At 40.0% G+C, this 115,343-nt stretch carries 112 protein-coding genes and 2 pseudogenes (2 of these 114 cut by a window edge); 88 read left to right on the top strand and 26 right to left on the bottom strand.

The window, feature by feature from the left end:
• On the bottom strand, nucleotides 1-721 hold the 5' portion of the coding sequence (locus ACFSO7_RS23255; RefSeq protein WP_377879847.1) for a hypothetical protein. It extends 209 nt beyond the left edge of the window; only the first 721 of its 930 coding nucleotides appear in the window; the start codon lies at nucleotides 719-721; its stop codon lies beyond the left edge, outside the window.
• Nucleotides 714-863 (bottom strand): hypothetical protein, encoded by a 150-nt coding sequence (locus tag ACFSO7_RS23250; protein ID WP_377879846.1) that lies wholly within the window; start codon nucleotides 861-863, stop codon nucleotides 714-716. The genes ACFSO7_RS23255 and ACFSO7_RS23250 overlap by 8 nt, the downstream gene beginning before the upstream one ends.
• A 149-nt stretch (nucleotides 864-1,012) precedes the next feature.
• Here ACFSO7_RS23250 and ACFSO7_RS23245 point away from each other — a divergent pair, with 149 nt between their 5' ends.
• From ACFSO7_RS23245 to ACFSO7_RS23210, 8 genes and pseudogenes are all read left to right on the top strand, one after another.
• Nucleotides 1,013-2,770 (top strand): vWA domain-containing protein, encoded by a 1,758-nt coding sequence (locus ACFSO7_RS23245; protein ID WP_377879845.1) that lies wholly within the window; start codon nucleotides 1,013-1,015, stop codon nucleotides 2,768-2,770.
• Between the two features lie 16 nt (nucleotides 2,771-2,786).
• Nucleotides 2,787-6,176, top strand: a complete 3,390-nt coding sequence (locus ACFSO7_RS23240) for a tubulin-like doman-containing protein (RefSeq protein ID WP_377879844.1) — start codon at nucleotides 2,787-2,789, stop codon at nucleotides 6,174-6,176.
• A gap of 277 nt (nucleotides 6,177-6,453) precedes the next feature.
• Nucleotides 6,454-8,808, top strand: coding sequence for a transcription initiation factor TFIID (locus ACFSO7_RS23235; RefSeq protein ID WP_377879843.1), 2,355 nt, complete (start codon nucleotides 6,454-6,456; stop codon nucleotides 8,806-8,808).
• Nucleotides 8,809-8,823: 15 nt separating this feature from the next.
• Complete coding sequence (locus ACFSO7_RS23230) at nucleotides 8,824-10,086, top strand: vWA domain-containing protein (RefSeq protein ID WP_377879842.1); 1,263 nt, start codon at nucleotides 8,824-8,826, stop codon at nucleotides 10,084-10,086.
• A gap of 212 nt (nucleotides 10,087-10,298) precedes the next feature.
• Complete coding sequence (locus ACFSO7_RS23225) at nucleotides 10,299-10,937, top strand: beta-mannanase (protein ID WP_377879841.1); 639 nt, start codon at nucleotides 10,299-10,301, stop codon at nucleotides 10,935-10,937.
• An 11-nt stretch (nucleotides 10,938-10,948) separates the two neighbouring features.
• The gene (locus ACFSO7_RS23220; protein ID WP_377879840.1) at nucleotides 10,949-12,217 is read left to right on the top strand and encodes a TRAFAC clade GTPase domain-containing protein; all 1,269 of its coding nucleotides are present in this window, start codon (nucleotides 10,949-10,951) and stop codon (nucleotides 12,215-12,217) included.
• Nucleotides 12,214-12,981 (top strand): annotated as a pseudogene (locus ACFSO7_RS23215) (GAP1-N2 domain-containing protein); the annotation flags it as partial. The gene ACFSO7_RS23220 and the pseudogene ACFSO7_RS23215, both read left to right, overlap by 4 nt.
• A gap of 1,443 nt (nucleotides 12,982-14,424) precedes the next feature.
• The gene (locus tag ACFSO7_RS23210) at nucleotides 14,425-15,471 is read left to right on the top strand and encodes a PQQ-dependent sugar dehydrogenase (protein ID WP_377879992.1); all 1,047 of its coding nucleotides are present in this window, start codon (nucleotides 14,425-14,427) and stop codon (nucleotides 15,469-15,471) included.
• A 70-nt stretch (nucleotides 15,472-15,541) separates the two neighbouring features.
• On the opposite strand, the gene ACFSO7_RS23205 is transcribed toward ACFSO7_RS23210, so the two are convergent.
• The 10 genes from ACFSO7_RS23205 to ACFSO7_RS23160 all read right to left on the bottom strand — a co-directional run bounded on the left by ACFSO7_RS23205 (nucleotide 15,542) and on the right by ACFSO7_RS23160 (nucleotide 25,221).
• The gene (locus ACFSO7_RS23205) at nucleotides 15,542-16,198 is read right to left on the bottom strand and encodes a TetR/AcrR family transcriptional regulator (protein WP_377879839.1); all 657 of its coding nucleotides are present in this window, start codon (nucleotides 16,196-16,198) and stop codon (nucleotides 15,542-15,544) included.
• A gap of 15 nt (nucleotides 16,199-16,213) precedes the next feature.
• On the bottom strand, nucleotides 16,214-17,242 hold the full coding sequence (locus tag ACFSO7_RS23200; protein ID WP_377879838.1) for an ABC transporter permease: 1,029 nt from the start codon (nucleotides 17,240-17,242) through the stop codon (nucleotides 16,214-16,216).
• The gene (locus ACFSO7_RS23195) at nucleotides 17,239-17,961 is read right to left on the bottom strand and encodes an ABC transporter ATP-binding protein (RefSeq protein ID WP_377879837.1); all 723 of its coding nucleotides are present in this window, start codon (nucleotides 17,959-17,961) and stop codon (nucleotides 17,239-17,241) included. The genes ACFSO7_RS23200 and ACFSO7_RS23195 overlap by 4 nt, the downstream gene beginning before the upstream one ends.
• A 503-nt stretch (nucleotides 17,962-18,464) precedes the next feature.
• Nucleotides 18,465-19,367, bottom strand: a complete 903-nt coding sequence (locus tag ACFSO7_RS23190) for a FixH family protein (RefSeq protein ID WP_377879836.1) — start codon at nucleotides 19,365-19,367, stop codon at nucleotides 18,465-18,467.
• Complete coding sequence (locus ACFSO7_RS23185; RefSeq protein WP_377879835.1) at nucleotides 19,364-20,041, bottom strand: ABC transporter ATP-binding protein; 678 nt, start codon at nucleotides 20,039-20,041, stop codon at nucleotides 19,364-19,366. The genes ACFSO7_RS23190 and ACFSO7_RS23185 overlap by 4 nt, the downstream gene beginning before the upstream one ends.
• On the bottom strand, nucleotides 20,038-20,835 hold the full coding sequence (locus ACFSO7_RS23180) for an ABC transporter permease (RefSeq protein ID WP_377879834.1): 798 nt from the start codon (nucleotides 20,833-20,835) through the stop codon (nucleotides 20,038-20,040). The genes ACFSO7_RS23185 and ACFSO7_RS23180 overlap by 4 nt, the downstream gene beginning before the upstream one ends.
• Complete coding sequence (gene nosD / locus ACFSO7_RS23175) at nucleotides 20,799-22,139, bottom strand: nitrous oxide reductase family maturation protein NosD (protein WP_377879833.1); 1,341 nt, start codon at nucleotides 22,137-22,139, stop codon at nucleotides 20,799-20,801. Before nosD ends, ACFSO7_RS23180 begins: the two co-directional genes overlap by 37 nt.
• The gene (locus ACFSO7_RS23170) at nucleotides 22,136-22,705 is read right to left on the bottom strand and encodes a hypothetical protein (RefSeq protein ID WP_377879832.1); all 570 of its coding nucleotides are present in this window, start codon (nucleotides 22,703-22,705) and stop codon (nucleotides 22,136-22,138) included. The genes nosD and ACFSO7_RS23170 overlap by 4 nt, the downstream gene beginning before the upstream one ends.
• A 142-nt stretch (nucleotides 22,706-22,847) precedes the next feature.
• On the bottom strand, nucleotides 22,848-24,719 hold the full coding sequence (gene nosZ, locus ACFSO7_RS23165) for a Sec-dependent nitrous-oxide reductase (RefSeq protein ID WP_377879831.1): 1,872 nt from the start codon (nucleotides 24,717-24,719) through the stop codon (nucleotides 22,848-22,850).
• 46 nt (nucleotides 24,720-24,765) lie between these two features.
• On the bottom strand, nucleotides 24,766-25,221 hold the full coding sequence (locus tag ACFSO7_RS23160) for a cytochrome C (protein ID WP_377879830.1): 456 nt from the start codon (nucleotides 25,219-25,221) through the stop codon (nucleotides 24,766-24,768).
• Nucleotides 25,222-25,459: 238 nt separating this feature from the next.
• On the opposite strand from ACFSO7_RS23160, the gene ACFSO7_RS23155 reads away from it, so the two are divergent.
• Together ACFSO7_RS23155 and ACFSO7_RS23150 are read left to right on the top strand one after the other, a co-directional pair.
• Entirely contained in the window at nucleotides 25,460-26,203 is a 744-nt protein-coding gene (locus ACFSO7_RS23155) for a Crp/Fnr family transcriptional regulator (protein WP_377879829.1), read from the top strand.
• Between the two features lie 295 nt (nucleotides 26,204-26,498).
• Nucleotides 26,499-27,467 (top strand): NERD domain-containing protein, encoded by a 969-nt coding sequence (locus ACFSO7_RS23150; RefSeq protein WP_377879828.1) that lies wholly within the window; start codon nucleotides 26,499-26,501, stop codon nucleotides 27,465-27,467.
• Between the two features lie 234 nt (nucleotides 27,468-27,701).
• Here ACFSO7_RS23150 and bshB2 read toward each other — a convergent pair whose 3' ends face one another.
• The 3 genes from bshB2 to pdxK form a co-directional block, all read right to left on the bottom strand.
• Nucleotides 27,702-28,367: a bacillithiol biosynthesis deacetylase BshB2 gene (bshB2, locus tag ACFSO7_RS23145; protein WP_377879827.1), complete on the bottom strand. Its 666-nt coding sequence runs from the start codon at nucleotides 28,365-28,367 to the stop codon at nucleotides 27,702-27,704.
• 13 nt (nucleotides 28,368-28,380) lie between these two features.
• Nucleotides 28,381-28,728 carry a YojF family protein gene (locus ACFSO7_RS23140; protein WP_377879826.1) on the bottom strand — a complete coding sequence of 116 codons (348 nt, stop codon included), beginning with the start codon at nucleotides 28,726-28,728 and terminating at the stop codon, nucleotides 28,381-28,383.
• A 125-nt stretch (nucleotides 28,729-28,853) separates the two neighbouring features.
• Complete coding sequence (pdxK, locus tag ACFSO7_RS23135) at nucleotides 28,854-29,666, bottom strand: pyridoxine/pyridoxal/pyridoxamine kinase (RefSeq protein WP_377879825.1); 813 nt, start codon at nucleotides 29,664-29,666, stop codon at nucleotides 28,854-28,856.
• Between the two features lie 80 nt (nucleotides 29,667-29,746).
• Here pdxK and mobA point away from each other — a divergent pair, with 80 nt between their 5' ends.
• The 6 genes from mobA (at nucleotide 29,747) to ACFSO7_RS23105 (ending at nucleotide 32,920) form a co-directional block, all read left to right on the top strand.
• Nucleotides 29,747-30,388, top strand: a complete 642-nt coding sequence (gene mobA, locus ACFSO7_RS23130) for a molybdenum cofactor guanylyltransferase (protein WP_377879824.1) — start codon at nucleotides 29,747-29,749, stop codon at nucleotides 30,386-30,388.
• Complete coding sequence (locus ACFSO7_RS23125; protein WP_377879823.1) at nucleotides 30,385-30,852, top strand: molybdenum cofactor biosynthesis protein MoaE; 468 nt, start codon at nucleotides 30,385-30,387, stop codon at nucleotides 30,850-30,852. Before mobA ends, ACFSO7_RS23125 begins: the two co-directional genes overlap by 4 nt.
• Nucleotides 30,845-31,078 (top strand): molybdopterin converting factor subunit 1, encoded by a 234-nt coding sequence (moaD, locus tag ACFSO7_RS23120; RefSeq protein ID WP_377879822.1) that lies wholly within the window; start codon nucleotides 30,845-30,847, stop codon nucleotides 31,076-31,078. Before ACFSO7_RS23125 ends, moaD begins: the two co-directional genes overlap by 8 nt.
• 25 nt (nucleotides 31,079-31,103) lie before the next feature.
• Nucleotides 31,104-32,123 carry a thiazole biosynthesis adenylyltransferase ThiF gene (locus tag ACFSO7_RS23115; RefSeq protein ID WP_377879821.1) on the top strand — a complete coding sequence of 340 codons (1,020 nt, stop codon included), beginning with the start codon at nucleotides 31,104-31,106 and terminating at the stop codon, nucleotides 32,121-32,123.
• 134 nt (nucleotides 32,124-32,257) lie between these two features.
• A complete protein-coding gene (locus ACFSO7_RS23110; RefSeq protein ID WP_377879820.1) occupies nucleotides 32,258-32,530 on the top strand; it encodes a YwdI family protein in 273 nt (90 codons plus the stop codon).
• Between the two features lie 18 nt (nucleotides 32,531-32,548).
• Entirely contained in the window at nucleotides 32,549-32,920 is a 372-nt protein-coding gene (locus tag ACFSO7_RS23105) for a DUF423 domain-containing protein (RefSeq protein ID WP_377879819.1), read from the top strand.
• A 40-nt stretch (nucleotides 32,921-32,960) separates the two neighbouring features.
• Here ACFSO7_RS23105 and gerQ read toward each other — a convergent pair whose 3' ends face one another.
• On the bottom strand, nucleotides 32,961-33,437 hold the full coding sequence (gene gerQ / locus ACFSO7_RS23100; protein ID WP_377879818.1) for a spore coat protein GerQ: 477 nt from the start codon (nucleotides 33,435-33,437) through the stop codon (nucleotides 32,961-32,963).
• A gap of 150 nt (nucleotides 33,438-33,587) precedes the next feature.
• Entirely contained in the window at nucleotides 33,588-34,331 is a 744-nt protein-coding gene (gene hemQ, locus ACFSO7_RS23095) for a hydrogen peroxide-dependent heme synthase (protein WP_377879817.1), read from the bottom strand.
• 260 nt (nucleotides 34,332-34,591) lie between these two features.
• Between hemQ and pta the strand changes: the two genes are divergently transcribed.
• Together pta and lipL are read left to right on the top strand one after the other, a co-directional pair.
• Complete coding sequence (gene pta, locus ACFSO7_RS23090; protein WP_377879816.1) at nucleotides 34,592-35,563, top strand: phosphate acetyltransferase; 972 nt, start codon at nucleotides 34,592-34,594, stop codon at nucleotides 35,561-35,563.
• 85 nt (nucleotides 35,564-35,648) lie between these two features.
• Nucleotides 35,649-36,491: an octanoyl-[GcvH]:protein N-octanoyltransferase gene (gene lipL / locus ACFSO7_RS23085; protein WP_377879815.1), complete on the top strand. Its 843-nt coding sequence runs from the start codon at nucleotides 35,649-35,651 to the stop codon at nucleotides 36,489-36,491.
• Nucleotides 36,492-36,568: 77 nt separating this feature from the next.
• Here the strand turns inward: lipL and ACFSO7_RS23080 are convergent, their stop codons facing one another.
• Entirely contained in the window at nucleotides 36,569-37,324 is a 756-nt protein-coding gene (locus tag ACFSO7_RS23080; protein WP_377879814.1) for an RsfA family transcriptional regulator, read from the bottom strand.
• Nucleotides 37,325-37,897: 573 nt separating this feature from the next.
• On the opposite strand from ACFSO7_RS23080, the gene ACFSO7_RS23075 reads away from it, so the two are divergent.
• The 3 genes from ACFSO7_RS23075 to ACFSO7_RS23065 all read left to right on the top strand — a co-directional run bounded on the left by ACFSO7_RS23075 (nucleotide 37,898) and on the right by ACFSO7_RS23065 (nucleotide 40,229).
• Nucleotides 37,898-38,119: a YuzB family protein gene (locus ACFSO7_RS23075; RefSeq protein ID WP_377879813.1), complete on the top strand. Its 222-nt coding sequence runs from the start codon at nucleotides 37,898-37,900 to the stop codon at nucleotides 38,117-38,119.
• Nucleotides 38,120-38,390: 271 nt separating this feature from the next.
• Entirely contained in the window at nucleotides 38,391-39,689 is a 1,299-nt protein-coding gene (locus tag ACFSO7_RS23070; RefSeq protein ID WP_377879991.1) for an HD domain-containing protein, read from the top strand.
• Between the two features lie 30 nt (nucleotides 39,690-39,719).
• A complete protein-coding gene (locus ACFSO7_RS23065; protein WP_377879812.1) occupies nucleotides 39,720-40,229 on the top strand; it encodes a YwgA family protein in 510 nt (169 codons plus the stop codon).
• A gap of 574 nt (nucleotides 40,230-40,803) precedes the next feature.
• On the opposite strand, the gene ACFSO7_RS23060 is transcribed toward ACFSO7_RS23065, so the two are convergent.
• Nucleotides 40,804-40,989, bottom strand: coding sequence for a 2-hydroxymuconate tautomerase (locus ACFSO7_RS23060; protein WP_377879810.1), 186 nt, complete (start codon nucleotides 40,987-40,989; stop codon nucleotides 40,804-40,806).
• 156 nt (nucleotides 40,990-41,145) lie between these two features.
• Between ACFSO7_RS23060 and ACFSO7_RS23055 the strand changes: the two genes are divergently transcribed.
• Together ACFSO7_RS23055 and ACFSO7_RS23050 are read left to right on the top strand one after the other, a co-directional pair.
• A complete protein-coding gene (locus ACFSO7_RS23055) occupies nucleotides 41,146-41,799 on the top strand; it encodes a site-2 protease family protein (protein WP_377879809.1) in 654 nt (217 codons plus the stop codon).
• Between the two features lie 20 nt (nucleotides 41,800-41,819).
• Entirely contained in the window at nucleotides 41,820-42,329 is a 510-nt protein-coding gene (locus ACFSO7_RS23050; RefSeq protein WP_377879808.1) for a YwhD family protein, read from the top strand.
• 387 nt (nucleotides 42,330-42,716) lie between these two features.
• Here ACFSO7_RS23050 and ACFSO7_RS23045 read toward each other — a convergent pair whose 3' ends face one another.
• The gene (locus ACFSO7_RS23045; RefSeq protein WP_377879807.1) at nucleotides 42,717-44,783 is read right to left on the bottom strand and encodes a transglycosylase domain-containing protein; all 2,067 of its coding nucleotides are present in this window, start codon (nucleotides 44,781-44,783) and stop codon (nucleotides 42,717-42,719) included.
• A gap of 359 nt (nucleotides 44,784-45,142) precedes the next feature.
• Between ACFSO7_RS23045 and speE the strand changes: the two genes are divergently transcribed.
• From speE to argS, 4 genes are all read left to right on the top strand, one after another.
• On the top strand, nucleotides 45,143-45,973 hold the full coding sequence (gene speE / locus ACFSO7_RS23040; protein ID WP_377879990.1) for a spermidine synthase: 831 nt from the start codon (nucleotides 45,143-45,145) through the stop codon (nucleotides 45,971-45,973).
• 76 nt (nucleotides 45,974-46,049) lie between these two features.
• Entirely contained in the window at nucleotides 46,050-46,922 is an 873-nt protein-coding gene (gene speB, locus ACFSO7_RS23035) for an agmatinase (protein ID WP_377879806.1), read from the top strand.
• A gap of 66 nt (nucleotides 46,923-46,988) precedes the next feature.
• Entirely contained in the window at nucleotides 46,989-47,429 is a 441-nt protein-coding gene (locus ACFSO7_RS23030) for a YwiB family protein (protein ID WP_377879804.1), read from the top strand.
• Nucleotides 47,430-49,100, top strand: a complete 1,671-nt coding sequence (argS, locus tag ACFSO7_RS23025; RefSeq protein WP_377879803.1) for an arginine--tRNA ligase — start codon at nucleotides 47,430-47,432, stop codon at nucleotides 49,098-49,100.
• A gap of 37 nt (nucleotides 49,101-49,137) precedes the next feature.
• Here the strand turns inward: argS and cls are convergent, their stop codons facing one another.
• Nucleotides 49,138-50,340, bottom strand: coding sequence for a cardiolipin synthase (cls, locus tag ACFSO7_RS23020; RefSeq protein WP_377879802.1), 1,203 nt, complete (start codon nucleotides 50,338-50,340; stop codon nucleotides 49,138-49,140).
• A gap of 204 nt (nucleotides 50,341-50,544) precedes the next feature.
• Here cls and ACFSO7_RS23015 point away from each other — a divergent pair, with 204 nt between their 5' ends.
• The 10 genes from ACFSO7_RS23015 to ACFSO7_RS22970 all read left to right on the top strand — a co-directional run bounded on the left by ACFSO7_RS23015 (nucleotide 50,545) and on the right by ACFSO7_RS22970 (nucleotide 64,785).
• Complete coding sequence (locus ACFSO7_RS23015; protein WP_377879801.1) at nucleotides 50,545-52,650, top strand: (Fe-S)-binding protein; 2,106 nt, start codon at nucleotides 50,545-50,547, stop codon at nucleotides 52,648-52,650.
• 392 nt (nucleotides 52,651-53,042) lie between these two features.
• Nucleotides 53,043-54,233 (top strand): acetyl-CoA C-acetyltransferase, encoded by a 1,191-nt coding sequence (locus tag ACFSO7_RS23010; RefSeq protein ID WP_377879800.1) that lies wholly within the window; start codon nucleotides 53,043-53,045, stop codon nucleotides 54,231-54,233.
• 118 nt (nucleotides 54,234-54,351) lie between these two features.
• On the top strand, nucleotides 54,352-55,203 hold the full coding sequence (locus ACFSO7_RS23005) for a 3-hydroxybutyryl-CoA dehydrogenase (protein WP_377879798.1): 852 nt from the start codon (nucleotides 54,352-54,354) through the stop codon (nucleotides 55,201-55,203).
• Nucleotides 55,204-55,237: 34 nt separating this feature from the next.
• Nucleotides 55,238-56,368, top strand: coding sequence for an acyl-CoA dehydrogenase (locus ACFSO7_RS23000; protein WP_377879797.1), 1,131 nt, complete (start codon nucleotides 55,238-55,240; stop codon nucleotides 56,366-56,368).
• A 125-nt stretch (nucleotides 56,369-56,493) separates the two neighbouring features.
• Nucleotides 56,494-57,633, top strand: coding sequence for an acyl-CoA dehydrogenase (locus ACFSO7_RS22995; RefSeq protein ID WP_377879796.1), 1,140 nt, complete (start codon nucleotides 56,494-56,496; stop codon nucleotides 57,631-57,633).
• A gap of 393 nt (nucleotides 57,634-58,026) precedes the next feature.
• Nucleotides 58,027-58,647, top strand: coding sequence for a TetR/AcrR family transcriptional regulator (locus tag ACFSO7_RS22990; RefSeq protein WP_377879795.1), 621 nt, complete (start codon nucleotides 58,027-58,029; stop codon nucleotides 58,645-58,647).
• Between the two features lie 30 nt (nucleotides 58,648-58,677).
• A complete protein-coding gene (gene icmF, locus ACFSO7_RS22985; RefSeq protein WP_377879794.1) occupies nucleotides 58,678-61,935 on the top strand; it encodes a fused isobutyryl-CoA mutase/GTPase IcmF in 3,258 nt (1,085 codons plus the stop codon).
• A 141-nt stretch (nucleotides 61,936-62,076) separates the two neighbouring features.
• Nucleotides 62,077-62,250: a YitT family protein gene (locus tag ACFSO7_RS22980; RefSeq protein WP_377879793.1), complete on the top strand. Its 174-nt coding sequence runs from the start codon at nucleotides 62,077-62,079 to the stop codon at nucleotides 62,248-62,250.
• Between the two features lie 138 nt (nucleotides 62,251-62,388).
• Complete coding sequence (rpoE, locus tag ACFSO7_RS22975) at nucleotides 62,389-62,961, top strand: DNA-directed RNA polymerase subunit delta (protein WP_377879792.1); 573 nt, start codon at nucleotides 62,389-62,391, stop codon at nucleotides 62,959-62,961.
• A 222-nt stretch (nucleotides 62,962-63,183) separates the two neighbouring features.
• On the top strand, nucleotides 63,184-64,785 hold the full coding sequence (locus ACFSO7_RS22970; RefSeq protein WP_377879791.1) for a CTP synthase: 1,602 nt from the start codon (nucleotides 63,184-63,186) through the stop codon (nucleotides 64,783-64,785).
• Nucleotides 64,786-64,933: 148 nt separating this feature from the next.
• Here the strand turns inward: ACFSO7_RS22970 and ACFSO7_RS22965 are convergent, their stop codons facing one another.
• Nucleotides 64,934-65,455, bottom strand: coding sequence for a DUF2529 domain-containing protein (locus tag ACFSO7_RS22965; RefSeq protein WP_377879789.1), 522 nt, complete (start codon nucleotides 65,453-65,455; stop codon nucleotides 64,934-64,936).
• A 157-nt stretch (nucleotides 65,456-65,612) separates the two neighbouring features.
• Between ACFSO7_RS22965 and ACFSO7_RS22960 the strand changes: the two genes are divergently transcribed.
• The 48 genes and pseudogenes from ACFSO7_RS22960 (at nucleotide 65,613) to ACFSO7_RS22725 (ending at nucleotide 110,911) form a co-directional block, all read left to right on the top strand.
• Nucleotides 65,613-66,020 carry a response regulator gene (locus ACFSO7_RS22960; RefSeq protein ID WP_377879788.1) on the top strand — a complete coding sequence of 136 codons (408 nt, stop codon included), beginning with the start codon at nucleotides 65,613-65,615 and terminating at the stop codon, nucleotides 66,018-66,020.
• A 218-nt stretch (nucleotides 66,021-66,238) separates the two neighbouring features.
• The gene (locus ACFSO7_RS22955; RefSeq protein WP_377879786.1) at nucleotides 66,239-67,096 is read left to right on the top strand and encodes a class II fructose-bisphosphate aldolase; all 858 of its coding nucleotides are present in this window, start codon (nucleotides 66,239-66,241) and stop codon (nucleotides 67,094-67,096) included.
• 105 nt (nucleotides 67,097-67,201) lie between these two features.
• A complete protein-coding gene (gene fsa / locus ACFSO7_RS22950; protein WP_377879785.1) occupies nucleotides 67,202-67,846 on the top strand; it encodes a fructose-6-phosphate aldolase in 645 nt (214 codons plus the stop codon).
• A gap of 364 nt (nucleotides 67,847-68,210) precedes the next feature.
• Nucleotides 68,211-69,497 carry a UDP-N-acetylglucosamine 1-carboxyvinyltransferase gene (locus ACFSO7_RS22945; RefSeq protein WP_377879784.1) on the top strand — a complete coding sequence of 429 codons (1,287 nt, stop codon included), beginning with the start codon at nucleotides 68,211-68,213 and terminating at the stop codon, nucleotides 69,495-69,497.
• Nucleotides 69,498-69,570: 73 nt separating this feature from the next.
• Nucleotides 69,571-70,533 carry a class II fructose-bisphosphatase gene (gene glpX / locus ACFSO7_RS22940; protein ID WP_377879783.1) on the top strand — a complete coding sequence of 321 codons (963 nt, stop codon included), beginning with the start codon at nucleotides 69,571-69,573 and terminating at the stop codon, nucleotides 70,531-70,533.
• Nucleotides 70,534-70,944: 411 nt separating this feature from the next.
• On the top strand, nucleotides 70,945-72,225 hold the full coding sequence (gene rho / locus ACFSO7_RS22935; RefSeq protein ID WP_377879782.1) for a transcription termination factor Rho: 1,281 nt from the start codon (nucleotides 70,945-70,947) through the stop codon (nucleotides 72,223-72,225).
• A gap of 154 nt (nucleotides 72,226-72,379) precedes the next feature.
• Nucleotides 72,380-72,589 (top strand): 50S ribosomal protein L31, encoded by a 210-nt coding sequence (gene rpmE / locus ACFSO7_RS22930; RefSeq protein WP_377879781.1) that lies wholly within the window; start codon nucleotides 72,380-72,382, stop codon nucleotides 72,587-72,589.
• Nucleotides 72,590-72,992: 403 nt separating this feature from the next.
• Nucleotides 72,993-73,619 (top strand): thymidine kinase, encoded by a 627-nt coding sequence (locus tag ACFSO7_RS22925; RefSeq protein ID WP_377879780.1) that lies wholly within the window; start codon nucleotides 72,993-72,995, stop codon nucleotides 73,617-73,619.
• 125 nt (nucleotides 73,620-73,744) lie between these two features.
• Nucleotides 73,745-74,317, top strand: a complete 573-nt coding sequence (locus ACFSO7_RS22920; protein ID WP_377879779.1) for a GNAT family N-acetyltransferase — start codon at nucleotides 73,745-73,747, stop codon at nucleotides 74,315-74,317.
• A 73-nt stretch (nucleotides 74,318-74,390) separates the two neighbouring features.
• Entirely contained in the window at nucleotides 74,391-74,819 is a 429-nt protein-coding gene (locus ACFSO7_RS22915) for a hypothetical protein (protein WP_377879778.1), read from the top strand.
• 344 nt (nucleotides 74,820-75,163) lie between these two features.
• Nucleotides 75,164-76,237: a peptide chain release factor 1 gene (prfA, locus tag ACFSO7_RS22910; protein ID WP_377879777.1), complete on the top strand. Its 1,074-nt coding sequence runs from the start codon at nucleotides 75,164-75,166 to the stop codon at nucleotides 76,235-76,237.
• Nucleotides 76,230-77,087, top strand: a complete 858-nt coding sequence (gene prmC, locus ACFSO7_RS22905; protein WP_377879776.1) for a peptide chain release factor N(5)-glutamine methyltransferase — start codon at nucleotides 76,230-76,232, stop codon at nucleotides 77,085-77,087. Before prfA ends, prmC begins: the two co-directional genes overlap by 8 nt.
• A gap of 314 nt (nucleotides 77,088-77,401) precedes the next feature.
• Nucleotides 77,402-78,133 carry a stage II sporulation protein R gene (spoIIR, locus tag ACFSO7_RS22900; protein WP_377879775.1) on the top strand — a complete coding sequence of 244 codons (732 nt, stop codon included), beginning with the start codon at nucleotides 77,402-77,404 and terminating at the stop codon, nucleotides 78,131-78,133.
• 261 nt (nucleotides 78,134-78,394) lie between these two features.
• Nucleotides 78,395-78,841, top strand: a complete 447-nt coding sequence (locus ACFSO7_RS22895; RefSeq protein ID WP_377879774.1) for a GNAT family N-acetyltransferase — start codon at nucleotides 78,395-78,397, stop codon at nucleotides 78,839-78,841.
• Between the two features lie 177 nt (nucleotides 78,842-79,018).
• On the top strand, nucleotides 79,019-80,062 hold the full coding sequence (locus ACFSO7_RS22890; RefSeq protein ID WP_377879773.1) for an L-threonylcarbamoyladenylate synthase: 1,044 nt from the start codon (nucleotides 79,019-79,021) through the stop codon (nucleotides 80,060-80,062).
• Between the two features lie 365 nt (nucleotides 80,063-80,427).
• Nucleotides 80,428-80,976: a manganese efflux pump MntP gene (locus tag ACFSO7_RS22885; RefSeq protein WP_377879772.1), complete on the top strand. Its 549-nt coding sequence runs from the start codon at nucleotides 80,428-80,430 to the stop codon at nucleotides 80,974-80,976.
• A 188-nt stretch (nucleotides 80,977-81,164) separates the two neighbouring features.
• Nucleotides 81,165-81,614 (top strand): low molecular weight protein arginine phosphatase, encoded by a 450-nt coding sequence (locus ACFSO7_RS22880; protein ID WP_377879771.1) that lies wholly within the window; start codon nucleotides 81,165-81,167, stop codon nucleotides 81,612-81,614.
• 28 nt (nucleotides 81,615-81,642) lie between these two features.
• A pseudogene (locus ACFSO7_RS22875) lies at nucleotides 81,643-82,026 on the top strand (HAMP domain-containing protein); the annotation flags it as partial.
• The gene (locus tag ACFSO7_RS22870) at nucleotides 82,018-82,965 is read left to right on the top strand and encodes a methyl-accepting chemotaxis protein (RefSeq protein WP_377879989.1); all 948 of its coding nucleotides are present in this window, start codon (nucleotides 82,018-82,020) and stop codon (nucleotides 82,963-82,965) included. The pseudogene ACFSO7_RS22875 and the gene ACFSO7_RS22870, both read left to right, overlap by 9 nt.
• Nucleotides 82,966-83,097: 132 nt before the next feature.
• Nucleotides 83,098-83,544, top strand: coding sequence for a ribose 5-phosphate isomerase B (rpiB, locus tag ACFSO7_RS22865; RefSeq protein WP_377879770.1), 447 nt, complete (start codon nucleotides 83,098-83,100; stop codon nucleotides 83,542-83,544).
• Nucleotides 83,545-83,561: 17 nt separating this feature from the next.
• A complete protein-coding gene (locus tag ACFSO7_RS22860) occupies nucleotides 83,562-84,137 on the top strand; it encodes a TIGR01440 family protein (protein ID WP_377879769.1) in 576 nt (191 codons plus the stop codon).
• Between the two features lie 153 nt (nucleotides 84,138-84,290).
• Nucleotides 84,291-85,532 (top strand): serine hydroxymethyltransferase, encoded by a 1,242-nt coding sequence (locus tag ACFSO7_RS22855; RefSeq protein ID WP_377879768.1) that lies wholly within the window; start codon nucleotides 84,291-84,293, stop codon nucleotides 85,530-85,532.
• Between the two features lie 167 nt (nucleotides 85,533-85,699).
• The gene (locus tag ACFSO7_RS22850) at nucleotides 85,700-86,755 is read left to right on the top strand and encodes a DUF5050 domain-containing protein (RefSeq protein ID WP_377879766.1); all 1,056 of its coding nucleotides are present in this window, start codon (nucleotides 85,700-85,702) and stop codon (nucleotides 86,753-86,755) included.
• 212 nt (nucleotides 86,756-86,967) lie between these two features.
• Nucleotides 86,968-87,597 carry a uracil phosphoribosyltransferase gene (gene upp, locus ACFSO7_RS22845; protein WP_377879765.1) on the top strand — a complete coding sequence of 210 codons (630 nt, stop codon included), beginning with the start codon at nucleotides 86,968-86,970 and terminating at the stop codon, nucleotides 87,595-87,597.
• Between the two features lie 403 nt (nucleotides 87,598-88,000).
• Complete coding sequence (wecB, locus tag ACFSO7_RS22840; RefSeq protein ID WP_377879763.1) at nucleotides 88,001-89,143, top strand: non-hydrolyzing UDP-N-acetylglucosamine 2-epimerase; 1,143 nt, start codon at nucleotides 88,001-88,003, stop codon at nucleotides 89,141-89,143.
• Between the two features lie 308 nt (nucleotides 89,144-89,451).
• The gene (locus tag ACFSO7_RS22835; protein ID WP_377879762.1) at nucleotides 89,452-91,689 is read left to right on the top strand and encodes a S8 family serine peptidase; all 2,238 of its coding nucleotides are present in this window, start codon (nucleotides 89,452-89,454) and stop codon (nucleotides 91,687-91,689) included.
• Between the two features lie 324 nt (nucleotides 91,690-92,013).
• Nucleotides 92,014-92,202, top strand: a complete 189-nt coding sequence (locus ACFSO7_RS22830) for an AtpZ/AtpI family protein (RefSeq protein ID WP_377879988.1) — start codon at nucleotides 92,014-92,016, stop codon at nucleotides 92,200-92,202.
• Nucleotides 92,203-92,208: 6 nt separating this feature from the next.
• Nucleotides 92,209-92,583, top strand: a complete 375-nt coding sequence (locus ACFSO7_RS22825) for an ATP synthase subunit I (protein ID WP_377879761.1) — start codon at nucleotides 92,209-92,211, stop codon at nucleotides 92,581-92,583.
• Between the two features lie 22 nt (nucleotides 92,584-92,605).
• The gene (gene atpB, locus ACFSO7_RS22820; protein ID WP_377879760.1) at nucleotides 92,606-93,316 is read left to right on the top strand and encodes a F0F1 ATP synthase subunit A; all 711 of its coding nucleotides are present in this window, start codon (nucleotides 92,606-92,608) and stop codon (nucleotides 93,314-93,316) included.
• Between the two features lie 64 nt (nucleotides 93,317-93,380).
• Nucleotides 93,381-93,593 (top strand): F0F1 ATP synthase subunit C, encoded by a 213-nt coding sequence (gene atpE, locus ACFSO7_RS22815; protein ID WP_377879759.1) that lies wholly within the window; start codon nucleotides 93,381-93,383, stop codon nucleotides 93,591-93,593.
• Between the two features lie 176 nt (nucleotides 93,594-93,769).
• Nucleotides 93,770-94,297, top strand: coding sequence for a F0F1 ATP synthase subunit B (gene atpF / locus ACFSO7_RS22810; RefSeq protein ID WP_377879987.1), 528 nt, complete (start codon nucleotides 93,770-93,772; stop codon nucleotides 94,295-94,297).
• Entirely contained in the window at nucleotides 94,294-94,830 is a 537-nt protein-coding gene (locus tag ACFSO7_RS22805) for a F0F1 ATP synthase subunit delta (RefSeq protein ID WP_377879758.1), read from the top strand. The genes atpF and ACFSO7_RS22805 overlap by 4 nt, the downstream gene beginning before the upstream one ends.
• A 24-nt stretch (nucleotides 94,831-94,854) precedes the next feature.
• A complete protein-coding gene (gene atpA / locus ACFSO7_RS22800) occupies nucleotides 94,855-96,363 on the top strand; it encodes a F0F1 ATP synthase subunit alpha (RefSeq protein ID WP_377879757.1) in 1,509 nt (502 codons plus the stop codon).
• A gap of 165 nt (nucleotides 96,364-96,528) precedes the next feature.
• A complete protein-coding gene (atpG, locus tag ACFSO7_RS22795; RefSeq protein ID WP_377879756.1) occupies nucleotides 96,529-97,386 on the top strand; it encodes an ATP synthase F1 subunit gamma in 858 nt (285 codons plus the stop codon).
• Between the two features lie 95 nt (nucleotides 97,387-97,481).
• Entirely contained in the window at nucleotides 97,482-98,903 is a 1,422-nt protein-coding gene (gene atpD, locus ACFSO7_RS22790) for a F0F1 ATP synthase subunit beta (RefSeq protein WP_377879755.1), read from the top strand.
• Nucleotides 98,904-98,924: 21 nt separating this feature from the next.
• Nucleotides 98,925-99,332, top strand: coding sequence for a F0F1 ATP synthase subunit epsilon (locus ACFSO7_RS22785; protein ID WP_377879754.1), 408 nt, complete (start codon nucleotides 98,925-98,927; stop codon nucleotides 99,330-99,332).
• Between the two features lie 497 nt (nucleotides 99,333-99,829).
• Nucleotides 99,830-100,204 (top strand): NADH-quinone oxidoreductase subunit A, encoded by a 375-nt coding sequence (locus tag ACFSO7_RS22780; RefSeq protein WP_377879753.1) that lies wholly within the window; start codon nucleotides 99,830-99,832, stop codon nucleotides 100,202-100,204.
• Nucleotides 100,195-100,707, top strand: coding sequence for a NuoB/complex I 20 kDa subunit family protein (locus tag ACFSO7_RS22775; protein ID WP_377879752.1), 513 nt, complete (start codon nucleotides 100,195-100,197; stop codon nucleotides 100,705-100,707). The genes ACFSO7_RS22780 and ACFSO7_RS22775 overlap by 10 nt, the downstream gene beginning before the upstream one ends.
• 3 nt (nucleotides 100,708-100,710) lie before the next feature.
• Nucleotides 100,711-101,907 carry an NADH-quinone oxidoreductase subunit C gene (locus ACFSO7_RS22770; protein ID WP_377879751.1) on the top strand — a complete coding sequence of 399 codons (1,197 nt, stop codon included), beginning with the start codon at nucleotides 100,711-100,713 and terminating at the stop codon, nucleotides 101,905-101,907.
• Between the two features lie 4 nt (nucleotides 101,908-101,911).
• Nucleotides 101,912-103,012, top strand: coding sequence for an NADH-quinone oxidoreductase subunit D (locus ACFSO7_RS22765; protein ID WP_377879750.1), 1,101 nt, complete (start codon nucleotides 101,912-101,914; stop codon nucleotides 103,010-103,012).
• Nucleotides 103,012-104,019, top strand: a complete 1,008-nt coding sequence (gene nuoH, locus ACFSO7_RS22760; RefSeq protein WP_377879749.1) for an NADH-quinone oxidoreductase subunit NuoH — start codon at nucleotides 103,012-103,014, stop codon at nucleotides 104,017-104,019. The genes ACFSO7_RS22765 and nuoH overlap by 1 nt, the downstream gene beginning before the upstream one ends.
• Nucleotides 104,020-104,095: 76 nt before the next feature.
• Nucleotides 104,096-104,515, top strand: a complete 420-nt coding sequence (gene nuoI / locus ACFSO7_RS22755; RefSeq protein ID WP_377879748.1) for an NADH-quinone oxidoreductase subunit NuoI — start codon at nucleotides 104,096-104,098, stop codon at nucleotides 104,513-104,515.
• Nucleotides 104,512-105,033: an NADH-quinone oxidoreductase subunit J gene (locus ACFSO7_RS22750; protein WP_377879747.1), complete on the top strand. Its 522-nt coding sequence runs from the start codon at nucleotides 104,512-104,514 to the stop codon at nucleotides 105,031-105,033. The genes nuoI and ACFSO7_RS22750 overlap by 4 nt, the downstream gene beginning before the upstream one ends.
• On the top strand, nucleotides 105,030-105,344 hold the full coding sequence (gene nuoK / locus ACFSO7_RS22745; RefSeq protein ID WP_377879745.1) for an NADH-quinone oxidoreductase subunit NuoK: 315 nt from the start codon (nucleotides 105,030-105,032) through the stop codon (nucleotides 105,342-105,344). Before ACFSO7_RS22750 ends, nuoK begins: the two co-directional genes overlap by 4 nt.
• Nucleotides 105,345-105,441: 97 nt before the next feature.
• Nucleotides 105,442-107,301: an NADH-quinone oxidoreductase subunit L gene (nuoL, locus tag ACFSO7_RS22740; RefSeq protein WP_377879744.1), complete on the top strand. Its 1,860-nt coding sequence runs from the start codon at nucleotides 105,442-105,444 to the stop codon at nucleotides 107,299-107,301.
• The gene (locus ACFSO7_RS22735) at nucleotides 107,298-108,818 is read left to right on the top strand and encodes an NADH-quinone oxidoreductase subunit M (protein WP_377879743.1); all 1,521 of its coding nucleotides are present in this window, start codon (nucleotides 107,298-107,300) and stop codon (nucleotides 108,816-108,818) included. The genes nuoL and ACFSO7_RS22735 overlap by 4 nt, the downstream gene beginning before the upstream one ends.
• Before the next feature lie 6 nt (nucleotides 108,819-108,824).
• Nucleotides 108,825-110,342, top strand: a complete 1,518-nt coding sequence (gene nuoN, locus ACFSO7_RS22730; RefSeq protein ID WP_377879742.1) for an NADH-quinone oxidoreductase subunit NuoN — start codon at nucleotides 108,825-108,827, stop codon at nucleotides 110,340-110,342.
• Between the two features lie 335 nt (nucleotides 110,343-110,677).
• A complete protein-coding gene (locus tag ACFSO7_RS22725) occupies nucleotides 110,678-110,911 on the top strand; it encodes a DUF1146 family protein (protein ID WP_377879740.1) in 234 nt (77 codons plus the stop codon).
• Nucleotides 110,912-111,002: 91 nt separating this feature from the next.
• Here ACFSO7_RS22725 and ACFSO7_RS22720 read toward each other — a convergent pair whose 3' ends face one another.
• From ACFSO7_RS22720 to ACFSO7_RS22705, 4 genes are all read right to left on the bottom strand, one after another.
• The gene (locus ACFSO7_RS22720) at nucleotides 111,003-111,140 is read right to left on the bottom strand and encodes a magnesium chelatase subunit ChlI family protein (RefSeq protein ID WP_377879739.1); all 138 of its coding nucleotides are present in this window, start codon (nucleotides 111,138-111,140) and stop codon (nucleotides 111,003-111,005) included.
• Between the two features lie 68 nt (nucleotides 111,141-111,208).
• Nucleotides 111,209-111,373, bottom strand: coding sequence for an ATP-binding protein (locus ACFSO7_RS22715; protein ID WP_377879986.1), 165 nt, complete (start codon nucleotides 111,371-111,373; stop codon nucleotides 111,209-111,211).
• Nucleotides 111,374-111,425: 52 nt separating this feature from the next.
• Entirely contained in the window at nucleotides 111,426-111,557 is a 132-nt protein-coding gene (locus ACFSO7_RS22710) for an ATP-binding protein (protein ID WP_377879985.1), read from the bottom strand.
• Nucleotides 111,558-111,618: 61 nt separating this feature from the next.
• Complete coding sequence (locus tag ACFSO7_RS22705) at nucleotides 111,619-112,212, bottom strand: transposase (RefSeq protein WP_377879737.1); 594 nt, start codon at nucleotides 112,210-112,212, stop codon at nucleotides 111,619-111,621.
• A gap of 315 nt (nucleotides 112,213-112,527) precedes the next feature.
• Here ACFSO7_RS22705 and ACFSO7_RS22700 point away from each other — a divergent pair, with 315 nt between their 5' ends.
• The 3 genes from ACFSO7_RS22700 to spoIID all read left to right on the top strand — a co-directional run.
• Nucleotides 112,528-113,292 carry a YwmB family TATA-box binding protein gene (locus ACFSO7_RS22700; RefSeq protein ID WP_377879736.1) on the top strand — a complete coding sequence of 255 codons (765 nt, stop codon included), beginning with the start codon at nucleotides 112,528-112,530 and terminating at the stop codon, nucleotides 113,290-113,292.
• A 32-nt stretch (nucleotides 113,293-113,324) separates the two neighbouring features.
• The gene (gene murA / locus ACFSO7_RS22695) at nucleotides 113,325-114,635 is read left to right on the top strand and encodes a UDP-N-acetylglucosamine 1-carboxyvinyltransferase (protein WP_377879735.1); all 1,311 of its coding nucleotides are present in this window, start codon (nucleotides 113,325-113,327) and stop codon (nucleotides 114,633-114,635) included.
• Nucleotides 114,636-114,878: 243 nt separating this feature from the next.
• Nucleotides 114,879-115,343, top strand: partial view of a stage II sporulation protein D gene (gene spoIID / locus ACFSO7_RS22690; RefSeq protein WP_377879734.1) — the start only. Its footprint extends 570 nt past the window's final position; 465 of the gene's 1,035 nt are visible here — the first part of the coding sequence; it begins with the start codon at nucleotides 114,879-114,881; the stop codon falls past the right edge of the window.

Below are 115,343 nucleotides of genomic sequence, written 5' to 3'. Positions count from 1 at the left end.
CAGCCATGGAGATTAATGCTTCATTTCCAAAATCCGCAGAAATCTGATTTCGATGAAGGACAAAGTAGGAGATGACCTTCTTTGTGACGAGCGAACGATTCACCTTCATGACGTCTAATGTATATTTGACAAAATCTTTATCATAGCTAGTAGGGACAAGGGTATCTAGCTCAAGCTCCATATCCTTTCTCAGAACCAAGTCATTTAACACCATAATTCTTCGTATTTTCATTTCATTATTGATGATAAAATCACCAATTTCTCGTAATTTTTCATAAGCATGAACAGCTCGGGCTTCCTTTATATCCTTCTTTGCTAGCTCACTATCCTCATAGATGCCTTGTTTCATTTTTAAAATATCCAAATGAATCAGCTTTTTAAGCTGGAAGTAGTACTCGCTTTTAATGAAAATTGTATTCATCACAACATAGCCAATACAAAATAGAATACCGGCAAATAAGGAGAAATATAAGGTTTTCAACGTTGGAGCAAAGATAATCCCAAGGCAAACAAAGATCAATAGGGAGATGGCGTCGGTCAATACTTTGTTTTTAAACATTGACTTTGCAATGGATTCAATCGGTAAAAAGCTTGACCCGCACGTAGGGCAGCAATCGTCCTTTAAAACAGAGTAGCGATTACACTTTTTACACATTTTTATCTTTTGGAACCGGTATTTAGTTCTCTTTTTCTTCGATAGCTGAACAGCTTGTTTACTCAAGGTGATCACCTTCATTTAAGATATCTAGTAAATATTCATCGATCTCTTCAAAACTAGCCATCTTTCTTTTATTATTGAATAATTTAATTGCATTCCAGATTAAGATAATAACAAGAATAGTTGTAAAAATAATCCCGTACATATTTTTTTCTCCCTTTTATGATCTCTTTAGCTAGAATTTCATTTTGTTCCCATTTTCTACTATAATAGACATATATCATTATAGGAAGAAATAGGTACCGATACCATACAATAAAAAAATGTTAATCAGACTTTGGAGGATGGCAAAAGATGTTTAAGAAAATAGTTAGTGGCTTATTTGCCTTATTTTTAATATATGGCTCCTTTACATATGCTTTGGCGGAAACTTCTAAACAAGGAAACTCAGCATCTAGAATTGAAGGGGTACTAGTGGTCGATGTAAGTAATTCGATGAAGGATAGCGACAAAAATAAAGTAAGTAATGAAGCGATGAAGATGTTTATTGATATGGCCTCTTTACAAGGCGACAAAATTGGAGTGGTTGCTTATACCGATGAGGTCATACGTGAAAAAGCGCTTGTGAAAATGCGTACCACACAAGATAAGAAGGATTTAAAGGACTTTGTTGATTCATTAGGACGTTATCCTTATACCGATATATCTGTTGGTGTAAAAGAAGCCGTCAGAATTTTGGACGCTGGTCATGAAGAAGATTACTTTCCACTCATTGTCCTACTCGCAGATGGGAATAATGATTTGAAAAAAAGAACGGCGAAGGAGTCGAACACAGATCTTAAGGAAGCTATAAGCTCTGCAAAAGCGAATGGCTACCCGATTTATACGATCGGACTAAATGCGGACGGAAAACTAAATAAAGAAATATTGAAAAATATTGCCGCTGACACGAATGGTAAATTTTTCGAAACGAGTACAGCGGATCGTCTTCCGGAAATCTTAAGCTCCATTTTCGCTGACCATTTGAAATTAAAAGTGATCCCGATCGATTCTTTAGTCGCAAATGGGAACTATCAGGATATAAAAATTGATATTCCAAATGAAAATGTGTTGGAAGCTAATATTTCGATGATTTCGAGTAAACCAGTGGATGTAAAGCTTATTGATCCTACAGGGAAGGAACAAACCATCCCATCAGATAAAATTATGTACTCAAAATCTAAATCTTACTCCATGTTAAAACTGATCAATCCCATTCAAGGGGAATGGACTTTGAAGGTAAAGGGAGTAAAAGAGGACAAAATTGATATTAATCTAGTTTTTAACTATGATCTTCAGTTAAAACTGGCAAGTCTACCGAATACAGGCTACAAATCAGGTGACACAGTCAAGATTGAAGCTTTTTTCGATGATAATGGTCATCGGGTGAACAGTAAAGAGCTATATCAATCAATTGGTTCGACTTTATTAGTGAAGGACATAGATAAAGGAAGTAGCGAGGAAATTAAACTAACTCCTGGAGACAATGGGTTTACTGGCCAATTCACACTCGGAAAGTCCCAGACCTACGAAATTCAAGCGAAGGCAGAGGATAATAGCTTTTATCGTGAAACTGAAAAGGTTCAAATAAAATTACAGACTGTCATCTCTAAAGTGAACAAAACAAAATCAGATCCTGAAAAAGCATTTCCATGGACTATTGTTGTTCTGAGTGTACTAGGTCTACTTCTACTCGCTGGGATGATCCTGTTCGTCCTATCCAAAGTGAAACAGGCGAATCGTGGCTTTAGTGGTCAAATGGTCATTGAGATCAAGGATGAGGATACAGGTGAACGCTCCAATCCACAATATAAAAAGCTCAATTCATTTAAAGGTAAGGTGAGGGTTCATCAACTGCTTTCACTTGCCCCAGAATTTAGCGAGACCAATCAGCTTATCATCAAACCAGGCCGCGGGGATGCGTTAATTCTATTGAATGAATCAAATTGTACGATTGAAAAAAGCGGTCGAGCGATGGATGCAAGCAAAGGACTTGAAGTAAAACGAAATGATCGGTTACGAATTGTTCTTAAACAAGTGAATAAATCTATATATATCGAATATATCAGCTAGGGAGGAAATTTAGATTATGAAAGCAACGGTGAAAGAGCATATTCAACAGTTAGACGTTTCCTTAGGTGGAGGAATTATTTCAGAGAAAATTCGCGTGGATACGATTGATAATCCGATGCTCGTCATCGGGCTAGGAGGAACAGGGATTGATGCACTCTTACGTCTAAAGCACCAAATCAATCGTCGCTTCAAGCTGCCACAAGATCCGTTAACGAAGAAAAAGCGAGAAAAACCTAAAAATGTCGAGTATTTAGCCTTTGAAACAAATGAGCATGATCGAAACAAACGATATAAAGGGATTGGTTTAGATCCAATAAAAGAATTCGTGCTTCTATCCAATCCTGAGATTGGTGGAATTCTACAAAATCGTAGTATTTTAGAATCCCATTATACAGACTGGTTATCTCCTGAACTATTAATAACAGACGGTATTAATGGTGCTTCCGGGGTTCGACAAGCAGGAAGATTATTATTATTTACGAAAATTAACCAGGTTGTTCAAAATATTGAGAAGAAAATTGAAAGTCTACTAGAAGGAACGAATAAACGTCTGTTTGTGTTTATATTAACTGGACTTTCCGGCGGAACAGGAAGTGGCTGCTTCCTCGATATTTCCTATATTGTTAGAGGGATTATTGAGCGTAAATACGGTTCATCTGGCGTCGACAAAATCAGTATGCTTGGCTACCTTTTTACCCCTGATGTGAATTTATCAAAAAAGGGACTTAGCTCCCATACGGTTGAGTACATACAAAAAAATGGTTATGCAGCATTAAAAGAGCTTGATTATTGGATGAATGTCGACGAGAGAAATGAACGGTTCAAAATGAAGTACGGCAATGCCTTAACGGTGAATTCGCCAATGCCTCCATTTAACTTATGTCACTTAATTTCGGCAACCAATCTTGAGGGGAAACTGCTTGATTCTGCCTATGATTATTGCATGAATGTAACAGCCGAAAATATTACCAACTTTATGGCAAGTGAAGAGAAGCAGTCTGGTGAAGAATTTGCGATTCATGATTATATAAGCAATATCCGTACAAATATTGCGCAAATGCAAAAGCTGTATGCGGCCAACTATCATTACAATATTATTGGGGCTTCGCTTGCAGAGATTCCTCTTGAAGAAATGACGACCTATATTGGTTATAAACTATTTGAGAAAATGAATAGCATGTTTGAAGCTAATCCTGCCCAAAGTGATGTCGAGCAGCTGGCGCAGAAGCTACGAATCGATCCAGATTCGGTTCATCAGCGTTTTAATGAAAGAGTTCCAGAGCCACTGTCTGGCTTTGAAAATAGCGATCGTTTTTCCTATAACAATGTCATTAAGACAGCCGTTGTCAATATTGATGAAGAGCTTGATAAGGAGTTTCTTGCTAAGGCAAAGGATCAATATCGAAAATGCAAAAAGCAGCTTCCAGGAGAAATGGTGCAAGAGTTTCGTGAACAAATGGAACGATTATTCTTACATCCGAAAAAAGGACCGATTTATACATCGAGACTTATTTATTCGAACGGTGGATTCTGCCTATTAAAGACAATACAAGTGTATATTGAAAGCTTGCAAGACCGATTAGAGCGACTGCCAAGAGAAATTCAAAGTGAGCAGGAAACCGCAGCAAGTCGTTTAGAGGATGCGAGAAGTGCCTTCATTTCAAAGGATAAAAAGAAGAATGCCTTTATCGAGGCAAAGCTTGAAGAGTATTATGTACGTGCTGAAAAAGCAAGAATTGAAGAGATGATTGAATTCTATGAGGATTTATTGAACCTATTAAATACGGAGAATTCTAAAATCTATGAAGTATATCGTGAAATATTAGAAACATTAAAAGGAATCTTCGAGAAAAATGCTGATATTCTCGTGAATGGGGAAGAAGTGAAACGCGAGAATGATGTGACGTATTATTGGCATTTAGTCAGCGTTCCAGATGTAGCAAAAGAAGTGGAAAGAATGTTTGATTCCAAAGATGGAGAATTACTTGTCCAACATTGGTCGCAAATGCTTGTCGAAAAATCCGCTAATTGGGTAAAAGAAGCGGAAATCGATGTTGTTGGGACGGTATCAGCCTTCTTAACTGATCAATTTGGCGAAATCATTACGAAGTCCATGGAAGATTTCCTAAGGCTGAAATACGGTGAAGACGAGTCGATTGATCAAATTATTGAGCGAAAAATTGCTGCTCGATTAGACCAAGATGCAGTACCTGTATTCCATCTTGAAAACAGTACGGGTAATCTTCATTTACCACAGTGGGGCTTCGTTTCTGTTCCGATTAAAGCTCCAAATATTTTAAATGGGATTAAAAATTATCAAAGACATGCTCTAAGTCATTCCCATTTTACGATTAAGGAAAGTGAGTTAAAGAACCGGATTTTCTGGTTGAACACGAAAAATGGGGTTCCACTCTATGCTTACTCGCCACTTAAAGTGTACGAAGAGGCTTATGAAAAAACCATTCTTGATCAAGAGGGTGTTGGTCGACATCTTGTTCAAACGGATCGCGAAAACTGGGCGTATTTGCCATCGCCAATTCCAGAAAAATCATGGGGCGATACGTATGAGAATGATCGAATTCGTAAATACAATGATCATGTACGATCCCTATTTGATCGGGCAAAAGAGTTTGGAATTATTGCTGAAAAGGATGCGGACAGTAATACAACGGCGAGATATCAATGTAAGTTTACGAAATCAGTCTCGTTATCTACTATTTTAGCCAATCATAACGTTGATCCGACAGATTTGAAGAAAACAAGTCTTGGGGATTTAAAACGCTGTCTTCAAGTGTTGAAGGAAATGTTTGATGGGAATATGGAATCAGATGGCGTAAGCGACATTTTCGGAAGTACGAGTGAGGAGCTGGCAAAGGACAACTTCATCCGTTCTCCTAAGCTCATTGAGCGCATCAAAGCGGAAGTGCTGAAATACAGTCAAGTAGAAGAAATGATGAAAGAGATCGAACAATACATCGACTCTCAAAAGGATAAGGAAACGCTTCTTAACCAGTTTATTGAAGCATTATATACGAAGACGATTCGCAAGAAGGGTGCTTTGTATGTGTATGATAAAGAACCAGATGAAGATCCGATGGATCCATTTGTCAATATTATGAAAACCTCTAAATTTGTTGATTACGAAGTGTATCGAGTTTTCACTAGTTTAGATCGAAAGCAAATGTCACTTCTAGTAAGAAAAGCGAATAAAAGAAGTGATGAGCTCACGAGTAAGGAAGATGCGTCTGAACTAATTGCTTCATTAGAAGAAATGGCAGCCACGTATCAAAAAGAAAAAGAAACCCTTGATTACGACCGTGATGACTTCGTGAATGGGGAAGAAATGTATGAATTTTATAAAGAAGTCATGGTTAAAGTGAACAGTATTGTTAGAGGGTTAAAGTAAATAGTTTTTGCAAAGCCACAAGGCAGGAATTGCTTTGTGGCATTAAAAAAATATGAACAATTCTGAACTAGTTCATTCTAATCCAGCGCAAGCGTCCTGCCCCGACGTATAGGATGTACTAGTGTCGACAATGCGACAGGACGTCGCGTTCTTGTCGACCTCGAGGTCAAATGTTCGCCACCCAAAAAGTCAAAGAACGACTTTCCGGGTGGCGAAGCATTTGCTTGTCGGGGCTGATCAAGGCGCTTCCGCATCTTGTTTTTGGAGGGTAGCACAAATGAAATCAATCTTGCATCATTTCGCTGAGGAGTTTTCGATTCAGCAGGAAAAGAGAACCTTCGAAGATGACCAGCAGCGAAGTATCCATAACCCTGTCATCTTTCTTTTCCTAGGTGATAAGGTTACAGATTCGTTGCCAACGATGTTAAAAATAAATGAAGAAAAATGGAACAATAGTTTAGGTGTGCAATATGTACATGTGTTCCAGGAAAAGTCTTATTCCCATCCTAATGTTCTTAGCTTTCAGTTGCCCGTGAAGACAAATGATCGAAAACAGGAGCGAAAGGGTCTGTATGAGGCCTTTTATGAAAGTGAAGAGAAATTAATTGAAATGAATCGTCTTTTTCGTAAACTTTCTTCCAATATCTCAGAGTATGGGAAGCTATATAGCTCCTTGCAAAAAGTGAATCTCTGCGTCGTGACTAGAGTGGATGACCCGACAAATGTTCTAATTCAAGAGTTTACCTTACTGTTAAAGAATATTTTACTAGAATCCTTCAAGGCGATTGAAATAGATTTATACGGTTTATTAAAGGAAAAACATCAAGAAGAAACGTTTGCCTATTCAGCCTCATTAGGGATGAGTTTTCTTAAGGAGCTTGATTTCTATCAAGGCAGTGATTACTCCTTTCAATCTGAAATACAAGTGACAGAAGATGGTTTTAGACTACCTGTTTCGCAAACGAACATGCCGTTGTTTGATCTCGTCTATTTATTAAGTGATAAAAATGAAAATGGTCTAATCACAAATACGGCTGATGAAGGAAATCTTGAAATCATAAGCTCCATGAATCTATTAAAAAATCGAAAAATGCTATCGGATTATAACGATAAAATTGATGGCTATAATAATAGCTTGTTTCAAAAGGCGATTCGCGGGTCTGATGCGAATGCATATGCTACCGCGGGCTTTGCAAAGGTGAAAAGACCGAATAAAAGCATTGCCCTTTACGCGGTGAACCACTTTTACCAAGAGTGGTTAACTTGGATGGAGTCAAAAAGTGATCAGCCACGTGAAAAGTTGTTGGAGTTATTGGGATTAACAGAGACTTCATTACAGAGTCACTTAAATGAGGTCATGCCAGGAAGAGAAAAGCTAGAAGATATGGCGGGGTTAATGAGCTCAGGAATTTCTTATCAAGGAATCAAGAAGCTGTCTGTCAAACAAGCGGAAGAAGCACTTTACGACCGTGGAATGGAGCAATTTTTCTCCGCTAACGTAAATGAACTGGCAGAGGATGCAATTCATAGACTTCCTTTAGCTTCTATTATGAAGGAATGCATAAAAGAACAAATTATCCAGCATGACAACTATGGCTTTATTTGTGCTTATGTATGGACGAAAGATTCGGATGCGAGCTCTTTTAACGCCATTCGTGAAACGCGCCGATTGATCTTGGAATGTAAGAAAAGGTTAGCTGAGACGGAGGCGATGCTTGAACAACAATACCAGCAAACGGTGGAATCAAGCGACTTCCATAAAGTCTTCTTACCTTTTTCAGATAAAAAAAATCTTCGTCATTTTCAGCAGTATTTATTCCAAACGGTATATGGAACGAAATATGAAATGGTTCGTTTGCAAATGAAGCTTGAAATTCTCAAAAAATATGAAGATACCTTAGACGAAGAGCACATGCAGCTTCGAAGTAAGTATGACCGTGTCGAGCAAATCAAAAGCTTGCTGAAACAGGCTGTTTTGGAAGGTATTCAAGAGGAAGATGATTATTTAGCTAAGAATCTATCCGATTATTATCATGAAGTGATTGTGAAGATTATCAATCGATTAAAGGACAAAAGAGGAGAAAACTTCTTTAATAGTTCTCGATACTTTGGAAATATTCTCTCGCTCCTTACATCAAATGGCGAGTTATTATTGGAAAGGCTTCTTCAAGTGTGTAGCCAAGATATTTTAACCGAAGCGGAATTTCATCGTAGCTTTGAGGATGAGTTGCTAGATCGCTCCAATGTTCAAGTTCATTATGGAAATCAAGAGGTACTCTCAAAAGAGGATTTATTCCAAGAGCTTTATCGGCGATTAGCTGAAAATTCCGTTGTCAATATTGAAATTTACAACTTTAAACAAAAGCATAGGTATGAAGAGAAGTATTTCTTTGGAGATATTAGCAGTCAATTTATGCAATTTGCGCTTGATCGTGAAACAGAATCAAATCGAAGTAAAATCGGTAGTGTTCATGAAAAGAAAAGCAGTGGAATAGAGAAACTCTCAATCATGGGAGGCTTTCAGCTAGAGGATTTAATGTATTATCGAAACGGAGAAAAGTATTATCAGCTTTACCTCGAAAATGGCTTTCTACTTCACGGTCAAGAGTTACAGAAAATTAACCAAACATAAGGGGAAATAGGTAGAATGTATATTCGAAAATTTAGTTTCCTTTTTTTTATTTTTAGTATTTTAGCTGGAATTGTGGGCTTTGTTTCAGGTGAGTATTTATATCAACAATACTATGGGATTTTACCTAATGTCGTCTTGGTCGGTCTTTACTTCGGACAGCTTGCCTTATTTGTAGGCTTGTTTTGCCTGCTGGCAGAAGTCCTGTCACCAGTGATTAATGGACGTAGCTGGCGAATGGAGTATGTTGGACTATCCTGGAAGGTGCTCGTTCCCGCGACATTTGGCCTTTTATTTTTAACAGGAATGTTATTTCAGTTCTTGTATTCTCTTAATATCACGACCATTAAACCGCCAAATGATATTGTGTTAGCCTTGGATATTTCCGGAAGTATGGAGAAATCAGATAAGGAACGGAAAAGTTTGGAGGCTGCTAAACAATTGATGATGGATATGGACCAGTCCCATCGTGCAGCAGTCATTACCTTTAACAATGACGCTTCCATTACTCAGCCTATGTTTAAAATTAGTCAGAAAAGTGAGTTGACCAATGCGGTTAACGGGATTGACCAACTGGAACCTAGTGGTGGCACCGACATTGGCAAAGCATTGGATACTGCTATGGAGCATATGAAAGAGAACAAGAAATTGGGTCGTAAGCCTACGGTCATTTTGTTTTCTGATGGGTATAGTGATTTTGATGTAGCATCGACACTCGCTTCTTATAAAAGGGAAAATATAACAGTTAATACAATTGGGATGAGTCGTTTTGATTTAGAAGGAGCTAGCCTTTTACGGAAGATTGCTAGAGAAACAGATGGCTATTTTTATGATATAAAAAATGCTGATGAATTAAAGGCCGTATTTAAAGAAATTTATATTGGAAATCAAGATCGCCTATTAATCAGTGATCGTCAAGGGATGTTTAAAGATAGCTTATATTTGGCCACGTTAAGAGTTCTTTTTATCACGATCATTGGAGCACTCATGGGGCTAGCCCTCGGGATGATCTTTGATAATCGTTATTTGGCAAAGAGTTATGCCATAGGCGGAATCGTCTCTGGATTAATAGCTGGTTTTATTCTGGAACTAGGACTAGAAAATGCCCCTTTTCTTTCCTTTATCCATCGTGGATTAGCCGATGTGGTACTCGCTGTTGTCATCGGATTTGGCTCATTAATGGTACCGGTGAAGGAAAAGTTTAGTGGCTCACAGGCAGCAGCCGAAAGACCATCACGAAAAGGCTTCACGAAGAAAGATCCGTTGAAAAAGGGATTTTAAAGAGTGCTCCTTTTTTAGAGTGAATTAATTTTAACAATCGGAGTTGATTGTAGCGGAGGGCACTTGACTCCTGCGGGAAATAGAGGGAAATGGGAGACCCCGCAGGCGGTACGCCGAGGAGGCTCCCATCCCTCCCCGTGGAAAGCAAGTGCCCGCGTGCTGCAATCAACGGACAAATTTGATAGAGCCATAGAGTAAGAGGAGAGACTCGGATGAAATGGGAACATATGCCTTCTAACGAATATGAGATAAAAGAACTTCAATCTACGTTACGGGACTCTACCATTTGCTTTAACTGGTATTGGCCAAAGGAAGTCGATTTTGTTTATATTTACAAAACATCTGCTGATGATATTCGTTCTCTTGACGAGCTTAATGAAGGTGATTTAAAGCTATATACGAAAGAAGAATATAAGGTAAAAAAAGGCTACGAGGAAAGCTTGGATGGCATTGGAAGATTTGCGATCCGAGTGTATCCATGTATGAAACAAGAAGGAAAGCTGATTCTTTTAAATCAGGAAGATGAGAAAAATCTCCTCCTTTTCTCTACAGGCCGCGCTAAGATTTATTATGATATTGCCTATAAAAAGAAACTATTTCAGTCTCGTAAAAATGTAAAAATGACAATCATGTCAGAAATTCCTGTCCCACATGACGTCCTGTGCTATGTAAAGAAAAACGGTGCCGTGCCAGTGTCGATAGATGATGGGACTTTGTATCCGTTTATTCGTGATTTTACCGCAGGACAAACGGTGCTACCAGAAATTGAATTAGAGAAAAATGAATACATTCGGATTTTCTTCAAAAATGGAAAATCTGCTGCTCATCATTATGAGCTAATCCCAAAATAGGGGGGAACATGATGTTTGGAATATTAAAGAGCTTATTTGAAAAGAAAGAGGCGCCAAAGGAAAGGCTGCCTTTTTATGATATTGTCTGTCCATATTGCTTCTCTAAGTTTCATCATGAGGATGTTGTATTTCGTGCGTCACATGATAAGGAAGATGATGAAGAATTTGCCCTACAAGAAGACATGGCACTCAACCAATACCGCGACAAATTCGGACTGGATGCAATTGATGAATTGGAGGCGGTCATTCACCCATCAACGATTCCAGATGAAAACAAGATTTATTCTGACCGTGTTTTAACGGGTGTTTCGGACAAATATAGCGAGATTACGAAGAATCGCCTATGCCCAGAATGCCATAATGAGCTTCCTGTAACGGCTGGGAAATATCCGAGTAATATTGTGTCCATCGTAGGGGCTACCTCTGTTGGTAAATCGGTGTACATGACATCATTGATTCATACATTGCAGCATACGACGGCAAATAATTTTTCCGCCGCTTGCTTGCCACTCGATCCAACGATTAGTAAACGTTTCCGAGAGAACTATGAGATCCCTCTGTTTGAAAACGGAGAAATGTTAGGCTCTACCAATCGGACAAAACGTCAGGAGCCGTTTATTTTTCAATTTGTCTTCAAAGACGTGACGAAGGCTCCGTTAACCCTTGTGTTTTTTGATGTAGCGGGAGAAGGAATGACCGATAAAGATTATTTAAAGCTTCATGCCGCACATATTAAAAATTCTGCAGGTATTTTATTTTTAGTCGATCCGATGCAAATTCGAGCCATTCGCGCGAGACTTCTTCATCAAATGGGCGATAATCCAGGGGAAATTGTGACCCAGGGTGATGAACCTCGTGAAGTAATCATTTCTTTGTTTGGTGATTTTATCGCTCATCAAGAAAATAATAAAACAAATATCCCGACCGCTGTTGTTCTCACTAAGAGTGATCTGCTACATGCGCTAAAGGATGAGAACGGGGAATATATTCGTCCAAATAGTAATGTATTCCGTAATATTATTCATAAACAATATATGAATTTAAATGAATACGAAAATATTAATGGCGAGATTCGAAGATTTTTGGAGAAGGTAGATATTCCATTTGTGAATGCGTTAGATGTTTATTTTACTGATACGTCTTATTTTGCTGTTTCGGCACTTGGTAGAAATCCAATTGATCGACAGGTAAATGGAATTATTGATCCTACCCGAGTAGATGAACCGTTTATTTGGCTTTTATATCGACTGGGCTATATTGAGGGGAGATATGAAAAGTGAGCGAAAAACGCATTCAACAGCAATTGTATACGAGGGAGCGCGGTGGAATTTTTCACGCGACAGACGGCTATGATACGATCGCTATTTCCAGTGGGTTGGATAAAAATTATGTGAAAAAGTACTTACATCCTATATGTGTGTATAATCCACCTAATTCTCTAAAAGCAAGTGATGATCAGGCTCAATATCCAAAGGCGATGACGGTCATTCAGCCAGAAACGGGTGACGTGATTATTGGGCAATCGGTGTTTGTTCCTTCTGATTTCACGGGGCAACGTAGTACCTTTTTTATGCATAACTATGTTGTTCCTTCGGAGCGAAAAGATGAATGGATAAGAAAGCCAGAGAAAATTTTTCAAATTAATAGCTTTAAAGAATCCTATGATTTAACTGCAGGCCATGAACTAGCTGAACTTAAAGATATTTCCTATGAGTCTGTCGATCGTTTGGCCGGGAACAGTCATCTTCTTCAAAAGCTAGGTATGACCGAGAATGTGTTTAAACAACTGCTCTTTGCTGTGATATCCGCTGTTTCAGGAAAGAAAAAGGTGTTTATTAGTCTAGATGTTGCCCTACATGAGCAATCGGAAGCAACTATTCATTTACTTGAGCTATTGTACCACTATCTTCCTTATGCTGTTCGTAGAAAGCTAGGCTTTACCACCTTTTCCAATGAACCTGAAAGCAAGAAGTATATGCATATCATCTTTGTGGAGCCTGGCAGTCTGCATTCAACTGATCGTTCTTTTGAAAAACAATTCATTTTTGATTTTCCAAATAAGCGGATATCAGGAGTTGACCTGGAAGGGCGCAAGCATGAATATTTAGATTTTGCATGGAAGAATCTGAGGGATGGCCAACGTCTGGATGCCTTTTTTGAATTTGCAGAAAATGCTTTACAAGGATTGGATGAACAGCAAGGTTTAGAAATAGCAAGCTATTATCAGCTTACAGCGATGTTTCATGTATGTCTTGGAGATTTCTTCTCCTTTGAGCAGAACAAAGTTGGAATGCTTCATAGCTTTTTAAAATACTTGCAAACAGGAGCGATTCAAAAGAAGGAGCTCGCTGCAAATTTTCTAAAGCTTATCCAAAAGGAAGAAAGGGCAACTGACCAAGAAACCGCTACGGAGTTTTTCAAATGCCTAATCGAGTTTAATCAAGCCTATCCGAATCATGTCATAACGAATCAATTTATCTCCAAAACGTTAGAGCTTTACCGAGAAAAGTCGGTTTCATTGTTTAGTGAACTATGGAACATCATTGAAAAGGACAAGCCTATTTATAAACAAATATTGGAATATCTTACATCGCAGAACCAAACTAGCTTGGAAGTTTATTTCACTGAAAAGTTTAATCGATTTAATGATAGTGAAAAGGCGATTCACTTTTTCAAAAATATCCTTTCCATTGCACCATTTTTAATAAGAAATCATTTCTTCCTAAAAAAAGCGATCGCAAAGCTTGTTACAAATATTTCTAGTAGCAAAAATTCTATTGAAGCTGCCTGGAATATTCAAAAATCATTACAAGGTTTCCAATTGGCAGGTTATGAGCAGGATTTCCGTCGCTTTCAAGAGGTTTTGGATGAACAAATAGCCAAGGCTGCTTTTCAACAATTAAAATTGGAACAAGTCACGCTTGAAGATATTGAAAAATTTGAGAAAATTGCTAAAGGTAAGCAAGGGCTATCATCAGCCGGGCAAAGCGATTCTCTTATGATTATGAATAAATTATATGAAGTCTTTTATTATAAAAAAATGGAAGACCATCATTACTTTGAATCGATGACTTCTGCAATGCGTATTAAGTTTCAACAGGTACTTCAAAGGATCTTAAAAAATGACGTAACAGTTGAAAATTTTAGCAAGATCATGATTGCTTTTGATAAGGGGAATCAAAACTATGATTTTGTAGAGTTATTTGACTATATTTCTGCCTCTACCGATCAAAAAATGATGGTTACCTTTATCAATTGGACATCGAAAAAATTTCGAGACCAGAGATACATTGCAGGATTAAAGGAGTATTTAATTTCGCACCCTAATTCTATTTGGAAAAGCAAGGAAGCAAAAAAAGAACTTAAAAAAATCCCTTCGCCCATTCTAAAAAGAGTTTTGAAGGATGTCGAATTAGAAACAGCAAATCCTTTCATCAAATTTTTTCGGAAAAATACGATAGGAATTACTTTAGCAGCTGGAATCCTTTTGATAGGAGGGTCTGTTAGTTACTTTATTTTTAGCCAACCGGATGACAAGCCATTGAAAGCGAAGAATGCGGCTATTGTACAAGCGGCACCAACCGTTATAGCAGAGGATCTACAGATTCCGTGGTCGATTCAGAAACTCAATGACACATTTTATTTGAGTGAGCGCCTTGGCTCGATTGTAAAAGTAGAAAATGGGCAGATAACGAGGCAGAAGGTGAATGTGGAAAAAACATTATCAGATGTTTCGGAAGCTGGTTTATTAGGCTTTATACTTGATCCAAATTTTCAAGAAAATCAGCAAGCCTATGCCTATTACACCTATGATAATAACGGAGCCCCTTTTAACCGTGTCGTAATTTTAACTTTACAAGATGAGGTTTGGAGTGAAACGAAGCTATTGTTGGATGGTATTCCAAGTGGACAAGTTCATCATGGCGGTCGTTTAAAAATTGGTCCAGACGATAAGTTGTACATCACAGCAGGGGATGCATCGGATCCTGAAAATGCCCAAAATTTACAGACGCTTGCTGGGAAGATTCTTCGCATGAATCTTGATGGCTCCATTCCAAGTGATAATCCGTTCCCGAACTCCTATATTTATAGCTACGGGCATCGTAATCCTCAAGGGCTAGCGTGGGATGAAGAAGGGACTCTTTATGAAAGTGAGCATGGTCAATCGGCTCACGATGAAATCAACCGCATTCAAGCAGGAATGAATTACGGTTGGCCCATTATTCAAGGAAATGAAAAACAACAAGGCATGGAGACACCGATTTTTCAAACAGGTGATGTGACATGGGCACCATCAGGGATTGCTTACCATGATGGAAAACTATATGTCGCTACATTAAGAGGCGAAGCACTCCGAGAGGTTGATTTAGCTACGAAGAAAAGTCGTGAACTGATTACGGGTTTAGGTAGAATCCGCGATGTGTTAATCGATGGGGAGTATGTTTATTTTATCAGTAATAATACCGATGGCCGCGGGAATCCGGCGCCGAATGATGATAAATTATTTCAGATTCGGTTGAGTGAATTGAAATAAGGCTTTGGGAGAACCCAAGCCTTTTTTTCGTGGAAATTTGATAACGGTTGATAAAAATTTCGGGCGTTAACTAATTATCTCTCTTCGCAGATAACCCATGCATAATAAATTGAATTGTGCGATCGATTTCCTCTTCATCGTTCCAATCGGCTTCAGGAAAGAATAAATAGCGCGAAAGAAGATACCCAATGATGGTGGAAGCTGTAAATCGGATGACATTAAGTGTAGGTATCTCTATAATTTCTCCCTTTCCCTGATAGTGTTTCGCAAGTGCATCAAGGCGTTGGCCAATATTTTTCACTACATGCTTCTTAAATTGCTCGCGCAGCTCTGGTTGGAACGGAATTTCCTGAAGCATAATTTTTAAAATCGGGAAGTTCTTTTGAAGAAAATCCCGCCGATTAATGATCATTGCCTTCAGGAAATCTTCATACCGTTCAAAGGGCGTGTCTAGTACTTTATTAAGGTCTCTCATCACAAAAGGGGCAATCAACTTTGACATAATGGGAGTCACAATCGAAATTAATAAGTCCTTTTTTGTTTTGTAGTGGCGAAAAATCGTTCCCTCCGCGACGCCGGCTTTTTTCGCTATTTCACTTGTCGACGTGCTGGCATAGCCTTTTTCGGAAAAAGATTCAATCGCAGCGATAATAATTTTTTTTTGTTTTTCAGTTAATGATTCATCTTCCCCTAAAAGATTCTCCATCATATTTTCAGAATCAGACATGAGTAGCTCCTTTTCTTATATTTTACGGTGCTTCTTCAATGCAATTACGTTTAAAATCATAAATAATAAGGAAAGCCCAAAAAGGATCAATAAATCAAGGTAAATTTCATTCCATCCATACCCGCGAACCATCACATCACGTATGGCGTCTGCCGCATAATATAGAGGTGTTAATGGGCCAATCCAGCTTAGCCAATCGGACATCGTTTCTAAATTAAACAATCCAGAAAAGAAAATTTGTGGCACAATGACTAATGGTATAAATTGTATCATTTGCATTTCATTGTTGGCAAAGGCTGATAGGAAAATCCCCAATGTTAAAGCTGAAAAAGAAAGAAGTAAGATCGTTAATAGCACGAGTCCGAACGAACCGACCATGTACATATCTAAAATATAAATCCCATACCAAGTAATAATTCCTGCTTGAATCGTTGTAAAAATACCAAAGCCGATGGTGTAGCCGGTTACAATCTCCCATCTGCGCAATGGGCTAGATAGCAGTCGTTCCAGCGTTCCACTAGTTCGTTCCCTTAAGAAGGATACACCAGCAATTAAGAAAACGAAGAAGAAGGCGAAATATCCTAATAAAACAGGACCGAAATAATCGAATTGCCCCATGTCGACAGATCCATGTAAATAATCAATAGCTAACGGATTAGAGACCTGTTCCTTCATTAATGGTTTTAGGGCATCTTGAATCCACATCAATACTGCCCGATTCACGGTTGGATCGCTACCTTCAAGTGTGACTGAAGGTTTCCCATCTTTAAAAAGGATATATCCATCAAGCGACTTCTCCTTCAAATCGTCGGTTGCTTGTTTACTAGATTCATAATTTATAACTTGTGCATTCTCTAAGTTTAATTGAATTTCAACTACCTCAGGGACATCTACTAGCCCAACCTTTGGAACATAATCAGGTCCATTAAAAACGAGATTTAGCATCGTTAAAATGAGGATAGGGGCGACAATCATTAAAGCCATCGTCCGTTTATCACGAAAAAATTGACGCAAAATTCGAATCACTAAAGCTTGAACTCTCATCCTCTTGCACCTCCATAAATGAGGAATGCTTCTTCGATACTTGAAGCTTTTGTTTGCTCCTTTAATTCTTCCGGTGTACCGACGGCAATTAACCGACCATTGCGAATCATTCCTAAACGATCACATTTTTCTGCTTCATCCATCACATGTGTGGTGACAATAAGTGTCTTTCCAGACTTCTTTAAATCGTAAAAACTATCCCAAATATTTTGCCGTAGGACAGGATCGATACCCACAGTCGGTTCATCAAGGATGACGAGGTCTGGTTCGTGCAGTAAGGCTGCCGCAATTGAAAGTCTGCGTTTCATTCCACCCGAATATTGTGAGACGAGTTTATGGAGATGTTCATTTAATTCCACTATCTCCATCGCTTCTTCTATTCGTTTCTGTCTTTCTTTTCCTTTAAGGCCATAAAGAGTCGCGAAAAATTCAAGATTTTCCTTTGCGGATAATTCCGTGTAAAGCGCATCTGATTGCGACATATATCCAACCTTTTGGACAAGCTGCAACGAAGGCATTCTTTTTCCAAAAAGTTCAATCTGGCCTTCCGACGGGAAGTCGAGTCCGATTAGTTGTTTAACTAAAGTTGTTTTCCCAGCACCAGAAGGGCCGAGCAATCCAAAAATTTCGCCTTTTTTAATTTCTAAGTTTATTTCTTGCAGAACTGTCTGTTTTCCAAAAACTTTTGATACATTTTGAATTGAAACGATAGATTCCATCTTTCCACCTCATTTTAGGTAGTGAGTGATTACTCACTTTTATAATAAGGCTGGTTACTATATTTGTAAATAGATAAGTTTTCGACATTATTTTGCTGAAGATAATAAAGAAAGAGAGGAGGCGACGCTTGAAAAAAGTCTGTCATCCATAAAGAGAGTCAACGAATTTATTTGATGCCCAAAAAGGGTCGCCTTCATGGAAAAAGGTGACCAAGGAGAGGGATTTGTGCCCGAAAAAAGGGGATACCGCGCGGAAAAAGATAATCAAAGAGTGGGAACGGTGCCCAAAAAGGGTCGATCACGCGGAAAAAGATAATCAATAAATGATATATCCGCGCACTTTATAGATATATCCGTCTATTTTCGAAGTATATCCGTCTATCGCACATTTATATCCGTCTAAAACCGCATTATATCCGCCAATTTCACAATTCTGTCGCAAGTGTTCGTTAATCCACCTCACCTCCCAAAATACAAAAACTCTGCCCTAAAATAAGACAGAGTTAAAATATTTCAATATCGAGTGAGTTTACTTGTGAAACGAGTAGTTCTTCATAAACTTTTTGCGCTAAATAGGAGATCTCTTGGTCATTTACTTTTGGATTTTTCTTTTTGACATCAGCGATTAAGTCTTGCTGTACCTTTTGTGAAAGGACGATCATTTCATATTGCCGTTTTTCAATGTCCCAAAACTTTTCTTCGCCGAATTCTTTAATCATGTTCTTGGCAATCTCATGGCCGTCATATTGTTCGCGGACGGTTTTTAGTGCAGAGTCCACTTCTTCCGCTGTTGCTTTGTGCCCTTTTTCCTCACCTAATAGCGCCATTGCTCGAAGGCGAATAATTTGCGTTAACAGCTGGTTTTGATTTTCGTTCGCTTTTTCTTGGGTATCCCAGTAAGCGAGGGAATTCTCTAATTCTTTACCAGTATATTTCGCCTCGTCGACCTTGCGACTGATGGCAATGTGAAGCGTGTTAATGAAGCGGTAAAATTCGATATCTTCAGATGTAATGAGTTTACCATTAATCATTGCCACCCCAGGGCTTTCTTCCACCTTATATTGAATGACTTTTTCAAATGTTTTCCCGTCGCGATCAATCGTATAAACAACTTCCCAGTCGCCCTCCATTGGTAGCTCCACTTTACTTGCATAAATACCATCTTTCCCCTCATCAAAGGCTACTTCGGTTGTTCCGTGATCCATATCGACCATCGATAACTCAGCGGAAATCTTTAAACCTTTCACCACTTTTCTATCTTCTGTCACTTTAATTTCGAAGGGCATTTCTTTATTTTTTGAAAAATATAATGGCTTTGTTGTTTCGATGTCGACATTTTGCTTGGCACTACAGCCAGCTAGCAAAATAAACATAGAGATTAAGCTAATAATGAGCCAATTTCTCATGATTCCATCTCTCCAAGCTTTTGAATTTTTAAAAATTGCTCCACAGTATATTTATTGATAATTCCGTTGTCTAAAAAGGCAACATGGGTGCAGACTTGCTTAATTTCATCAAGGTGATGGGAAGACAATAATATCGTTTTTTGCCTTAAATTCTTTAATACTTCCAATATCTCTTTTCGACCGATGGGATCAAGTCCACTTGTAGGCTCATCTAAAATTAAAATGTTCGAATCTTGATATAGTGTAATCGCAAGTCCTAGACGTTGCAGCATACCTTTTGAATACTTTTTAATTGGGAACAGGCGGTCTTCCCACAGTCGCACGGATTTTAGCACCATTTCTATTTTTTCTTCATTGATTTTTCCGTTCGAAGCCTTAGCGAAAAAAACAATATTTTCATAGCCAGTTAAAGTAGGGTAGAGGGCAAATTTTTCAGGCAAGTAAGCAATGCCGCTCTTCCAAATATCACGACCGTGCCTTTGCAGGGCACCATTAATAGTAATCTCACCTGTTTTCACAGGGAGGAGACCAAGCAAGCTATTTAATAGTGTTGACTTGCCAGCGCCGTTTCGACCGACGAGTGCACAAACCTCATTCGTTTCAATTTCCAAACAAACACGATCAAGTACCACTTTTTTCCCGAAGGACTGTGTAAGATTTTCAACTTTAATCATTCGACACCCTCCTTACGATGGAAGATCAATGCCAGAAGATAAGAAATCATGACCCATACCACTATATTTCCAAGTAAAAAGACGGCTGGGTTTGCCCATAAAAAGTTTTGCAGTAATTTGGACATATGACCGACGGATACCACCCCAATTCCACCTTCCAAAAAGATACGGGCGGCTTGAAATGGATTTAAAAAGTAAAAAAGGGAGAAAAGCTTTACATTTTCATATGTCACTTTTTCCAAAAACGATAGCATCATAAAGTCATGTAAAAAGAAGAAGTAAAACCAGACGAAAATCGTCAACCCAACAATCTGCATCCGGGAGCGACTAATGCTTCCAATGAATGTTCCAAGCATTAGGAAAACAATCATGACCGAGCATAGTGCAGTAAGAAAAAATAAATAACTTTTAACATCTAGTATGAGTAAAAACTTTAAAGGAACTAAATAAATGAAAAACCATATGAGAACGGGATTAAGAAACACGACGATAATGCTCACACTTTTCTTCCATAAAAAGCTGGCAAAGGTTTCTCGTTTCGTCAGTAGCATTATCAGTGTTTTCTGCTCTTTTTCTTGGAAAATGGAAAAGGAACCAAGGAAGAGGCAGAGAACGGGAATGAAATAAATAAGTGTATCAAATAGATGTAAAAGTAAAAAGTAAAATCCTTGATCCACGGCAAGAACAGACGATTTATACATCATGCTGATGGATAATAGGGCGATAATGCCCATCGCCAGCCATAGTCCTTTACCTCTTATATTTTCTTTCCATTCCTTCCAAATATAGTACATAGCTGATGTCTCCCTTTGTATAAAATGGCTAATAGAGCCAATCCGATAACCCCATACAAGCCTAATCGATTTTCATTCTCATTGGAGGAGATAAGTGGATGTTCATCTTCAAACATGACTTTATCTCCATTTAAAAATTCGTTCATTTTTTCGTAAATTTTGAGAGCAGGACTTTTTAAGAAAAAAGAGGTGAGTTCTTGATCCTCCATTAATTGATAAAGGGAGGAACGATATGTGACAGGGAAATCTCCTAATCTATCCTGATTCAAGTCTGGTAATGGAAAATCGCTTCCCCAGTCATTTCCTTTGCCATTTCCACTCCATCTGTTTTTCCCTTGCCCACCAAGGGCAACCGCTGGGATGGTATTCTCCGTAATTTGGTTTTCTGTGAAAACTTGGTCGTTGGAGCTTGCCCAAAGCTCGATTCCAATTTGATTTTGGATAATTTTATTTTTGCGAATTGTGTTTCCAGTTGATTGATCAATATATAAACCTCTTTGATTTAAATAAAAGGTATTGTTTTCAACGGTAATGTCATTGGCTGATAATAGTAGAATTCCAAAGGAGCGGTGGCCATAATTAAATAAAAAATGATTCTCCTTTAACTCGATTGATTTTGAGTTCATAATAGCAGCCCCGCCTGTATTCATCGTAAATGTATTGCCAATAAAGCGATTTTCGTCAGAGTACATATAATGGAGGGCATATCTTGTTTTTGTAATGGAATTTTTAATTGTTTCATTGCCGTTGCCATAATCAAAAAACATTCCATCCCGGGTTCCTTCAATGGTGTTATGTTCAAGCAAATTATCATTGGCGTAATATACGTGAATACCGTTTCCTTGCCCCGCAATCTCCCCTTTTCCTAAACCTTTAATATCCACATATCGGATTTTATTTTCATGGGCCTGACTTAAATAGATTCCGTGAAAAGAGTCACGAATAATGATATGCTCAATCGTATTTCCGTTAGAGTGAATCTTAATGGCAGCAAACTCTTCTGGGGAGTTTCTGTTCATACTGCTGTGGGTGACTTTTAAGTGACTGATTTTTACCCCAGGCGCTTTAATGGAAATGACATTTCCTGTTCCATCGCCTTTAATAACCGTTTGATCAGTGCCGATAATTTCGATTGGTTTATCGATGACAATATTTCCTTCATACGTTTTGCCCTCAAGCTTTAATACATCTCCTTCTTTCATTGCATCAATTTTCTCTTGTAATCTATCAGCAGCCTCCGTTGCAGATGGGAAGAACCAGATTAAAAAAGGAATGATGAAAAGAAAGAGCTTTATGTTTTTCATGACGGTTTTCGATCCTTCCATAAAGGAATTAATAATAGTACAAAGGCCGCAATAATAAAATAAGTGCCCATTTCTAAAGTACTGTAAGTGACAAAATTAGCTAAAGTATTCTCCCCAATGATCGGCGGGATAAATGGGTCCACTTTAATAGGAGCGGTGGGACTTAAATTCGTTCCGAAATTTTTTAACCAACGATAAAGGTCAAAAACGCCAAGTGCACCACCAATGATGAACATTCCAATTAATCCGAAAAGAATCGATTTTTTTCTTAATATGGCTGTAAGAGCTGTGAGTGCTGCTAAACCGCCAATTAAGTATTTAAGATATTTCAGCTCTGGAAAGTTGGCTTCACTAAATTCCGACATACCGATGTAATGGTTTAAACCGTTAACGATATCAATTTCCCCTTTTAATTTATCTGGGTAGACAATAATATTTAATCCTTCTGGATATTGGGGAGCAATAAATTTCATAGCCCACCATGGGAAAAATAGGGATGCGACGATTAATCCGGCTGCAATAAGAATGAATATACTTGATGTGATAGATAATTTACTGCCATTCAAAGGAACCACACCTTTCATTTAAGAGAAGGAGGGTATCAAGATGATTGATACCCTTCTTGAAAATTGTCCAGCGCAAGCGTCCTAGCCCCGATGTACAGGATGGTCGACAATGCGACAGGACGTCGCGCTTTTCTTATGATCATTAATTTTTAGGTTTAACTAAGAAGTATCCAGTCATTTCTTGGTGCAGGGCTGAACAGAAGTTTGTACAGTAAAGTGGGAAGGTACCTGCTTTATTTGCTGTAAATTTAACTGTATTTGTTTGTCCTGGTTGGACTTCGATGTTTAAGTCGTATCCATTGATGGCGAATCCATGAGTGATATCTTGGTCGAAGTCAATATTTGTTAAGTGAATCGTCACTTCATCGCCTTCATTTACTTCGATTGTATCTGGACGCTTCGCTTTTGAATCGAAGATAAATTTCGAACGCATCGCAATGCCGTATACATCTACTTTGTTACCGTTACGAACAATCTTCGTTTGATCTTGCTTATAAACCGCCTCTTTGTTCTTTTCATCTTTCGGGTAAACGGTGATTGTTTTGATCTTGTCTGCTTTAATCATTTGTGCATAGTGCGGCTCTGGGTTAACCGGTGCGGATTGGATGACTTCCATTTTGTCGCTAATATCAATTAATTGCATCGACTCTGGATGTGAAGGTCCTACCGATAAATAGCTATCTTTCGCAATTTTGTTTAATGCGACTAAGTATTTTCCATCAGGAGCAACCGTGTCGCCCTCAGCAGCAACAGAGTGACCTGGTGAATATTGGACAGGTACGCGGTCTAATGTTTCACCTGTGTTTGGATCCCATTTCACAACTTCAGAAGAAATGAACATGGTTGTGTAGGCCATTCCTTTTTCATCAAATTGTGTATGAAGAGGTCCGAGCGCATTTTCAGGGTTTACTTCTCTTTCTACAACCGAATCATAGTTTAAAATGGGAATCCCATTACGTTCGCCAGCAAAGTCTTTATTTTCAACTGCTTTGAATGCCTTTTCAAAAGAGAAGACTGTCATTGCTGGTGCAAGTTTTCCAGAGGCGATAAAGCGTGTTCCATCAGGAGTTACGTCCACGCCATGTGGTGATTTCGCAACAGGAACTAAGTAAATTCCGCCTTTATGCTTTTCTGGGAAAATCATTTTTTGACCTGTGACTTCGTCGTATTGACCGTCCTTCACCATTTTCTCAAGCTCTTTCCAGTTGAAAAGAACGATAAAGTCGCGATCGGCTTGGGAAGCATTAATTTCAAGATTTGTTGTCGCTTCTTCTGTGTTGTATGTAGTCATAACAGCCCAGTCACCTGACATCTTTTTACCAGCGTCAGAAAGGTCATAGGACCAAGGTGGAAGGGCGACTTGATAGGCAATATTTAGCTTCTCGGATTTTTCATCAAAGGTTACTGCGGACATAACGCCTCTGTATTTATTGCTGTAATCATCTAACGGTGCATATTCATGACCGATCGGCACGGCAAAACGTGTTGGTAAGAACATGTACTCAGTATTCTGAGTAACGAAAGCGGCACAGTGAGGACCACTTGTGTTCGGAACACTTATAATGTCCCGAGTAGTAAAAGTTTCTAGGTTCATAACTGCAGCACGGCTATTTCCGACGTCCGTTGCAAACATGTATTTTCCATCATAATCACCATCTGTTTCTGAGAAAGCAGGGTGATGAAGGTCTCCCCAATTGTAGCCGCCCATCATTTTTTTAGAATGGGTGTCGAATCCGTAACCTGTTGCCGAGTCTGGTGAGAAGACAGGAACCGTTCGGATATGGCGCATGGACGGAACACCGTAAATGAACATTTGACCAGAGTGACCACCAGAGGCAAATAAATAGTAATCATCTTTTTCCCCGAATGGTACATATACCTTTTCTGCATTGCTTTTGTTTCCGTTATCCTTGGCAGCCTCGCCCTTTGGTCCTGGTGAGAAATCCGCGAAAAAAACGGTCGCTGCCATTAGCCCAGCAACTAAGCCAGATGCAGCCGGAATCCACTTCTTCATTAATAAAGCACCACCTTAATGATTTATAAAATTTTTATTACTACTGTTATTTAGATGAAGCCTCTTTCAATAAATCAACGACTTGTGTAATTTCTTCATCTGATAGTGGACTACCACCGATGACGCTTGACATAACAGCTGATGTAGGTTGTTTTAGGAATTCGTTAATTGGTTTACCATGCTTGCCTTCTACATTGTTAAAAGCCTGTGAAAGATCTGGACCTGTTGCTCCGCCCTTTAGATTTAAGGCGTCAACGGAGTGACAGCCTAGGCAGCCTTTTGAAGAAAGAATACCTCCGTCGGCAGCAACTGTTTCCGTACTTTCCTCTTTGTTTGTGTTTTCGTCCTTGCTTTCAGTGGCTTGTTTGTCGGGGGTATTGGACTCGGTAGTAGCAACGTCTTGGTCATCGCTTGATTTTCCGCCGATGATATCGAAAGCAAGGTATCCAATTCCTAAACCTAGCAAAGCTGTTATGACAAACTGAATAATGGCTTTTTGCACTTTTATCCCTCCTATTATCCGAATTACATTTTTATCCTACGTTTTAAGAGTTCTAGAGAATGTGATATAGTGCACATGATTTGGAAATATCTGTGAAGGAATTGTGTGTTTTCTGTGAAGGTTTTGTGAAACTGAATTTTTCCAAATAATTCTGTGTATTTATTGTGAAAAATATCACTTCGAAATCATTTTATATTCGTTACTCTTTTCTTAAGAAGAAAGTAATGGAGGTGAGGAAATGTACCGTCAGGAAATGATCGAGCCTCATTTAGCAATTATTACATTCGCTGAGTTGGAGCCATTTATAAGAAAAATTGAGATATTCAAGCATTTGCCTAGTGCCGTCCTTTCTGGAGTTGTTCAAAGAATTAAAAGGACCAAGTATAAAAAGGGACAACGCATTATCGAGGAAGAGACAGAGGCAGAAGGGGTCTTCTTCGTCTTCTCGGGTTCAGTTAAGCTAACGAAACAAGATGAACAAGGTAATGAAATGATTGTTTGTATTAAGAAAAAAGGCGAAATCTTTGCTGAAGCCTGTTTATTTAATCAGTCGAGTACTTGTTACCCAGCTACGGCAGCTATGCTGGAGGATGGGGACATTGCTTTTTTGAATAAGAAGGATTTAGAACTTGAGCTGTTAAATCAGCCAGAGCTTGCGATCCAGATGATCCGTTATATGAGCGAACAATTGCAGGAATTTACAGCTACTTTAAGAGATATCGCTTTACTGGATGTCTATACAAAAACGATTAAAACGTTAGAGCGTCTTGCACAGAAATTTAGAGGAGATCTATTTTCGCGCGACCCGATAGAAATCCCTTTGAATGTACAAGAATTTGCGACGGTTGTGGGTGTTTCCAGAGAAAGCATTAGCCGCGTCTTTTCAAAATTGAAAAAAGATGGATTTATCGATTTGCGCGAACGAAAAATTATTATTACAGACTGGTGTTTGTTTTGTTCGTTGATAAAGCCAGGGTATTAAAGTGTGTGGTCGACCTAGCTTGTCTGGGTCGGCTTTTTTCTGTGGAAAAAGTCAGAGTTTGTGGAGGAAATGTGAAATCGGCGGATATAGTTGGGATATGCGCGGATATAAAGAGAAAAGGGTCGGATATCATGAGGTAATTCGCGGATATATCGTTAAAAAGGTCGGATATAAATCCTTGCTGATGTGATTAGCCTCTTTTTTTGCAAAAGTTCTTCAATTTGTCACATTTTCTAGTAGGAATGGACACCCTTTTGTGGAAAATCTACATAAAACGTATAAGAGGTGATACAGTTTGGTCATAAAAGATCGGTTAATCCCGGAAAAAATTTTACTATTAGCTGCTTTACTAAGGAGAGTGCCCATTCGTCATCCGAAAAGGCATTTAATCGAACAGGAACTCTATCGAAGGATTGCAGGTCTACGAGGAGAAAGAGAGGTAGATAAGAAATTAGAACGAATCTCTCAAACAGACTTTTATATTTTTAGAGATCTACGTCTCCCAATCGGTGACCACTTTTTTCAAATCGATACACTTGTCCTTTCCCCATGCTTTGCACTTATCATTGAAGCAAAAAACATTTCTGGTACTCTATATTTCGATCTTGATAAGCATCAGTTAACTAGAAAAAGTGATGATGGTAGGATTGAAGCATTTTCAGATCCAGTTTCCCAAGCTAGAATGCACCAACAACAATTAACGAAATGGTTCAAAAAGCACAAATTTCCTCAATTACCGATCGAATTCCTCGTGACCATTAGCCATCCAAAAACGATTATTCATGTCACTTCCGAAAATCATTCATATGCAAAAAAAATCTGTAGTATTGCTGGGCTCACATGGGAAATTGATAAATTAAGTGAAAAATACCTAGCTGAAAAAATCAATGACAAAGAACTTCGAAAACTATGTAAAATGCTCCTAAAATCGCATACTCCTCTGTCCTCAGAAATTCTTCAACAATATCAAATAGACCAATCAGAACTAAAAACAGGTGTTCATTGTCCAGATTGTGAATTCTTACCACTAACCTACCAAGCAGGAAAATGGTATTGCCCTAAATGTGGGAAAAGCTATAAAAATGCGCATCTAGAGGCTCTTAAAGATTATTTTCTATTATTTCATCCTACTATTTCGAATTCTCAATTTAGAAGATTTCTTCATATTGATAGTCCTGATATCGCAACAAAAATGCTTAGAATGAGTGGATTAGAAGCTATAGGAAAAGGGAAGGGGCGAGCTTATCAATTGAGTGTAAAGTAGTGAGGCGGGGTGAAACTAGTTATTTGAAAATGAAATAATGTGACAGAAATGTGAAATCGGCGGATATAGTTGGGATATGCGCGGATATATAAAGAAAAGGGTCGGATATATCACTGAAAAAGTCGGATAAACTACATATTTGGACGGATAAAGTTTTCCCACTAAATTTTGATGGTGAAAAATACCTCACAAAAGCAAAAAGTCTAGCGCTATCCCACGCTAGACTCCTTAAAATTAAAATTTATATGTCCAAAAACGCTCGTTTTGCAGCCAAGTTAAGATTTGATCGTCACCTGTTTCGAGTTTTTGCTCTAAATCCTTCGTAAATTGCTCTGTTTGAGAGCGATGGGCGCGCAATGTCGCAAGTTTAATCGGCAATACATCGGTAATTGTGTTCACGATGTCTGGCTTTCCAATTTCCTGTTCACAGTTTTTTGAAAAAGCAACGCAGTGGAGCTTAGGTCGTTCGTTTTCCGCGAGCATACCAACCGCTTTCACGACTGCAGCGCCACAAGCTTCATGATCAGGATGAACAGAATATCCGGGATAGAAGGTGATGACAAGCGAAGGCTTTAGCTCTTCAAGCAAGGAGGTCATCATTCCAACTAGTTTCTCTTCTTCCACGAATTCAACTGTTTTATCACGGATACCCATCATTCGTAAATCGGTAATACCAAGTGCGGATGCTGCCTCTTCTAGCTCTTTTTTCCGAACGAGTGGTAGTGTTTCCCGATTAGCAAACAATGGATTTCCCATATTTCTACCCATTTCCCCTAAGGTAAGGCATGCATATGTAACAGGAGTTCCCATGTTTACGTAAGTAGCGATCGTACCAGAAACACCAAAGGCTTCGTCATCAGGATGTGGAAATACAACAAGTACCTGTCTTTCTTTTTCCATTTGTGATCATCTCCTATTCAAAAGGGGTTCTGCTTACTTCAAGTGCAACGGCGAGTTTCCCTTTAAAATCATATCCAGCCAAGAGAAGTCGTCCTTTTTCATCGATTGTGTAATGAGTGATTCCTTCTGCATAGATCCAGCCGAGTGGAATTTTTATGCCTGCGCGGAAAGGACCAGGCCCAGTTATTTTGCCATGTTCTAGGTGTACATGAGCATTTCGAATATACGCACCTGAGGAGAAAAACGTTTCATCATTGTGGTTTGCATAGGCGCCATTCGTAGTTTCTAAATGAACATAAACCATTTCGTTCGCAAATTGATTGATTGCTTGCTGAACAAGCTCCAAATTTACCGTTTCCACATCTTTTCCCCCTACTTTAAAGTTTTTCCGTTCCTCCATTTTACAAAAAAAGTGAAAGAAAAGCGAAAAAGGAGACTCTACTCAAATAAAAAAAGAGTCAAATCGACTCTTTTTCTTCCATGTTCTTATTTTTCCCCGTAGGTGCGATATGCTCCATGCATTGTTGGCCCAACGTATTCATTTAACTTAAATCCGTGACGAATGGCTGCCGCTGTAAAATCCTTCGCTAGTTGAACGGCCTCCACCACTGTTTTTCCTTTTGCTAGTTCTGCCGTAATTGCAGCTGAGTATGTACATCCAGCTCCATGTGTATACGTTGTGTTGATTTTTTCAGCTTCAAACCATATATGCTCTTGTCCGTCAAAAAGCAAATCAACGGCTTTATCGTGGTTTAGCTTGCTTCCACCTTTAATTAGCACATACTTGGCTCCAAGACTATGGATTTTTTCCGCCGCCAATTGCATTTCATCTAGTGTACGAATTGGACCAGTTTGGGCAAGTTGTCCTGCTTCAAAAAGGTTTGGAGTCACAACGGTCGCACGTGGAACTAACACTTCTCGAAGGGCATCCGTTGTTTCAGGGTGAAGAACTTCATCTTCGCCTTTACAAACCATAACCGGGTCAATGACTACATTTTTTAATTGGTGTTCGTCGATATATTTTGCTGCTAATTCGATGATTTCAACTGAGCCGAGCATACCTGTTTTCATCGCATTAACGCCAACAGAAAGGATCGTCTCTAATTGCGATTCTAAAGTAGAAATCGCCTGTGGGAACACGTTATGATGCCAGCCATTTTTTGGGTCCATCGTCACAATGGTCGTTAATGCTGTCATTCCATACACACCAAGTTCTTGGAACGTTTTCAGATCGGCTTGGATCCCTGCTCCGCCACTTGTATCTGATCCAGCAATGGTTAAGACTTTATTTAATGTCATCGTTTTTCCTCCTTTTATTCCTCGTCATTAGATTATATCAGTATTTTTCACTGCTAAAAAGTATATAGTGAGTGTTATAATTGGCAAAAGAAGTGGTCGAGGTGAAGAAGTTGAACGTAACGGGAATTATTTTAGCTGGTGGAAAGTCAAGTCGAATGGGGACGAATAAAGCCTTACTAAGGATTGATCATACAACGGTTATTGAAAAAATAGTTGAAGAGATGAAGGCGGTTACGACGGAGTTAATCGTTGTCACGAATCATTTTGAAGATTACGAGTTTCTTGGTTTGCCACTTGTTGCAGATTTACGAAAAAATATGGGACCGTTAGCTGGATTAGAAGCTGGATTGATGGCATCGTCTAATGAAAATAATTTAATTATCGCTTGCGATATGCCCTTTGTTTCCCAAACTCTAGCCAAAACACTTATCCAACATTTAGAGCATTTTGATGCCGTTGTACCAAGGATAGAAGGCAAGCTAAATCCACTATTTGCGGCATATCGAAAAAGCTGCCTAGAGGAGATTCAACATTCACTAGATGATAACCAGCTTAAAATGAGATCCTTTCTTGATCGAATCAAATTGAAGATTATAGATGACGAATCGCTTCAGATGGCGTTATTTAATATGAATACACCAGAAGAATATGAAAAAGCCATTCAATACGATAAAATGAATGAGAAAAACAGACGAATAGATCCCGATGAGGTGAGGAAATGAATTTTTTTGAAATAGCGAAAGATCCGATTGATATTCAATCGGTTATTGATAAAGTGATTCAACGGGAAGCGGGAGCGATTACGACTTTTATTGGATCTGTGAGAGAATTAACCTATGGAAAAAAGACGCTTTATTTAGTTTATGAAGCATATGAATCGATGGCTGTTAAAAAGCTTGCACAAATTGGTACAGAAATTGAGACGCGCTGGAGCGGTGCGAAAGTTGCGATTACTCATCGAGTTGGGAAGCTAGATATTACTGATGTAGCTGTTGTAATTGCCGTTTCCACTCCTCATCGAGCAGATTCTTATGAAGCGAATCGTTATGCGATTGAACGAATTAAGGAAATCGTTCCAATTTGGAAAAAGGAACATTGGGAAGATGGACAGGAATGGATTGGCAATCAATTAGAAACGGTTGCGTATCCAAGTGGTAAACCAGAAGGAGGCGATTTCAATGAATAAAGTGCTATTTTTTGCCCATTTACGTGATATCACTGGTAGTGAATCCATCGATATTCAGGCAACGGGAAAAACAGTCGCTCAATTAAAACATGATATTGCTGCCCAATTTGGTTTTCAAAAGTTAGATACAGTGATGACTGCAATTAATGAGGAATTTGCTACGGATGAGGAAATGATTCAAGAAGGAGACACAATTGCCTTTATTCCACCAGTGAGTGGCGGTTAATGGCAAATGATTGGGGGATTTGAATATGTTCGATCGATATTCTAGACAAGAGCTTTTTTCACCAATCGGTAAAGACGGGCAAGCCAAAATCCGCTCGAAGCATGTACTATTAATTGGTGCTGGAGCCCTTGGATCAGGGAATGCAGAGGTATTGACGCGAGCAGGGGTAGGAAGATTAACGATTATTGACCGCGATTATGTCGAGGCGAGTAATCTTGGGCGCCAGCAATTATATACAGAGGAAGATGTGCTCGAGAAGTTGCCGAAAGCGGCAGCTGCCTTTAAAAGACTAACTGCGATTAATTCGTCTGTTCACATTCAACCTATCATCGGTGATGCTAATGTGGAAATGCTGGAGGGATTATTGGGAGACGTTGATTTAATCATTGATGCGACTGATAATTTCGAAACAAGAATGATGATCAATGATCTGTCACAAAAGCATCAGCTTCCATGGATTTATGGTGCCTGTGTCGGAAGCTTTGGCATGAGCTTTACGATCGTACCCGGAAAAACCCCTTGTTTAAACTGTCTTCTTCAATCGATTCCGATACAAGGGATGACCTGTGATACGGGTGGAATAATTGGTCCTACTGTCCAAATGGTGATTGCCCATCAAACGACAGAAGCACTAAAAATATTAGTGGAGGATTGGGATTCGTTAAGGACTTCATTTGTTAGTTTTGATATGTGGAGAAATCAGTATTCGTCTATGAAAATGTCAAAAGCAAAGAAGCCTCATTGTCTTTCTTGTGGCGAACAGCCAACCTATCCTTATTTAGAGCTAGAGAATCATACAAAAACGACGGTGCTTTGCGGTCGGGACACCGTTCAAATTCGTCCGCCAAAAGAACAAAAGCTTGTTTTAAGTGAATTAGCCGATCAGTTAAAAAGACTAGGGTATGAGGTAAAAGGAAACCCGTATCTATTATCGGTAGAGTGGGAAGAGAATAGACTGGTCATTTTTAATGATGGTAGAGCATTAATTCACGGGACAAAGGACCTTACACACGCAAAGGCGATTTATCAGAGAATATTAGGGTAATTAATGAGGCCAGAGAAGTTAGTTTTTTTGACAAACTTCGACCTGTTTCATGTGAAACATTTAAAATGTGTCATTTTTCATCAAATATTTTGACTGGTTAAATGAAGAAATAGACAGAATGAAGGATGATGTGAATGAGTATTTCGATTAGTCACCTTTTAAGGAAAATGGAAAGTGAATTATTTAAAGCGAAACAGGAAGAGAATATTTCAAAAGTACGGGAAAACATCCATTCGATAAAAATATTATGTGAGCTTTTGCTAGAAGAGAACGACACAAGTGTAAATCGGAAGGATGTTGTTTTTTCAACCGAGCAGATTTCCCAGGTCGTATCCTCGCCTTCTCTTACATCCAAAAAGTTGGAGATGGATGAGGAAGCAAATGGAGAGTCATTATTTGATTTTTAAAGTGAGGAGTTTTGGATAATGAAGGTATTTATTATTTTAGGTGCTTTAAACGCCTTTTTAGCTGTAGCACTTGGGGCTTTTGGAGCGCATGGACTAGAAGGAAAGCTGGAACCGAAATATTTAGAAACATGGAAAACAGGGGTAACTTATCAAATGTTCCATGCAACTGGACTACTAATTATTGGGGTTCTTTTAGGGAAGATTCCTGCTAATCAACTATTATCCTGGTCGGGATGGTTAATGTTTATTGGAATTATTTTATTTTCAGGAAGCTTGTATGTTTTAAGTGTAACGAAAATAAGTATTTTAGGGGCTATTACACCTTTTGGAGGCATTGCATTCTTGGTGGCTTGGGTACTCTTAATAGTGGCTGCGGTTAAATATTTATAAAAAAATGTGGACCAGATCCAAATGATCTGGTCCCATTCTTTTATCGAGGTGGGTAACTACTCAAATTAGGGGCTCCTCCACCAAATGGATACTCATACTCGATTTCTTCTTCAAATGTAACATAATCTAAGTACACCATTGGAAGTAAGATTCTTTGACCAGTTTGTGGGTCACTTAAAATGAGATGATCTCTTCCGGCCGCTTCAATAATTCCTTTAAAAATTTTTGCATTCCATTGGCTATTATTTTCGAAAGTGGCGTAAACTTCAACGAGCTTTCCTTTGTTTAAGCGTAAAATATTTTCAATATAGGATTCTTCAATGGGAAGCATGCCTGGCATTTGTTGTCCTTGCCCTTGACCTTTAGGTATAGGGGCATTTTGTGGAAAGGGCACTGGTACTTGGCCTTGGTTTGGACCTCCTGCCTGTGGCATGGCTTGGTATTGAGTATTGAAGTATGGAGATTGGGTACCCGCTCCTGTGTAAGGTTGAAACCCGCTATAATTGTTTGGATACATACTTTTTTCCCTCCTATTATTTGCAGATATATCGTAAAGACCCACTAACTCATAAATATGAAGAAGGAAGAAAAGATATGACAATTGGTCGAAAAAGTAATGTCGGAGCACAAAAAAAATGCCCATAGCGGGTGCTATGAGCAATGTTAATTAAACATAAAGAAACTTAGAAACTTCGTCCTCATTCAATAGGTTTCCAACAAAGAAAGCTCCGAATTCACCGTAACGAGCACTTACTTCGTCAAAACGCATTTCATATACAAGCTTTTTAAATTGAAGGACATCATCAGAGAATAAGGTAACTCCCCATTCATAGTCATCAAAACCAACGGATCCAGTAATGATTTGTTTCACTTTACCAGCATACGAACGCCCGATCATGCCGTGGCTGCGCATCATTTTACGGCGGTCTTCCATCGGAAGCATGTACCAGTTATCATTTCCTTGGCGGCGCTTGTCCATAGGATAGAAACAAACATATTTTGATTTTGGTAATGTAGGATACAGTCTAGCTAAAAATTCTGGGCTTTGCATTGGGTCTTGTCCAGCTGGTAAGTAGTTGCTTAACTCGACAACCGATACATAGGAATGAGCAGGAACAGTAAATTCTGCTAATTTTGTTTTATTGAATTCTGTTTCAATGGCATTCAATTCTTCCATTGTAGGTCGTAAAATCATCATCATAAAATCAGCCTTTTGGCCAACAATTGTATAAAGAGCATGACTGCCTTCTTTGCGAGTTTGGGTACTATTCCATTTTTCAACAAGATTTAGAAACTCGTGAATGGCTGCTTGGCGCTCATCACTAGAAAGCATTTTCCATGTTGTCCAATCTACTGAACGGAAGTCATGTAGGCAATACCAGCCTTCAAATGTTTGTGCTACTTCAGACACTTCAATCACTCCTATAAATCAATTCTATGTAACATCATAACTATATCATAGTTTTTCCAAGAGTCACGTTTATGAACCCATCAGGTGAAGAAATCTAAGGATAATTGTCATTAATTTTTCATAATTAGATGGTACTTTCATTGGAAGGGGATAATATTTTACGAAAAAGTGAACATTTGAAATGTAGACGTTCATGACATTGAATTTTCATAATGAAATAGTATGCTTAATGGGTGAACGTAATAAAAGGGGGTAACTAAATGAGTGATTTGTTCTCAATTTTAAAATCAAAAGTGAGTGGAAAAGGGCTGAGAATTGTTTTTCCTGAAGGAATGGATGAGAGAATTTTAAAGGCGACAAGTCGACTAGCTGCTGAAAATATTTTAACACCTATTTTAATTGGTGATAAAGGTGAGATTTCAGAAAAAGCGAAAACGCTGGGAGTAACTTTGGATGCGGTTGAAATCCATCATCCTGAAACTCATCCACAGATGGAGGAGCTTGTTGCTTCGTTTGTGGAGAGACGAAAAGGAAAGGCGACCGAAGAGGACGCTAGGAAAATTCTACTGGATGGTAATTATTTTGGAACGATGCTCGTACATACGAATCAAGCACATGGGTTAGTGAGTGGGGCTACCCATTCCACAGCGGATACGGTAAGACCGGCTTTGCAAATTATCAAAACAAAGGAAGGCGTTCGCAAAACTTCTGGTGTATTCATCATGGTTCGAGACGATGAAAAATATGTTTTTGCTGACTGCGCAATTAATATTTCACCAGATAGTCAGGATTTAGCGGAGATTGCCATTGAAAGTGCAAAAACGGCGGATATGTTCGACATTGAACCACGAGTAGCGATGCTAAGCTTTTCAACGAAGGGATCGGCAAAGTCTCCTGAAACGGACAAAGTCATTGCTGCGGTAGAGGAAGCGAAGCGGCGCAATCCCGAACTGATTATTGATGGAGAATTTCAATTCGATGCGGCTTTTGTTCCGTCGGTAGCAAAATCGAAGGCGCCTGACTCTGTTATTCAGGGGGATGCAAATGTATTTATTTTTCCAAGCTTAGAGGCTGGAAATATTAGCTATAAAATTGCGCAACGGTTAGGGAAATTCGAAGCAGTGGGACCAATTCTTCAGGGCTTAAATAGGCCGGTAAACGATTTATCCCGTGGATGTAATGAGGAAGATGTGTATAAGCTGGCGTTAATTACGGCTGCTCAGGCATTATAGTTGAGATATTAGGGGAACGGAAGTCTATCTTCCATGGCTATCATGTTATAATGTAAAGATAGTTTTTAACGAGGAGACTGGGCTGATGGTGGCAGAAAATCACCTTTTACATCAAACACAATGGCGAGTTATTGACCAATCTAGTGCTGGTTCACACTTTCATGCCTTACAATCGTTTGGAACCGATGATACTTTATGCGAAGCGGTAGGGAGTGGTGAATCTCCTTCTACAGCACGCTCGTGGGTGCATTATCAAACGATTGTTCTTGGCATCCAAGATACGAGGCTGCCCTTTTTGGAGAAAGGGCTTCAATACGTTGAGGAGCAAGGCTATCAATATATCGTTCGAAATTCGGGTGGATTGGCGGTAGTTTTGGACGAAGGAGTTTTAAATTTAACCCTTATTTTTCAAGAAACGGAAAGAAAAATAGATATTAATAGCGGCTATGATGCAATGTGGGATTGTGTAAAGGAAATGTTTGCGGATTTTGAGGTAGAGATTGAGGCGAAGGAAATAGTCGGTTCGTATTGTCCGGGTAGCTATGACTTAAGTATAGATGGTAAAAAGTTTGCAGGGATATCACAAAGGCGGTTAAGAAACGGTGTCGCTGTTCAAATTTATTTATGTGTCAATGGGAGCGGTAGTGGGAGAGCACAGTTAATTCAAGACTTTTATTCTATCTCGAAGGGGAATGAGCAAATAAAGAATGCTTTCCCTGAAATTAATCCCGATGTGATGGCGTCATTAACTGAGCTGTTAGGTGTAGAGCTTACGATTTCGGACGTCATGCTGCGCTTTTTAACAACTTTAAAGAAAAATAGTGAAAAAATTTATGCAGGGTCTTTAACTCCAGAAGAATTAACTCTATTTGATGGGTATTTTAAAAGAGTAGTGGAGAGAAATGAGAAAATGTTAAATCTAGGATGACAAAGGGTCTGTCATAAATGGACAGACCCTCTTTAATATGGGATGTTGCGCGTTCTCTTCTCCGAATGATTATCTATTTATTCAGCTACTTTTTCTAGGTTTCCATTGCGATCCATTTTGAATTTTGTTGCTGGGCGCTCTTCTTCTTCAAATAGGACGAGTTTTCTTGCGCGGTTCATGATTTTCATTAATGTTTCATAATCTTCTTGCACGGTGTCGGTTTGTTTTTCTAGTTGTTCGATTTTTGCTTCCAATTCTGCGTTGTGCTTTTTAAGTTCTCTATTTTCACGTGATAATCTTTCATTCTCAATTTTGAATGCTTCTCTTTGTAACGAAGAATTCCCTAGATTTTGTAAATAGCGAATGACCATGTCCATTGATAAAGGAGAAGTTTCACTTTTTACATACTGTGGTTGAACAGTTGGTTGTTCCGTTGGCATTGGATATCTAGTCGTTTCAGAAAGTACAGGTTCTCCCTGATTCACTTCAATAGGTTCTACCATATCCATTTCGCCGAATTCTACCATTGTCTCAATCTCTTCGAAAGCTGGTACTGGTGGATTATATAATAGTTTCTTCTTCCCACCTTGTTCTTTTCCGAGAATACGATTTTTTTGCTTACGTTGTTTTTTCGCAAGAGACAGAGCTTTTTCATAACGATGGCGCACTACCGCATTCCAGCGGAACCCACAGGCTGCGGAAGTTCGATTTAGCTTATCTCCAACTTCTTCAAAAGCATTCAATTGTGTGCTTCCTTCTCTCACATGTCTTAATACTGTTTCTGCTAATAGTAAATCATCTTCGTCTGTCCATGCATCTTGTCTAACCTTCATTTTTTAGACACTCCTTCATTATTCAAATAAATTGATATGTTTCAAGATACCTTTTTTAAAAGATAAGAAAGTAAACATTTTCGTACTTCGAAAATTGTCTAGCGCAAGCGTCCTGACCCTCGAGGTCAAATGTTCGAAACACAAAAAGTCAAAGAACGACTTTCTGTGTTCCGAAGCATTTGCTTGTCGGGGCTGTTCGAGGCGCTTTCGCTTTTCTTATATAAGTTGCTAATCTAGTGAGAATAAAAGGTTTCTTTTTTCTGATATTTTTATCATCACCAACTTTTTTCTGTTTTATACTAATCAGGCTGAAAGGATAATAGATTTTTTAAAAGTTAGAGGGTTTCGTTGGTATTGGCTGCACTTGCAATGACTGGAAAGAAGGGGTAAAATACGCATAGGAATCGAAATGCGGAAGCGGCTCGCATAGCCCCGACAAGCAAAAGACGCTTTCAGGAAGAAGGTGTTCTTTACCTTCATCCTGAAAGTGGCTTTTGACCTCGAGGGGCTAGCCGCTGGAGCTAGACAGTAGAAATAAAGAGATATTTTTTCACCGAAAGGGTTGTAATAGAGATGGCAAACGAATTTCGTGTTTGCGATGACTGCCAGGCGGTTAATTTAAAAACACTCATTCCCCGATTAGAGCGATTGGATCCGAATGCAAAAATTGAGATTGGCTGCCAATCCTATTGCGGACCAGGCCGTAAAAAGACGTTTGCATTTGTCAATAATCGTCCACTTGCTGCTTTATCGGAAGAAGAATTAATCGAGAAAATTCAAAAGAAATTAAAATAATGTTCGGAAAGTAAAAATCACCTTGCCTTTTGTTGGTAGAGGTGATTTTTTGGTGAAATTTGGAGAAATTTTGGGTTATAATAAAGTGAAACTTCAATCAGTGGGGGTTGTTTCTCCCCCGCTGATTGTTAGTTGAACCAATCGGGCTTTTATGGGCAGTTAGCCCACACCTAGTCTTTTTCGGTTACAACCTTTAACCTTGAGGTGGGGGTTTTACTGCCCGTTAATGACGGATAAATATATGATGTTACGGCTGAAAGTAGGGGAAACGATGGGGTATGCTACGGAAAAGCTGAGTGAAGAAAAGGTTTTTAAAGATCCGGTGCATCGTTATGTCCATGTTAGAGATCGGGTCATTTGGGACTTAATTGGGACAAGGGAATTCCAGAGGCTACGTCGGATTAAACAGCTTGGAACAACATATTTAACTTTTCATGGAGCTGAGCATAGCCGATTTAATCATTCTCTGGGAGTTTACGAGATTATTCGGCGAATTGTCGATGATATTTTTAAAGGTCGACATGGATGGGTAGAGGATCACCGACTGCTTTGTCTTTGTGCGGGTTTACTCCATGATTTAGGACATGGTCCTTTCTCTCACTCTTTCGAGAAGGTTTTTGATTTAGATCATGAGCACTTTACCCAGGAGATTATATTAGGGGATACTGAGGTCAATCAAGTGTTATCGAAAGTGGCGGTAGACTTCCCTAGGCAGGTAGCGGAAGTGATTGCGAAAACGTTTCCGAATAAACAAGTGGTTAGTTTGATCTCAAGTCAAATCGATGCGGACCGGATGGATTATTTGCAGCGGGATGCCTATTATACAGGGGTTAGCTACGGCCATTTTGATATGGAGCGAATTTTGAGAGTGATGCGGCCTCGGGAAGATCAAGTGGTGATTAAGCAAAGCGGGATGCATGCGGTTGAGGATTATATCATGAGTCGCTATCAAATGTATTGGCAGGTGTATTTCCACCCTGTGTCACGTAGTGCGGAAGTGATTTTGACGAAAATTTTACACCGAGCGAAGCATCTGCACCAACAATATTATTCTTTTAAACACCATCCGATTCATTTTTATTCCTTGTTTGAAGAGGAAACGACCCTAGCTGATTATCTTAAACTAGATGAGTCTGTCATCCTATTTTATTTTCAAATTTGGCAAGAAGAAGAGGATGTTATACTTAGTGATCTATGTCGCCGCTTTATGAATCGAGATCTTTTCCAATATGTTGAATTTGACCCAGCAAAAGAATATAAGAAAATGGCTGAGTTAAGTTTATTATTTAAAAAGGCTGGAATTGACCCTGACTATTATTTAGTGGTCGATTCATCCTCTGATTTACCGTATGATTTTTACCGACCTGGTGAAGAAGAAGAGAGGCTGCCAATTCAACTTTTAATGAAAAATGGCGAAATTCGTGAGTTATCGAGGGAGTCAGAGATTGTTGATGCGATATCTGGAAAAAGAAGGACCGATCATAAGCTATATTATCCAGCTGATGTTCTTTATGATTTCTCAACGAAAAAGAATGCCAAAAAACAAATTATCACCCTTTTAGGACTATAGGTAATTTTTAAAAAGATGGAGTGACGAGCATTGCTGAAGGACCACGCGAAATTATTGAACGCAATTGAAGCAGCAGGAGAAATTACCGGGCGAAAAAAGCTTCAAAAAATCATTTATATTGCTAAAAAACTTTCGTTTCCATTCCAAGAGCGATTTCAATTTCATTTTTACGGACCTTATTCTGAGGAACTTACCTTAAGAATGGAGGAGCTTTGTAACATGGGCTTTATTGATGAGGTAAAAGAGAAAAAAGGTGGATACTTCCAATACCGCTATATGTTAACCGGTGCAGGAAAAGAGTTTCTCCAATTGCATGATGTTGACATGCCATTGGTACAGGAATGCTTACTAGATATGAACGAACAAAATGCTAGATTTCTTGAACTCGTATCGACGGTGTTATATTTTGATAATCTACCTTTAGAAGAAGTAAAAGATAAAGTTTTCACTCTAAAAAGCAAGCAGCGTTATACGGAAGAAGAGATTGAGGAAGCTCATTCCTATATTGATTTATTAAGAGAAAAAGCTAAGCTCCATTGAAAAGGGGCTTAGCTTTACTAGTTGTCCAGCGAAAGCGTCTAAGCTCCGACGTACAGGAAGTACTAGTGTCGACAATGCGACAGGACGTCGCGTTTTTGTCGACCGCTTTTCTAAATGTCCAGCTCCAGCGGCTAGCCCCTCGAGGTCAAATGTTCGATATCCAAAAAGTCAAAGAACGACTTTCTGGTTGTCGAAGCATTTGCTTGGCAAACCAAAAAACGGTTTGCATAAGTGCGACTAGGCCTCTGTCTTCGCTTCTCTCGCCAATCGACCAGTCTTCTTTATCGGGGCTGAGCAAGCCGCTTCCGACGGACAGGATGTCCTAGTGTCGACAATGCGACAGGACGTCGTATTTTTGTCGACCGCTTTTCTAAATGTCCAGCTCCAGCGGCTAGCCCCTCGAGGTCAAATGCTTCGACATCCAAAAAGTCAAAGAACGACTTTCTGGTTGTCGAAGCATTTGCTTGGCAAACCAAAAAACGGTTTGCATAAGTGCGACTAGGCCTCTGTCTTCGCTTCTCTCGCCAATCGACCAGTCTTCTTTATCGGGGCTGAGCAAGCCGCTTCCGCTTTTCTATTCATCACTTAATCGTTTACCACCAACTGCGTAGTGGTTTTTTGACATTTCTTCGATGAAGACGACGATTTTATCTGCCGGTGCACCTGTTGTTTCGCTAACTGCAGCAGTTACTTTTTCAGCAAGTGCTTTTTTCTGTTCTTCGGTGCGACCCTCAAGCATTTTTACTGTTACGTATGGCATTTCTTTTCCTCCTATGTTTGGACATTTCTGTTTGTAGTTTTTCATATCTTTATGGAGAATGCAAGGTTATAAGCTTTGGCATTCACAGAAATTTCATTTCCTTCTGCTTTCATGTATACTTGACACAAGGAAGATGTACGAAAAGGAGCGAAAGAAGTGGAACAATTTCTTGCTTATCCATTATCAAGGATACCTTTTGTTGCGATTACACTCATCATCGCTTTTACGATCCATGAATTTGCACACGCGTTTGTTGCCTATAAATTTGGCGATGAGACGGCTAAGCGACAAGGCAGGCTTACGTTAAATCCGATCCAGCATTTGGATCCAATTGGAACCTTATTAATCTTTATCGTTGGCTTTGGATGGGCACGTCCCGTTCCAGTCAATCGTTTTTTCTTTAAAAACCCACGTCTTGCCGGAATTCTTGTATCCGTAGCGGGACCAATTAGTAATCTGATTATGGCTTGTATCGGATATTTAGTTTGGTATTTACTTCTTTCAACAGGAGTCACTATGCCATCGTTTTTGCCAGAATTCTTTCAAGTGTTTATCGAATTGAATCTAGTTTTATTCGTGTTTAATCTACTTCCGATTCCACCACTGGATGGGTACCGGATTATCGAGGATTTAGCACCTAATGACATTCGGGCTAAAATGACTCAATTTGAAGCATACGGGTCCTTGATCTTTTTAATTCTTGTTTTGACCCCGTTAGATCAATATACGATACATCCAATTTTTCAAACGATCATTCCAGCTCTTGCTGGTAGTTTAAACGAGTTTTTCTATCAGATATTCAGACCTTAAATGAAAGGAGTTTTTCCAAAATGGAAGAGAAAAAGAAAAAAGTAGGCTTTAATATTATTAAAAATGACTCGACAGATGGCCACGGTGGTTTTGGTGTAGGAGCGTTGAGTTTAAATAATGTTTCACCTGTTATTATTGATGTAGAATCAGGAACGGCTTCGATTGAAATTGGTGCGATGCATGCGCGAAGTGATGTGGAAAAGGGAATTAAATTTCTTGCAGATAAAGCCCAAGTTCCGAATGGAAAACTGTATTGGCTTGTATGGGTAACGATTGACCGGAAGGCTGAGGGACCATATTATGCGGGAGTTACGGCATGTGAGATGACGGTGGACCGTGAAATCCGCAGGGGATACAAGTCATTACCTGAGCATGTCAACTATTTGGATAAGTCCATTAAACGAAAAATTATTGTAGAACATATGGACAATGAGTCTAAAAAGATTTTAGCAACATTTTTGAAAAGCCATAATGAAGAATTTTGGAACCACTCTTCTGAAGATTTGAAAAATTCATTAAATGTAGAATAATAATTGTAATTGTGAAATATTTTTGTAGAAAAATATAAGTACTTGCTGATTGTTCTAAAAAAAAGTAAAATTATTATCAGCGTGGACTTTAAGAGTACATGTAGAACTAGGACACGAAAAACCTCGGGATTTTTCCCGAGGTTTTTCATTTTGAAATTAAAAAAATTTAATTTTTCTAGACTTCGAAAATTGTCTAGCTCCAGCGCCTAGCCCCTCGAGGTCAAATGTTCGCCACCCAAAAAGTCAAAGAACGACTTTCTTGGTGGGCAAGCTTTGCTTGGCAAACCAAAGAACGGTTTGCATAAGTGCAACTAGGTCTCTGGCTTTGCTACTCTCGCCAATCGACCAGTCTTCTTTATCGGGGCTTACAAGAGCGCTTCCGCTTTTCTATAATCCCCAGATCCTCTTATACCACGGTGTTTTCTGCGTTTTATCAGGTTTTTTCTTATGATCGAGTTCGGATTGGTTTAAGTGGTCAGTACAATATTCAGTTGGTTCGGTTCCAGTTACGAAGTATGTAAATCGTTTCACTGGACAATCTTTAGTGGCTAACTTACCGTTTGTTGGATTTACATAGACTCCTACTACACCCTCTTTAGGTGACTTAAAGTTTCGAATGGGCTCATTTTTAAGAGAATCTTCCATGAAATGAATCCAAATGTTTTTTGCGTACATTTTTTCAGCAGTTAAGTCAATCGGTTTGCCTTTATCATATCCAGTCCAAACAGCCGAAACGAGCTGAGGCGAATAACCAACCATCCAGCTATCCGTTTCTGTTGTTCCGGATTTTCCCGCATAGGGACGTGTCATATTTTTCACAACAGTGCTTCCAGTAACAGTTGCATACCCATTAAGCTTAGGGTCGAAAATTCCTGTCAGCATTTGTGTCATGACATAAGCTTCTTCAGGACGTAGGATTGTTTCATGCTTGGACTTTTCCTCGTAAATGACATCTCCATGATGGTTTTCCACACGAGTAATAAAGACAGGCTCTACTTTTTTTCCGCCATTTGCAAAATGGCTATATGCATTGGCCATTTCGATCACACGAACACCCGATGTTCCAAGAGCTAGTGATGGAACTTTGGCCATTTTTGAAGTAATCCCGAATTTCTTTACGGTGTCAATTAACACTTCTTCACCTAAAAATAAATGCGTTTTCACTGCAATGACATTATCGGAGAGCGCAAGAGCTTGAGCAAGTGAGATTTCACCATTCGCATATTGGCTATTAAAGTTATGTGGTGAATAGTCAGGCTGATTATCTTGAAATTTGAATGTCGTTGGCTCACTACGCATCATCGTTGATGGGGTGAAGCCTTGTTCAAGTGCTGCATAAAACAATAACGGTTTTACAGTTGAGCCGGGCTGACGGACAGCTTGGACAGCTCGGTTAAATGGACTTTTCTCATAATCGCGTCCGCCAACCATTGATTTGACATAGCCATTTTTAGGATTCATTGAAACGAGTGCCACTTCGATTTCGGAATCCTTTGCGATCATTTTGGACACCGTTTGCTCAGCTATTTTCTGTTGGTTCGTATCTAATGTCGTATAAACCTTTAATCCACCTAAGGCAATAATGCGATCATCTAAGTTCAACTTGTTTTTAAGGACGTTCCGAACGGCATCCTGGTAATAAGGTGCAATTTCTTTTTTAGAATGTGGATATTTTCCAATAAATTGAAGTGGTTCAACTTCTGCTGCTTTTGCAGTCGCTTTGTCGATATAGCCGTTTTGTACCATCGTTTGCAAAATGATGGCTTGACGTTTTTTTGATTTTTCTAATGAATTAAAGGGTGAGTAAATGCCTGGACCTTTTGGTACACCTGTTAGTAGGGCAGCTTCTGCAATGGATAATTCATCGGCGTTTTTTCCAAAATAATATTGGCTGGCTGCTTGAATTCCGTAGGCCGCATGGCCATAGTAGATGGTGTTTAAATAACCTTCTAAAATCTCTTTTTTCGAATAATTCATTTCAAGGCGTATCGTATAGAAGGCTTCCATTAATTTTCGTTTCCATGTTTTATCATGAACGAGATATAGGTTACGAGCATATTGCTGAGTAATTGTGCTAGCCCCTTGTACTTTAGCTCGGGCTTTTATATCCGCAAGTACCGCTCCTGCAATCCTCTTATAATCAAAGCCGTTATGATTGAAGAATTTTCGATCCTCAACCGCTACGGTCGCCTGAATCACTGGTTCAGCGATTTTGTCAATTGAAACCCAATAACGCTTTTGACCGTTATTGCTTTCTCCGATAATTGATCCATCGGCGGAATAATAAAGAGTCGATTGTGGAACAGCAATCGGTGGTGGGCCAAGTATCTTGGCATAAATCAAGACACCAGCGATAAACAGGAACGACAAGGATATACCAATTAAACTAATAAAAAACAAAGCACGCAAATACTTCAACGTCTTCCGAAACCGCTGATCCGTCATCAGCTCCATACCATTCACCACCATATCATCAATTCATAGTTGCTTTACCACTTTACAGCGCTGGGGGTCAGTCCCCCGCTGGTTTACCGCGTTAACGCAATGGGGGTCAGTCCCCCATTGGTTTAATGCGTTAACGTGGCGGGGGACTGACCCCCACTACGTTGGTGTGGTGAAGCTTAGATAGTATTAGTATGAAAAAAATGGAAGGATTTTAAACATTTACCTTGAAAAAAACAAATTTTTCTTGTATTTTTGCTAGATTCCTCTATACTTTTTATCGTGTTTGTATTTAAGTTAATAGGGAAATATTAATGGTTAATGATAGAAAACGTTTTAGAATATAAATTGAAAATAGAAAGGAAGATCAGATTATGGGTCTTTGGTTTACAGAAAAGCAAACAGAAAATTTCGGTATCACAATGAAAGTGAACAAAACTTTACATACAGAGCAAACGGATTTTCAAAAATTAGATATGGTGGAAACAGAAGAATGGGGCAATATGCTTCTTCTTGATGACATGGTTATGACATCTGAAAAAGATGAATTCGTCTATCATGAAATGGTAGCGCACATTCCATTATTCACTCACCCAAATCCAGAAAATGTATTAGTTGTTGGTGGGGGAGATGGCGGAGTTATCCGTGAAGTATTAAAGCACCCAAGTGTGAAAAAAGCTACTCTAGTAGACATTGATGGAAAAGTAATCGAGTATTCAAAAAAATATTTACCTTCTATCGCTGGAATGCTTGAAGATCCACGTGTAGATGTACAAGTGGATGACGGTTTCATGCATATCGCTCAAAGTGAAAATAAATATGACGTTATTATGGTTGACTCCACTGAGCCTGTTGGACCAGCTGTAAACTTATTTACAAAAGGCTTCTATGCAGGAATCTCTAAAGCATTAAAAGAAGACGGAATTTTCGTTGCTCAATCAGACAACCCTTGGTTTAAAGCAGATTTAATCCGCAATGTTCAAAAGGATGTAAAAGAAATCTTCCCAATTACAACTCTTTATATTGCCAATATCCCAACGTATCCAAGTGGAATGTGGGCATTTACATTAGGTTCGAAAAAATATGATCCACTTCAAGTAAGTGAAGATCGTTTCCATGAAATTGACACGAAATATTACACAAAAGAGCTTCACAAAGCAGCATTCGTGTTACCGAAATTTGTTGGAGATTTGTTGAAATAAAAATTGGGAGGTGACAGGTATCATCCGCTATTTGCATGGTGCCTGACACCCAGTAAAGCAAAGTGAGGGAACCCATATGCGTTTCGATGAAGCCTATTCAGGCAATGTATTTATTAAAAGCTATCCTAATTATGAAGAAAGTCAGGCTGTATTGTACGGAATGCCAATGGATTGGACCGTGAGCTATCGTCCTGGATCCCGTTTTGGTCCGACGAGAATTCGTGAAGTTTCCATTGGTCTTGAAGAATACAGTGCGTATTTAGACCGTGAGCTAGAAGATGTGAAATATTTTGACGCTGGCGATATTCCTCTTCCTTTCGGGAATCCGCAAAAAAGCTTAGACGTTATTGAAGAATTTGTCGATAAAGTATTGGCAGATGGAAAGTTCCCACTTGGAATGGGTGGCGAGCATTTAGTTTCTTGGCCAGTGATGAAAGCTGTGTTTAAAAAATATCCAGATTTAGCGATTATCCACATGGATGCCCACACGGATCTTCGTGAAAATTACGAGGGAGAGCCATTGTCCCACTCCACTCCGATTCGTAAAATTGCTGAGTTAATTGGACCAAAAAATGTCTATTCATTCGGCATTCGTTCAGGAATGAAGGAAGAATTTGAATGGGCAAAAAGCGTCGGTATGCACATTTCAAAATTTGATGTCCATCAGCCTTTAAAAGAAATTCTACCAAAACTAGCAGGTCGTCCTGTCTATGTGACCATTGACATTGACGTTTTAGATCCTGCACATGCACCAGGGACAGGGACGGTAGATTGTGGTGGAATCACATCAAAAGAACTACTTGCTTCGATTCATGAAATTGCCCACTCAGAAGTAAACGTTGTTGGTGCGGACCTTGTCGAAGTGGCTCCAATCTATGACAACTCTGAACAAACAGCTAACACAGCTAGCAAGCTCATTCGAGAAATGATTTTAGGCTGGGTAAAATAAGAAATAAACTGGGTGACAGTGTTCCATTACTGTCACCTTCTATTGCTTTTAAAGGAAGTGAAGCCGTTGGGACGTGAAGCAGCGGAACAAGTACCAGTTAAGGTAATCGTAAGAACAACGATTCTTCAAGGGAACGAGCAGGAAACTTTTGAATTAACTACCTTTGGTCGATATTATAAAAAGGGACAGGCTACCTACCTTCTTTATGAGGAAGTTTTAGAGGTTGGTCATGTTAAAACAACGGTGAAGTTTTCGACGGATGAGGCGGTCATACTTCGCAGTGGAGCGTTAAATATGCGCCTCTCTTTTAAAAATCAGTACCAAATGAAAGGCCACTATGATTCACCTTACGGTTCAATGGACGCAATGACCGATACGAAAAAAATAGAGCACCGACAGGCAAATGAAAAAGAAGGCGTACTTAACCTTGTCTATGAATTAACGATGCAAGGGGATGTGGCTGGAATCTATCATATGGAAATCAAATACAAGGAGGATAAGAAGTAGATGAACATCGCTCAGCAAGTTCAAAACAAGCTTAAGCAAGAAGTAAAAAATGCTGTATTAAAAGCACAACTTGCCACAGAAGACCAAATTCCAGATGTGATCCTTGAAATCCCAAAGGATAAATCACATGGAGATTATTCGACCAATATGGCGATGCAATTAGCGCGTGTGGCGAAAAAGGCACCGAAAATGATTGCAGAACTTTTAGTAGAACATTTCGATCAATCAAAAGCATCGATTGAAAAAATGGAAATCGCTGGACCTGGCTTCATTAATTTTTATATGAATAATACGTACTTAACGGATTTAATTCCAACTGTATTAGAAGCAGGGGATCAGTACGGACAAACAACAGTCGGAAACAATCAAAAAATCCAAGTTGAGTTTGTATCGGCCAATCCAACAGGTGACCTGCATCTTGGCCATGCTCGTGGAGCGGCGGTTGGTGACTCTCTTTGCAATATTTTAGCAAAAGCGGGCTATGAAGTAAGCCGAGAGTACTACATAAATGATGCTGGAAATCAAATCAATAACTTAGCCTTATCTGTGGAGGCTCGCTATTACCAAGCTCTTGGTCTTGAAAAAGCGATGCCAGAAGATGGGTACCATGGTGAGGATATTGTCGGAATCGGCAAGGCGTTGGCAGAAGAATTTGGTGACAAATATGTACATGTAGATGCACAAGAACGTTATGACTTTTTCCGAGAGTACGGCTTAAAATATGAAATGGCTAAGCTTAAAAAGGATTTAGAGGACTTCCGTGTTGGTTTTGATGTATGGTATTCGGAAACATCCCTTTATCACAATGGAAAAATTGATAAGGCCCTTAGCTCTTTAAAAGAGAATGGCCATATTTTTGAAGAAGGTGGGGCAACTTGGTTCCGTTCAACGGAGCTAGGTGACGATAAAGACCGCGTCCTCATTAAGCAAGACGGTACGTATACGTACTTAACACCGGATATTGCCTACCACCAAGATAAACTTGCACGTGGCTTTGAAAAATTAATCAATATTTGGGGTGCAGACCACCACGGCTATATTCCACGTATGAAGGCAGCGATTCAAGCTTTAGGCTATGATCGTGACGCACTTGAAGTGGAAATTATTCAGCTCGTTCATTTATATAAAAACGGCGAGAAAATGAAGATGAGCAAGAGAACAGGTAAGGCTGTAACGATGCGTGATTTAGTCGAGGAAGTCGGACTGGATGCAGTACGTTACTTCTTTGCAATGAGAAGTGCGGATACACATATGGATTTTGACCTGGATTTGGCAGTATCTCAGTCCAATGAAAACCCTGTTTACTATTCGCAATATGCACATGCTAGAATCTCAAGCATACTTCGCCAAGGGGAAGAGCAAGGCTTTGCCCCAGACCTAAATGCCAATTTCTCCTTAATTGAGACAGAAAAAGAAATCGATGTCTTGAAAAAATTAGGTGAATTTCCACAAGCAGTAGGCGAAGCAGCGCAGAAACGAGTGCCGCACCGCATCACGAATTATATTTTTGAATTAGCTTCTGCTTTCCATAGCTTCTACAATGCGGATAAGGTATTAGACGTAGAGAACCCTGAACGAACGAAAGCACGCTTAGCGTTAATTAAGGCAGTCCAAATTACTTTGAAAAATGCTTTGGCATTAATCGGAGTATCGGCACCTGAGAAAATGTAAAAGGAAAAGGAGCTCACAATGGGCTCCCTTTTCCTTTTTATAAAAACAACGAAAACACAGTAGCTATCCTCTCTTTTATCGAGCGCCATAGATTTGGCCGATTCAATTCCTCAAGGGTAAGAATTTTCGAATCCAGCAAATCCTGTTCATAAATCTCCTTCACTTTTTTAATAAAATCCTTATTGTACATATAGCAGTTGATCTCATGGTTTAAAAAGAAGCTTCGTTTGTCAAAATTAGCTGTCCCAACATCACAAACTTGAGTATCGATCATAAAGGTTTTTGCATGATAAAAACCCTTTAAATATTGATAAACGGTGGCTCCTTCAGGAATTAACATTCGAAAATAAGGAAAGGATGCTTCTTTCACAAGAATATGGTCTGATATTTTCGGAACGAGAATAATAATGGAAACTCCTCTTTTAAGAGCCAAACGTAAGGCACGAAAAACCTTTTTGCTGGGAATGAAATAAGGAGTACCAATCATAATAGTATGTTTAGCGGAATGAATCCATTTCACATAGGTTTTTTCAAGATAAACCCCTTCGGATGGAATAATTTCATGCTCCACTGTCCCTTTTTCAAGATCTGGAAAATAAGTTTTAGTTTGTATTAAATCCGTTTTCGTACTTTCACGCCAGTCTCTTAAAAACTCTCGTTGCAGGTCATGAACGCCTTCGCAGGAGATTTTTAATTGGAAGTCTCTCCAAGGATTGAGTTTTTCATCTTGATTGACATATTCTTTACCAATATTGAATCCACCAAGATAGCCGGTCACCCCATCAATAACGGTAATTTTCCGATGATTTCTCGTTTGTGAAGAATAAAAGAGAAAGGGGAGTTTAGGAATATGACAAAAGAAAATTTGTCCTCCAGCTGCTTTTAATTGCCCGATCATTTCTCGGTCGACCTTCAAGCTGCCTAACGCGTCTAACAGAAGGCGAACCTCGACTCCTTCAGCCGCCTTTTGTTTTAATATTAGAAAAAATTCCTTACTGAACGAGTCGTCTGCAACAATATAAAATAAAATGTGGATATGATGTTTGGCCTTCTTGAGCTCTCCGAAATAATCCTGAAATAACACTTCGCCATCGGTGAAAAGCTCGATATGACTTTGCCTTCTTGGGGCATTTGGAAAAACAAAATGGTTTAAATGCCTATTTCTCCCTAGCTGATAGTCTAATGTTAGCCATATGAATAATAAGAAAATAACTCCTAAAACACTGAAAAGAACATTCAAGATTATCGGCTCCTCGACCATTGTCTTCTAAAATACTGATAATGACAGTATTCCCGTGAACTCCTTATTCTCAAACAAAAAAGATTGAAAATAAAATGGTTGACTGAATGCTCATTCATCATATAATAAAAGTAGGTATATTATTCAGAAGATTTATTTGGTTTTAAATTTTACATCTAATAGTCTCGGGGAAGGAGAATAAATATGTTATTATGGGTCAATCTCATTGCGTTCTTGCTTGTAACCGCTTACGCAGTTAGTTTATTTGTTTATTTAGTAAAAACACGACTACAGTTTATCAAGCTAGGAAAAAAAGTAGAGTTTGATAATCGTGTGAAAGATCGTTTAGAGAAAATTTGGTCGAATGTGTTTGGACAGAAAAAACTTCTCAAGGATAAAAAAAGCGGAATCATTCATGTTATGTTTTTTTATGGATTTATTCTTGTTCAGTTTGGAGCGATCGATTTTATTTGGAAGGGTCTTAAGCCAGGCTCCCACTTACCGTTAGGTCCATTGTATGCTGGGTTTACTTTTTTCCAAGAGATCGTGACATTGATGATTTTAATTGCTGTTGTTTGGGCTTTTTATCGTCGATATGTTGAAAAGCTTGTACGTTTAAAAAGAGGCTTTAAATCGGGTCTTGTTTTATTATTTATCGGCGGCTTAATGCTTTCGGTATTAGTTGGTAATGGAATGGGAATGATTTGGCATGGCCATGAGGCGACTTGGACAGAGCCAATTGCTTCGGTCATTGCAACTATTTTTGGTGGAATTGGTGAAACGGCATCTGTTGTTATTTTTTACATCGCATGGTGGATTCATTTAATTTTCCTACTAGCTTTCTTAGTGTATGTACCGCAATCCAAGCATGCCCACTTAATCGCAGGGCCTGCCAATGTGTTTTTTAATCGTTTGGATAACCCAGGTAAGTTAAAGAAAATTGATTTTGAAGATGAGTCACAAGAGAGTTTTGGGGTTGGAAAAATTGAAGACTTTACGCAATATCAATTAATTGACCTTTACTCATGTGTAGAATGTGGACGTTGTACGAATATGTGTCCAGCCACAGGCACAGGGAAAATGCTGTCGCCAATGGACTTAATTGTTAAACTTCGTGATCATTTGACACTGCATGGTGCATCCGTTACGCAGAAGCAGCCTTGGGTACCGACGTTTGCTTTTTCCGGTACGAAAGGGAACCAAATTGCTTTAGCAGCTGGCGGTGCAGGCGCCGAGGAATCAGCTGCTGGTTTAGCTTACAGCCCCAGCCTTATTGGTGAAGTCATTACGGAAGAAGAGATTTGGGCATGTACAACTTGCCGTAACTGTGAGGACCAATGTCCAGTAATGAACGAGCATGTAGATAAAATTATCGACCTGCGCCGTTATTTAGTTTTGACAGAAGGTAAGATGGACGCAGATGCACAGCGCGCGATGACGAATATCGAACGCCAAGGGAACCCTTGGGGTCTTAACCGTAAAGAGCGTGAAGATTGGCGTGAAGCTCGTGAGGATGTTTATGTACCAACAGTGAAGGAAATGAATAAGGCGGGCGAAGAGTTTGAATACTTATTCTGGGTTGGTTCCATGGGTTCTTATGATAATCGCAGTCAAAAAATCGCTTTATCTTTCGCGAAGCTACTGAATGAAGCTGGCGTGAGCTTTGCGATTTTAGGAAATAAAGAAAAGAACTCTGGAGATACACCTCGACGTCTAGGAAATGAGTTCCTTTTCCAAGATTTAGCGACAAAAAATATCGAAGAGTTCGAAAAAGCAGAGGTCAAGAAAATCGTTACGATTGACCCGCATGCGTACAATATTTTCAAAAATGAGTATCCTGATTTTGGCTTAACGGCTGAGGTTTACCATCATACGGAAGTGTTGGCGAAGCTAGTGGAAGAGGGAAGATTGGTTCCGAAGTATGAAGTGAATGAAACGATTACGTTCCATGACTCCTGTTACCTAGGACGCTACAACGAAGTGTACGATCCCCCTCGTGAAATCTTAAAATCCATCCCAGGCGTGAAGCTTGTGGAAATGGAACGAAGCCGCGAAACAGGAATGTGCTGTGGAGCTGGCGGTGGACTTATGTGGATGGAAGAAGAAACAGGTAACCGAATCAATGTAACTAGAACAGAACAAGCACTTGCAGTAAACCCATCAGTCATCAGCTCAGGCTGCCCATACTGCTTAACAATGCTATCAGACGGCACAAAAGCTAAAGAAGTCGAAGAAACCGTCGCAACATACGACGTCGCAGAAATCCTCGAAAAAGCAGTCGTTGGTGAAAACAAAACTTTAACACACTAAAGCGATGGGGGTCAGTCCCCCATCACATTAACGCTTTAAAGTATCGGGGGTCAGACCCCCGGTGCGTTAAAGTGTTAAAGCTAGAACCATTATATTGAATAGTAGAAGTTGAAATGATGCACAAGTTACTTGATTTAAATGAATATTGTGTAAAGTGTTTCAATTTCTACTATTTTTTATGTAAAATAGATGATAAGCGCTTACAATTGTGTATTTACCCCAACATAACGGGCAGTAAGCTCCTCAACTGATGGAAGTTTAACTTTATCCAGTGCAGTGGGGAAATGGATTTCTTTTTTGACTTATTATTTTGAGCGAGCGTTCAGTCGCTCCGTCACTTTTAGGGGAATTTTGTATGTAAACCATAGATTCATATAAAGGAGAGGGATTGCATGGGGAAAACGGTTATTTTAGCAGGAGCTAGAACACCTTTTGGGAAATTCGGTGGTGCTTTAAGCCAGTTTACAGCATCTGAACTTGGTGGATTCGCAGTAGCGGAGGCGCTTCATAGAGCAGGCGTCGGACCAGAAGAAGTAAATGAACTGATTTTTGGATCTGTTCTACAAGGTGGTCAAGGACAAATTCCTTCGCGTCAAGCCGCACGCCACGCGAACCTACCGTGGAGTGTGAAAACAGAAACCATTAATAAAGTGTGTGCTTCTGGTATGCGAAGTGTAACGTTAGCCGATCAAATCATTCGTTCTGGTGATGAAGAAGTGATCGTTGCAGGCGGTATGGAGTCGATGAGTAATGCTCCTTATATTATGCAAAAAGCACGCTGGGGATTCCGAATGGGTGATGCAGCGGTTAAAGACTTAATGATCCATGATGGATTAAGCTGCTGCTTTACTGGCGTTCATATGGGAACTTACGGGAATTCAACGGCAGAGGAATTGGAATTAACACGTGAGCAACAAGACAAATGGTCGTTAAGAAGTCATGAAAAGGCAATTCAAGCGATGGAAGATGGTAAATTTTCAGAAGAAATTGTTTCAATTAATGTTCCACAAAAGCGTGGAGAACCAGTAGTTATCCAACATGATGAGTCACCACGTAAAGATACTTCCTATGAAAAATTAGCAAAGCTTGCACCTGTATTTGGTTCTGATGGAACAATTACAGCAGGTAACGCACCAGGTGTAAATGACGGAGCTGCCGCATTAGTTCTTATGAGTGAAGAACGCGCGAAGCAAGAAGGCAAAGAGCCTTTTGCTTATATTATTGGTCATGCCGAGGTAGCGATTGAGGGGAAGGATTTCCCAAAAACGCCAGGCCTCGTGATTAACGAGCTATTGAAAAAGACTGGCAAAAGCGTGGAAGAGATCGACTTATTTGAAATCAATGAAGCCTTTGCAGCTGTTTCATTAGCAAGTGAAAAAATCGCTGGACTGGATCCGGAAAAAATCAATGTAAACGGTGGAGCAATCGCATTAGGGCACCCAATTGGTGCAAGTGGAGCGAGAATTATTTTAACCTTAATGTACGAATTAAAACGACGCGGCGGTGGAATTGGTGTAGCAGCTATCTGCAGCGGAGGCGGCCAAGGCGACGCCATCATGATCGAAGTACCAAAATCACTGTAACACATTAAAGCGGTGGGGGTCAGTCCCCCAGAACGGTAACGCGTTAAAGCAACGGGGGTCAGACCCCCAATAAGGAGATGCGTTAATTTATTAAAGGGTTTTCAGGAGGGATATAAGGATGAACATTAAAAAGGTTATGGTTATTGGAGCGGGGCAAATGGGATCGGGGATTGCTCAAGTTTGTGCTCAAGCGGGTTATGAGGTTATTTTGAATGATTTGAAACCTGAGTTTGTAGAACGCGGATTAAGTGTGATTAAAAAGAATTTGTCTCGTCAGGTTGAAAAAGAGCGGATGACTGCAGAAGAAATGAACGATGTGTTAGAACGCCTTACACCATCAACGGATGTAACAGATGCGAAAGACATCGATCTTGTGATTGAAGCAGCTGTAGAAAATATGGATATTAAAAAGAAGCTTTTCGCCCAATTGGATGAAATCGCACCGGCTGGAGCCATTTTAGCTTCTAACACTTCATCGTTACCAATTACGGAAATCGCCGCAGCTACGAAGCGTCCTGAACTAGTTATTGGAATGCATTTTATGAATCCAGTTCCTGTTATGAAACTAGTAGAAATCATCCGCGGACTAGCAACATCGGATGAAGTGTATCAAGCGATTGAGGATATGACAAAGACTTTAAGCAAAGTTCCTGTTGAAGTGAATGATTTCCCAGGCTTTGTATCCAATCGTATATTAATGCCAATGATCAATGAAGCGATTTATACCCTTTATGAAGGAGTTGCTTCTAAAGAGGCGATTGATGAAGTGATGAAACTCGGAATGAATCATCCGATGGGACCACTAACACTAGCAGATTTTATCGGTTTAGATACATGTTTATACATTATGGAAACGCTTCACGAAGGATTCGGAGATACAAAATATCGCCCTTGTCCACTTTTAAGAAAATATGTAAAAGCAGGCTGGTTAGGTCGTAAGACAGGCCGCGGATTCTATGAATATAACTAACTAGAATTTCAACTATGAGAAGGAGGTTTTTGTAATGGATCTCCGTTTTACGGAAGAACAAGAAATGATGCGGAAAATGGTGCGCGATTTTGCGAATAATGAAATTGCCCCTTTTGTGGAAAAAATGGAGCAGGGCGAATTTCCAAGGCCCATTTTAAAAAAGATGGGTGAACTTGGCTTAATGGGAATTCCTGTTCCAGAAGAATTTGGCGGGGCGGAAATGGACTTCGTTTCTTATATCATCGCTATTAACGAGTTGTCGAGAGTAAGTGCAACGGTAGGGGTTATTCTATCTGTTCATACATCGGTTGGAACAAATCCCATTTTATACTTTGGGACAGATGAGCAAAAATTGAAATACGTCCCGAAGCTTGCTAGTGGTGAGTATTTAGGAGCGTTCTGTTTGACGGAGCCGAGTGCAGGTTCGGATGCCGCTAGTTTAAAAACAAGAGCGGTGAAAGATGGGGATGAATTCATCTTAAATGGTTCTAAGGTGTTCATCACCAATGGTGGCGAAGCAGATGTTTATATCGTTTTTGCGAGCACGAATCCAGAGGCAGGTTCGAAAGGGGTTTCTTGTTTTATCGTTGAAAAAGGAACGCCAGGACTCGTCATCGGTAAAGATGAATATAAAATGGGGCTTCATGGCTCAAGAACGGTCCAATTAACGTTTGAGGATATGCGTATTCCTGCCGCTAACTTACTAGGCGAGGAAGGGCAGGGTTTTAAAATTGCGATGGCTAATTTAGATGTAGGTCGCATCGGAATTGCTGCACAATCACTTGGGATTGCTGAGGCTGCTTTAGAAGCAGCTACTGCATACGCTAGGGAACGTATACAGTTTGGCAAACCTATTGCCGTGCAGCAAGGAATTTCTTTTAAGCTTGCTGACATGGCGACAAGCGTAGAGGCTGCTAGATTACTAGTTTATCGTGCAGCGGACATGCGCATGAAAGGCTTAAAATGCGGAAAAGAGGCTTCCATGGCCAAACTATTTGCTTCCCGCACAGCCGTTGAAGTCGCGACCGAAGCCATCCAAGTGTTTGGAGGCTACGGCTATACAGAGGATTACCCAGTAGAACGTTATTTCCGCGACGCCAAAGTAACCGAAATCTACGAAGGCACAAGCGAAATCCAACGCATCGTCATAAGCAAACAACTATAAAATAGCCAGTACTTTAACACTGTAAAGCACTGGGGGTCAGTCCCCCAGAACTTTAACGCGTTAAAGTTCCGGGGGACTGACCCCCGCTGGTGTGGCGCATTAAAGTATTAGAGGAGGATATGAGGATGAATTTTCAATTGACGGAAGAGCATGAAATGATTAGAAAAATGGTGCGTGATTTTGCGAGAAATGAGGTTGCTCCAACTGCTGCTGAGCGTGATGAAGAGGAGCGTTTTGATCGCGAAATTTTTGATAAGATGGCGGAGCTTGGTTTAACAGGGATTCCTTGGCCAGAAGAGTACGGCGGAATCGGAAGTGACTACCTTGCGTACTGTATCGCAGTTGAAGAGCTTTCCCGTGTGTGTGCATCAACAGGAGTAACACTTTCTGCTCACACTTCTTTAGCTGGGTGGCCAATCTTCAAATTCGGTAATGAAGAGCAAAAACAAAAATACTTACGACCGATGGCAGAAGGCACAAGCATTGGTGGCTATGGATTAACAGAGCCAGGAAGCGGTTCTGACGCAGGTGGAATGAGAACAACAGCTCGTCTTGAAGGCGACCACTACGTTCTTAACGGATCCAAAATTTTTATCACAAACGGTGGCATTGCTGATATTTATGTGGTGTTTGCTCTAACAGACCCATCTTCTAAGCAAAAAGGAACAACAGCCTTTATTATCGAAAAAGATTTCCCAGGCTTCTCCGTAGGGAAAAAAGAGAAAAAACTAGGCATTCGTTCATCACCAACAACGGAAATTATCTTCGAAGATTGTAAAGTTCCTGTAGAAAATCGCCTTGGCGAAGAGGGCGAGGGTTTTAAAATTGCGATGATGACATTGGACGGTGGACGTAACGGTATCGCTGCCCAAGCTGTCGGAATTGCTCAAGGTGCTCTTGATGCGGCAGTTGATTACGCAAAAGAACGTGTTCAATTCGGTAAGCCAATCGCAGCACAACAAGGAATTTCCTTCAAGCTTGCGGACATGGCGACAAGCGTTGAAGCTGCTAGACTATTAACCTATCAAGCAGCATGGTTGGAATCTGCAGGACTTCCATACGGTAAAGAATCTGCGATGTCGAAATTATTTGCCGGAGATGCGGCTATGAAGGTAACAACGGAAGCCGTTCAAGTATTTGGTGGCTACGGTTACACGAAGGACTATCCAGTAGAACGATTCATGCGTGATGCAAAAATCACTCAAATCTACGAGGGAACTCAAGAAATTCAACGTCTCGTTATAGGACGTATGTTGACGAAGTAGATTTTGGAGCAAGTCATCGAATAAAACATGACACTATTAAAAATCTAGCTGTTTCATTAAAACAGTTAGATTTTTGTCCAAAGGGAAGAAAGTATAATTTATTAGGACTTCGAAAGTTGTCTAGCGCAAGCAGCCTAGCCCCGAAGTACAGGGTGTACTAGTGTCGACAATGCGACAGGACGCCCGAGCCCTTGTCGACCTCGAGGTCAAATGGCGACCCCAAAGATGAGGTTAAAGAGCAAACCTCCTCTTTGGGACGGCATTTGCTTGTCGGGGCTGATCAAGGCACTTGTGCTTTTCTTATAAGCCCATACTTCCAGTAAACTCTCACTTACGGGCATATACCTAGTCTTTCACTTATTAAAGGAGATGACAAAGGCGGGAGAAAAAATGATGAAAAAACGTGAAGTACAGGCGTCGGTGAAGGATGAACGTCTCGTTCGTAAACGCCGGGACGAAATGATCAAAGGAGCCGTGACCCTGTTTATACAAAAGGGCTTCCACCGTACAACTACGAGAGAAATTGCGAAAGCTTCTGGTTTTAGCATTGGAACACTCTATGAATATATTCGGACGAAGGAAGATGTCCTTTACTTAGTTTGTGATAGCATCTATGATCAGGTTCGCGAACGATTGCAAAGTGACATTAATCAAAATAAAGGTACACTTGAAAGCTTAAAGCTTGCGATAGCCTACTATTTTCGAGTGGTAGATGAGATGCAAGATGAAGTCCTCGTCATGTATCAGGAAGTAAAATCCCTTTCTAAAGACGCTTTACCATATGTACTGCGAAAGGAACTCGAAATGGTAGGTATGTTTGAAACGGTCATTGAACGCTGTGTGGCAAACAAGGAGCTAGACTTATCCGAAAAGCAGATCAAAATGCTTGCCCATAATATTTTTGTTCAAGGGCAAATGTGGGGCTTCCGCCGCTGGGCGCTCCAAAAAGAATACACACTCGATGAATACATTGAATTTCAAACAGATTTGCTGCTTTTTGGAATGAAGGGATAGTTTTTTAATTCAATAATAGGAGGATCCTAAATGAGTACAACGCAAAGTTATAAGCCAAAACATCATATACGCTTTGTTACGGCTTCTAGTTTATTTGATGGGCACGATGCCTCCATTAATATTATGAGAAGAATTCTTCAATCTCTTGGAGCAGAGGTGATTCATCTTGGGCATAATCGTTCTGTTGAAGAAGTAGTTAATGCTGCCATTCAAGAGGATGCCCAAGGGATTGCGATTTCCTCTTACCAAGGCGGACACGTCGAATATTTTAAGTATATGTATGACCTTTTAAAGGAAAGGGGCGCTTCCCACATCCGCATTTATGGCGGTGGTGGTGGTGTTATCATTCCAAAGGAAATAAAAGAACTTCATGAATATGGGATTGCACGAATTTTTTCACCAGAGGATGGTCGACAGTACGGCCTGCAAGGCATGATCGAACTCATGATCAAAGAATGCGATTTTGCTACGATTTCACCAGAATCCGTTCCTCAATTAACGGAACTTCACACCGATGACGTTAATACGATTGCGAAATTGATTACTCTAGCTGAGCATCAAGTAGATCGTGATCATGAAGCAGCTGCCGCTGTCGAAACCGTTATGGAAAAAGTGAAGTCACTGACGAAATCCGTTCCTGTTGTCGGAATTACCGGTACAGGCGGGGCTGGAAAAAGCTCACTGACAGACGAGCTGATTCGCCGTTTTATTAATGAAATTCCTGAGAAAAAAGTTGCCATTCTTTCTGTTGACCCAACAAAACAAAAAACAGGTGGGGCGCTACTAGGCGACCGTATTCGTATGAACGCGATTTTCAACCCCCGCGTTTATATGCGCAGCTTAGCAACGAGAAATTCGAAAAGTGAGCTTTCCCTTGCGATTAAAGATGCCATTTCCGTCACAAAGGCTGCTGGCTTTGATTTAATCGTTGTTGAAACAAGCGGAATCGGCCAAGGGGACGCAGAGATTACCGAAATTTGTGATGTAGCACTTTATGTAATGACAAGTGAATTCGGGGCACCGTCCCAGCTTGAAAAAATTGATATGATCGATTTTGCCGACCTGATTGTCATTAATAAATTTGAACGCAAAGGCTCTGAAGATGCAAAACGCCAAGTTCAAAAGCAATATCAACGTTCTCACATGCTTTTTGAAAAAGAGTTCTCGGAAATGCCAGTGTACGGAACGATTGCGAGTCAATTTAATGATCCAGGAACAAACTCCTTATTTGCGGCACTAATGGACACAATAAACGCAAAAACAGGAACGAACTGGACAACAACCTTTGAACGAAATGCCCTAGTTGAAAAACAAAATGTCATCATTCCGAATGACCGCCGTTATTACTTAAGAGAAATTTCCGAAACGGTTCGTACGTACCATAAAAAAGCAGAAGAGCAAGTAAATTTAGCTCGCAAGCTTTTCCAATTAGAAGGTGCGATTGAAGCGGTTAAGGACCAACCAGAAATCGCGCAAGCTCTTGAAACGATCAAAACAGAAACAGAAAGTAAATTAACGCCTGAAACGGCAAAAATTTTACAAGGATGGGAACAAACAAAAGCAGCTTATGCGGCTGATCAGTTTGTTACAAGAATCCGCGATAAAGAGATTGTGACTGCGCTAAAATCAAAAAGCTTATCTGGCTTAGACATCCCGAAAGTAGCTCTTCCAAAATATAAGGATTACGGCGAAATCATTCGTTGGGTGTACCGTGAAAATGTTCCAGGAGAATTCCCGTTCACAGCAGGTGTATTCCCGTTCAAACGCGAAGGGGAAGATCCGAAGCGTCAGTTTGCAGGAGAAGGGACACCGGAGCGTACAAATCGTCGTTTCCATTATCTATCCAAAGATGATTCAGCGAAGCGCTTAAGTACAGCGTTTGATTCGGTGACATTGTATGGGGAAGATCCTGACTACCGTCCAGATATTTACGGTAAAGTAGGCGAAAGCGGTGTCAGCATCTGTACATTAGATGATATGAAAAAGCTGTATGATGGCTTTGATCTATGTCATCCATCTACTTCCGTTTCAATGACGATCAATGGACCAGCGCCGATTATCCTAGCGATGTTTATGAATACGGCGATTGAGCAGCAAGTGGCGAACAAAGAGGCAGAACTTGGCCGATCTCTAACAGAGCATGAATTAGCGGATGTGAAAGCCTATACGTTGAAAACGGTTCGTGGAACGGTCCAGGCTGATATTTTAAAAGAAGATCAAGGACAAAACACTTGTATCTTCTCAACGGAATTTGCCCTACGTATGATGGGTGATATTCAACAATACTTTATTGACGAACAAGTTCGCAATTATTACTCTGTATCTATTTCCGGATACCATATTGCTGAAGCAGGGGCGAACCCGATTTCGCAACTAGCGTTTACATTGGCGAATGGCTTCACATACGTGGAATATTATTTAAGCCGTGGCATGAACATCGACCATTTCGCACCTAACTTATCGTTCTTCTTCTCAAACGGTTTAGATCCAGAGTACACGGTTATTGGCCGCGTCGCTCGCCGTATCTGGGCATCAGTAATGCGTGATAAATACGGTGCGAATGACCGAAGTCAAAAGCTGAAATATCATATTCAAACATCTGGCCGCTCTTTACATGCGCAGGAAATTGATTTCAATGATATTCGTACAACTCTACAAGCATTAATGGCTTTACATGATAACTGTAATTCCCTTCATACGAATGCATATGACGAAGCGATTACAACACCGACAGAAGAGTCTGTTCGTCGCGCAATGGCGATTCAAATGATCATTACGAAGGAACATGGCTTAACGAAAAACGAAAATCCACTTCAAGGATCATTCATCGTCGAGGAATTAACAGATCTTGTAGAAGAAGCAGTTTTACAAGAGTTTGAACGAATGAATGATCGTGGTGGCGTACTAGGTTCGATGGAAACGCAATACCAACGTGGAAAAATTCAAGACGAGTCAATGTACTACGAAATGAAGAAGCATACAGGTGAATTACCAATCATCGGTGTGAACACGTACTTAAATCCGAACCCACCCTCTGAAGAAGATGTCGATAATATGGAAATTGCTAGAGCAACAACAGAAGAAAAAGAACTGCAAATCAACAATTTAAGAGAATTCCAAGCTCGCAATCAAGACAAATCCGAGCAAGCATTACAACGACTTAAGGCAACAGCTGTCAGCGGTGGCAATATTTTTGCTGAACTAATGGAAACAGTTAAAGTCGCAAGCTTAGGTCAAATTACCCGTGCCCTTTATGAAGTTGGCGGACAGTATAGACGTAATATGTAAATAGAAAAGCGGTCGATAGCCAAATGCTATCGACCCTTTCTTGTCTTAGAAAAAATTTTTCCACGAAGCCATAGAAATAATAAAGGAATCCATTATAATCATAGTAGAATGGCTAAATTTGATTAAACTAGGGTGCAATATATGAAGATCATCAGGCAAATATACATGATTGCTGCAGCTATTGGAATTAGCTTAGTGATGTATTATCTTTACCAAAGACAACTAGGAGCGATTTCATTCTTCATTTTATCAATTATTTTTTTCATTCTTGGTTTTCGAATGTTAGGAAAAAAAGAAAAGGGCAAGTCAAAATAAAAACGATTTCTCCTCGCTGATACTAGCATAAACCGGAAGAATTTGTTTATAATGAGGAGTATGTATTTGAGTGTGTATTCACTCTAGCCCGTTTATTATGTATTTAAATGGTGTTTATAGAGAAAGGAAGTGTGGATATTGAGTTTGGCCCAATTAACGAAAGAACAACTAGATGACATGTCCCTTATTGAAATGACATATGTCATACTTGAGAATAATAAACAAGCGATTGCTTTTAATGAAATATTAAATGAAATCGTTGCAGCTACTGGCTTAACAGAAAACGAAGTGAAGGCAAAAATTGCCCAATTTTATACGGATTTAAATATTGACGGTCGATTCCTTTGTTTAGGTGAAAATCGTTGGGGTCTTCGCAGTTGGTATCCAGTGGATCAAGCTGAAGAAGATACAATCACGCAGATTAAGCCTAAAAAGAAAAAGGCGAAAAAAGCCAAAGATGACGATGATCTTGAGGATTATGATGAGCTTGATGAGGATGAAATCGATTATGACGATGAGTTTGAAGAAGATGATCTTCTAGATGACGAGGAAGATGAAAGCTTCGATGATCTTGATGAAGCAGTCGATGAATTTGAAGATGAAGAACTCATCGATGAGGAAGAAGAACTTCTTGACGGTCTTGACGATGAAGAGTTAGATGACGAGGAAGAAGATGATTTGGAATTAGAAGAAGAGGATGAAGATCTGTAGATCAAGTCTATAGATGATAAAACAATTCTTGACTTTTGATTTCATCGAATGTAGAATCTTTTTTGGGCTCCTTTTAAAAGGAACGGCGATCAAATGATTATAAACGCTCCCTTACTTAATGGTAAGTGGGCGTTTTTTTATTTTTTTATAAATCGTTTTTCTCCCTTAGGTAAATCTTATGAATAGATAATCAAATGCATATAAAAAAGAGGGGGATTTGTCATGACAAAGTATATTTTTGTAACTGGCGGTGTTGTTTCATCGTTAGGAAAAGGGATCACAGCGGCATCGTTAGGGAGATTATTAAAGAATCGTGGATTGAAAGTAACGATTCAAAAATTAGATCCTTATATTAACGTGGATCCTGGGACGATGAGTCCTTATCAGCACGGTGAAGTATTTGTTACTGATGATGGGGCTGAAACGGATTTAGATTTAGGCCATTATGAACGTTTTATTGATATCAATTTAAACAAATTTAGTAACGTAACAACTGGAAAGATTTACTCAACAGTTTTGAAAAAGGAAAGACGCGGAGATTATTTAGGAGCAACTGTACAGGTTATTCCGCATATTACGAATGAAATTAAAGAAAAAGTGTTTCGCGCAGGAAGAGAAACACAGGCAGACGTGGTTATCACTGAAATTGGTGGAACAGTAGGGGACATCGAGTCATTACCATTCTTAGAAGCGATTCGCCAAATTAAGAGTGATGTCGGTCGTGACAATGTAATGTATGTTCATTGTTCGCTAATCCCATATTTAAAAGCAGCTGGAGAACTGAAAACAAAGCCAACTCAACATAGTGTAAAAGAATTACGTAGCTTAGGGATTCAACCGAATGTGATTGTCGTTCGTACGGAAATGCCGATTTCACAGGATATGAAGGATAAGCTTGCGTTATTCTGTGATATCCCAGCCAATAACGTGATTGAGGCACCAGATGCGGATACATTATATGCAATCCCACTGTTACTTCAGGACCAAAATTTTGATCAAATCGTTTGTGATCATTTAAAGCTAAATTGCCAAAAAGCGGATATGACAGAATGGACGGCTCTTCTTGAAAAAGTAAGAAACCTATCGAAAAAGACGAGAATTGCTCTTGTTGGAAAGTATGTTGAATTACAAGATGCGTATATCTCTGTTGTTGAAGCATTAAAGCATGCTGGTTTCGCCTTTGATTCTGATGTTGAAATCAAATGGGTAAATGCAGAAGAAGTAACGAAGGAAAATGTGAATGAATTATTATCGGATGCAGACGGAATTCTAGTTCCAGGTGGATTTGGTGATCGTGGAGTGGAAGGGAAAATTCTTGCGACTCAGTTTGCACGTGAGCAAAAGGTTCCTTTCTTAGGAATTTGTTTAGGTATGCAGTTAGCTACGGTAGAATTTGCAAGGAACGTTCTTGGTCTAGAGGAAGCACATTCGGCGGAGCTAGATCCGAATACACCATACCCAATTATCGACCTTTTACCAGAGCAAAAGGATATCGAAGATTTAGGTGGAACGCTTCGTTTAGGCTTGCAACCATGTAAGCTAGAAGAAGGAACAAAAGTATTTGCTGCGTATCAAGATGAAGTGGTGTATGAACGCCATCGTCACCGCTACGAGTTTAACAATGAATATCGCCAAGCAATGGAAGCGAAAGGTTTTGTATTCTCTGGGACAAGCCCAGACGGTCGATTAATTGAAACGATCGAAATTACCGATCACCCTTGGTTTGTGGCGTCTCAATTCCATCCGGAATTTACATCTAGACCAAATCGCCCACAACCACTATTCCGTGACTTCATCGAAGCCACACTAAAAAATAATCAATAAAAGCAAAGAGTCCTTGTCCAATACAAATTTGGCACAAGGACTCTTTTTTTCGCTTTCCTACTTCACCGCAGCACACTAGCGGGGGTCAGTCTCCCGGAACTTTAACGCGTTAAAGTTATGGGGGACTGACCCCCAGTGCTTTACAGTGTTAAAGTTCGTCTAGTATTTCGTCTAGTGTGAATTTAAGTCCGTAGTAAGCGAATAGGGCTGCCATAGAGGATGGGAGTCCGTAGCGGTTGCCATATTCATCGGGTAGAAGTCCCTTTGTTAAGTGGAGGTTAATCGATACATCTGCTAATTCAAATAGGTCATCATCTTCAGATTCCACTTTTGAAGAAATGGCTACAAAAGGAACCCCCAATCCATGAAGTTTTTTTGCGCATTCGATGGCTTCTTCGTCATTTGTGTAGCGGGAGAGAATAATAACCCGGTCAGCCTGTTGAATTTCCTCAAAATTAGAAGGAAATGGTTTCGCGTGTGATAATGGCTCTGCTCCAACAGTCGCTTCTAGTACAACTGATTCCATCTCGTTACGACCAAATAAATAAATTGTTCCCTCACTAACGGCGGCTTGAGCAATAAGGCGAGCGCCGTCTTCAAAAACAAACTCCCCTTTTTCATGAATTCTTTTAAATAAACCCGATAATTGAGTTGAAAACATTTTTAACATTAAAGGCCCCTCCAATTACAACTTTCTGATACTTATTATAGACCGATAACGGAAAATGGCAAAAATCAAACAATTATCTGATATATTGGAAAAATAAAGAAGGATATTGCAGTATGTAAATCGAATTAAACAATGGGATAAAAAAATTAGTTAAGTAATGTTTACATATATTAAATCTAAGTTAGGGGCGATACCGTTGAAGGAAAAAATATTAATCGTTGATGATCAATTTGGAATTAGAATCTTATTAAATGAAGTATTCCAAAAAGAGGGATACCAAACATTCCAAGCAGCAAATGGTGTGCAAGCTCTTGAAATTGTGAAACAACATTCTCCTGATTTAGTATTACTTGATATGAAAATTCCAGGTATGGATGGAATTGAAATTTTAAAAAGAATGAAAGTAATTGATCCTGATATTCGCGTGATTATTATGACCGCTTACGGCGAACTGGATATGATTCAAGAGGCAAAAGACTTGGGTGCTTTAACCCATTTTGCGAAACCTTTTGATATTGATGATATTCGTGCAGCAGTAAAAGAGCATTTACTAATAAAATCATAGTTTATATGGAAATATTGAAAACCCTTTCAATCTAACATTTTTTTAAACTGTCAAGGGATTAATGGAAATCTTTTAACCGTTTTGGTATGATACATATGGATTTTAGAAAAGTGGATGATTTTTTAGTTAAGCTCAGTTCCGTATACATACCCGTAAAATAAGTAGGAAAACCTAACGTGGATTGCTTGCTAAAAGATCGCTCATAAGGAGGAAAAAGAATGCCTTTAGTTTCCATGACAGAAATGCTTAATAAAGGAAAAGCCGAAGGTTATGCCGTAGGTCAATTTAACTTAAATAATCTTGAGTTTACTCAAGCCATTCTTCAGGCTGCTGAAGCTGAAAAATCTCCAGTTATTCTTGGGGTTTCTGAAGGTGCAGCACGTTATATGGGTGGATTCTTTACTGTTGTAAAAATGGTAGAAGGTCTTATACATGATTATAAAATTACCGTTCCTGTTGCGATTCATTTAGACCATGGCTCAAGCTTTGAAAAATGTAAAGAAGCCATCGATGCAGGATTTACTTCCGTGATGATTGATGCATCTCATGGCCCATTTGAGGAAAATGTTGCAACGACTAAGAAAGTAGTTGAATATGCACACGCTAAAGGTGTTTCTGTTGAAGCAGAACTTGGAACAGTTGGCGGACAAGAGGATGATGTGGTAGCAGATGGCGTCATCTACGCAGATACAAATGAGTGTGTCGAACTTGTGAAACTTACTGGCATCGATTGCTTAGCTCCAGCACTTGGCTCCGTACATGGACCTTACAAAGGTGAACCAAATTTAGGGTTCAAAGAAATGGAAGAGATCGGCAAGCTTACAGGTGTTCCACTTGTATTACATGGAGGTACGGGTATCCCAACTAAAGATATCCAAAAATCCGTTTCTCTAGGTACAGCAAAAATTAACGTTAACACAGAAAACCAAATTGCTTCGGCAAAAGTGGTCCGTGAAGTGTTAGCAGCGAAACCTAACGAATACGATCCTCGTAAATACTTAGGCCCAGCACGCGACGCTATTAAAGAAACTGTTATTGGTAAAATGCGTGAATTTGGATCGTCAGGAAAAGCTTAATAAATATAATTCCTCGAAACCGCCTTATTCCCAAGGCGGTTTCAGTTCATTTTTAAAAATACAAAAAATATGTCGAAAAATATAGACTTAATGGAGGAACACATCATGAAATTTTTTATTGATACTGCCAATATGGAAGAAATTCGTGAAGCACATGCTCTTGGCATTTTATCTGGCGTAACGACGAATCCTTCGTTAGTTGCAAAAGAAAAGGGAATTTCTTTTCATGACCGTTTAAAGGAAATTGCCGATTTGGTTTCAGGCTCAGTCAGTGGTGAAGTTATCGCCCTTGATGCAGAAGGAATGATTAAAGAGGGTAAAGAATTAGCGGCGATTCACCCTAATATTACCGTTAAATTACCGATGACTCCTGATGGTTTAAAAGCGGTTTCGGTTTTATCAATAGAGGGAATTAAAACGAATGTAACCCTTATTTTTAGTGCGAATCAAGCGTTAATGGCAGCACGTGCGGGTGCAACCTACGTATCACCATTTTTAGGTAGATTAGATGATATCGGTCATAATGGCCTTGATCTAATTTCAACCATTGCCGAAATCTTTGCAATTCATGGAATTGAATCAGAAATTATTGCAGCATCCATTCGTCATCCACAGCATGTTACGGATGCTGCACTTAGAGGGGCACATATTGCCACATGTCCATATAAAATCATCATGCAAATGTTTAAGCATCCATTAACGGAGCAAGGAATCGAAGCATTTTTGAAAGATTGGAGCACTCGATCATAAGAAAAGCGGAAGCGCTCTTGTAAGCCCCCGATAAAGAAGACTGGTCGATTGGCGAGAGAAGCGAAGCCAGAGACCTAGTCGCACTTATGCAAACCGTTCTTTGGTTTGCCAAGCAATACCATCAGTGGGATAAACAGTCCCACTGATGTAAGTTCTAGGGCTAATGACATATTTGAAAAAAATTTCACTTTTGATACATGAAAAGTTTATTTTCGTGTACACTAATAAAATGAGACTAGTCGGATTTTGTCTATTTTTGATGGTAAAATATGCTAAACTTTTCTTGGGGCATTTTTTAAAATAGAATAGTTGGAGATACTAGTCTTAAACCTAAAAGAAATGTGGGCTTAGAAAGGAGTCGAACATGGAAAAGCTAAAAATTGCAGGCGGTTACCCTTTGAAAGGGACAGTTCGAATAAGCGGGGCAAAAAATAGTGCAGTGGCGCTCATCCCAGCTACCATTTTAGCGGATTCACCTGTTTCAATTGAAGGATTGCCAGACATATCGGACGTACAAATACTGAAGGCACTTCTCGAAGAAATTGGTGGAAAAGTTAATTTTTCGAATCATAAAATGACCGTCGATCCATCCTCGATGATTTCGATGCCGTTACCCAATGGGAAAGTGAAAAAACTTCGCGCCTCTTATTATTTAATGGGGGCAATGCTCGGTCGTTTCAAAAAAGCCGTTATTGGCTTGCCAGGCGGATGTCATCTTGGTCCAAGACCAATTGACCAGCATATAAAAGGGTTTGAAGCATTAGGTGCCAGAGTAACAAATGAACAAGGTGCCATTTATTTACGTGCCGATGAACTTCGCGGTGCTCGTATTTACTTAGATGTTGTTAGTGTGGGCGCGACAATTAATATCATGTTAGCGGCTGTTCGTGCAAAAGGCCGGACGATTATTGAGAATGCAGCAAAGGAACCTGAAATCATTGATGTGGCAACGCTTTTATCCAATATGGGCGCTAAAATCAAAGGGGCAGGGACTGATGTCATACGCATTGATGGGGTTGAACATCTTCATGGTTGTCAACATACGATAATCCCTGACAGAATTGAAGCCGGGACGTATTTAATTTTAGGGGCAGCTGTCGGAGAGGGAATCGTCATCGACAACGTAATCCCATTACACTTGGAATCCATGATTGCTAAGCTTAGAGAGATGGGTGTTCACATTGAAACAAGTGATGATCAAGTGTATGTCGACGGATCGAAAAAGTTAAAAGCCATTGATATAAAAACGCTCGTCTATCCAGGGTTTCCTACTGATTTACAGCAGCCGATGACCACTCTTTTAACAAAAGCAGAAGGTTCTAGTATGGTAACCGATACTATTTATAGCGCTCGCTTTAAGCATATTGATGAATTAAGACGAATGAATGCCAATATAAAAGTAGAAGGTCGCTCCGCCATCATAAATGGACCGATCCAGCTCCAAGGAGCAAAAGTGAAGGCTAGTGACTTACGTGCTGGTGCTGCATTAGTCATTGCTGGTTTGATGGCAGAGGGAATTACGGAGGTAACTGGGCTTGAACATATCGATCGGGGCTATAGCAACCTTGTCGAAAAGTTAAATGGCCTAGGGGCTACTATTTGGAGAGAACAACTAACAAAAGAAGAAATGGAACAAATGAAAAATGCTTAAGCAGGATTCGTAAAAATAAGTTATGATGTAGGTAATAGATCTTTGTTTGAACAAGGGGAAGGATGAAAAACAGATGGAAAGAAGTTTATCGATGGAACTTGTCCGTGTGACAGAAGCAGCTGCACTTGCATCTGCACGATGGATGGGCCGAGGTCTGAAAGATGAAGCAGATGGAGCAGCTACTAGTGCGATGCGTGATGTGTTTGATACTGTTCCAATGAAAGGTACCGTCGTCATTGGGGAAGGCGAAATGGATGAAGCGCCGATGCTTTATATTGGGGAAAAATTAGGGACAGGCTATGGCCAACGTGTCGATGTTGCCGTTGATCCTTTGGAAGGAACTAATATTGTTGCATCTGGAGGCTGGAATGCATTAGCTGTTTTAGCCGTTGCTGACCATGGAAATTTACTTCATGCACCGGATATGTATATGGATAAAATTGCTGTTGGACCAGAAGCAGTCGGACAAATCGATATTAATGCGTCTGTTTTAGATAATTTAAAGGCTGTTGCTCGTGCGAAAAATAAAGACATCGAAGATATAGTCGCAACCGTATTAAATCGTGAACGTCATGGCCATATCATTGCCCAACTTCGCGAAGCAGGGGCTCGAATTAAGTTAATTAATGATGGTGATGTTGCTGGTGCGATTAATACTGCGTTTGACTTTACTGGTGTCGATATTTTATTCGGTTCAGGTGGAGCTCCTGAAGGAGTGATTTCTGCTGTAGCATTAAAATGCCTTGGTGGCGAAATCCAAGGGAAATTACTGCCGCAAAACGATGCAGAATTACAACGTTGTATCAAAATGGGCCTAGATGTTAATCGCGTCTTACTGATGGAAGACTTAGTTAAAGGCGATGATGCGATTTTTGCAGCAACAGGTGTGACGGATGGAGAGCTATTAAAAGGGGTACAATTTAAAGGTTCTTATGGATCTACACACTCACTTGTTATGCGCGCAAAATCTGGAACTGTTCGATTTGTTGATGGTCGACATAGTTTAAAGAAGAAACCACATTTAGTGATTAGATAGAGAGAACGTCAATCCATTTAAATAAAGTGGTTCCCTGCCTAAATAAAGGGCGAGGAACCACTAATTTTACATTTTCTTTATTTCCATTTTTTTCTGTTGATTATTTTTGATAAAAAGGGGTACAATATGAAATGTTTTTGCCCTTTTTCTACCTTAGATTATTTTCTTCTGAAACTTCAACGAAATCTTCATTTTTTTTAATCCTTTCCATATCAATTCTCGAATAGTCCGTATTTTTGTATGGGGGAAAATACTGCAAATTAGAAAAGCGTAAGCGGCTCGCCAAGCTCTGACATGCATACCTCGAGGTCGACAAAAACTCGGGCGTCCTGTTGAATTGTCGACATTAGTACATCCTGTACGTCGGGGATAACCGCCTGCGCTGGAAAATAAATAAAGAGTGGTGTCATAATGGATTTAACAATTAATAATTTAGAAAATATGAAGCTGAAGGAATTGTATGAGCTTGCTCGCGAATACAAAGTTTCCTACTACAGCAAATTAACAAAGAAAGAATTAATTTTTGCAATTTTAAAAGCACGTGCAGAACAACAAGGCTACTTCTTCATGGAAGGTGTACTTGAGATTATTCAATCGGAAGGCTTTGGCTTCCTACGCCCAATAAATTATTCCCCTAGCTCTCAGGATATTTACATTTCCGCGTCCCAAATTCGTCGATTTGATTTGCGTAATGGTGACAAGGTTTCTGGTAAAGTTCGACCACCGAAGGAGAATGAGCGTTATTTCGGATTATTACACGTAGAAGCGGTTAATGGGGACGACCCAGAGTCAGCAAAGGAACGTGTTCACTTTCCTGCTTTAACGGCACTTTATCCAGATCGTCAAATGAAGCTAGAAACAACCTCTAAGAATTTTTCCACTCGAATCATGGATTTAATCACTCCTGTCGGTTTTGGACAACGTGGTTTAATTGTAGCGCCTCCAAAGGCTGGTAAAACAATCCTTATTAAGGAAATTGCCAATGCGGTTACAACGAACCACCCAGAGGCAGAATTGATTGTTCTCTTGATCGATGAACGCCCAGAGGAAGTAACAGATATTGAACGTTCGGTTGTAGGTGATGTCGTTAGCTCAACCTTTGATGAGGTACCTGAAAATCATATTAAGGTGGCAGAGCTTGTATTAGAACGTGCGATGCGACTTGTTGAGCATAAACGTGACGTCGTCATTTTAATGGATAGTATTACAAGATTAGCTAGGGCTTATAACTTAGTAATTCCGCCAAGTGGACGAACTCTTTCTGGTGGTATTGACCCTGCAGCATTCCACCGTCCAAAGCGTTTCTTCGGGGCTGCGCGTAATATCGAAGAAGGTGGAAGCTTAACGATTTTAGCAACGGCGCTAGTCGACACAGGTTCCCGTATGGATGACGTCATTTATGAAGAATTTAAAGGTACAGGGAATATGGAGCTACATTTAGATCGTTCACTTGCAGAACGTCGTATCTTCCCTGCTTTAGATATACGTCGCTCTGGAACGAGAAAAGAAGAGTTGCTTATTCCTAAGGAACATTTGGATAAATTATGGGCGATTCGTAAATCGATGTCAGACCAACCAGATTTTGGTGAAAAATTCCTTCGTAAGTTAAAAACAACTAAGTCTAACGAAGACTTCTTCAATATTATTGGCGAAGAAATGAAAGGCAAGCGCTCATCCAATACAACTTCTTAAAAAATAGAGTAGCTTTTCATTTAAATCCCATATTGCAAAACGATAATCACCTTGCTATAATATGTACAGTGTGTTTTTACTAAATGGTACTTCTAAAGTTGTATCATATATAACTCTGTTTCGAATGACTCAGGGCAAAAAGGAGATGAAAAGAATGAAAGCAGGAATTCATCCTAACTATAATAAAGCAATGGTAACTTGCGCTTGCGGTAACACTTTTGAATCGGGTTCTGTTAAAAAAGAAATCCGTATTGAAACTTGTTCTGAGTGCCACCCATTCTATACTGGACGTCAAAAATTCGCTGAGGCTGGCGGACGTGTTGACAAGTTCAACAAGAAATACGGCATGAAAACACAACAATAATAATCAAACAGGCAAGGGATTTTGCTTCTTGCCTGTTTTTTATTTGAAAAGTGAAAAGCGGAAGCGGCTTGCTCAGCCCCGACAAGCAAAAGACGCTCCCTGAAAGAAGGCGTTCTTTGCCTTCATTCAGGGAGTGACTTTTGACCTCGAGGGGCTAGCCGCTGGAGCTAGACAAAGTGAAAAGCGCAAGGCGTTTGCCCATCGGCGACAAGCAAAAGACGAGCTGGCAGGAAGGTTGTTCTTTAACCTTCATGACAGATTGGCTTTTGACCTCGAGCCGATAGCGCCTGGAGCTAGACAGCTGAAAAGCGCATGCGGCTTGATAACAAAAGAGCTATAAATTTTACAAAACATAGAATAAATTTATTTAGATTTTCCCTGGCAAGAAAGGAGTGGCCGCAAAATGTATGTTATGAAGCAAAGCGGGTGGGTTGAGGTCATCTGCGGAAGTATGTTTTCTGGAAAATCAGAAGAACTCATACGTCGAGTAAGACGCACACAGTTTGCTAAGCAAAAGATTGTCGTCTTTAAACCACAGCTGGATAATCGGTATGCCGAAGAAGCAGTTGTTTCGCATAATGGCTCATCCTTTGATGCAAAGCCAATCGCGCGATCTACAGATATTTTTAAATATATTAATGCGGCTATCGATGTGATTGCCATTGACGAAATTCAATTCTTCGATGAAGAGATTACACATGTGGTTCAGCAGCTTGCAGACAGCGGGCATCGAGTAATTGTTGCTGGACTCGACCAAGATTTCCGAGGTGAACCTTTTGGTCCGATGCCTAAATTAATGGCGATTGCTGAGCTCGTAACAAAGCTTCAAGCGGTTTGTGCGGTTTGTGGTTCTCCAGCGAGCCGAACACAAAGACTGATTAATGGTCAGCCTGCCTCCTATCATGATCCGATTATTTTAGTCGGTGCATCTGAAAGTTACGAACCACGTTGTCGTCATCATCATGAAGTCCCGAAAACACCAAGTCAATTGGAAACAGCGGAAACGGTTATATCTCATTCGGTGGAATGATCTACAAACGTTGTATCTGATTCCGATAAATGAGTCAAAACAAATAGTACTTTTTGAGGATGAATTCGCAGTGGATTCATTCTTTTTATTGTTAAAATAATTTGTACATATTTAAAGGAGGCGGAATGATTTTGAAAGATTTATTTACGATTGATTGTGGGGAAATCTTATTACGTGAATATAAGATTGAAGATGCGGATGAGATCTATGAGCTTACTTCAGAACCTGAAGTGTATGAATTTTTACCCGATTTTAAAACGACAAGAGAACAACGATTAGATTGGGTAACAAATTATGAAATACCTTCAAACGAACGCTTTTTAGCAGCAGTGCCAAATATTGATGAGCAAACTTATTTGAGATTAGCCATTATTTTAAAGGAAACGGGTAAGTTAATTGGATTTTGTATGACTGGAATCAAAGAGGAGTTACCGACCCCTAATCGTGAAATTGCGTATGCGATTTCAAAACATTATCGAAATAAAGGCTATACGACAAAAGCTGCCAAAGGACTGATTACTTATTTGTTTGAAAAAACAAATTTGGAGCTTCTCAATGCGGTTGCACTTACTCATAATGTAAGCTCAAATAAAGTTATCCAGAAACTTGGTTTTCATTTAGTCGGTGATATAGAAATCGACAACCAAATGCATCACCATTATACGTTAAGCAAGAGTAATTGGGATTGTTCACTCTAAGTTTCCATTTCCTCTAATTGGAATGCAACCTCTATTCTTTTTTGGAAAAAATATAGAATGGAGGTGCATTAGAATGAAAAAGGTCTATATGATTTCTTTGTTACTTGTTTTTTTAGCAGGATGTAATATGTATAAAGGTAACAAGGGGTATGGAGATGAGAGTGGAAATGCTCCTACACCTGTTAACTATCGCCCTCATGGAAATGTCAATCAGGATATGATTACAGACCAAAATCCGAATTTGTTAAACTTGAATACGGATGAGAATAATAGCACAAACAGTCAGGGAAAAGATATAAATCAAGCAAGGAAAGTCATTCAAAAATCGAACGAGTTCGAAGATGGATCGATCTGGATCAATGGAGATAACATGCATATCACCGTCTATCCCAATGGTCGACTTTCGGGGAACGAACTTAAGGATGCCAAGTCTAAATTGCATAAAAATTTAATGCGAGCAGTGCCATCCTACTATATTCATTTGAATATTGGAAATCGATAATTGGAAATAAAGTGAAACTTCCATCAGTGGGGGGGTTCCTTATCCCCCACTGATGGTTAGTTGAACCAATCACGCTCAAGTCACGGCACGTCCTGTGCCTTCGCCTGACTAGGGCATCCTGTCGGTCGTCGGACCTTTACGGGCAGTTGATCCCCCACCTATCTTCTTTGTTCACTCAGAATCTTGAGGTGGGGGTCTTACTGCCCGTTAAGTGTGGGATAAAAGTAGAGGATGGCTCATGCTATCCTCATTTTTTTTATGATTAGGCTTTGACCTTGCTTTTCGCCTATACTATAATTATCATGTTATGCCCTAAAATGGGAAGAAGATAGAGGTGATGGACGTTGTTTGATCGTTTACAATCTGTAGAGGACCGTTATGAAAAGTTAAATGAACTTTTAAGCGATCCAGAAATTATAAATAATCCAAAAAAGCTTCGAGAATATTCGAAAGAACAATCTGATATAAATGACACAGTACAAGCCTATCGGGAGTACAAAGAGGTAAAAGAACAACTTAAAGATGCAAAAGTGATGCTCGATGACAAACTTGATCCTGACATGCGTGAGATGGTGAAAGAGGAAGTGGGCGAGCTTCAAAGCCAAATCGAAGAGCTTGAAGCGCGTTTGAAAATCCTGTTAATTCCGAAAGACCCGAATGATGATAAGAACGTAATCATGGAAATTCGCGGTGCTGCAGGTGGTGAGGAAGCGGCACTGTTCGCTGGAACTTTATATCGTATGTACAGCCGTTATGCAGAATCACAAGGCTGGAAAACGGAAGTCATGGACGCGAATCCAACAGGTCTAGGTGGCTATAAAGAAATTATTTTTATGATTAATGGTACAGGTGCGTATTCGAAATTAAAGTTTGAAAATGGCGCCCACCGTGTTCAGCGTGTTCCGGAAACGGAATCTGGCGGAAGAATTCATACTTCAACGGCAACGGTAGCTTGTTTACCGGAAGCAGAGGAAGTTGAAGTAGAAATTCATGATAAAGATATTCGTTTTGATACCTTTGCTTCTAGTGGAGCGGGTGGACAAAGCGTAAATACAACGATGTCAGCCGTACGTTTAACCCATATTCCAACGGGAATCGTTGTATCCTGTCAGGATGAAAAATCCCAGCACAAAAATAAAGACAAAGCGATGAAAGTATTACGTGCTCGTGTGTATGATAAGTTTCAACGTGAAGCTCAGGCAGAATTTGATCAAGTGCGTAAATCAGCTGTCGGTACAGGTGACCGCTCTGAACGTATCCGTACGTACAATTTCCCGCAAAACCGTGTGACGGATCATCGTATCGGTTTAACCATTCAAAAGCTTGATCAAGTGATCGAAGGGAAAATCGATGAAATTATTGATGCTTTAATTATTGAAGACCAATCAAGCAAGCTTGAAAGTGGATCGGATGAATAAGAAAATGTATGAGGCCCTAAATTGGGCTTCTTCTTTTTTAAAAGAAAAGGGCCGAGATGAGAATGCGGGAGAAATCATGTTGCGCCATTTAACAGGCATGAGTCGGGCACAGTTGTTTGCTAATGTCCGTGATGAGTTAAAAGAGGATATTTGGCTAGTTTTTGAAAAATATGTCCTGGCACATGGTGAAGGTGAGCCAATTCAATATTTGCTAGGATTTGAAGAATTTTATGATCGAAACTTTTATGTATCACCTGCTGTATTAATTCCAAGACCAGAAACGGAAGAACTCGTTTATGGAGCATTACAGCGTGTAAAACGGATGTTTCCATCTGGAGCGCAGCTTCTGGACGTAGGGACGGGTAGCGGCGCCATAGGAGTCACAATGAAGCTTGAAGAGCCATCATTGTTCGTTACACTATCAGATCTTTCATCAGCGGCACTAGCAGAAGCCGAGAAAAACGCTTTGCAGCTCGGGGCAGTAGTAGAGCTAGTCTGTGGCGATTTACTGCAGCCGTTTATTGAAAAGGGTGCGCGCTTTGATGTGGTGTTATCGAATCCACCTTATATTCCAGAGAGCGATCGCGAGAGGATGTCAGTCGTCGTAAAGGATCATGAACCTGGGTCGGCCTTGTTTGCAGGTGACGATGGACTCGATCTTTATCGACGTTTTATTAAAGAACTGCCACTTGTTTTGCGAAAAAAAGCATTGGTCGGCTTTGAAGTAGGAATGGGTCAAGGGGAAATCGTTGCACAAATGCTAAAAGAAACTTTCCCACACGCAAAGGTCGAAGTAGTAAATGACATCAACGGGAAAGACCGTATGGTATTCGCCGAAATAATCGATTAAACTACCTCTTATTGGGTAGTTTTTTTTTCGTAAAACTTGTTAATTTATTGGTTTGATTTCACCTTATCAGTCTGAGTTGATTGTAGCGGAAGGCACTTGACTCCTGCGGGAAACAGAGGGAAATGGGAGACCCCGCAGGCGGTACGCCGAGGAGGCTCCCATCCCTCCCCGCGGAAAGCAAGTGCCTGGAGCGGAAATCAACGGACAAGTTACATAGCCTTACTGTAAAAAATAGTTTCCTAGATTTTTAAAAATGCTAGTTTAAGAATCCGACTTTCTGTCCACAATGAGAGTATGAGGGGACGGTGTCGGAAATGAAAATAAATCTTAAAACGAGAACTTTAGCGCTTTCATATATATTAATCTTATCGATTGGAACGATCTTAAGTTTATATATACCTAAAAATGAAGTAACTGCAAGTGAGGCGATTGTTATCCCGAAGGAAGCGATTCGCTTGCGAATTCTAGCAAACAGTGATCTTGAAAGTGACCAAGCTTTAAAAAGATTAGTAAGAGATGAAGTTAATGCAAACATAACCAAATGGGTTCAAGACTTAACCTCTGTATACGAGGCGAGAAGCTTAATTCAATCAAAACTACCAGAAATAAAAAAGATAGCAGAAAATGTGGTCGAAAGTAAAGGTTCAGATCAATCGGTTAACATTGAGTTTGGAAAAGTGCAATTCCCAACGAAGTTATACGGCCAGTTTTTATATCCAGCAGGAGAGTATGAAGCGATTTTGATTACACTAGGGGAAGGGAAAGGGGCGAACTGGTGGTGTGTGTTATTTCCTCCACTATGCTTCTTAGATTTTTCCAATGGAGTTGCCGTAAGTGATGGGTTTGAAGAAGAAGAAACGGTGAAAGCCGCGGTAATAGAGGATGAGATAGAAGAGCCATCTGATGTGAAAATAGCAACAATAGAAAAAGATGAGCCATCTGAAATTCTGCCCGAACCCAAGGAAGATCCTGTTTATGTTGAAGACACGGAAGAGAAGGTAGAAGTGAAATTCTTTTTAAAAGAGCTTTGGATGAAGTTATTCTAGAGGGAAAGAAAGTATAACTTTTTCGGACTTCGAAAATTGTCCAGCTCCAGCGCCTAGCCCCTCGAGGTCAAATGTTCGCCAGCCAAAAAGTCAAAGAACGACTTTCCGGCTGGCGAAGCATTTGCTTGTCGGGGCTGATCAAGGCGCTTGCGCTTTTCTTGGCAAATCGTGATGATTTGCCTATTTTTTTCTCTTTTAGTCGTTCTACTTTTTCTACTGATTCATATTCATAGAGTAGAAGAATATAAATGAGGTGGAAAGATGGAAACGACGATGATTCGAAGTGCGAATGAACAGGACTTACCGATCCTTTTGGAATTTTTAGAAAGGGCAAACCTAGGGACAGAGGGATTGAAGGAAACGTTTGAGTATTTTCTCTTATTGGAAGATGGTAGTGGTAGATTACGGGCGACAATTGGAGTGGAACCATTTGGGGAGAATGGGTTGCTTAGGTCTTTAGTCATTTCACCAGGGATGACAGAAAAAGAAATCCTTCTATTATTCGAACAAATTTTACGCTTAACAAAGGATAAAAATATGAAAACCTTGTTTTTGGCGACGAATAAGATGACGTCACTGTCCTTTTTTGAGATGCTCGGCTTTTCCACAGCTTTAGAAAGTAGTTTACCAGAGGATTTATATGAATCAGAACATATTAAAAACATTTTACATGTGGATAACTCAGTTTTTTTAAAACTAGAGTTGTAAATTGTGGATATATCCTCAAAGTTATCCACTAAAAGGTCATTTTTATCCACAAAATGTGGATAAAAACTTGTGTTCGCATTTGTTTTCTTTTATACTTGCAAACATAAAAGGGCGAAAATATACGGAAATATGTAGATTTATGTCGTTTCATTGTCAGGTATAAAAGGTGGATGAATGATGGAGACAAAGTATTGGATAGTGGATAACTCTGTGGGTAATTTGGTGGAATATCCACAGGTAATAGAAGCTGCAGAACTTTTAAAAGGTAATGAAGTGGTGGCATTCCCAACAGAAACGGTTTATGGGCTAGGTGGAAATGCTGAAAATGATGAGGCTGTGGAAAAAATTTTTCAAGCGAAGGGACGACCAAGTGATAATCCGCTGATTATCCACATTGCTCAACCAACCCAGTTGAAGGATTTTGTCGAATCCATACCGAATAAGGCTTCGAAATTAATGGATGCCTTCTGGCCAGGCCCATTGACGATTATTTTTCAAAAAAAAGAAGGATCATTGTCAGATCGGGCTACAGCTGGTTTAAAAACAGTGGCTGTTCGAATTCCTGATCATCCTGTGGCATTAGCGGTTCTTGAAAGCTGTCAGCTTCCGATTGCAGCACCGAGTGCAAATACTTCTGGAAAACCGAGCCCGACTACGGGTCAGCATGTTTTGGAAGATTTGAAGGGGAAGGTGTGCGGAATTGTCGATGGTGGTGCGACTGGAGTCGGTGTGGAGTCAACGGTAATCGATTGCACGGAGGATATACCAGTCATCTTACGACCGGGCGGGGTGACAAAGGAGCAAATTGAAGCCATTGTTGGTGTTGTTAAAATGGATGAGGCACTAACAGACATCGCGAAGGCACCGAAATCACCTGGTATGAAATATCAGCATTATGCGCCTAATGCGCCTCTTTTTCTCGTGAAAGGCTCACAGGTGTTTTTCAATCAATTAATAGAGGAAAAACGAGCAGAAGGTCTTTCTGTTGGTGTTTTAACGACGGAAGAAATGGTCGGTGCGTATGAGGCGGATGTGGTCTTGGCATGTGGAAGGCGTGCTCATCTTGAAACGGTTGCTAGTCAGCTTTATCAAACGTTAAGGACTTTCAATGAGCGGCAAGTTGATATCATTTATAGTGAAATGTTTCCCTATACTGGGGTCGGGCAAGCGATTATGAACCGTTTGGAAAAAGCTGCTGGGCATCGGGTGATATCGGAATAAAGTCATTTTAAGTGGGTCATCTGAATTAGGTGGCTTATTTTTATAGCTTACCAGAAACTTTAAATAACAGGGTGCAGTTAACTCTGAAGAAGTTTATCGTAATAAGGCTACAGCGCCTAGCCTCTCGAGGTCAAATGTTCGCCACCCAAAAAGTCAAAGAACGACTTTCCGGGTGGCGAAGCATTTGCTTGGCAAACCAAAGAACGGTTTGCATAAGTGCGACTAGGTCTCTGGCTTCGCTACTCTCGCCAATCGACCAGTCTTCTTTATCGGGGCTGATCAAGGCGCTTCCGCATTTTGTTATTCTAATTTTCCTTGGACGTGCATATGCTTCAAATAGCAAGTCCAAGGGGGCGAAGATTGTTATGACAGCAGTCGCTGGAGAGTTATTGACACTCATTTTAATGGCTTTTGCATTAAGTATGGATGCCTTTTCGATAGGCCTTGGAATGGGAATGTATCGCTTGAGATTAAGGCAGATTTTTAAAATTGGGATGACGATTGGGATCTTTCATGTTTGGATGCCCCTACTCGGAATCATTGCAGGGAAATTTTTGTCTAATCAATTCGGAACGATTGCTTCATACATAGGTGGGGCTTTGCTTTTGATACTAGGCTTACAAATGTTATGGTCAAGCTTTAAAAGTGAGAAAAGTAATATGATTTCACCAGTGGGTTTTGGACTATTTGTGTTTGCCTTTAGCGTAAGTTTGGATAGCTTTTCGGTAGGGTTGACGTTGGGCATTTATCATGCGAAAACGGTTCTAGTTCTCCTTTGTTTCGGAATTGCCGCAACCATTCTAACCTGGGCTGGTTTAATAATTGGTCGAAAAGTCCAAAATTGGATGGGGACCTACAGTGAAGCGTTAGGTGGCGGAATCCTTCTTGCCTTTGGATTAAAACTACTCCTTTAACACAGTAAAGCGTCGGGGGACTGACCCCCGGCGCTTTATTGTGTTAAAGGGTGGCCCTTTTTAATTTTTATAAAATTATCACAATTAATGATATTGAAATGTTGAAAACTAACTTATAATAGAGAGATATGGTGGAAATGATTTAATAGGGAAGATAGTAAGCTGGGGTTAAATGTTTTTAATAGGAGGTGCATGGGTTGAATATTTTATTTGTGTGTACTGGTAATACTTGCCGAAGCCCGATGGCAGAAGCCATTTTATCGAATAAACAATTGCCAAATGTGAAGGTCAAGTCTGCCGGTGTCTTTGCAATGGACGGGCAGCATGCTTCTTCACATGCGCAATCTGTATTGTCTGAGAATCAAATTCAGCATTGGCACCGCTCGAAATTATTGACTGAAGCGGATTTACAATGGGCTTCATATATTTTTACGATGACGTCCTCTCATAAAGAGACGATTCTTCAATACTTTCCAAATGCAGCAGACAAAGTATTTACGATGAAGGAATTTGCTGGAGAAGGTCAACATGACATTATCGATCCTTTTGGTGGGGCTGTAGAAATCTATCGAAAAACCTTTCAAGATTTAGAGCAAACTGTCGATAAAATAATAGAGAAATTAAATTTAGAAGATTAAATCGGTAATAGGAATCAATTTAAAATAAATGGAAAGCTTCGTAGGGGGAGAAATAATGAAAAAACGAAAGCATTATAAAATGGGCTTAAGGAGAAAGCTCGTCCTTTTTACAACAATTTTAGCTATTATTACGTACTCAACAAGTGCGATGTTCATTTATTTTCTTTATCCGATGTTTAAGGATAAAATCCAAATTAGTGAGACCTTTTTCACAACCATCACATTAAGCTTAGGGGCTATCTGGTCTGGGATATTGGCGTTTATTGCTGCTGGTTTCATAACAAAATCCCTACAAAAACTTGAAAAAGTAGCTTTAAAAGCAGCGAATGGAGATATTAGCGAAGACGCAGAAATATCTAAATCGGACGATGAGATTCGTGCTTTGGGCTTAGCCTTTAACCAAATGCTAGGTAGTTTAAGAGATATGGTTCAAAAGATTGAGGAGAACTTTTCAGAAACAAATGAAAAGGTTATTTCGATCTCAAAAGAAGCATCATTTGCTGCAGAACAAGCAGACACAATCGGTAGAACAATTAACGAAATTGCGATTGGGGCGGACAATTCGGCTGTTTCCATCCAAACAACGGTCGAGTCATTAGATGATGTCATCCGCTTTGCTGGTGAAGTTCAAGCTAAATCACAAGCGGCTGAAAAAGTATCAGAGGAAATGGTGCAAGACCTACAAAATTCACGAGATGTTATTCACTCATTAATTTCTGGTATCGTTCAGCTTGCAGATGATAATCAAAAATCTTTACAAACGGTTAAAAGATTAGAAGAAAACGCCACAAAAGTAGAAGAAATTATTAAGTTAGTTGGGGATATCGCAGCTCAAACAAATCTATTAGCCCTAAATGCTTCTATCGAAGCGGCAAGAGCTGGTGAACATGGAAAAGGGTTTGCTGTGGTTGCAGACGAAGTTCGGAAACTAGCAGATGAGAGTGCGAAAGCGGTTCAAGGCATTTCAGAGCTCATCCAAAATATTCAATTAGAAGTGCAAAATGTCGTGCAACAAATTACAGCTCAAGTGGAAACGGCTAATACAGAAGCAAATAAAGGAACGAAGACAAACGATGTAATCGAGGAAATGACGAAAACGGTTCACGAAATGGCGAACAGCGTCAGCACAATTACTACTTTAGTAGATAACCAGATGCAAAGCATTCAGCAAACATCTAATCAATCACAAGAAGTGGCAGCGATTGCCGAAGAAACATCAGCTGGTGCCCAAGAGGTTGCCTCCGCAACGTTTCAACAAACTGCTGTCATTGAAAGTGTTGAAAATCTTGCCCTTGAATTAAAAGGACAAGCCGAAAAATTAAAAGAGACGATTACTAGATTTAAACTTTAATCAAATGGAAGGGCTGAACTATTGAAGGAATTCATGAGTTCAGTCCATTTTATTTTCTAATGATGACTCTTTTATTTTTCAAAGTACTATGACAAAATAAAGAAAGAAACGCTTAAAATTGGAGGTTTTTTTATGAAAGTAGCGATCGCTTCTGATCATGGTGGAATGAATATTCGTGAAGAAATAAAAACTTTAATGGATGAAATGGGCATTGCTTACGAGGATTTCGGCTGTGACTGTGAAACATCTGTTGATTATCCTGACTATGCCTTGCCTGTAGCGAAAAAAGTGGCAAGTGGCGAGTTTGATCGAGGAATATTAATTTGTGGGACAGGAATTGGCATGAGCATTGCCGCTAATAAAGTGAAGGGCATCCGCTGTGCTCTTGTTCATGATACCTTTAGTGCAAAAGCCACTCGTGAACATAATGATAGCAATATGCTAGCGATGGGTGAGCGCGTAATTGGTCCTGGATTAGCTCGTGAAATTGCAAAAATTTGGCTGTCGACGGAATTCGAAGGTGGCCGCCATGCGAATCGCGTTGGCAAAATCACAGAATACGAGAACGAAAATCTGTAATACAAGGGGTGGGTTGCTTGTCTCATAACATTCAAACGTGGGAACAAAATTTTGAAACAATATTAGATGAATTTCTTGCTCAAGCTTCTTTTTCAAAAAAAAATGTTCTAGTCGTTGGTTGCAGTACGAGTGAAGTTATTGGGAAAAAAATTGGCACAGCAGGATCCAGTGATGTGGCTGAAATGATTTTTCGAAAGCTTCAAGAGAAACAAGGAAAAACAGGCTTCCAACTAGCTTTTCAATGTTGTGAGCATTTAAACCGCGCTCTAGTAGTGGAAAGATCCACATCAGAGGAAAAGGGCTGGGAAGAGGTTTCTGTTGTACCGGTCAGGACTGCAGGCGGGGCAATGGCTACCTATGCTTACGAGCATTTCCTAGACCCTGTCGTAGTGGAGTTTATTCAGGCGGATGCGGGTATTGATATCGGCGATACACTCATTGGGATGCATATGAAGCAAGTTGCAGTGCCTGTTCGCGTGTCCATTAAGACAATTGGTGAGGCTCATGTTACTTTGGCGAAGTCGAGGCCGAAATTAATCGGTGGGGCAAGAGCCGTTTATGAAAATAAGGAAGATAATGGTAGTTGTACATAAAATACAGCTATTGCACGAGTTTTCTTTATAAAAAAACCATGTTAGAATAGTAGTGGGAATTTTTCGAATAGACTCAGAGCCTATTCGACATGCTTTTCTCGTCTAATTTTTATACATACAAGACGGATATATGACCATTCAAGGGGGATAATCATGAAGAATTTGGAGCAACAGGATCAAGAAGTATTTGCAAGCATCCAGAAAGAACTTGGACGTCAACGTGCCAATATCGAGTTAATTGCCTCAGAAAACTTTGTAAGTGAAGCGGTCATGGAGGCACAGGGCTCAGTTCTAACAAACAAGTACGCAGAAGGATATCCTGCGAAACGCTATTACGGTGGCTGTGAATATGTTGATATCGTGGAAGATTTAGCTAGAGACCGTGCAAAGAAAATTTTTGGTGCAGAACACGCCAATGTACAACCACACTCTGGTGCTCAAGCGAATATGGCTGTTTACTTTACGATTCTTGAGCAGGGAGATACTGTTCTTGGGATGAATTTATCTCATGGTGGTCATTTAACACATGGTAGCCCAGTAAACTTTAGTGGAATTCAATATAATTTCGTTGAGTATGGGGTAGATGAGGTTACTCACCGTATTAATTATGAAGATGTTAGAGAAAAGGCTCTGCAACATAAACCAAAACTAATCGTTGCTGGAGCAAGTGCATACCCTAGAGCTATTGATTTTGCGAAATTCCGTGAAATTGCGGATGAAGTTGGGGCTTATTTAATGGTTGATATGGCTCATATCGCTGGTTTAGTAGCGGCCGGTTTGCATCAAAATCCAGTTCCATTTGCAGATTTTGTTACGACGACGACACATAAAACACTTCGTGGCCCACGAGGTGGGATGATTCTTTGTAAAGAAGAATGGGCAAAGAAAATTGATAAGTCGATTTTCCCTGGAATTCAAGGCGGTCCATTAATGCATGTCATTGCTGCAAAAGCAGTCGCATTTGGTGAAGCTCTTCAGGATAGCTTTAAAGACTATGCGAAGCAAATCGTGGATAACGCAGCCCGCTTAGCGGAAGGCTTGAAAAAAGAAGGTCTTGAGCTTGTTTCTGACGGAACGGACAACCATTTACTACTTGTAGATACACGAAGCTTGAATTTAACAGGTAAAGTGGCGGAGAAAGTGCTTGATGAGATCGGAATTACTGTTAATAAAAACACCATTCCATTTGATCCAGCAAGCCCATTTGTAACAAGTGGAATTCGTATCGGTACAGCAGCGGTTACATCCCGTGGCTTTGGTTTAGAGGATATGGACGCTATCGCATCCATTATTGCTGATACATTAAAAGATCATGAAAACGAAGCAACACTAGAGAAGTCTAGACAACGTGTGGCAGACTTAACTAGTAAATTTATCTTATATCCAGAAAAATAAAACGATAGCGGGGGTCTGTCCTTTAGCGCACTAACGCGCCGGGGGTCAGACCCCCATTGCGTTAATGCGGTAAAGTGGTGGGGGTCTGACCCCCAATGCGGTGGTGTGATAAAGTGTTTGTTAAGTTGCCTCTTTTATGAGAAGGATAAAAGGAGGAGGCTGTTTTTATGAATAGAGTTGTTTCGGTGGTCATTTTGTTAAGTGTTTTCTCTTTGAATTCGCCTCTCTTCGCAAAGGAAATCACAACTAAGGATCCAGACAAAGTAACGAGAGAAGCGAATGGAATACTAACTTCTTACAAGGACTGGGTTTATTATTGGGGACGAAATGAGTCAGAAAAGGAAACGAAGGTAACAGATGCTTTTTTTCGTGAGAAATTAGATGGTAGCGGAAAAATGATGCTCAGTGATTGGGCTGAGAAGGTTTGGGGCTCTGGGTTTGATATAGAAAATGAATCGATTTTTTATATTGGATATGATTATTATGGGGACAAATGGCATTATGTTTTAAAGAAAATGGATTTAGATGGAAGAAATAAACAGATTGTCTTGGATCCCTTTCCATTCGGTGGCTTCCAAGTTGAAGGTGACTTAGTCTATTCCATTGGCTATGATCCGAAAGGTTGGGCAAGTGTCAAAGATGGTGACAGAAATAATGGGATCATCTACAGAACTAACCTAAAGACAAAGAGAACGGTTGTATTAAAAAAATGCATTTACCCGAGGCTATGGCCAATTACAGAAAAGGGCATTTATATCGATGACGAGTTTTATCCAACGAATAGTACCAACCCCGAAAAGTCTAAATTGAAAGATGTTTGGAAGCAAATCGGTCATAAATCTCCGATGTTTCTTGAGGTAAATGGGGATAGTGTGTTTCCTGATCGCGGAAATATTTATTACATCATTTGGAGTCAACAGGCTATGACCCAGTATTTAGTTAAGTACAACGAAGAGAGCGGGAAAACGACATTAATAAAAGAATTACCAAAGTATGGACCTCATCTCCGAATGGTAAATATCCATCGTGGCAATGTCTATTTCGAAGCAGGGCCGTATGAAGGAAAAGGAAGAGAAATCCACCGAATCCCATTATCTGGGGGAAAGCTAACAAAAGTCATGGACATCCCAAACCAAACCTCCTTTTCCATCATCAACAACCAAATCTACTTCTACAGCGGGGAAAACTTAAAAATCCTCACACGCATCCCTTTACCGCATTAACGTACCGGGGGACTGGCCCCCCGTTGCGTTAATGCGGTAAAGTGTAGGGAGAGTGCCCCAATTCGCTGGTGTGATAAAGTGTCTAGATATTAGTTGAACTGGAGGAGGTTTTTTTGTAGAATTAGACGAAGTGTGTAGTTCGTTTTTTCATACATATTAATGCTGTTTCTCACAAAGTCTAAATCTTGATATTAATTAAAGGGGCGATCGCTGTGGCAAAGGTTTACGTATTTGATCATCCATTGATCCAACACAAACTTACATACATCCGAGACAAGAATACGGGGACAAAAGAGTTTCGTGAACTTGTTGATGAGGTAGCAACTCTTATGGCATTTGAAATTACAAGAGACTTGCCACTTGAGGATATTACGATTGAAACGCCGGTAAATGAGACAAAGTCAAAGGTGCTTTCTGGTAAAAAACTTGGCATTATTCCAATTCTCCGTGCAGGCATTGGTATGGTGGATGGAATTTTAAAATTAATTCCAGCAGCAAAGGTAGGGCATATTGGTCTTTATCGTGATCCTGCGACATTAAAGCCTGTTGAATATTATGTGAAGCTTCCAAGTGATGTGACTGAAAGAGACTTTATCGTCGTGGATCCAATGCTTGCTACAGGAGGTTCGGCAGTAGAAGCGATCCAATCATTAAAAAATCGTGGAGCAAAGCATATCAAATTTATGTGCTTAATCGCGGCTCCTGAAGGTGTTAAAGCAGTGGAGGAAGCACACCCAGATGTAGATATTTACATTGCTGCACTTGATGAAAAGCTAAATGATCATGGATATATCGTTCCAGGACTTGGGGATGCAGGGGATCGATTATTTGGTACGAAATAAAAACAAAAGCGCCAAGCGCACTTGTAAGCCCCGATAAAGAAGACTGGTCGATTGGCGAGAGTAGCGAAGCCAGAGACCTAGTCGCACTTATGCAAACCGTTCTTTGGTTTGCCAAGCAAATGCTTCGACACCCGGAAAGTCGTTCTTTGACTTTTTGGGTGGCGAACATTTGACCTCGAGGTCGACAAGAACTCGGGCGTCCTGTCGCATTGTTGACACTAGTACATCCTGTACGTCGGGGCTAGGACGCTTGCGCTGGACGTGAATATACAGTTAATAAGTTATCCACATCCTAGTATCTTATAGGTTCATAAACAAACTAAACAAAAGCGGCTTGTCAAAATGGCAAGCCGCTAAAAACTAGGTAAAAGATTACCTGACAAATGAAAAGAAGGTGTTCTTGTTGAATAGACCGATTAAAGTGATGACGATTTTTGGGACAAGGCCAGAAGCGATTAAAATGGCACCGCTTGTTTTAGAATTAAATAAACATCCTGAGCATTTCGAGTCAATTGTGACAGTAACGGCCCAACACCGTCAAATGCTGGATCAAGTGTTAACTATTTTTGGAATCACTCCAGATCACGACTTAAACATCATGAAAGACCGTCAAACATTGATTGATATCACCACACGTTGTTTAGAAGGTTTGGATCAAGTGATGAAGGAAGTGAAGCCTGACATTGTTCTAGTTCATGGTGATACGTCAACGACCTTTGTTGCTAGTTTAGCAGCCTTTTATAATCAAATTGTCGTAGGTCATGTGGAAGCAGGCTTGCGCACGTGGAATAAATATTCACCATACCCTGAAGAAATGAATCGTCAGCTTACAGGGGTGTTGGCTGATTTGCATTTTTCACCAACTGCATTGTCAGCTGAAAATCTATTGAAAGAAAATAAGAACAATGAAAGTATCTTTATCACTGGAAACACAGCAATCGACGCATTGAAAACAACCGTTAAAGAAGAATACAACCATGAGGTTCTTGATAAAATTGGCGACGACCGTCTCATTTTATTAACCGCTCATCGTCGAGAAAATCAAGGTGAGCCAATGAGGAATATGTTCCGTGCGATTAAACGCATCGTTGTGGAACAACCGGATGTTCAAGTCGTTTACCCTGTCCATCTTAACCCTGTTGTAAGAGAAATTGCTGCAGAAATTTTAGGAGATGACCCGCGAATTCATTTAATTGAACCGCTTGATGTGATTGATTTCCATAACTTTGCTGCTAGATCCTACTTAATTTTAACGGATTCCGGTGGTGTTCAAGAAGAAGCACCATCACTTGGTGTACCAGTCTTAGTTTTACGAGACACAACAGAACGACCAGAAGGTATTTCAGCAGGAACGTTAAAGCTAGCGGGGGTAGTTGAGGAAACGATTTATCAAATGGCAACTAAACTACTCACAAACCGCGATGAATATGAAAAAATGGCCAAAGCAACAAATCCATATGGTGACGGAAATGCTTCAAGAAGAATTGGCGAAGCGATCCGTTATTATTTTAAGCAACTAGAAGATCGTCCAGAAGAATATTTGTAAAAAAAATTAGACACTAACCATTTGGCTAGTGTCTTTTTTGGCGTTAATTGTGACAAAGGCGGATATGGTTGTGAACTCCGCGGATAAACTGTAAATTCCCGCGGGTAAATATCAAAAAGGCGCGGATAAATAAGAATTTCCCGCAGATATATCAACAAAACGCAGATAAATATGAAATCCCTTAATATCAATCAACAAATTCCTCAGGAAAACCATATCGCACAATTATATTCACCGAATTTTTATAGGGAACCTTGCATACTCTCCACCTTTCAAGACCAACTTAATCAAAAAGAAGGTGAAAATGGATGAAAAAGGTTTCCTTTCTAATCATTTTTATGATGTTATTTTTCCAAAATGGAGTTTCAAGCAAGCAGCCACTTCGCCATCCACCGTTACCGACCGAATCACCTCATGAGGAAAAAGTAGCCATCATTTTATTGAAAAATCAAATCCCAAAGCAAGAAATAATCAATAAATTAAAGCTTTATCGAGGTTTAAAGCTAAGGTATATTTTCAGCGAAGTATTGAAGGGTTTTTCGGTAAAAGGGCCAACGGAACAAATCGAAAAACTTCGCAGGCAAACCGAAGTTCTCGACATTTCCCCCATCCAAACCTATAAAGTCGAGAGTACAGAAAGCATCAAACTGATTGGTGGGGAAAGAATTAGAGGATATTATGATCAACACAATAACCGCTTAACTGGAAAAGGAGTAACCGTGGGTGTGATAGATACAGGGGTCGATTATTCACATCCCGACTTAAGGCGGAATTATGGAGGAGGCCACGATTTAGTTGACGGTGACAAGGATCCGATGGAAACAACATCCGCGCAAGGGGAACCTACCCTACATGGAACCCATGTCGCAGGAGTCATTGCTGCCAATGGAAAAATGAAGGGGGTCGCTCCGGAGGCGAAAATTATTGCCTACCGTGCGCTTGGTCCTGGAGGGAGCGGGACGACAGAGCAAGTATTGGCTGCCATTGAACAAGCAGTGAAGGATAAAGTGGATATTGTGAATTTATCGCTCGGCAACAATGTAAATGGGCCCGATTTACCGATTAGCCTTGCTCTAAATAAATTGACAGAAAAGGGAATCGTTGCTGTCACATCATCGGGGAATTCAGGTCCGAATAAATGGACTGTCGGTTCACCTGGAACAGCAGCGAAAGCAATATCGGTAGGAGCATCTACGCCGATTCTAAAAGTACCTTATATATTAATAGAAGGAACTAGGGGAAAAATCAAATTGGAACCTATGATTGGTGGAGATAAATGGATAAAAGACCGTTCTCAAGAAATGGCTTTGGGCGGAATTGGACTTAAAGTTCAACTTAAGAATGTAAAAGGCAAAATAGTCCTCATCAAGAGAGGGAAAATAACCTTTACCGAAAAAGCGATAAATGCGGTTCGTGCTGGAGCAGCTGGAGTCATTATTTATAACAACACAAGTGGGGACTTTATCGGAAACTTACAAGTTGATGTTGGAATCCCTGTCGCTTCCATCTCGAAAAAGGCTGGAAATCAAATTGAGCAGCAAATCAAAAGAGGACAACATCATATGAAAATCATTGAAGAAGAGGAGCAGGATGTGCTGGCAGCCTTTAGTTCAAGGGGGCCTGTCACAAGAACATGGGAAATTAAACCGGATGTATTAGCACCTGGGGTAGCTATTCACAGTACCGTTCCAGGTGGCTATTTGTCGCTACAAGGCACAAGTATGGCCGCCCCACATGTTGCTGGAGCGTGTGCACTCATTAAGCAAGCCCATCCAGATTGGTCACCCGAACAAATAAAGGCAGCATTAATGAATTCAGCCCTACCTTTGGAAAAATCGACAAACGAGTGGTATCGGACATTTGAACAAGGGGCAGGTCGAATCCAAATTGAAGAAGCCATCAATTCTGAATCAATTATTTCTCCAGGATCACTACAATTTGGGAAGTTTCAAGTAAATGACCAACATCACAGTCACCGGTCAAGATTAAAAATAGAAAACGTCAGTCAAAAAACGGTTTTCTATTCCTTTGACGTTCCAAAAAAAATACAAGGAATGACTTGGCACTTACCAATGTCTTTTTCCCTCCAACCCGGAGAGAAACGGAGTGTAGATATTCAGTTAGAAGTGGACCCAACCAATTTTAAGGAGAAAATTCAAGACGGTTACCTGAAAGTGAATGCCAATTCTAAAAAAATCTCTCTCCCCTTCATCTATGTTTTAGAGGAGCCTGATTATCCGAGAGTGATGGGATTTGAAATTGGGGCAGGTGACAAAGAAAATACGCTACGTTATCAAGTGTATTTACCAGGTGGAGCTGAAGAATTCGGTATTGCTTTATTTGATCCAGAGGATTACCGATTTATTAGTTATCTAGATTGGGACAGGAATGTAAAAAAAGGTATGCTGGAAAAAGAATTGTCACTAAATCAAGCACCGAAGCAAGGGGTGTATTTAGCAAAAGTATTTGCCAAAAAGTCTAACAAAGAAGATATGGTGGAAACGATGATCGAAATTGGGAGTGGATCGAAGGAATTGACAAGGTGAAGGATGCAACAAATTTGAGATATCCAAAGTTAGAATAGAACAATTAGTAAATAAGAATAAATAGAAATTGATCAAAATAGCAAAATAGAACATGGGAAATTTTCTGATAAATGATTGTGAACTTTTTCACTGTAAATGGATTGACATTGACAAGACCCTATTGTATGCTTACTTAGGGCGTAAAATGTTAGGGTTTTCATAACCTGTGGAACTATATTTCCCACGTTTCCACAATCATTTTTAATACCTCAGGAGCCCATTTCTCATTCTCAATGCAAGGGTGTGTGAACTTTGAGTCAACATGGTCGCCGCCCGTATAAAGCGATGGCATTAATGTCCGCAATCCTATCTCAGTTAGTTGGGTCTATTCTGATTGGCATTTTTGCTGGCAGATGGTGTGACCGACTCTTCGAAACCGGACCTCTATTTTTAATAATCGGTTTACTGATTGGATTGGCAGCAGGTGTATACGCTATGCTTCGCTTAGTCCAACACTTCTTTTCAGGAGAATAACCTACCATGCCAGAAATTAAGGTCATGTATACCCGTCAGCGCAAATACATATTTTTTCTATTATCCATCTATGTTTTAGGCTGGGGTTTTACTGAATACAAAACTATCTTTTTAGGGCTTATTTTTGGAACAAGCCTAAGCCTGTTTAATTTGTGGCTCATGGTTAGAAAAACGGAAAGCTTCGGGAAAGCTGTTTCACAAGGGAAAAAGGTTCGTTCGCTCGGTTCATTTTCACGAATGGCAACCGCAGCTTTTGCTGTCATCGTTGCCCTGAAATACCCGGACAACTTTCATCTCATTAGTATGGTTTTGGGATTAATGACATCCTATATAGTCATTATGATAGATTTTTTTCTGCAGTCTTTTTATAAACGTAAATAGCGGGGAAGAGAGGTGAAAACTGATGCATCATGAAGCTCCATTACGTGAGTTTATGGGCTTAACCTTTAACTTAGCAAACGTGATGATGATTACAATCGCTAGTGTCATTGTTTTTATCATAGCGGTATTATCCACTCGTAGGTTAGCAATGAAACCAACAGGGATACAAAATTTCTTTGAATGGGTCATGGACTTCGTCAAAGGAATCGTTAATAGCACGATGGATTGGAAAACAGGTGGAAGATTCCATATTCTAGGGATCACTTTACTGATGTATATTTTTGTATCAAATATGCTAGGTCTACCATTTTCAATAACAGTTGGACACGAGTTATGGTGGAAATCACCAACCGCTGATCCAGCCATCACATTAACATTAGCCGTAATGGTTGTGGGTTTATCGCATTTCTATGCGATCAAGCTCAAGGGAGCAAAAGAATATGGTAAGGATTTCTTCCGACCTATGTGGTTTATGTTCCCGCTGAAAATTATCGAGGAGTTTGCCAATACGTTAACGTTAGGTCTCCGTCTTTACGGTAATATTTTCGCAGGTGAGATTCTTTTAGGATTGCTAGCAGGAAGTCTTGCTACAGGTGTTGGCGGACATTTAGCCGCAGCACTACCAATGTTAGTATGGCAAGGATTCTCAATCTTTGTTGGCGCCATCCAAGCATTTATTTTTACAATGTTAACAATGGTTTATTTGGCACATAAAGTGAGCCAGGACCATTAATATAAACTCGTTCATTTATTGAACAAAAATATACTTTTCATACATTTTAAGGAGGAAACAAAAAATGGGTCTATTAGCAGCAGCAATTGCAATCGGTTTAGCGGCACTAGGTGCAGGTATCGGTAACGGTCTTATCGTTTCTAAAACAGTTGAAGGTATGGCTCGCCAACCAGAAGCTCGTGGTATGCTTCAAACTACAATGTTCATCGGGGTTGCGTTAGTTGAGGCGATTCCTATCATCGCGGTTGTTATCGCGTTCATGGTACAAGGTCAATAATTTATAAAAAAATGTTCAAAAATGGCGGAGATCATTCCGAGGAAAAGCGGTCTTGCGTTTTTCCCATGAGAACCTTCGCCATTCCTTTATGTCCACAAACTTGAAAATAATCAGATTGATATATTCACCCTGTTTTTAAAAAGGGTAAGACTCTTGAAGGGAGTGAACCTGTGGTGATGACAAGTCATTTTGTTTTAGGTGCAGCAGAAGCTGGCCTAGGTAAAATAAACGGTGGAGACATTGTGTTCCAGCTCGTTATGTTCATTATCTTGTTAGTACTGCTTAGAATATTCGCATGGGGTCCTTTAATGGGCATCATGAAACAGCGTGAAGAGCATATTGCTGGCGAAATCAATGCGGCTGAACAAAGCCGTAAAGAAACAAGCAAGCTTTTAGAAGAACAACGTGAACTTTTAAAGCAAGCTCGTCAAGAAGCGCATGAATTAATTGAAAACGCGAAAAAACAAGGCGATGTTCAACGTGAAGAAATCATCGTGGCTGCACGTGCAGAATCAGAGCGTGTGAAAGAAGCAGCGAAACGTGAAATCGAACAACAAAAAGAACAAGCAGTCGCAGCTATTCGCGACCAAGTTGCAAGCCTTTCTGTATTAATTGCTTCTAAAGTAATTGAGAAAGAACTAAGTGCAGCTGACCAAGAAAAATTAATTAATGAATATATCCAAGAGGCAGGAGAAGGGCGATGAGCAATTCTACGGTAGCAAAGCGCTATGCGTTGGCTCTTTTCCAGTTATCGAAGGAAAATAATCTTCTAGATCAAATGGAAGAAGAACTTCGTGTAGTTAAAGAAGTTTTAACTCATTCTAGTGATCTAACTGCCGTATTAAAATCTCCTAAAGTATCAATTGCAAAGAAGAAAGAGATTATTAAAGAATCTTTTTCTCAAGTGAATTCATTTGTATTGAATACTTTAATGATCTTAATTGATCGCCATCGCGAAGATCAAATCGCGGATGTAGTTAATTATTTTGTGGAGTTATCGAATGAAGAGCGTGGTATTGCAGAAGCAACTGTGTACAGCATTCGTCCGTTAACAGAAGCAGAACAAGAAGGTTTATCCGCAACATTTGCAGCGAAGGTTGGTAAAAAATCACTACGCATTGAAAACATTGTTGATTCTGAATTACTTGGTGGCATAAAGCTACGAATTGGGAATCGCATTTTTGACGGTAGCTTACGTGGTAAGCTAGAACGTTTAGAACGTAAATTGTTAGGATAGATTTCGAAGATAGGGGTGAAACTCATGAGCATCAAAGCTGAAGAAATTAGTGCGCTGATTAAAAAGCAAATTGAAAACTATCAGTCGGAAATTCAAGTGAGTGATGTAGGTACGGTTATCCAAGTTGGGGACGGTATCGCTCGTGCTCATGGCCTCGACAATGTCATGGCTGGAGAACTTGTTGAATTTTCAAATGGCGTTATGGGTATGGCACAAAACCTTGAAGAAAATAACGTCGGTATTATTATCCTTGGTCCTTTCACAGATATTAAAGAAGGTGACGAAGTTCGTCGTACAGGTCGTATCATGGAGGTTCCAGTTGGTGACGAGTTAATCGGACGTGTTGTGAACCCTCTAGGACAACCAGTTGATGGCTTAGGCCCAATCAACACAACGAAAACTAGACCAATCGAAGCTCTTGCACCTGGTGTAATGGCTCGTAAATCTGTTCATGAACCACTTCAAACTGGTATTAAAGCGATTGACGCTTTAGTTCCGATCGGACGTGGACAACGTGAGTTAATTATCGGTGACCGTCAAACAGGTAAAACATCTGTTGCGATCGATACGATTCTTAACCAAAGAGACCAAAACATGGTATGTATTTATGTTGCCATCGGTCAAAAAGAATCAACTGTTCGTAACGCAGTAGAAATGTTACGTAAGCATGGTGCATTAGATTACACAATCGTTGTAACAGCATCTGCTTCTCAACCAGCTCCAATGTTATTCTTAGCACCTTATGCTGGGGTAACAATGGGTGAAGAATTCATGTACAATGGCCGTCACGTGCTTGTCGTATATGATGATTTATCCAAACAAGCTGCGGCTTACCGTGAGCTTTCACTATTATTACGTCGTCCTCCAGGTCGTGAAGCATATCCAGGGGATGTATTCTACTTACACAGCCGTTTGTTAGAGCGTGCCGCTAAGATTAACGATACTTTAGGTGCTGGTTCAATCACTGCACTTCCATTTATCGAAACTCAAGCTGGTGACGTTTCTGCTTACATTCCAACAAACGTTATTTCCATCACAGATGGACAAATTTTCTTACAATCAGATTTATTCTTCTCCGGTGTACGTCCGGCTATCAACGCTGGTTTATCCGTATCCCGTGTAGGTGGATCTGCACAGATTAAAGCGATGAAAAAGGTAGCAGGTACACTGCGTCTAGATCTAGCTTCTTTCCGTGAATTGGAATCATTTGCTCAATTCGGATCTGACCTTGATAAAGCAACTCAAGCAAAACTTAACCGTGGAGCTCGTACAGTTGAAGTATTAAAACAAGATCTAAATAAGCCATTAAAAGTTGAGAAGCAAGTAGCGATACTTTATGCATTAACACGCGGCTTCTTAGATGATGTTCCAGTTCAAGATATTCGTCGTTTCGAAGCTGAATTCTTAACATGGTTAGACCACAACCAAAAAGCGTTGTTAGACCATATTGTGAATACAAAAGATCTTCCATCTGATGAAGATATGGCTGCTGCGATTAACGCGTTTAAAAAGACGTTCGTAGTATCTGAGTAATTATGAAAAGCGGAGGCGGCTTGCTCAGCCCCGACAAGCAAAAGACGAGCCGGCATGAAGGTTGTTCTTTACCTTCTTGACGGATTGGCTTTTGACCTCGAGGGGCTAGCCGCCGGAGCTAGACAATATGGGGCTAATAAACTTGAGTAAGGGTGGTGAGAACTTATGGCATCATTACGCGATATAAAATCACGGATTGTTTCCACAAAAAAGACAAGCCAAATTACTAAAGCGATGGAAATGGTATACTCAGCAAAGTGGAGTCGTGCAGTTACGAATGCGAAATCATTCGTCCCTTACATGGACAAAATTCAAGAGGTTACTTCTTCTATAGCTATTGGTAGTAAGGATGTATCTCATCCAATGCTTGTTACTCGTCCTGTGAAGAAAACAGGTTATATAGTAATCACATCGGATCGTGGTTTATGCGGTGGTTACAACAGTAACGTATTACGCCAAGTTTACCAAACGATACAAAAACGTCATAAATCAAATGATGAGTTTGCAGTTATTGCTATCGGACGTATGGCTCGTGACTTTTTCACAAAACGTGGAATGTCCGTTGTCCTTGAAACAGTCGGTGTAGCTGATCTTCCAAGCTTTACTGATATTAAGGATATTGCCAGCAAAACCGTTGGTATGTTTGCAGATGGAACCATTGATGAATTATATATGTACTACAGTCATTACGTCAGTGCGATTCAACAAGATGTAACAGATAAGAAAGTTTTACCGCTTACGGATATTGCTTCTTCATCTAAGTTAACATCTTATGAATTTGAGCCTTCTGCGGAAGAGATTTTAGAAGTTCTCCTTCCACAGTATGCGGAAAGCTTAATTTACGGTGCTTTATTAGATAGTAAAGCTAGTGAACATGCGGCCCGTATGACGGCAATGAAAAATGCAACAGACAATGCGAAGGAATTAATTAATTCCCTAAGCCTTAGCTATAACCGTGCACGTCAAGCAGCTATCACTCAAGAGATCACTGAGATCGTTGGTGGAGCTTCAGCACTAGAATAGCGAAAAGCTAGACAATTCAAAATTTATTCAGGCAGAAGGACCCCGCTCGGCTCCTTCTCGCCTTTCTTGTAATGAGTACGTTAGGAGGGAAAACGATGAACAAAGGACGCGTTCTTCAAGTTATGGGTCCAGTTATTGACGTAAAGTTCGAAAACGGTCAATTACCTGAGATTTATAACGCATTAGTAATTAATCATAAAGCGCGTAACGAATCAGAAGTTGACATCAACTTAACTCTTGAAGTAGCCCTTCATTTAGGTGATGATACAGTTCGTACGATCGCGATGGCTTCCACTGACGGTGTTACTCGTGGTATTGAAGCAGAAGATACAGGGAAACCGATTTCTGTTCCAGTTGGAGATGTAACATTAGGTCGTGTATTTAACGTATTAGGGGAAGCGATTGACTTAGCAGACGAAATCCCTGCTGAAGCACGTCGTGACTCGATCCATAGAGATGCTCCTACATTCGACCAACTTTCTACAGAAGTAGAAATCCTTGAAACAGGAATTAAAGTAGTAGACCTTCTTGCTCCATATATTAAAGGTGGAAAAATCGGTCTATTCGGTGGTGCCGGTGTAGGTAAAACAGTATTAATCCAAGAATTAATCAACAACATCGCTCAAGAGCACAGCGGTATCTCAGTATTCGCTGGTGTAGGTGAGCGTACTCGTGAAGGAAATGACCTTTACCACGAGATGACTGATTCTGGAGTTATCAAGCAAACAGCGATGGTATTCGGACAAATGAACGAACCACCTGGAGCTCGTATGCGTGTTGCTCTAACTGGTTTAACAATGGCTGAATATTTCCGTGATGAGCAAGGACAAGACGTTTTATTCTTCATGGATAACATCTTCCGTTTCACACAAGCAGGTTCTGAGGTTTCTGCGTTATTAGGCCGTATGCCTTCTGCCGTAGGTTACCAACCAACTCTTGCTACAGAAATGGGTAAATTACAAGAGCGTATCACATCTACTAACGTAGGTTCTGTTACATCAATCCAAGCGATTTACGTTCCTGCCGATGACTATACGGATCCGGCTCCAGCAACGACATTCGCTCACTTAGATGCAACAACAAACTTAGAGCGTAAACTTTCTGAGATGGGTATCTACCCTGCGGTGGATCCACTTGCATCAACTTCACGTGCATTGTCACCTGATATCGTTGGTGAAGAGCACTATTCAGTGTCTCGTCAAGTGCAACAAACATTACAACGTTATAGAGAATTACAAGATATTATCGCAATCTTAGGTATGGACGAGTTATCTGATGAAGATAAATTAGTTGTACACCGTGCGCGTCGTATCCAATTCTTCTTATCTCAAAACTTCCACGTTGCTGAACAGTTTACAGGTCAAAAAGGTTCTTACGTGCCAGTTAAAGAAACAGTTAAAGGCTTCAAGGAAATCCTTGAAGGTAAATATGATCATCTTCCAGAAGATGCATTCCGCCTAGTTGGACGCATCGAAGAAGTAATCGAAAATGCTAAAAAGATGGGTGTAGAGGTTTAAAACGAGTCAGGAGGGTAAAAAATGAAGACGATTAATGTCAGTGTTGTTACTCCTGATGGCCCGGTGTATGAATCCGATGTGGAAATGGTCAGTACGAAGGCCGGTAGCGGCGAGTTAGGTATTCTAGCTGGACATATTCCAATGGTTGCGCCGTTACAAATTGGTGTCGTTCGTTTAATTAACGGCGCTAGTACAGATTACGTTGCAGTTAGTGGAGGCTTCTTGGAAGTCCGCCCTGATAAAGTAACGATTTTAGCTCAATCCGCAGAGCAATCTAGCGAAATTGATGCAGAACGTGCTTTACGTGCAAAAGAACGTGCCGAGAAACGCTTACGTGAGTCGAAGCAAGCAAATGTCGATTTCAAACGTGCGGAACTCGCTCTTCAACGCGCAATCAATCGCCTTTCCATTGTGGAGAAAAAATTCTAAAACAAGTGAAACACCTCTGGCTTTGTGCCAGAGGTGTTTTTTTGGAAATAGAGTGCGTTTGTGATTCATAACATGGTAGAAATGTGTCAGATTTTTGATAAGCGCGGATATATTTAGGTTTTGGACGGATATATTTAGAAACACGGCGGATATAATGGAGATCCGAACGGATATATCGTAAAACTAGACGGATATATTTAGTAGGCTGCTAAATAAATCAAAGAAAGAATCGTTTTTTTTCTGAAATCGACAAATTTCGGCGAAAAACTGTTCAATGTTGACAAACCTCACTTACTAAAAAGGTTTTTTACGGTTTAATAGAATTGGCAAGCCACGATCGATTCTAGCATCAAGAGCACTTTGAAAATTAAATTTTTGCTTAAAGTGAGAAATCCCAATATATGATAATGGCTTGTCGACACGTAATTGTAACAATGATATAATGTATTCGGTTACAATTATAAAGGTGGAAATTTTACAACATTGGAGGGGATGGCATGGAGCTATTGAATTTATATCAGAATAACTATCTGATGGTATTTGTGTTCCTATGTCTCGGGGTTTTGTTGCCTGTGGTGGCGCTTTTTCTAGGTAAGCTGTTACGCCCTTATAAGCCGAGTGAGGCGAAGTACACCACATATGAGAGCGGTATTGAACCATTCCACGATTCAAGGGTACAGTTCAATGTCCGCTATTATATTTTTGCCCTAATGTTTGTTATTTTTGATGTAGAAACAGTGTTTTTATATCCTTGGGCAGTAGCATACGATAAACTTGGGATTTTTGCACTTATTGAGATGACTATATTTGTAGTAATGCTCATGATTGGACTTGTCTATGCATGGAAGAAGAAGGTGTTAAAATGGATTTAAAAATAGACAATATTTCACAGCTTGAATTAGAAGAATTGAAGCGCAGTGTATTTATGACGACATTAGAGCAGGTCAAAGCTTGGGCTAGAAGTAATTCGATTTGGCCGATGACTTTTGGTCTTGCTTGTTGTGCAATCGAAATGATGGGTACCGGTGGAGCGCATTATGACTTGGACCGTTTCGGAACGATTTTCAGAAACTCTCCACGACAATCAGATTGTATGATTGTATCTGGTACAGTGACGAAAAAAATGGCGCCAGTTCTACGTCGTTTGTACGATCAGATGCCGGAGCCAAAATGGGTTATTGCCATGGGCTCATGTGCTACTGCAGGTGGTCCTTACGTAAAATCTTATTCAGTTGTTAAAGGTGTGGACCAAATTGTACCGGTTGATGTGTATATACCAGGTTGTCCGCCAAACCCAGCTGCTTTAATTTATGGTATCAATAAATTAAGGGAAAAGATTCGATACGAGGCGAAAACTGGGAAGAAGGTGATCTAATCCATGAGTGAAAAAGATCTAGATCAGTTAAAAAAGGAAGCTGCGGCGAAAGCAAAGGCTGCTGCATTAGCCAAATTGCAGGCTAAACAACAAGGTCAAGTGGCTACTGATACACCAAATACGCCAGTTGAAACGCCGGAAACAGAAGTAAGCACTACTGAGGCTGCTTCAGCACCAACAGCTGCAACTGCTGACGAAAAAGCAAAAGCTGCCGCTGCTGCGAAGGCAAAAGCTGCTGCTGCCGCAAAAGCAAAGGCTGCTGCACTGGCAAAACAACAAGCTGGAGAAGCAAGTGATTCAGTAAATGAAAACGTTCCTTCTGAAGCAGCACCAAGCACAAGCGAGCCAGCAGGAGCAGATGAAAAAGCAAAAGCTGCCGCCGCTGCGAAAGCAAAAGCTGCTGCTGCCGCAAAAGCGAAGGCTGCTGCACTCGCAAAGCAACAAGCTTCCGAAGCAAGTGATTCTGCAGATGTTCAGGCAAGTGAGCCAGCCGGTGCTGACGAAAAGGCAAAAGCGATCGCCGCTGCAAAAGCAAAGGCTGCTGCTGCTGCAAAAGCAAAATTAGCCGCTCAACAAGGAGGCGACACAGCCTCTGCAGGAGACGATGAAAAAGCGAAAGCAATTGCTGCTGCAAAAGCAAAAGCCGCTGCTGCCGCTGCTGCGAAAGCCAAGACTGCAGGAAGCGAAGCACCTGTTGCCAGCGAAACACCTGCTGCTCCGTCACCAAATCAGCCATACCTTGACAAATATGTCAAAGTGATTGAAGAGCATTTAGGAACAGATGTACTAGAAGATTCCTATATTAATAAATTATCGAAGGATGTCCCGACTCTTGTCGTAAAGTCGGATACATACTTTAAAGTGGCAGAATTTTTAAAGTATAATGAGCAATTAGGCTTTGATTATGTCTCAGAAATTCATGGGTCAGATTTTGAAACCCATATGGAAGTATATGTTCATTTATTCTCATACAAAAACCGCCAGTCTGTTGCCTTAAAAGTTAAGATTGATCGTGATCAGCCAGTAATACAATCCTTAGTTCCATTATGGGTAGGAGTGGATTGGCCTGAATGTGAAGCTTATGACCTATTAGGTATTAAGTTTGAAGGTCATCCAAACCTTAACCGCATTATGTTAGGGGAAGATTGGATTGGTCACCCTCTACGCAAAGACTACGAGCCGTATGATGTGGAGGTGTAGGTAAGTGATACGCACAGAAGAAATGCTACTCAACGTAGGACCTCAGCATCCTAGTACGCACGGTGTTTTTCGAATCATTTTAAAAATTGAAGGGGAAACCATTATTGAGGCAAAACCAGTTATTGGTTACTTGCATCGAGGTACGGAAAAATTAGCTGAAAACCTACAATATACACAAATTATCCCATATACAGACCGATTAGATTACTTATCGGCGATGACGAATAACTATGTCCTCTGCCATGCAGTCGAAACGATGATGGGATTAGAAATACCAGACCGAGCCGAGTATTTACGTGTCATAGCGATGGAGCTTGGTCGAATTGTTAGCCACCTTGTAAGTTGGGGAACGTATTTACTTGACTTAGGGGCGACAACGCCGTTTTTATACGCTTTCCGTGAGCGAGAAGCGATTATCAACTTGATAAATGAGCTTTGTGGCGCTCGCTTAACGTTTAACTACATGCGTGTCGGTGGCGTTAAATGGGATGCGCCAGAAGGCTGGATTGAAAAAGTAAGAGACTTCGTTCCTTATATGAGAGAGCAGCTGGCAGGCTATCATGATTTAGTATCGGGAAATGAAATTTTCCTTAGCCGTGTAAAAGGTGTCGGAAAATATACAAAGGAAGAAGCGATTCAATATTCATTGAGTGGTCCAACCCTTCGCTGTACAGGGGTTAAATGGGATCTTCGCAAGGATGAGCCGTATTCCATCTACGATCGTTTTGACTTTGATGTCGTGACTAGAGAAGCTGGTGATTGCTTAAGCCGTTACCAAATTCGTCTAGATGAAATCGAACAATCGCTACGTATTGTAGAGCAAGCGGTTGAACAATTCCCTGCTGAAGGAGAAATTTTAGCTAAGGTGCCAAAAATTATTAAAGCGCCTAAAGGTGAGGCATTCGTAAGAATTGAATCTCCACGTGGGGAAATCGGATGTTATATTGCTAGTGATGGCAAAAAAGAACCATATCGCTTAAAGTTCAGAAGACCATCATTCTATAACCTTCAAATTCTCCCTAAGCTTTTAAAAGGCGAAAATATTGCAAACTTGATAGCCATTTTAGGGGCAATTGATATTGTCCTTGGGGAGGTTGACGGCTAATGATTGAAGAATTGCTGAGTAATAGTCCAGGACTTTTAAACTTTGGGATATTCTTTTTATTAGCAACTATTTTATTACTAGTTGTTTTAGGATTCGTAACATACGCCATTCTAGCGGAGCGTAAAGTATTAGGTTTCATGCAAAACCGGATTGGTCCAAACCAAATCGGGGGAAAATGGGGACTATTACAAACGGTCGCTGACGTACTAAAGCTTTTATTAAAAGAGGATACCATTCCAAAGTTAGCGGATAAGCCTCTATTTATTATTGCTCCAGTTATTGCTTTTGCACCATCGTTTATGGTTTTAGCAACCATTCCATTTACTGATAAATTGCAATTTGCTGATATTGGTGTTGGTCTATTATATTATATTGCCGTATCGGGCTTAACGACAATTGGTGCCGTTACTGCTGGTTGGGCATCTAACAATAAGTATTCCCTTTTAGGGGGAATGCGTGCGGCAGCGCAAATGATTTCATATGAAATCCCACTTGTTATGTCTGTACTAGGAATTATTTTGTTATCTGGAAGTTTGAATTTAAATGATATTGTGCATGCACAAGAAAATCTTTGGTTTATTGTGTCTCAGCCAATTGCGTTTATTGTCTTTTTAATTGCCGCAACAGCTGAGTTAAACCGTGTACCATTTGACTTAGTGGAAGCTGAATCCGAATTGATTGCCGGATTCCATACCGAGTATTCAGGTTTCCGCTGGGCATTTTTCATGCTTTCAGAGTATGTTTATTTGTTTGCGATGGCTGCCTTAGTAACCGTATTATTCTTTGGTGGCTGGCTACCGTTACCGTTTTTAGGCTTTATTCCAGGAGCGGTTTGGTTTGCGCTAAAATTCAGCGTGGTTGTGTTCCTTTTCCTTTGGTTCCGTGCAACTTTCCCGCGTTTACGTGCTGACCATTTAATGGAGTTCGGTTGGAAGGTGCTATTACCAATCGCACTAGCGAATATTTTCTTAACAGCGTTAATTAAAGAATTAATTGAGTTATTCTAGAAAAATCTTATAAAAAGCAGGATTATCGCCTATTGGCTCGGCGAAGGCCGATTTTTCCAAAAAGGGGTGAAATGACATGTTAGGTTTATTAAAAGGTATGAAATATACCCTGAATCAGTTGACGAAGCAAAAGGTAACGTATGATTATCCGAATAAGCCGCTTCCGTTGCCGGATCGTTTCCGTGGGATTCAGAAGTTTTACCCAGAAAAATGCATCGTCTGTAACCAATGTATGAATATTTGTCCAACAGAGTGTATTGATCTAGTTGGTAAAAAACATCCGGACCCAACGAAAAAAGGGAAAATCATCGATACGTATGATATTAATTTTGAGTTATGTATTTTGTGTGATCTTTGTACAGAGGTTTGTCCGACAGAAGCGATTATTATGACGAATAATTTTGAGCTTGCGGAGTACAGTCGTGATGCCTTGTTTAAAAATTTAGAGTGGTTAGATGAAAATGACGAAAATATTCGAAAGGAGAATAAAGCATGACGTGGTCTGGCGAATTTTTAGCATTTCTTTCTCTTGCTCTAGTAGCAGTCATTGGCGGTGTGCTTTTATTAAACCTTTCCAAAGTAATTCACATGGTGGTCGCTTTAGTGTTCACCTTTATCAGTATTGCTGGAATTTTTGTCTTGCTTTCCGCTGAGTTTGTGGCGGCTGTCCAGATTTTAATTTACGCTGGGGCCATCACGATCATTATGCTATTTGGGATTATGTTAACGCGTCATGATGATGCAGGCACTGTTACGGGGAGTATTTGGAAAAGGCTAGCTATTTTCATAGGAGTATTAGGATTTGCGGCTGCTTTCTACCTTGGAATTTACAATTTGGACCTTGTTCAAATGCCAAATACCCTTCACGCAAACAATACGATGCAAATAGGGGAAACTCTTTATTCCAAATACATTATTCCATTTGAATTAATATCTGTCCTACTATTAGTGGCCCTTATTGGTTCCATTATTTTAGCAAAAAAGGATGACAAAGAGGAGGCGGAAAAGGAATGAGTACAGTTCCAGCTTCAGCTTTTCTTGCCTTAGCCTTAATTTTATTTTGTATCGGACTTTACGGTGCCTTAACAAAAAGAAACACCGTCATTGTTTTGATCTCGATTGAATTAATGTTAAATGCTGTCAATGTTAACTTAGTTACATTTAGCAAATACGGTTTAGCACCGAGCATTACAGGACAGATCTTTGCTTTGTTTGTTATGGCTGTTGCGGCTGCTGAAGTAGCAGTTGGTTTAGCCATTTTGATAGCTCTATACCGTAACCGCAAAACGGTTAATATCGATGAAATGAATTCGATGAAAAACTAGATAAATCCGCTTCTTTCCATTGAAGTGGCATGAAAAAGAGAGACTTGGTTAGCTCTTAAAAATAGGGCACAAGTTTCAAAAAAGGGGAATGTGATAGATGGAAAATGCATGGATCATACCGCTTTTCCCGCTTTTATCGTTCTTGTTCCTTCTTCTATTTGGTAAACGGTTAAAAGAATCAAGCGCTTTTGTAGGAATGCTTCTTACACTCGCGTCTCTGGTCTATTCCTTGTTGGTCCTGTTTGAGAGATTTTCAGAGGACACATACAAGGCAGAAACGGTTTGGCTGAAAATAGGAGATGTTTCATTAACAGCGGGCTTTGAAGTGAATCAATTAAATGCATTAATGCTGGTTATTGTATCGCTCGTAAGTTTTCTTGTACATACTTATTCCAAAGGGTATATGCACGGTGATGAGCGCTTTCCAGTCTTTTACGCTTACCTAGGTTTGTTTACCTTTGCAATGCTTGGCCTTGTTCTATCGCCAAACTTACTGCAAACGTATTTCTTCTGGGAGCTTGTCGGTGTCGGTTCCTTCCTATTAATTGGCTTCTATTTTTATAAAGATGAAGCAAGGGCCGCAGCGAAAAAAGCGTTTATTATGACACGTATCGGGGATGTCGGCTTATTGATCGGGATGATTTTATTATTCTGGCAAGTTGGCAGCTTTGAATATGATCGAATTTTTGCTGCAGTAGCAGCTGGTGAAGTCACACAAGGGATGATTACATTAACTGCGATCTTAATTTTTGTCGGAGCGGTTGGTAAATCAGGTCAATTCCCACTTCATACTTGGTTACCAGATGCGATGGAAGGTCCAACGCCGGTTTCCGCATTAATCCACGCCGCAACGATGGTTGCCGCAGGGGTTTATTTAGTAGCTGCGTTATTCCCGTTATTTACGGCGAGTGAAACAGCTTTAACGACGATTGCCATTATTGGTGCTGTGACGGCGATCTTTGCCGCAAGCATTGGTCTTGTACAAACAGATATTAAGCGTGTGCTGGCGTATTCAACGGTCAGTCAGCTTGGTTATATGATGTTAGCATTAGGATCAGCAGGCTATGTAGCAGGTGTGTTCCATTTAATGACACATGCTTTCTTTAAAGCATTGCTGTTCTTAGCAGCAGGTAGTGTTATCCATGCTGTGCATACTCAAAATATCGAGGAAATGGGCGGTTTATGGAAAAAGCTTCGCGTCACTGGTCCGTTATTTTTAATTGGGACATTGGCGATTAGTGGGGTTCCGTTATTTTCCGGTTTCTTTAGTAAAGATGAAATCCTAATTGCTGCTTGGGAAGGTGGACATCCTGTTCTATTTATCCTAGCGGTTGCAGCTGCTTTCTTCACCGCTTTCTATATGTTCCGTCTGTTCTTTATGGTATTCACTGGCAAGCCGCGCAGTGAAATGAAGAATGTTCATGAGTCACCTAGTGTGATGACGTTACCAATGATGCTACTAGCTGTTTTAGCGGTAGTTGCTGGTTATGTGAACACACCATGGTTTGGAACATTTTTAGGAGATTGGCTCGTTGAAGGTAATGAAGCACTTGGACATGGTCATATGGAAGGTCCAATTTGGATTATGATCGTTGCAACGGTCGTTTCATTAGCTGGGATATTCTTAGCTTGGTTAATTTACGGCAAACGTTCAATTTCACGTGACTGGTTAGGGGCGTCAACGCTTTATAACATCTTGTATAACAAATATTATATCGACGAGTTTTATCAACTAACGATCGTCAATGTGACAAAAGGGATCAGCCATTTCTTACGTTACATTGAAACGTTCTTAGTGGAAGGCATCGTGATGGGTGTGGTCGGTTTTGTCAAAGGACTTGGTAAAACAGGTTCGAAGCTGCAAACAGGTCAAATTCAAACATACGGTGCGGTTGCTTTCGTTGGACTCGCGATTTTAGTAGTCATCTATGCATTAACAGGGGGGTATATAAAATGAATCTAACATATGTTCTGACTCTTTTAGTATTTGCCCCTCTTTTAGGAATGGCGGTTATCGCTTTCATGCCGAAAACACAAGAAAAGACGATTAAGCTTGTTGGCTTTTTAGCAACTCTTCCTTCACTTGTGTTGTCGGTTGCAATTTATCTTCACTATCTTGCTGGTAAGAGTTTAGATGATTTTTCAATTGTGAAAAGATGGATTCAGTTCGGTGGCTTCAAAGGGGTTGATAAGAACTTCTTTGCAGTTCATTTTGAACTTGGAATTGATGGCTTTGCAATGGTGATGATTCTACTTACTTCCATATTGGCTACACTTGCTGCCGTTGCATCTATTTATATTAAAAAAGAATGGAAAGGGTATTTTCTACTTTTCTTACTTTTAGAAATAGGAATGCTCGGCGTGTTTGCTGCTGAAAACTTAATCCTATTCTTTATCTTCTTTGAATTAACCTTAATTCCAACGTTCTTCCTGATTGGAAAATGGGGTTATTTTGAAAAAGAAAAAGCAGCATTTAGTTTCTTAATTTACAACGGTTTAGGGTCTGCGATTCTACTGATTGTGATTATGGTGCTATTTGCTCGTACTGGGACTTCGAATATTGAAGCGTTAAAACAGATCATTAATTCAACGGATGTGCAATTAGTTGCTCCGATATCGAATGCGCTGAAGTACGGATTACTATTTGCTTTAATTTGTGCGTTTGGCGTAAAGCTTCCTATTTTTCCATTACATAGTTGGATGCTTCGCGTTCACGTACAAGCACCGCCTTCGATTGTAATGTTGCACTCTGGTATTCTTTTAAAAATTGGTGCCTTCGGTTTAATCCGATTTGGGATGGGGATCTTCCCAGAGCAATTTGCGGATTTAGGGGTGCTATTAGCAATATTAGGTGTGATTAACCTTCTATACGGAGCATTTTTAGCGTTTATCCAAAAAGATTTCAAAATGGTTTTGGCATACTCGTCGATTTCTCATATGGGAATCGTGTTAATCGGATTAGGAGCGATGAACCAGGCAGGAATTCAAGGAGCCATTTTCCAAGTGGTTTCTCACGGATTAATTTCAGCCCTCATGTTCTTCCTAGTTGGGGTTTTCTATGAGAGAACAGATACTTCTTTAATTGGAAACTTAGGTGGAATTGCAAAAGGAATGCCTGTGGCTGCTGGATTTTTATTAGCAGGGGCGATGGCTTCTTTAGGATTACCAGGTATGTCTGGATTTGTCAGCGAATTTATGGCGTTCTTAGGATTATTTGAGGAAATGCCGATTATTGCTGCAGTTGGGACAATTGGAATTATTATGACTGCTGTGTATTTATTACGTGCAGTACTCGGTATGACATTCGGAAAAGCTCATCGTGAATTTGTCGGATTGACAGATATTAGAAGAGTGGAATGGGTACCAGTTATCACTTTAATGGCGTTAATTGTGTTAGTTGGAGTATTCCCGAAGGTTTTAAGTGGGCCGATTCAAACAACACTAGAGACGATCATGCTTGGGTTAGGAGGGTGATGAAGGATGGATCTTCAGGAATTACTATCATATAAATGGAGTATCATGACACCGGAGTTCATCATCCTTGGTGTAGCAACTTTATTATCTTTGTTAGATTTATTTATGCCAAAGAAAATAGATCGAAAAATTCTTGGCTGGATCGGTTTAGCCGGAATTGCAGGCGCAACGATTTATCTTGCAGGACTTGTTGGCGGCCAAACGACATCGCTTCTTTATGACACGTTCCGTCTAGATTCGTTTGCAATCGCATTTAAATTGCTCTTATTAATCGGGTCAATGTTCGTTTTATTATTAGCAATTGGCTATGAGAAAAAAGAGAGCCTGGTAGAATTTACAGGGGAATTTTATTATTTGTTTTTAACTGCGTTACTTGGTGGCATGATGATGACATCAAGTGGCGATTTAATTACTCTTTTCGTCGGACTAGAGCTTTTATCAATTTCCACATATATTTTAGCCGGAATTCAAAGAAACAATTTAAAATCGAATGAATCGGCAATGAAATATGTGATTAATGGAAGCATCTCGACTGCGATCACGCTTTTTGGGATGAGCTATATTTATGGATTGACGGGTACAACGAATATTAAAGGCATGATCAGTGTTTTATCTGCTCTTTATGATTCACAACAAATCTATTTATTAGGCTTAGCCTTTTTCATGACATTTATAGGACTTTCTTTTAAACTTGCGACTGCTCCGTTCCATATGTGGGCACCGGATGTTTATCAAGGAGCTCCAACGCCAGTAACGGCCTTTTTAAGTGTCGTATCGAAAACAGCTGGATTTGTCATAGTGATGAGAATTATTATATCTGTTTTCATGTCAATGCCTGCTTCAGATGGTCCAGAGCCAATACCGATGCTTGTCCATCTTCAAGATTATTTAGGCTTCCTTGCTGGGGCAACGATGATCATTGGTAACGTTGTTGCCTTAAGACAAACGAATGTGAAAAGAATGTTTGCTTACTCTAGTATTGCCCATGCCGGTTATATTCTAGTAGCTTTCACTACTTTAGGGTTCTTCACATTTGATGCAATCTGGTACTATTTATTAGCTTATTTATTCATGAATGTTGGAGCATTTGCTGTCATCCAGCTTATCGGAGCAAAGACAGGCTCAGAAGATATCCATCAGTTTGCTGGACTATACCGTCGTGCGCCAATCTTAGCGGTAACAATGGCAGTGTTAATTTTATCATTAGCTGGTTTTCCAGGTACGGCAGGATTCATTGGAAAGCTTCACATCTTTATGGGAACTTTTTCAACTGACCCAGCTCATTATGTGTTAGCATCCATTATGATTGCGACAACTGTCATTTCTTACTTCTATTATTTTGGAATCTTGACACAAATGTTCTTTAGACCTGCTGCTGATGATAGTAAATTCAATATTCCAGTGGCATTAGTGATTGTATTAGTTGGAAGCTTAGTTGGTACCGTCCTACTTGGAATCGCGCCAAACATAGCTTTAGACTTTTTACATGAAAACTTTAATCAGTTTAGGGATTTCTTACAATAAGTAAGCTTTTCTTAATGGGAGAAACGGTTTATTGGGGATAAATAGGGGAGTGTTGCCTTGTGCTGAGGCAACCTTCTCATACGGAAGGAAGGAGTAAAGGGGCTCCTTCCTTTTTGTTTTTGTAATTTATCGGTGCATGTTACAATAAAGTGAAACTTCCATCAGTGGGGGTTTTTTTCATTCCCCACTGATGGTTAGTTGAACCAATCGGACCTTTACGGGCAGTTGCCCCCCTACCAATCTTCTTTGTTTACTCTGAAACCTGAGGAGGGGGTCTTACTGCCCGTTAAGAGTGGGATAAATGGGTTATTTTTTAAATAGGAGGTTACTTATTTATGCTGGCTTCTTTCGGATATGATGCATTAATTGGGATCGTCGTTAATTTAATTTTTATTGGACTGTCTTGGTGGGCATTACAATCCATCAAACTAGACCGTTTACTCAAACCAAACCGAGTTCTACAAGCTCGTGCCTTATACATCCTACTATCCATTGCCCTAGGCTCCATCGTCAGCAACTTCTTCCTAGACTACCTACAATGGTCCCGCCAACTCCCCCTAATCCTTTAACACACTAACGTAGTGGGGGTCAGTCCCCCAGCACTTTAACGCATTAAACTACTGGGGGACTGACCCCCGGCGCTTTAAAGTGGTAAAGTTTTTAAAATTCGTTTTGTCTAAGGGAGAGTGCTTCTTTAAGGGCTTCGTGTGTGATGGTTTCATGATTTGACAGGTCTGAGATGGTTCGTGCGACTCGAAGTATTTTCATTTGGGATCTCGTACTTAAATGATGGGTCATGGCATACCGACAAGCATAAGACGAGATCCCTAAAAGAGGGTGTTCTTTGCCTTCTTTTAGGGATCTTGTTATGACCTCGAGGGACTAGGCGCTATAGCTAGACAATTTTTTTCGGGAAATTCAGCCATTTCATCCACAAACAATATGCCATTATGGGCTAAGGAATTTCTTGAGCCTCCTCCAATAAGAGAAACAGCAGAGGAGAATGGTGTGGTTGTCTTAACGAGTTCTATGTAAAGGTGGTTTGGATACTGCTGCTAACTGATAAAGACTAATTCCCTCAAGTTAATGTTCAGATGTGGGTGGTGGTGTATGGGAGGAAAGGTTTCTGCCAACCCCAGGACGACCAAACAAGAGGATGTGGTGACCACCAGTCGCTGCAATTTCCAATGCTCTTTCTGCTTGATGATGGCCAATGATATGGGCAAATTCGATTAGTGATTTGCCATTTTCATTAGAAATAGACTCCTGGAAAAAATTACGACCAACATAGTGTTTCCTCCCTTTTGAGTGAGGCTAATATATATTCTGCTTTTTTGTTTGGGGCATGTAAAAATTTTAAATAATTTTCAATTTGTGGTTCAGGGAAGAAGGATAAGATTTTTTCTTTAGAAACTAAAGAATTTTTAGCTGAGGAGAAGAAAGAAGGGAGACTGCTCCAATGATAATCTTGGAGGTTTGTCACCATTTCTGCTTCTAAAGGATTTAGGTGGATATACCTGCTTGTATTGAGGAAATATTTTGCATCAGTAATTAATTCGGAATGAAAACGTCCTTGAAATACATGACCATTTAGTTCGTGCCGCTTATTTAAATAAATCGCGTAGGTAGTATTGATGGTTTTCATAATATCAGTGATGGGAATGTTCGCTGTTTCTAGGAGAAAATGAATATGATTTTTCATGAGGCAATAAGAGTGAAGATCGAAGGGGTATATTTCTTTAGTTTCTTTCACGATGGTTAGAAATTTTTGATGATCATGGTCATCAAAGAAAATAAGCGCCTTTCTGTTACCACGAGCGGTAATATGATAGGTTGCACCAGGAAACCAAATCCTATGCTTTCGTGACAATGGAATACCTCCTAAAAATTTGATACGTATTTATTTCTATAGAGTCATCCAAATTCCTCTATTTTCATAGGGGAATTTTCAATTCCAAAAATAAATAGGACTTGTTACATGTTCCCTATTTCCAACAATTTCAGTAAGATGTATAAGTGCATAAAGTAAAGTAGTTCGCCCTGTGACTTTAACGCGGTAAATCACCGGGGGACTGACCCCCAGTGCTTTAAAGGGTGAAAGTGTTTGTCTAAAAGTGACGAGATTTCCCATGTATGCTCTTTCTTTCGTTGGAAACAATGAGTAGTAAGGAGAGGGGATATTTAGATGAATAGAATAGTTACTTTATTATCGATTATTGGGATTGTTGGTTTTGTTTTTTTACAATTTGGGAATCAGTCGATTGTAGCGAGCAATCGAGAAAGCGGTCATAATGAATTGATGACAATTGCATCGGTTCTTGAAGAAGAAAAGGTTGATATCCAAGAATGGATGATTCATTCCCGCGAGCATCTTACCTCATTTAGTAAAATAGAAGAAGTCATTCAATTACAAACAAAGCTAATGAAAGAATTCCCGAATTGGGATTGGTCTATTCATCAAAATAACGATAAATGGGAAGCGATTGCCACCACAAAAACTTCCAACGCTTATAAAGAAACCATTAAAATGATGGCAACCCTCACAAATAATCAACTTCATTCGTATATCATATATGAGGTAAAAGGAACAAAATGGAATCAAAAAACAGAGGATTTTTTCCATGAAAAATGGATATCTCGAATAACTGCCATATTTCGTGGAAATCCCACAAATTTCTCTTGTATGAAAGCGGATATCAGTGATAAGATTGATTCGTCTTTGACTTTATCTGAAACAGTAAATAATTGGCTTGAAGCCTTTAATGCTAAAGAAATTGAATCACTTCATGAATCAGCGTTTGTCTCCATTTCGGCCTCATCAAACCTTTTTGCTGAAAAACTACAAACGAAACATGATGATATGAATTTACAATTAGCGATTAGATCGAATGGATTGGGCGCAAAGACTACCCTTGTAGTTGGCACACCCATCATCACGATTGAATATTAATATAGAGAAATTGGACGCGGAGGGGAATACACTTGGAAAAAATCATTGTCCGTGGCGGACAGCGTTTAAACGGTACCGTCAAAGTAGAAGGAGCAAAAAATGCCGTTTTACCTGTGATCGCTGCAACATTATTAGCAAGTGAAGGGAAGAGCATAATTAAAGATGTGCCGACTCTCTCCGATGTATATACGATCAATGAAGTATTAAGATATCTAAACGCCGAAGTGGAGTTTAAAAATAATCAAGTTGTTGTAGATGCATCCAGAGAATTAAAAGTAGAAGCACCGTTTGAATATGTACGTAAAATGAGAGCTTCTGTCTTAGTAATGGGTTCTTTATTAGCGAGAAATGGACGTGCGCGTGTTGCTTTGCCTGGTGGCTGTGCCATTGGATCACGCCCAATTGACCAGCACTTAAAAGGCTTTGAAGCGATGGGTGCTACGGTGAAGGTTGGGAACGGGTTTATTGAAGCAGAAGCACCAAACGGTCGTTTACACGGAGCAAAGATTTATTTGGATTTTCCTAGTGTAGGTGCGACCGAAAATATTATGATGGCGGCAACTTTAGCAAAAGGTACAACCGTCCTTGAAAACGTGGCAAAAGAACCTGAAATCGTTGACCTGGCGAATTTTTTAAATGCAATGGGTGCAAATGTTCGTGGAGCTGGTACGGGAACGATTCGTATCGAAGGCGTCGATCGTATGTATGGTGTAGAGCATAGCATTATTCCAGATCGTATTGAGGCAGGAACCTTTATGGTAGCGGCTGCGCTTACACAAGGGAATGTTTTGGTTCAAGGAGCCGTTCCAGAGCATCTTTCTTCATTGATTGCCAAAATGGAAGAAATGGGCGTTATGATTATTGAGGAAGAGGATGGGGTACGAGTTATTGGACCTGAAAAGTTAAAGGCGGTTGATATTAAAACCATGCCTCACCCTGGATTCCCAACAGATATGCAATCACAAATGATGGCTTTGTTACTTCGTGCACAAGGCACAAGTATGATAACAGAAACGGTATTTGAAAATCGCTTCATGCATGTAGAAGAATTCCGTCGTATGAATGCGGATATTAAAATTGAAGGTCGTTCTGTGATTTTATCAGGACCATCTGACCTTCAAGGGGCAGAAGTGTCGGCAACAGACCTTCGTGCAGCAGCAGCCTTAGTATTGACAGGCCTAGTAGCCGAAGGAGTTACACGCGTGACAGAATTAAAACACTTAGATCGCGGATATGTGAACTTCCATCAAAAACTAGCGGGACTAGGGGCAGACATCGAACGCGTAAAAGACATCGAAGCCATTGAAATGGACGAAAAAATTATATCTGATCTAAATGCATAACAAAACGGAGCTCTGCCATAATGGTAGAGCTTTTTTGTTTTAGTGCTTTAAAGTGCCGGGGGACTGACCCCCAGGACGTTAATGCGTTAAAGCGGTGGGGGTCAGTCCCCCAGAACTTTAAAGTGTTAAAGCGTAATTAATTTAATAAATAAATCTGTCATAAATGCTTGTCCTTCTCCATAAGAATGTGTAGAGAACTAGCCTATTTGTGCTTGTTAATACTTCTAATGGAGGATCGAATTCATGAAAAACATCAAACCTTTCGTCGTACTAACTGCAATTCTATTTACGATCACTTTATTGATTCCAGCATTACTTGTTTTACCGTTTTCGGATAAGGCGAGTGGGAAGTTAGGAGAAGGTTTAAGCTCCCAGAGGCATAAAGCAGTGACAGTAGATGCAAGTCAGCTTGATTCTGCGATAGAAGTTGCTGTGTATCGAATGTCAAAAAAACATATTGAGAATCTTCCTTTGGAACGTTATGTGGTTGGCGTTGTCGCTGCAGAAATGCCAGCTGATTTTGAATTAGAGGCGTTAAAGGCTCAAGCATTAACAGCAAGAACGTATATTGTTAAACAAATGATGAGTGCTGAAAAAATCGGGGTGCCAGAGGGTGCAGATGTAACCGATTCGGTGAACCATCAAGTTTTTAGAGATGATGAAGAGTTGAAGCAAGATTGGAAATTAGATTATAGTTGGAAGTTAAAA

This window comes from Bacillus sp. CGMCC 1.16607, assembly GCF_042683745.1.
In the GTDB taxonomy this organism is placed as follows: Bacteria; Bacillota; Bacilli; order Bacillales; family Cytobacillaceae; genus Pseudoneobacillus.
The sequence above is the reverse complement of the archived record's forward strand: the minus strand, read 5'-3'. Positions and strand labels throughout refer to the sequence as shown.

What these genes read in the sequence shown, in the direction of transcription:
- ACFSO7_RS22770 (WP_377879751.1), top strand. Translation starts at nt 100,711, where the DNA reads ATGAGTGAAAAAGATCTAGATCAGTTAAAAAAGGAAGCTGCGGCGAAA.
- ACFSO7_RS23195 (WP_377879837.1), bottom strand. Translation starts at nt 17,961, where the DNA reads ATGGAATCTATCGTTTCAATTCAAAATGTATCAAAAGTTTTTGGAAAA.
- atpG (WP_377879756.1), top strand. Translation starts at nt 96,529, where the DNA reads ATGGCATCATTACGCGATATAAAATCACGGATTGTTTCCACAAAAAAG.
- ACFSO7_RS23205 (WP_377879839.1), bottom strand. Translation starts at nt 16,198, where the DNA reads ATGTCTGATTCTGAAAATATGATGGAGAATCTTTTAGGGGAAGATGAA.
- ACFSO7_RS23185 (WP_377879835.1), bottom strand. Translation starts at nt 20,041, where the DNA reads ATGATTAAAGTTGAAAATCTTACACAGTCCTTCGGGAAAAAAGTGGTA.
- ACFSO7_RS22870 (WP_377879989.1), top strand. Translation starts at nt 82,018, where the DNA reads ATGCTAGGTAGTTTAAGAGATATGGTTCAAAAGATTGAGGAGAACTTT.
- ACFSO7_RS23190 (WP_377879836.1), bottom strand. Translation starts at nt 19,367, where the DNA reads ATGAGAAATTGGCTCATTATTAGCTTAATCTCTATGTTTATTTTGCTA.
- nuoL (WP_377879744.1), top strand. Translation starts at nt 105,442, where the DNA reads ATGGAAAATGCATGGATCATACCGCTTTTCCCGCTTTTATCGTTCTTG.
- ACFSO7_RS22945 (WP_377879784.1), top strand. Translation starts at nt 68,211, where the DNA reads ATGGAAAAGCTAAAAATTGCAGGCGGTTACCCTTTGAAAGGGACAGTT.
- ACFSO7_RS22785 (WP_377879754.1), top strand. Translation starts at nt 98,925, where the DNA reads ATGAAGACGATTAATGTCAGTGTTGTTACTCCTGATGGCCCGGTGTAT.
- ACFSO7_RS22850 (WP_377879766.1), top strand. Translation starts at nt 85,700, where the DNA reads ATGAATAGAGTTGTTTCGGTGGTCATTTTGTTAAGTGTTTTCTCTTTG.
- ACFSO7_RS23115 (WP_377879821.1), top strand. Translation starts at nt 31,104, where the DNA reads ATGTTCGATCGATATTCTAGACAAGAGCTTTTTTCACCAATCGGTAAA.
- nosD (WP_377879833.1), bottom strand. Translation starts at nt 22,139, where the DNA reads ATGAAAAACATAAAGCTCTTTCTTTTCATCATTCCTTTTTTAATCTGG.
- atpF (WP_377879987.1), top strand. Translation starts at nt 93,770, where the DNA reads ATGACAAGTCATTTTGTTTTAGGTGCAGCAGAAGCTGGCCTAGGTAAA.
- ACFSO7_RS22955 (WP_377879786.1), top strand. Translation starts at nt 66,239, where the DNA reads ATGCCTTTAGTTTCCATGACAGAAATGCTTAATAAAGGAAAAGCCGAA.
- ACFSO7_RS22925 (WP_377879780.1), top strand. Translation starts at nt 72,993, where the DNA reads ATGTATGTTATGAAGCAAAGCGGGTGGGTTGAGGTCATCTGCGGAAGT.
- atpE (WP_377879759.1), top strand. Translation starts at nt 93,381, where the DNA reads ATGGGTCTATTAGCAGCAGCAATTGCAATCGGTTTAGCGGCACTAGGT.
- spoIIR (WP_377879775.1), top strand. Translation starts at nt 77,402, where the DNA reads ATGAAAATAAATCTTAAAACGAGAACTTTAGCGCTTTCATATATATTA.
- ACFSO7_RS22780 (WP_377879753.1), top strand. Translation starts at nt 99,830, where the DNA reads ATGGAGCTATTGAATTTATATCAGAATAACTATCTGATGGTATTTGTG.
- ACFSO7_RS23180 (WP_377879834.1), bottom strand. Translation starts at nt 20,835, where the DNA reads ATGTACTATATTTGGAAGGAATGGAAAGAAAATATAAGAGGTAAAGGA.
- ACFSO7_RS22885 (WP_377879772.1), top strand. Translation starts at nt 80,428, where the DNA reads ATGACAGCAGTCGCTGGAGAGTTATTGACACTCATTTTAATGGCTTTT.
- atpA (WP_377879757.1), top strand. Translation starts at nt 94,855, where the DNA reads ATGAGCATCAAAGCTGAAGAAATTAGTGCGCTGATTAAAAAGCAAATT.
- ACFSO7_RS23015 (WP_377879801.1), top strand. Translation starts at nt 50,545, where the DNA reads ATGTTATTATGGGTCAATCTCATTGCGTTCTTGCTTGTAACCGCTTAC.
- ACFSO7_RS23000 (WP_377879797.1), top strand. Translation starts at nt 55,238, where the DNA reads ATGGATCTCCGTTTTACGGAAGAACAAGAAATGATGCGGAAAATGGTG.
- argS (WP_377879803.1), top strand. Translation starts at nt 47,430, where the DNA reads ATGAACATCGCTCAGCAAGTTCAAAACAAGCTTAAGCAAGAAGTAAAA.
- ACFSO7_RS22700 (WP_377879736.1), top strand. Translation starts at nt 112,528, where the DNA reads ATGAATAGAATAGTTACTTTATTATCGATTATTGGGATTGTTGGTTTT.
- ACFSO7_RS22915 (WP_377879778.1), top strand. Translation starts at nt 74,391, where the DNA reads ATGAAAAAGGTCTATATGATTTCTTTGTTACTTGTTTTTTTAGCAGGA.
- ACFSO7_RS23105 (WP_377879819.1), top strand. Translation starts at nt 32,549, where the DNA reads ATGAAGGTATTTATTATTTTAGGTGCTTTAAACGCCTTTTTAGCTGTA.
- glpX (WP_377879783.1), top strand. Translation starts at nt 69,571, where the DNA reads ATGGAAAGAAGTTTATCGATGGAACTTGTCCGTGTGACAGAAGCAGCT.
- nosZ (WP_377879831.1), bottom strand. Translation starts at nt 24,719, where the DNA reads ATGAAGAAGTGGATTCCGGCTGCATCTGGCTTAGTTGCTGGGCTAATG.
- ACFSO7_RS23050 (WP_377879808.1), top strand. Translation starts at nt 41,820, where the DNA reads ATGGAAGAGAAAAAGAAAAAAGTAGGCTTTAATATTATTAAAAATGAC.
- ACFSO7_RS22965 (WP_377879789.1), bottom strand. Translation starts at nt 65,455, where the DNA reads ATGTTAAAAATGTTTTCAACTCAATTATCGGGTTTATTTAAAAGAATT.
- ACFSO7_RS23005 (WP_377879798.1), top strand. Translation starts at nt 54,352, where the DNA reads ATGAACATTAAAAAGGTTATGGTTATTGGAGCGGGGCAAATGGGATCG.
- bshB2 (WP_377879827.1), bottom strand. Translation starts at nt 28,367, where the DNA reads ATGGAAAAAGAAAGACAGGTACTTGTTGTATTTCCACATCCTGATGAC.
- nuoI (WP_377879748.1), top strand. Translation starts at nt 104,096, where the DNA reads ATGTTAGGTTTATTAAAAGGTATGAAATATACCCTGAATCAGTTGACG.
- ACFSO7_RS23045 (WP_377879807.1), bottom strand. Translation starts at nt 44,783, where the DNA reads ATGGAGCTGATGACGGATCAGCGGTTTCGGAAGACGTTGAAGTATTTG.
- pdxK (WP_377879825.1), bottom strand. Translation starts at nt 29,666, where the DNA reads ATGACATTAAATAAAGTCTTAACCATTGCTGGATCAGATACAAGTGGC.
- ACFSO7_RS22995 (WP_377879796.1), top strand. Translation starts at nt 56,494, where the DNA reads ATGAATTTTCAATTGACGGAAGAGCATGAAATGATTAGAAAAATGGTG.
- ACFSO7_RS22895 (WP_377879774.1), top strand. Translation starts at nt 78,395, where the DNA reads ATGGAAACGACGATGATTCGAAGTGCGAATGAACAGGACTTACCGATC.
- icmF (WP_377879794.1), top strand. Translation starts at nt 58,678, where the DNA reads ATGAGTACAACGCAAAGTTATAAGCCAAAACATCATATACGCTTTGTT.
- fsa (WP_377879785.1), top strand. Translation starts at nt 67,202, where the DNA reads ATGAAATTTTTTATTGATACTGCCAATATGGAAGAAATTCGTGAAGCA.
- ACFSO7_RS22890 (WP_377879773.1), top strand. Translation starts at nt 79,019, where the DNA reads ATGGAGACAAAGTATTGGATAGTGGATAACTCTGTGGGTAATTTGGTG.
- ACFSO7_RS22990 (WP_377879795.1), top strand. Translation starts at nt 58,027, where the DNA reads ATGAAAAAACGTGAAGTACAGGCGTCGGTGAAGGATGAACGTCTCGTT.
- ACFSO7_RS22825 (WP_377879761.1), top strand. Translation starts at nt 92,209, where the DNA reads ATGCCAGAAATTAAGGTCATGTATACCCGTCAGCGCAAATACATATTT.
- gerQ (WP_377879818.1), bottom strand. Translation starts at nt 33,437, where the DNA reads ATGTATCCAAACAATTATAGCGGGTTTCAACCTTACACAGGAGCGGGT.
- rpmE (WP_377879781.1), top strand. Translation starts at nt 72,380, where the DNA reads ATGAAAGCAGGAATTCATCCTAACTATAATAAAGCAATGGTAACTTGC.
- ACFSO7_RS23080 (WP_377879814.1), bottom strand. Translation starts at nt 37,324, where the DNA reads ATGAAGGTTAGACAAGATGCATGGACAGACGAAGATGATTTACTATTA.
- ACFSO7_RS22750 (WP_377879747.1), top strand. Translation starts at nt 104,512, where the DNA reads ATGACGTGGTCTGGCGAATTTTTAGCATTTCTTTCTCTTGCTCTAGTA.
- ACFSO7_RS22960 (WP_377879788.1), top strand. Translation starts at nt 65,613, where the DNA reads ATGTTTACATATATTAAATCTAAGTTAGGGGCGATACCGTTGAAGGAA.
- atpD (WP_377879755.1), top strand. Translation starts at nt 97,482, where the DNA reads ATGAACAAAGGACGCGTTCTTCAAGTTATGGGTCCAGTTATTGACGTA.
- atpB (WP_377879760.1), top strand. Translation starts at nt 92,606, where the DNA reads ATGCATCATGAAGCTCCATTACGTGAGTTTATGGGCTTAACCTTTAAC.
- ACFSO7_RS23225 (WP_377879841.1), top strand. Translation starts at nt 10,299, where the DNA reads ATGAAATGGGAACATATGCCTTCTAACGAATATGAGATAAAAGAACTT.
- rho (WP_377879782.1), top strand. Translation starts at nt 70,945, where the DNA reads ATGGATTTAACAATTAATAATTTAGAAAATATGAAGCTGAAGGAATTG.
- ACFSO7_RS22805 (WP_377879758.1), top strand. Translation starts at nt 94,294, where the DNA reads ATGAGCAATTCTACGGTAGCAAAGCGCTATGCGTTGGCTCTTTTCCAG.
- moaD (WP_377879822.1), top strand. Translation starts at nt 30,845, where the DNA reads ATGAATAAAGTGCTATTTTTTGCCCATTTACGTGATATCACTGGTAGT.
- ACFSO7_RS22775 (WP_377879752.1), top strand. Translation starts at nt 100,195, where the DNA reads ATGGATTTAAAAATAGACAATATTTCACAGCTTGAATTAGAAGAATTG.
- ACFSO7_RS23155 (WP_377879829.1), top strand. Translation starts at nt 25,460, where the DNA reads ATGTACCGTCAGGAAATGATCGAGCCTCATTTAGCAATTATTACATTC.
- ACFSO7_RS23235 (WP_377879843.1), top strand. Translation starts at nt 6,454, where the DNA reads ATGAAATCAATCTTGCATCATTTCGCTGAGGAGTTTTCGATTCAGCAG.
- ACFSO7_RS23075 (WP_377879813.1), top strand. Translation starts at nt 37,898, where the DNA reads ATGGCAAACGAATTTCGTGTTTGCGATGACTGCCAGGCGGTTAATTTA.
- ACFSO7_RS23245 (WP_377879845.1), top strand. Translation starts at nt 1,013, where the DNA reads ATGTTTAAGAAAATAGTTAGTGGCTTATTTGCCTTATTTTTAATATAT.
- rpiB (WP_377879770.1), top strand. Translation starts at nt 83,098, where the DNA reads ATGAAAGTAGCGATCGCTTCTGATCATGGTGGAATGAATATTCGTGAA.
- ACFSO7_RS23110 (WP_377879820.1), top strand. Translation starts at nt 32,258, where the DNA reads ATGAGTATTTCGATTAGTCACCTTTTAAGGAAAATGGAAAGTGAATTA.
- ACFSO7_RS22970 (WP_377879791.1), top strand. Translation starts at nt 63,184, where the DNA reads ATGACAAAGTATATTTTTGTAACTGGCGGTGTTGTTTCATCGTTAGGA.
- ACFSO7_RS22830 (WP_377879988.1), top strand. Translation starts at nt 92,014, where the DNA reads ATGGCATTAATGTCCGCAATCCTATCTCAGTTAGTTGGGTCTATTCTG.
- ACFSO7_RS22735 (WP_377879743.1), top strand. Translation starts at nt 107,298, where the DNA reads ATGAATCTAACATATGTTCTGACTCTTTTAGTATTTGCCCCTCTTTTA.
- nuoK (WP_377879745.1), top strand. Translation starts at nt 105,030, where the DNA reads ATGAGTACAGTTCCAGCTTCAGCTTTTCTTGCCTTAGCCTTAATTTTA.
- nuoH (WP_377879749.1), top strand. Translation starts at nt 103,012, where the DNA reads ATGATTGAAGAATTGCTGAGTAATAGTCCAGGACTTTTAAACTTTGGG.
- ACFSO7_RS23230 (WP_377879842.1), top strand. Translation starts at nt 8,824, where the DNA reads ATGTATATTCGAAAATTTAGTTTCCTTTTTTTTATTTTTAGTATTTTA.
- ACFSO7_RS22980 (WP_377879793.1), top strand. Translation starts at nt 62,077, where the DNA reads ATGAAGATCATCAGGCAAATATACATGATTGCTGCAGCTATTGGAATT.
- speB (WP_377879806.1), top strand. Translation starts at nt 46,050, where the DNA reads ATGCGTTTCGATGAAGCCTATTCAGGCAATGTATTTATTAAAAGCTAT.
- ACFSO7_RS23200 (WP_377879838.1), bottom strand. Translation starts at nt 17,242, where the DNA reads ATGAGAGTTCAAGCTTTAGTGATTCGAATTTTGCGTCAATTTTTTCGT.
- ACFSO7_RS23010 (WP_377879800.1), top strand. Translation starts at nt 53,043, where the DNA reads ATGGGGAAAACGGTTATTTTAGCAGGAGCTAGAACACCTTTTGGGAAA.
- pta (WP_377879816.1), top strand. Translation starts at nt 34,592, where the DNA reads ATGAGTGATTTGTTCTCAATTTTAAAATCAAAAGTGAGTGGAAAAGGG.
- ACFSO7_RS22720 (WP_377879739.1), bottom strand. Translation starts at nt 111,140, where the DNA reads ATGACCCATCATTTAAGTACGAGATCCCAAATGAAAATACTTCGAGTC.
- ACFSO7_RS22855 (WP_377879768.1), top strand. Translation starts at nt 84,291, where the DNA reads ATGAAGAATTTGGAGCAACAGGATCAAGAAGTATTTGCAAGCATCCAG.
- ACFSO7_RS23240 (WP_377879844.1), top strand. Translation starts at nt 2,787, where the DNA reads ATGAAAGCAACGGTGAAAGAGCATATTCAACAGTTAGACGTTTCCTTA.
- ACFSO7_RS23060 (WP_377879810.1), bottom strand. Translation starts at nt 40,989, where the DNA reads ATGCCATACGTAACAGTAAAAATGCTTGAGGGTCGCACCGAAGAACAG.
- lipL (WP_377879815.1), top strand. Translation starts at nt 35,649, where the DNA reads ATGGTGGCAGAAAATCACCTTTTACATCAAACACAATGGCGAGTTATT.
- prmC (WP_377879776.1), top strand. Translation starts at nt 76,230, where the DNA reads ATGAATAAGAAAATGTATGAGGCCCTAAATTGGGCTTCTTCTTTTTTA.
- ACFSO7_RS23250 (WP_377879846.1), bottom strand. Translation starts at nt 863, where the DNA reads ATGTACGGGATTATTTTTACAACTATTCTTGTTATTATCTTAATCTGG.
- ACFSO7_RS23125 (WP_377879823.1), top strand. Translation starts at nt 30,385, where the DNA reads ATGAATTTTTTTGAAATAGCGAAAGATCCGATTGATATTCAATCGGTT.
- ACFSO7_RS22920 (WP_377879779.1), top strand. Translation starts at nt 73,745, where the DNA reads ATGATTTTGAAAGATTTATTTACGATTGATTGTGGGGAAATCTTATTA.
- ACFSO7_RS22835 (WP_377879762.1), top strand. Translation starts at nt 89,452, where the DNA reads ATGAAAAAGGTTTCCTTTCTAATCATTTTTATGATGTTATTTTTCCAA.
- ACFSO7_RS23070 (WP_377879991.1), top strand. Translation starts at nt 38,391, where the DNA reads ATGGGGTATGCTACGGAAAAGCTGAGTGAAGAAAAGGTTTTTAAAGAT.
- ACFSO7_RS23220 (WP_377879840.1), top strand. Translation starts at nt 10,949, where the DNA reads ATGTTTGGAATATTAAAGAGCTTATTTGAAAAGAAAGAGGCGCCAAAG.
- ACFSO7_RS22725 (WP_377879740.1), top strand. Translation starts at nt 110,678, where the DNA reads ATGCTGGCTTCTTTCGGATATGATGCATTAATTGGGATCGTCGTTAAT.
- nuoN (WP_377879742.1), top strand. Translation starts at nt 108,825, where the DNA reads ATGGATCTTCAGGAATTACTATCATATAAATGGAGTATCATGACACCG.